Source organism: Bordetella holmesii, from assembly GCF_020735985.1.
GTDB lineage: Bacteria > Pseudomonadota > Gammaproteobacteria > Burkholderiales > Burkholderiaceae_B > Bordetella > Bordetella holmesii.
On sequence record NZ_CP085973.1, the window covers coordinates 795,427 to 908,639 of the forward strand.

Sequence of the window (113,213 nt, forward strand, 5' to 3'; positions counted from 1 at the left end):
CGTTGCCGATCAGGTTGTCCAGCAGCCGCCCCAAGGCGACGGCATCGCCCTGGATGGTCAGGCTATCGTCGTCGGCTGCGGTAAGGGAGATATCCGTGCCTGCGCCTTTCCAGCTCTGCACGCGTTCGCTGATCCACTCGTTGAGATTCAGGGGCGCGTAGCGGTAGGCAGCCGGATCCGTGCCGCGTACAAAGCCGATGAACTGATCCACCATGTGCTGCATATCCTGCAAGTCCTTGCGCAACCCATCCTTGAGAGTCGGGTCGTCCGTCATCTCGATGCGCAGCCACATGCGCGACAGAGGGCCTTTCAAATCGTGAGGCAGGCCCGACAGCAGGGTGCGGCGCACCGAATCGGATTCGGCCAGTGCATCGAGCATGGCATTGAAGCGTTCGCCGAGCACGCGCGTCTCGTGCGGCCCGGAGGGCTCGACGCGCTGTGGCTGGCCTGCGGCCAGCCGGTCGGCGGCGTCGGCCAGCCGCGTAAGCGGGCGGGTGATATGCCAGGAGAACCATGCCGCGAGCAACAGCACCAGGCCCAGCCCGCCCAGCCAGAACGCGACCATGGGCGTTGCCACGGGCGGATCCAGCCGGTCCAGCGGGATGACCAGCCATTCGCGCAGCGCGGGGACATCTTCGCTGGCCGTATTCGGGGCGAGCGAAATGAAGATTTCCGGGCGGGGCCCGCGTGACAGCGCCACGCGCGTGCCGTCGTTCAGGCGCAGGTTGAGCTCCTGCACCAATTGCCGCAAATCGCGCCTGACATCGTCGTGCGGCGGAGGAGGAGGGCGGTGGCGTCTATCACTGTCATCGTCGTCGAAGCGCCGGTGCATCATGCCAGGAGGGCCGTCGGGCGGCGGCATCATGCCGTCCGGCCCCATGCGGTCAGGCGGCGGGCGGTTCAAGCGTTGCAGGCGGGCCTCCGCCGGCAGGCCCCTGGCCCACCAACGCCATTGGTTCTGGGAGGCTGCGCGCACGAACTCGGCGCGGTCTTCGCTGGGAACCTGGGCCAGCGCAGCTCGCAGCGTGCGAATGGTGGTGGCGATATAGCCGATCGCCACATCCTCAATGAATTTGTGCCGGTAATACGAAATCGTACCCAAGGTCGCGGCCTGGGCCAGCAGCACCGAGCCGAGGACAAGCAGGATGAGCCGGGTGCGCAGCGAACGCGGCAGGGCGTGGGACAGCTTGAATGTCATCGCGAGCGCCGCTCAGGGCGAGAATCGATAGCCGATACCCCAGACGGTCTGAATCCAGCGTGGCTGTTTGGGATCATCTTCGATGGCACGGCGCAGGCGCAGGATGGCGATATCGATGGCGCGGTCATTGCGCTCGCCGCTGTCGTCATCGCGCGCCAGCGCCAGCAGCCGCTCGCGTGACAGCGGTTTGCCGGCATTTCTGACCAGCGCTTCGAGCAGATTGATCTCGCCACCTGTCAGTTTGACCATCGTGCCGTCGCGCAGCAACTGGCGGGTCGTGGGATCGAAAAGAAAGGGGCCGAAAGTGACCGGTTGGTCCTTGATCAGCGCCGAGGGCCCGCGTTTGCGACGCAGGACGGCCTCGATGCGAGCCAGCAGTTCACGCGGATCGAAGGGTTTTCCAAGATAGTCGTCGGCGCCGGCCTCCAGACCGATGATGCGGTCGACAGCCTCGTCGCGCGCCGTCAGCAGAATGACGGGGATGTCTTCGCCTTGTTCGCGCAGGCGGCGGCAGGCGTCCGCGCCGTCGCCACCGGGCAACATGCGATCCAGTACCAGCAGGTCGGGCGCGTAGCGGGTGATGCGTGCCGGCAGATCATTGGCATCGGGAGCCAGGAGGGTATCGTAGCCATGCCGGTTGAGGTAGTCGGCCAGCAGTTGGCGCAGCGCCGGATCGTCGTCTACGACCAGCAGTTTGGTGTGGGGGCTATCCATGATGAGATAGTGCCCGGGCTTGGGCAGGTCCGACAAGAGGAAAGAAACGATCTGAAATAAGCCCCGCCAGATTTAGTCCTAGAATAGCGAACCGCCACTGGGCGGTCGCGGGAAATCCCGTGCCGTTTTATTAACTTCGTTTACAGATGTCGCGCTCGGTGGTGGCTATTGCATTGGCGGGCAACATGGCGCTTGGCGCCTGCGCCATGTCGGGGGGGGGGGCGGATCCCTCCGTGTCCGACGAAGCGGCCACAACGCCCGTTGCCGCTGCACCCGTTGCGGCCCAGGCGCCAAGCGCCACGCGGCAAGCGGCGCGTTACGGCATCGGTGTGCTCGCGCCGGCCATGCCGCAAACGGTCCAGCTCCCCGGTCCTGTCGAGGGCTATGCGCTGAGCCCTGAACCCGATCCTTGCGCTGATTGGGCGGGTCCGCCCGCGCCGGCGGATCTGGCGCCAACCCCGGGGCAACAGGCGCCTTCTGACTGTCAGCGAGCCTTCCCGCAATACGAGGTGCCGCAGGTAAGCCCTTCCTATGCCCTGGATCTGGAACGCCGCGAGTTGGCTGGCTCGCGTCCGGTGTTGAGCCAGGGGGTGATCCTGCCTCAACCACGCTGGTTCTCGGCCATCAATGCGCGGCCTGCGCTGAGTTATGGTGATCGTAACTGGTTGTATCGATCCTCGGGCGGTCCGGCGGTAGGGGTTGGCAATCTGACCGCCAACTCGCCGGCCTGGGGCGCGACTGCGGCGCTGGGAGAGCTACAGATATCGGATCAGTTCGACAGCAGCAGCAATATCGGTGAGGCGAAATTCGGTTACTCCTCGTCGGTAGGGCGGCTCAACCTCATGGATCCATCGGCCACCGCTGGGGCGGTGGATTATGGCGCTTCGGCTGGCAGCGGCACCGTGCGCTATGGGGTGAGCAACTCCCTCACGCTGGAGGGCCAGTTACAGACCACCCACGGCCTGACTACCCGGGGCATGGGCACGCGCTACAACGCGGGGGATATCGGCACCTTCGAGGCTGGCGTCACGCAGAGCAGCTTCGACTCGGTCAATGCCTGGCGTTATCGCTTCGGCTACAACGTCACCATGGCGGACACGGTCAAGGTAGGCCTGACGGGCGAGGACATCGGGGCAGGCTTTAGCGACTTGAGTTCCTACACCAGCGGCGCGGCATCGACTCGGCTGATGCGCAGCAAATTGTCGGCTGGCGTGCCATTGCGCGGCATGGGGACGCTGAGCGGCACGTACACATCCGATGTGTTCGGGCGGGGCGATCCCAACGACCGGCGGGTGGGGCTGGAGCATAGTATGGAACTCGCGCGCAATGTCCAGTTCGCGCTGGGAGCGGACCGCGACCTGCTCTCGGGCGACTATGAGTGGAAGGCCAGGCTGTCGATGCCGGTCGAGACATTCATGCGCGGTCATTGGCTGGGTTTTTAGCGTTTTGCGGCCTTGTTGAGGCACGAGCGCGCAAGGGCGTCCTGCCGGCGCGCACGGTTTTCGCGATGGGCCGTAAAATGCCCATCCATGATGCACGCATTCTTTCCCGTCCCCTATGTCTGATCCCCGCGCGCTTGGCGTGTTGCAGCGCGTCTTCGGATACGAGTCCTTTCGTGGCGATCAGCAGGCCATCGTCGATCATGTGATCCAAGGTGGCGACGCCCTGGTTCTGATGCCTACCGGTGGCGGTAAATCGCTTTGTTATCAAGTGCCTGCGTTGGTGCGGGAAGGCACCGGCATTGTCGTGTCGCCGCTCATTGCGCTGATGCAGGATCAGGTCGACGCCCTGACCGAGTTGGGCGTGCGCGCGGCATTCCTGAATTCGACCCAGGAATGGCAACAGGTGCGCGAGGTCGAGCGCGCCTTTGTGGCCGGCGAACTGGATCTGCTGTATGTGGCTCCTGAAAGGCTCTTGACGGACCGCTGCCTGCAATTGCTCGAACGTGGCCGCATTGCCTTATTCGCCATCGACGAAGCCCATTGCGTGTCGCAATGGGGCCATGACTTCCGCCCGGAATACCTCGGGCTGTCGATGCTGCATGAGCGCTGGCCCGAGGTGCCGCGTATTGCCCTGACGGCCACGGCCACGGCCGCTACACGAACCGAGATCGCGCAGCGTCTGGCTCTGGATCAGGCACGCCATTATGTGGCCAGTTTCGACCGCCCCAACATTCGCTATCGCATCGTTGAAAAAAATGAAGTCCGCAAGCAGTTGCTCGACCTCATCCGCAGCGAGCACGAGGGCGACTCCGGCGTCGTGTACTGCCTGTCGCGTGCACGCGTGGAAGAGACTGCGGAGTTTCTCTGTAACCAGGGCGTGCATGCCTTGCCCTACCACGCCGGCCTGAGCGCGCAGGTGCGCGCCACCAATCAGTCGCGTTTTCTGCGCGAGGACGGCGTGGTCATGGTGGCCACCATTGCCTTTGGCATGGGCATCGACAAGCCCGATGTCCGTTTCGTCGCACATATCGATTTGCCCAAATCCGTCGAGGGCTATTACCAGGAAACCGGCCGCGCCGGCCGCGACGGCTTGCCGGCCACGGCATGGCTGGCCTATGGTTTGCAGGATGTGGTGCAGCAACGGCGCATGATCGATGAGTCGCCTGGCGACGAGAGCTACCGCCGCCGGCTGGGTCAACAGCTCGACGCCATGCTTGGCTTGTGCGAGACCGTGGAGTGCCGACGGGTGCGCTTGCTGGCTTATTTCGGCCAGAGCATCAGCGCCTGCGGCAACTGCGATGTCTGTCTGGAGCCGCCCGAAGCCTGGGACGGCACGGTCGCTGCCCAGAAGGCGCTGTCGGCCATCTACCGCCTGGGCAAGGAACGCGGGCAACGTTATGGCGCAGGACACATCGTCGATATCCTGCGTGGTAAAAGCAGTGATCGCACGCGCCAGCATGACCATGAGTCTCTCAGTGTCTTCGGGGTGGGAGCTGACCTGTCGGAAACCGCCTGGCGCGGTGTGTTGCGTCAATTACTGGCCAAGGGCTTGCTGATGGTCGATCACGAAGGCTATGGCACCTTGGCCCTTACCGAAGACAGCCGGGCCGTACTGCGCGGCGAGGTGCAACTGATGTTGCGCCGCGAGTCAGAGAAAAAACCTCGCACGCGCACCAGCACACGGGCCAAGGCGCCGGTCATTGACCTGCCGACCGACCGCATGCCGGTGTTTGAGGCGCTGCGCAGTTGGCGGGCCGAAGTGGCTCGCAACCACGGCGTGCCGGCGTATGTGATCTTCCATGATGCGACATTGCGCGAGATAGCGCTTGCCATGCCGGATACGCAGGAAGACCTCGGACATGTCAGCGGTGTTGGCGCGCGCAAGCTCGAAGCCTACGGCGAGGAAGTCCTGCGCTGCGTCGCTCGGCCGCGCTAGAACAGATCGCCGCTGGAGAATTGGCTGCCCGCAGGCGGCTGCAGGCCGAGGTGGCGCCAGGTCGTTTGGGTTGCCATGCGTCCGCGCGGTGTGCGTTGCAAGTACCCATGCTGAATGAGATAGGGCTCGATCACGTCTTCGATGGTGTCGCGCTCTTCGCCGATGGCCGCGGCCAGGCTGTCCACGCCAACCGGGCCGCCATCGAATTTGTGCACGATGGCTTCCAGCAGTTTGCGGTCCATGAGGTCCAGCCCCTGGGGGTCGACCTCAAGCATGGCCAGTGCCTGGCCGGCGGCCTCGGTGTCGATGCGGCCATTGGCTTTGACTTCGGCGTAGTCTCGTACGCGACGCAGCAGCCGGTTGGCGATGCGTGGAGTGCCGCGCGCGCGGCGGGCTACTTCGCGCGCGCCCTCGGGGGTGATGTCGGCGTTGAGCAGCCCGGCGCTGCGCGTGACGATATGCGCCAGATCGTCGGTGTTGTAGAACTCCAGTCGGGACACGATGCCGAAGCGGTCGCGCAGCGGATTGGTCAGCATGCCGGCGCGGGTCGTCGCGCCGACCAGCGTAAAGGGTTGCAGATCCAGCTTGACGCTGCGCGCTGCGGGGCCTTCGCCGATCAGGATGTCTATCTGGAAGTCTTCGAGCGCGGGGTAGAGAATTTCTTCGACGACCGGCGACAGCCGGTGGATTTCGTCGATGAAGAGCACGTCGTTGCGTTCGAGATTGGTGAGCAGAGCCGCCAGATCGCCAGGACGCTCCAGCACGGGGCCGGAGGTTTGCCGCATTTGCACGCCCATTTCATGGGCGATGATGTGCGCCAGCGTGGTTTTTCCGAGGCCGGGCGGGCCGAACAGCAACACATGATCCAGGGCTTCGCCGCGTTTGCGCGCTGCGGCGATGAAAATTTCCAGTTGTTCGCGGGCACGCCGCTGACCGACATACTCCTGCAGCGCTTTGGGCCGCAGCGCGCGCTCGATGGATTCTTCGTTGGGGGAGGCGGGCGCAGGGGCCACCAGGCGGGGTGCGTCAGGGCGCGAGGAGAGCGAGTCGGACTGGATAGCCATGGCGGAGTACGAAAACTGGTTGTTTGTCCAGCATTCTCGCATGCCCGCCGTGCAGACTCTAGCCTGGGTGCACGGGGGCTTGGCAAGCCGGTGTCAGGCGCCTGTGCCGGCGGGCCAGATCCCGGCGGACTCCCCGCATTTCTGTTCGTCTGTTGCGTCCAGATTCTGGATTTGGCAGTACTATTGCATCCCCTTACGTTTTGACCACTTCCGTATCACGGTGTGGTTCTGTCTTGATCTCAGGCAGTTCTTGTCCTGAGCGCCCCTTCTTTGATTTCCTTCCGAGGTGCTTGGTGTTTCCTAACAAGCTGACCCTGGCCGCGCTCGCGTCCGCTGTGGCGTTGACCGGCTGCATGGGTAATATGAAAGTCCAGCCGATGGTATCGGATCCGCAGGCGTATTCGGTCGCCACGTTTACGCGTGCGGCCTTGCCTATGGGTACGCAGGCCATGCTCAAACCGGCCGGATCGGAACCCTTCCCCTTCAAGCGCATCGAGTTCAAGGCGGTGGGCTGGAGCGAGGATAAGCCCGAGTTGAAGGCGGGGCAGGAGACCGCTTATATCAATGACGACAATGACGGCACATTGCGTCAGATCCGCCGCACCTCGCTCAACGGCCTGACTGCCAGCCAGACTTTTGAACTTCAGTATCACGGTCTGGCGTCGCTGGCCAGCCAGAACGCCGATCCGGCACGCAGCCTCGCCTATCCTCCGACCTTCGCGCGTGCACCCAAATCCTGGAGCAGCCTGGCGCAGGTCACCGAGAATGGCGAGTATCGTTTCGAGGCGCGTGAGGGTACGAAAGATCCCTTCGACATGGGCACACCCTGGCGTCGCGTCTGCGTGACCGGCAAGGCTTATGACGCCAGCCAGGTGTTGGCCGAGCTGCCGGGCAAGGCCATTGAGATGGTCTGCACCGACAGTAATCAGAATGGTGTGACGCTGCGGGAAGTGAAGTATGCCTGGGTGTCGGATCTGGGGCTGCCGCTGGTCCGCGCGGTGAGGACGACGCGGTCTTCTTTCAAGTACGAGTACCAGGGCGTGAAAATCGATAAATAAGCCCTAGCGCGCCAGGGCCTTGAGCGCCTGGCGTATGCCGTCCGACACGCTGAGGCCTTCCGGCAACGTCTTGAGGGTGGCCAGCGATTCTTTCTCGGAGTAACCCAGGGCCAGCAGCGCATTGAGAATGTCGCTCTGGCTGTCGGGCACGGCATGGGGCGCCGCGCCGATATCTGCGCCCAGTTTGCCGCGCATCTCCAGTAAGAGGCGCTCGGCCGTTTTCTTGCCGATGCCTGGCACACGGGTCAAACGGCCGCTTTCCTGCAACGTGATAGCCTGGGCAAGCTCCGCCACCGACATGCCGGAAAGCACCGCAAGCGCGGTGCGCGCGCCGATGCCGCTGACCTTGACCAGCTCCCGGAAGGCTGCGCGTTCGCCGGCCGTGCCAAAGCCATACAGCAGGTGCGCATCTTCGCGCACCACTAGATGTGTAAACAGCGTGACGCGCGCGCCGGTGTCGGGCAGCGCGTACAGCGTGCTCATGGGCACATCGATGTCATAGCCGATGCCGTTGACATCCACGCAGACCACGGGCGGGGTCTTTTCGATCAGGGTTCCGGTGATGCGGCCAATCATGAGGAAGTCTCGCCAAGAGTCTGTAGGAATGAAAAGACATTGCGTCGCGCCAGGCCGGCAGGCGATGGCGGGATTCTATACGTTCAGCCGAGCAGGCGTCCGTTGCGTATCCGGCTTTTACCTGAGCGCGATGCCTTTGCCATTGGCGACAGCCGTTCCTGCAGCGGTCCGGTATGGGCATGGCAGATGGCGCAGGCCAGCGCATCCGCCGAATCAGGGGCGGGCGTGCCATTGAGCGACAGCAGGTGCTGCACCATCATCTGTACCTGTTCTTTGGCTGCACGGCCGGTGCCGACCGTTGATTTCTTGATTTGCAGTGCGGTGTACTCGTGCACGTCGAGCCCGCTTTCGGCCAACGCACACAACGCCGCGCCGCGGGCCTGGCCCAGCAGCAGCGTGGATGAGGGGTTGGCATTCAGAAAGACGATTTCGAGCGCGGCCACATCGGGCCGCGTCTCGCGGGCCACCTCGCGCAGATTGTCGAGGATGACTTTCAGGCGTTGCGCCAGCGCCAGGTCGGGCGGCACGACAATGGTGCCGCTGGCGACATAACGCAGGCGCGAGCCTTCGGCATCGATCACACCGAAACCGGTGCGGCGCAGGCCGGGGTCGATGCCGAGGACACGCATCAGTGACGGAAGTGACGCGTACCGGTCAGGACCATGGCGATGCCATGTTCGTCGGCAGCTGCGATAACCTCGTCATCGCGCACGCTGCCGCCGAGCTGAATCACGCAGGTCGCGCCTGCTGCCACCACCACGTCGAGGCCATCGCGGAAAGGGAAGAAGGCATCCGAGGCCACCGCCGAACCCTGCAGGGTCAGGCCAGCATTCTCGGCCTTGATCGAGGCGATGCGGGCCGAGTCGATGCGGCTCATCTGGCCGGCGCCCACACCCAGTGTCATGCCGCCTCCGACAAACACGATGGCATTGGACTTGACGTACTTGGCGACTTTCCAGGCGAAGGCGAGATCGTTCAGCTCGGCCTCGGTGGGTTGGCGCTTGCTCACGACTTTCAGGGCATCGCGCGGTACCTGGAAGGCATCGGGCGTCTGTACCAGCCAGCCGCCGCCAACGCGTTTGACGTCGAAAGCATTCTGGCCTGTGCCGGCCGGGACTTCCAGCACGCGCACATTCTTCTTGGCTGCCAGGATGGCCAGCGCCGCGCCGTCATAGGCGGGCGCGAGCAGCACTTCCAGGAACTGACCGCTCACGGCTTCGGCCGTGGCGGCATCAACAGGTCGGTTGAAAGCGATGATGCCGCCGAATGCCGACGTGGGGTCGGTCTTGAAGGCCTTTTGATAGGCCTCGAGGTTGCTGCCGGCCACGGCCACGCCGCAGGGGTTGGCGTGTTTGACGATCACGCAGGCAGGAGTGTCGAAGCTGCGCACGCACTCCCAGGCCGCGTCGGCATCAGCGATATTGTTGTACGAGAGTTCCTTACCCTGGAGCTGGCGGTAGTTGCCCAGCAAGCCTGAGGGACGCTGCGGGTCGACGTAGAACGCCGCAGTCTGATGCGGGTTCTCGCCATACCGCAGGGCCTGTTGCTGCTGCACTTGCAGGGTCAGGGTGCGGGGCCACTCGTTGCGGGCCGGCACGGCGTCCTGGGCCGGGGCCGCATCGGCCAGGCTGGTCAGGTAGGCGGCGATGGCGCCATCGTACGACGCCGTATGGGCGTAGACCTTGGTGGCCAACTCGAGGCGCAGGGCGTACGAGGTGCTGCCGTTCTGGTCGATCTCCGTCAGCACTCGGCTGTAGTCGACCGGATCGATGACGACGGTCACGCCACCGGCTTCGGTGCCATGGTTCTTGGCCGCGGCGCGCAGCATGGCCGGGCCGCCGATGTCGATGTTTTCGACCGCGTCGGCGAAGGTGCAATCGGGTTTGGCGACGGTTTCACGGAAGGGATAGAGGTTGACCACCAGCATGTCGATACGGTCGATGCCAGAGGCGGCAATCGTCTCCATGTGCTCCTGGCTGTCGCGCCGCGCAAGCAAGCCGCCATGGATCTTCGGGTGCAGCGTCTTGACGCGACCATCGAGGATTTCCGGCGAGCCGGTGTGCTGGGCCACTTCGGTGACGGTCAGACCTGACTCGGCCAACAGGCGGGCGGTGCCGCCGGTCGAGAGCAGGCGTACGCCGCGAGCGGCCAGCGCGCGGGCAAATTCCACGATGCCGGTCTTATCGGACACCGAAAGCAGAGCAGTTTCGATTTTCATGATGGTGGTGGGTCAGGGGCATCCCCTCGGGGATGCGGATACAGGGAAATCCGTCGATCGGGCAATCAGGGCTGGATGTTGTGGGCCAACAGCTTTTTGCGCAGCGTATTACGTGTGATGCCCAGCATCTCGGAAGCGCGCGACTGATTGCCGCCAGCGCGTTCCAGGGCCACTTCGAGTACCGGGCGCTCGACGCAGCGCATCACCATATCCCACATATCGTGGGGTTCGGAATCACCCAGGTCTTCGAAATAGCGCTCCAGACTGGCGCGCACGCATTCTTCCAGGACATCTTTTTTGTTCATTTGGTTTTGAGTACAGATATTTTTATGGTGAGGCTGGCGCTTATACCGCCAGCAAGTTCGAGGTGACGGCATGGCTTGGATTGCCGCCACCCATAAGCGAGTGATCGAACCAGTCGGCTACCGCACGGAATTGCTCGGCGGTAGTGTCGATGAGGTTCATTTGGGTGCGGAAAGCTTCCGCCCCGGGCAGGGAGTCGATATACCAGCCAATGTGCTTGCGTGCCGTACGCACGCCGGTATGCTCGCCGTAGAAACGGTAATGGTCGTCCAGGTGCTCGAGCAGCAGGTCGCGCATTTCGGCGTAGCTGGGCGCAGCAAGCGTCTGGCCGGTGCGCAGAAAGTGATCGACTTCGCGGAAAATCCAGGGCCGGCCCTGGGCCGCTCGGCCTATCATCACCGCGTCGGCTCCCGTATACGCCAGGACGTGACGGGCTTTCTCGGGGCTGTCGATATCGCCATTGGCCACCACGGGAATACCGATCTCGGCCTTGACGGCGCGTATGGTGTCGTACTCGGCATGCCCGGTGTACAGGTCGCAACGCGTGCGGCCGTGCAGCGTGAGGGCGGCGATGCCGCTTTGCTCGGCCAACCGGGCCACGCGTAAAGCGTTTCGGCTTTCGCGATCCCACCCGGTACGGGTTTTGAGTGTGACGGGCACGCCTTTGGGGGCGCAGGCGGCGACGACGGCATCCAGAATACGGGCAATGAGATCCTCATGGCGCAACAGCGCCGAGCCCGAAGCCAGGTTGCAAACCTTTTTGGCCGGGCAACCCATGTTGATATCAATGATGCGCGCGCCCTTGTTGATGTTGAAAATGGCCGCTTCTGCCATCATTTCCGGGTCTGCGCCTGCGATTTGCACCGAAATCGGTGCTATTTCGCCTTCATGATTCAAGCGTCTGGACGTTTTGACGCTGTCCCACAGCCGCGGATTGCTGGCGGCCATTTCGGACACGGCATAACCCGCCCCCAGCCGTTTGCATAATTGACGGAAAGGGCGATCCGTCACCCCGGCCATAGGGGCGACGAAAACATTATTGGAAAGAGACCAGGGGCCGATGCGCATGCTCACATTTTAACCGTCTTGGGCCTGGCCCCATTTCCGCCGTCTCGCCGAATCCAGATTCGGTGCGCAATGGCGACGCCAGACCCCCCTTCAGAGGCCGATTGCGAAGGGCGTTGGAGACCGCCGCCCCTGAAAAGGGACCGCTAGGTGTGAACTGTCAATAGGTTGTATTCGTCCAGGTTGAGTCTGGAGATGGGTACAGCGCGCCCGATGCCGTGGTGGGGTCGATGCCAGTTGTAGTGGTGTAGCCAGGATTTCATGGCATCGGCTCGGTGTTGGGAGTTCTGGTAGGTGTGAGCGTAAGCCCACTCACGCAAGGCCGACTGGATGAAGCGTTCGGCCTTGCCATTGGTCTGTGGGCGGTAAGGTCGGGTAAAGCGGTGCTTGATGCCCAGCTCATGGCACAGCGCGGCGAAGGCGCGGCTGCGAAAGGCCGAGCCATTGTCGGTGAGCAAGCGCTGGATGGTCACGCCCAGGCGCTGGTAGTAGGCCACTGCGTCCTTGAGGAACTGGACGGCGCTGGGGAAGCGCTCGTCGGGGTGGATGTCGGTGAAGGCCACGCGGGCGTGGTCATCGATGGCCACGAAGACGAAGTCCCAGCCGGCCCCCTCAACGGTATCGCGTCGGTTGCCCGTGACCCGGTGGCCAGGGCGCTGGATACGTCCCAGCTTCTTGATGTCGATGTGCAGCAGATCGCCGGGGGCCTGATGCTCGTAGCGCACCACCGGCTCGGCCGGCTCCAGGTCGGCCAGGTGCGACAGACCGGCGCGGGCCAGGACGCGGCTGACGGTGCTGGCTGACACGCCCAGCGCCTGGGCGATGCGCGCTTGGGTCAGCCGCTTGCGGCGCAGCTCCACGATAGCCAGCGCCTTGGTCGGCGCAATCGCTCGGGGCGAGACCGTCGGGCGCGAGGACGCATCGGCCAAGCCCGCCTGGCCCTGAGCCAGGAAGCGGCCCAGCCATTTGCGCACAGTCGGCGCGGTGACCCCATAGGCGCGGGCCGCTTCAGGCACACAAACTTGATGGGCGATCAATTGCTGGACCATTTCGAGTCGACGTAGGAAGGTCAATCGGGCATGCTTATGGGTGTTCATCCGGCCGGGCTCCTTGAGTGAACTGGGGGGTTGGCGATTTCCAGTTTCTCAAATCCGGTTCGGATGAACCATGCATACAACCTATTGAATCTTCACAGCTAGGCGCGCAACCCCTGCAAAAGGTGGCGCGCCAGGGGCGCACGTGCAGGCGCGGCCAGATCGAGCGCGAGCAAGGCCAGCCCGCAGGCATGCTCGACGGGCGCCAGCCCGGTGGCGAACACGCGCGGCATGAGGTCAGTCAGACCGGCGGTGAGCCAACGGTCGGCGCTACGGATGCGGGCAAAGTCACCGAGCCGCTGGCGCGGATCGTCGGCAGCGTGCCAGCCCGACAGGGCCTGGGCCAGTTGGGCGGCATCCCGCAGCCCCAGATTCAGCCCTTGGCCTGCTACGGGATGCAGTGTTTGTGCCGCATTGCCTATCGTGGCGACGCGGCCGTGTACCTGAGCATGCCGGGCCTTGAGTTCGAGGGGAAAAATATGCCGCGCCGCCTGGCTGCTCAATCGGCCGAGCCGTTCGCCGAAGGCGGCGCTGAGCTGGGCGGAAAACTGCGCATCATCCAATGTGGCCAGCGCTTGCGCACGCTCCGGCGCCACGCACCAGACAACGGAATAGCTGCCGGCCTGCTGCGGATGTGGCAGCAGTGCCAGCGGCCCCTCGGCGGTGAAGCGCTCCCAGGCCCAGCCGGGGCGCGGCAGGCTGGCCCGGGCGCTGGTGATGACGGCATGCTGGCCATAATCACGCTTGAGGTCCGTCCCGCCCGTCCCATCGCACTGCACGGCGACCCGACAGGAGATTACCTGCCTGCCGTGAGCCAGGTGCACGCTGTCCAGGGACTGGGAGGTCATGGTGGCTGCTGATCCGCTGAGCACCGTCACGCCGCTTTGCGATACGCGTTCGGCCAGGCGGTCATGCAGGGCGGCATAGGGTACGACGCTGCCCAACTGCTCCACGCCGAAATCCTCATGCCCGATGATCGTGCGGCCCAGACGCCCGCGCTGCGAGATGTGAACGTGGCGGATGTCGGCAAACCGGGACGGCCAGGCCCCCAGGCTGTCGAGCAGGACGCGGCTGCCATGGTTCATGGCCAACACGCGCGGATCGGCTGCCGGCTGCGATCGGGCCGGCGCGGGCTGGCCGGCCAGCAGAACGATGCGCTCAGGGTGGGCGCTGGCACGCGCCAGCAGCAGGGCCAGTGCCTGGCCCACCGGGCCCGCTCCGAGGATCGCAATGTCGTAGACCGTTTGATTCATGATCGAGATTTTACCGGGGCTTCAGTTTGTCGCGTGGCCGACCTAGAATGTGGCTCGATTCGCGGGTGCCTTCCATCCGCTGCGGAGGCGCACCATGACACAGGGCCAGACACTGACAGCACGGCCGCACGCGCCGCGCAGCAAAGTCATCGCGGGGTTGTGGCCTGCCTGCTCGGGGTGATCGGCGCCCAGGGCTGGTATCTTGGCCGGCGGTATGCGTGGCTGGTGACTCTGTACGCCGCCGTGTGTCTGGCCGCGACGTCGGCCTTCCCTTCGTGGTGGGACAATCCCGCCTTCTTCCTGCTGTTCATCCCGATGATCGCGGGATTCATCGAGGCGGCCGTCTACGCCTTGATGGCCGATCACAAGTTTGACCAGCGTTACAACCCCGGTCTGGGTGCGGTGTCACGCACCGGGTGGCCGGCGGTGCTGGTTGCCCTGCTGGCTTGCCTGGCGGGCGGGATCGTCTCAATGCTGGCCGTGGCCATGGTGGTGGTGCATGTCTGGACGGCCATGGGCTGGTTGGATGGCTATGTGTTCTAGCCGGCGCGTCATTCCCGCATCAGGGCTTCGATTTCCCGGGCATCCACAGGTACGCCTCGGGTAAGGAGCTCACACCCGGTTTCCGTGACCAGGGCATCGTCTTCGATGCGGATGCCGATGTCCCAGAATTTGGCGGGTACATCATCGGCGCGGCGCACATAAATGCCGGGCTCGATGGTGAGCATCATGCCGGGTCGCAAGCGGCGCCAGGGGCCGGGCGTGCCGGCGCAGTTGCAGGGGTCGCGGTAGTCGCCCACATCATGGACATCCAGCCCTAGCCAATGACCTGTACGATGCATGTAAAACCGGTTGTACGCGCCGGATTCGAGCACGCCGTCCAAGCTGCCACGCAGCAGTCTCTCGTCTAGCATGCCCTGCGCCAGTATCCGCAAGGCGGCTTGGTGTCCGTCGTCCCAGTTATTGCCCGGCAAGGTCGCGGCCACCGCCGCCTGCTGCGCGGCTGCGGTCAGGTCGTAGAGGGCGCGTTGCGCACCGCTGTAACGCCCATTGACCGGAAAGGTGCGGGTGATGTCCGAGGCGTAGCTGTCGTATTCGCAGCCCGCATCGATAAGCACCAGATCTCCGTCGCGCAGCACGGCGTCGCCAGCCTGATAGTGCAGGATGCAGGCATTGGCGCCCGCGGCCACGATGCTGTTGTAGGCCACGCCTTGCGCGCCATGGCGGCGAAACTCGTAGAGCAGCTCCGCCTCGAGTTCGTACTCGTGCATGCCGGGTCTGACCGCCCGCATGGCGCGCGCATGCGCGCCTGCCGAAATACGGGCGGCACGCCGCATGGCAGCGATCTCGGTCGCATCTTTGATCAGACGCATCTCGGCCAGCTGGGGGTTGATGTCGCGCTGGGCCGATGGCGGCCGTGCCCCGAAACGGGCCTGGTCGCGCGCTGCCTGCATCCAGGACTGCACGCGATTACCGACGGCAGCGTTTGCTGTCTGCGACAGCCAGAGGTTGGGCTGATCCAGCAACCATTGCGGCATCAGTTCGTCCAGGCTGTCCACGGGGTGGGCGTCATCCATGCCGAACCGCGCGGCCGCGGCTTGCGGGCCTATGCGCACGCCTTCCCAGATTTCATGCGCCTCGTTGCGGGCGCGGCAAAACAGGATGGCGCGCGTATCGGCGCCCGCGATGAGGATAAGCCACACTTCGGGTTCGATGAAACCCGTCAGATAGTAGAAATCGCTGTCGTGCCGATAGGGATAGTCAGCATCGCGATTGCGCAATGCCTGCGGCGCGGTCGCGAGGATGGCCACACCGCCGCCCTGCGCTTGCATCCAATCGAGGACGCGGCGGCGGCGCGCCACGAAGGCAGAAATATCGTCGGCGGGCAGGCTCATGATCGCGGGCGGAGGTAACGGACGGCAATTTGTGTACTGTACCCCACAGGCGCGCGCGAGGCGCGCTGGTCATTTAATGCCGCGCTGCTACAATCGCGCCACTGTCATTGGGGAGTAGCCATCCTTTGTTTCCCCAAAGGAGTCAGCGTCAACAAACTTGGTGGATCATCCCCATGGCGCTGGCAGCCTTACGGCACCGTTGAGCGGTGTGCGTACAGGGCCCGGCGAGACCTTTGGCCACATCGCGTTCACCCCAGCCGGGCGAGCCGCGTTGTCGCGCCAAAGTTGTCTGCTCGCTCGGCTGCCCATCATGTTTCTCTCGATATTTCTGTTTCTGCTGGCCGCAGCGATCATTTATCTCGCCTGCGAGTTTTTCGTCAATGGCGTCGAATGGGTCGGTCATCATTTCCGTCTGGGGGCTACCGCCACCGGTACCGTGTTGGCCGCCTTTGGTACCGCGCTGCCTGAGAGCGCCGTGACCTTCATGGCCGTGGTGTTCGGGCAGACCCCCGAGCAAAAAGATATAGGCGTGGGCGCTGCCATGGGCGGGCCGCTGGTGCTGGCCACGCTGGCCTATGCGGTGGTGGGGCTGGCGCTATTGCGTGCCAGGCGCGCCGGTCAGTCACTGGTCATCAATGCCGACCAGCCTCGCCTGGCGCGCGATCAAGCCTGGTTCATGGGCATTTTTGTGTTCAAAGTCGGCCTGGGGCTGTTGGCCTTTGCCTGGAAGCCTTGGCTGGGCCTGTTCTTTCTTGCCGTCTATGGTCTTTTGACCTGCTCCCCGTGATTAGTACGAAATCGATGTAGAGTCCGTTCCCAAAGGAATGGCAATGAAGAAACGATTTACGGAAGAGCAAATCATCGGCGTGCTCAAGGAAGCCGATGCAGGTGCCAAGCCCGCAGAGTTGTGCCGCAAGCACGGAATCTCCGAGGCAACGTACTACAACTGGAAGGCGAAGTTCGGTGGCATGACGGTGTCGGACGCTCAGAGGCTCAAGGAGCTGGAGCAGGAGAACAACAAGCTCAAGAAGCTGTTGGCCGAGTCGATGCTGGACAAGGCGGCGCTTCAGGATCTGCTAAGCCGAAAGTAGTCAGCCCGCAGGCCAAACGCGAGGCGGTCAGGACATTAATGACCGAGCGCAGCATGGGTGTTACCCGGGCCTGTGGGCTGGTAGGAATTTCGCGGTCGCTGTTTGCCTACGAGAGCACACGCTCAGGCGATGCTGCGCTGACCGAGCGCATGAAAGAGATGGCAGTGGCGAAACGACGCTACGGCTATCGGAGGATCCATGTGCTCTTACGTCGCGAAGGCTGGCAAGCAAATCACAAGCGAATCTGGCGGCTGTACAGTCTGGCAGGGTTAAGCGTGCGAAAACGAAAGCGTAAGCGAATCGCGGCGACCGAGCGCGTGGTTCGCCCAGCGGCAATCGCGCCGAATCAGAGTTGGTCAATGGACTTTGTGGCCGACGGCCTAGCCTATGGCCGCCGATTCCGCTGTTTGACTATCGTCGATGACTACACTCACGAATGCCTGGCCATCGAGGTCGATACGTCGTTGCCGGGACTGCGTGTTGCCATGGTGCTGCAACGGCTGGCGGAGATGCGTGGCCTGCCGCGATCTATTACCGTGGACAACGGGCCAGAGTTCGCCGGAAGAGCCTTGGACGCCTGGGCCTACCAAGCAGGCGTAAAGCTGTCGTTTATTCGGCCGGGTAAGCCGGTGGAGAACGCTTATATCGAAAGTTTCAACGGCAAGTTCCGCGACGAATGCCTTAACGAGCACTGGTTCTTGTCCCTGCGACAGGCTAAAAGCTTGATCGAAAACTGGCGAGTCGAGTACAACACCGATCGGCCTCACAGCGCGCTCGGATATTTAACGCCGGCGCAATTCGTGCAGGCTCATCAGAAAGAAGGTCTTTTACCCCTGGGCTCTATGTCGGTGCCGTACTAAATCTGGGGGCAGGTCATATTTTCTGCAACATGCTCAAGTACTTGAAGATGACGGCCAGCTCCAATTTCGGCAATGTGTTTTCGGTACTTGTCGCCAGCGCGTTTCTGCCGTTTCTGCCCATGCTGCCCATCCAGTTGCTGCTGCAGAATCTGCTGCACGACTTCTCGCAGACCTCTATCCCCTTCGATCGCGTCGATCCGGAACAACTGCAAACGCCGCAGCGTTGGGACCCTGCAGGATTGGGCCGCTTTATGTTGTTCTTCGGGCCCATCAGCTCAATTTTCGACATACTGACCTTCGTGTTGATGTGGTACGTGTTTGGCGCCAACTCGCCCGAGCATCAGTCATTGTTTCAATCGGGCTGGTTTGTTGAAGGCCTGCTGTCACAAGCGTTGGTCGTGCACCTGATCCGTACGCGCAACATTCCTTTTGTGCAAAGCCGTGCAGCGCCTGCCTTACTCATCATGACGGCGCTGGTGATGTTGGCCGGTCTGCTATTACCTTTTTCGCCGCTCGCGGTCTATTTCGACATGCAGCCTCTATCCTGGTCTTACTTCCCCTTCCTCCTGGTCATATTGTTGGGTTATGCCTGGCTTACCCAACTGCTAAAAAATGCTTGGGTACGTCGCTATGGCTGGCAATAAGTTGATTCGTGGCCGGCGCCGGGTGTTGGCGCTTTTTCTGTCGACCGCAGCGTGGGGTGGCAGCACCCACGCCGAAGACACCGTCCTGCAACTCTACGGTTTGGTGGATGCCGGTATTGCCAGCATGCATGTCAGTGCAGGCACCACCTCCGGCACGCGCAGCGGCTTGCTTTCGGGCGGGCAGAGCGACAGCCTCTGGGGGCTGCGGGTGTCGGAGTCTCTGGGTGACGGCTGGCGCGCCAATGCCGGCCTGGAAAGCGGCTTTGACCTGGTCAATGGCTCGTCCAACACGAGTGGCCAGCTATTCGACTATGGCAGTTGGGTAGGCTTGGCTAACGACAGCCTGGGCGAGCTACGTCTGGGGCGCCAGGCAACCGTTGGCGCCAGCTTTGGCAGTGAGCTCGAGGTTGCTCCGTGGCGCGACATGGGGATGGGGGCCTTGTTCAAGGCTTCCGATAACTACCAGCGCGATAATCTGGTCAATGTCTATACACCACAGTGGGGCCCCTGGCAGGCTGGCTTGAGCTATGCCTTTGATGCGGCGGGTCCGGATGGTCCCTCGCCGCAAGGACGCGGGCATGCCTGGAGCGCCGGGCTGAAGTACGACAGCGAGCCCTGGTTGGCCGTTCTGACCTGGGATCGTTTGCATCCCGGGTTGGGCAGTGCGGCGTCCGGGCGTCAGCCCATGGCATGGCAGGCGGGTATGTCCTATCGGGCCGACGGTTGGAAGATGTCGATCGCGTGGTCCAGGCAACGCGATGGTTATGTTGGGCAGGACGCCGGCGGCATCGAGGGCCTGGGTCCCTTGGGCTTTGTTCAGGGCGGGCGGGCCGATGCCTGGCTAGTCGGTACCGAAATGCCGTTGGGCGCATCGTCGGCATTGCTATTGCAGGCCTCGTGGTCGCGCCCGAATTGGCATTGGGACAACGGGCAACGAGCTCGTGCCATACAGCTCTACACCGTCGGTTGGCGTCAGGACCTCTCGTCGCGCACCAGCATCTATGCCTTTGTCGGTCGGATGCGTCATGGCAGCCTGGACGAGGGTTTCACCCCAGAGGCCACTCATACGACGCGCGTCGCCGTGGGACTGACGCAGCAGTTCTAGCTACAATCGGATCGAAGCCGCTGCGTGGCGGCCCTGCGCAGCGTTCAGGTTTCCTGGAGGTTCGGTCGCGGCATGGATGTCCTCGCTTGGTTCATTCCCTGGGAATTCTCGCCCACGCTGGTGCTGGCCTTTGTCGCAAGCACCGTGCTCTTTGTGCGTGGACGCAAGGTCCATCACGTCACGCTCGCGCGGCAGCTGTTTTTCTGGAGCGGCCTCGTCCTGCTCTATCTGTCCTTGCATACACGCCTGGATTATTACGCCGAGCGGCTGTTTTTCATTCACCGCGCCCAGCATTTGGTCTTGCATCATTTAGGGCCTTTGCTGGTAATGGCCAGTTATCCCGGGTCGGTCATGCGCGCAGGCTTGCCATTGGCGTGGCGCCACAGCTTGCGCCAAGCCCTGGCCACCGGGCCCGGGCGAATGTGGGTGGCCGTGCTCACGCAGCCATTCTTCGTGCCATTTCTGTTTGTTTTTCTGGTGCTGGTCTGGCTGCTGCCGACGGTCCAGTTCTACTCCATGCTGGATTGGCGGCTGTACCGCTTGATGAATTGGTCAGTGGTGATCAGTGGCTTGATGTACTGGAACCTCATTCTCGATCGGCGGCCCTGTCCGCCAGCGGCCATGTCGCCGGGCGCAAGGGTGTTGTCTCCCATCCTGACCATGGTGCCGCAAATGGTAGCGGGCGCGGTCATCGCCTTCACCGAAACCGATATCTATCCGCTGTTCGAGCTGTGCGGACGCGCAATGGCCATATCGGCCCAGACGGACCAGACCATTGGTGGCCTTACGATGTGGATACCGGCAGCGCTGGTCGAGGTCATCGGGCTGCTGGTGGCCCTGGGCACACTGATGCGCCTGTCGGGCAAGGGTCGCTTGCGGCGGGTGGACCGCCTGGCCCGGCAGGTGCCGGGCCAGCTTCGCAGTCGATGATGCGCCGCTGAGCGCAGACGTTTATTCTGGAGTCAGGCCGTGGTATTTGCGGCCGATGGCCACCGTGGCCTGAAACATCCCCGTTTTGCTGCCGCAGTCATAGCGCCTGCCCTCGTAGCGGTAGGCGAATACCGCGCGTTCGCGCATCATGGCAGCAATGCCGTCGGTGAGCTGGATCTCATTGCTCTTGTCCATTTTGGTGGCGCGCAGATGGTCAAAGATCTGCGGCTCGAGGATGTAACGCCCCACCACGGCCAAGGTCGAGGGCGCGTCTTCAGGGGCAGGTTTTTCTACCATGTGCGAGACGCGCTCGGTACGCGGGGCCACTGCCGATGCGGCGACGATGCCGTATTTACGGGTATCTTCGCGGCGGACTTCCTGGACACCGAGGACGCTGCCTTGATGCTCTGCCGCGCAGGAAATGAGCTGCGAGAGCACCGGTGTATCGGCATCGATGAGGTCATCGGCCAACACCACGGCAAACGGTTCGTCACCCACGATGGGCGCGGCCGTCAGCACGGTATGGCCTAAGCCGAGCGGCGCAGACTGGCGGATATAGATGCAGTTGACGTTGGGGGGCAGTATGTCGCGCACCAAGGCCAGTAACTCGGTCTTGCCCTTTTTCTCGAGATCGGTCTCGAGTTCGGGCGCGGCGTCGAAATGGTCTTCGATAGCCCGTTTGTTGCGGCCCGTGACGAAAATCAGGTCGGTAATCCCTGCCGCAACGGCTTCCTCCACGGCATATTGGATCAAGGGCTTGTCGACCACCGGCAGCATTTCCTTCGGCATGGCCTTGGTGGCGGGCAAAAACCTCGTTCCCATGCCTGCTACGGGAAAGACGGCCTTTCGCACGGTTTTCATCGAGACTCCAACAAATTTGATCGGTAAGTAGATTGGGGCGAAAACTTTTTCTGGCTCTAGCTATCATAGTGCCATGATCCGCCACACCTGCTTATTTTCGCTCAAGGCTGGGAATCGTTCATTGGCCGCCTTCCTTTGCCTGGCACTTCTGGTGCCGGTAGCTCCTGCCATCGCTCAACCCGTTGGGCTGCCCTCAATGGGAGCGGCGTCCTCGGCGGACCTGTCTCCCGCCCTGGAGCGGCAGTTGGGCGAGGCCATCATGGCCCAGGGCCGGCGGGACCCGACTTACGTCAATGACCCGGAGTTGGCGCAGTACCTCACCACCATGGGGCGCAAATTGGCCTCGCATTCGCCCGGGGGCATTCCCGAGGTGGAAATGTTCGGGGTGCGTGATCCGGAAATCAACGCATTTGCCATGCCAGGCGGCTTCATTGGCGTGAACACAGGGTTGATCGTGTCGTCGTCGAGCGAGTCCGAGCTGGCCGCCGTGCTCGCTCATGAAATCGGTCACGTCACACAACGCCACATCGCGCGTGGGATGACGCAACAGAATCAGAGCAGCGTCGTCATGATGGCCAGCCTGGCCGCGGCGTTGCTGGCGGCGCTGGCAGGCGGCGGGGGGAACCTGGCCATGGGGGTGGCGGCATTCGGACAGGCCGCTGCGATCAATCGGCAATTGGGTTTTTCGCGGGACGCCGAACGTGAGGCGGATCGGACCGGCTTGCAGATGCTCACGCGCGCCGGCTATGACCCGGCCGGCATGTCGCGCATGTTCGAGCGGCTGATGAATGCCTCGCGCTTGAACGAAGGCCTGGGCGGTGGTGCCTGGGCAAGCACCCACCCACTTTCGATAGAACGGATGTCTGACGTACAGAACCGCATTCGGGAGCAGCCCTCGTCGCGGTACATCGATAGCGATGATTTCTGGTTCATCCGCGCCAAAATGCGGGTGGCGCAGGGGCGCGATGCGGCCAGCCTGCGCACGGCTCAGCAACAGTTGCTCGATGAAAGCCGTGCCCTGTCAGGCGTGCGGCGCGCGGCGGCCGAGTATGGGTTGGCGTACTACAACTTCCTGCGCAACGATCTGGTTCAGGCGCAGCATTACCTGGATCTGGCTGGCGCGGGTGGCAGAACCTCGCCGCAGATGGCTAAGCTTGCTATCGATTTGGCTGCCGCGCGTAAAGATACGGCGCGTGAGCTCGCGCTGGCGCAGGCCGCGATCAAGCAATGGCCCGACCGCCGAGCCCTCGGCATGGCCTATGCGCAAGCGCTGCAGGATAGCGGACGTAATGCCGAGGCGCAGGCCTATCTGCGCAAACGCATCGAGCAATGGGGCAGCGACGAGCCCGGGCTTTACCAGTTGCTGGCGCAAAGCCAGGAACGCACGGGCCACCCCGTCGAGGCGCGGCGCGATATGGCGAGGTTTTACGTGGCAACAGGCGCCTACGCCGCGGCCGAATCGCAGTTGCAGCAAGCCCGCAGTATGTCCACGGATTTTTACGAGCAGTCGCAGATAGACGTGCAGATTCGTGAGGTCAAGCAGAAGCTGGCCGACGAGCGAGCGCTGTTGGAGCGCTTCCGCTCGGGCTGACCCGGAGGCGGTCTACTTGCCCGTCTCGAAGAATCGGCCCAGGCGTTGGGGCAACCAGTTCAAATGAGCCGGGAAGGGGCCTGCCGGAAAACCGGCGTGTCCTCCTGCGGCCGGCTGGTGCAGCAGCACCTGATCGGCGCACTCCGCCGGCACGGGCAACGCGCTCTCGGGTAGAAAAGGGTCGTTGCGTGCATTGAGCACCAGCGTCGGGATGCCTATTTTGGCCAACCACGGCTTGCTCGATGCACGCGCCCAGTAATCCAGCGCGTTGCGAAAACCATGCATGGGTGCCGTGTAGGCATCGTCGAAGTCTCGCAGGTCGCGGGCGTTGGCGATGCGCATGACGTCAATGGCGCCGGGGAATCGCTTGGCTTTCTCGAGCACCTTATGTTTCATGGTGCGCAGGAAGTAGGGTGTATAGATGCGTCGGGCAAAGAAGCCCTGGCACAGGGCCTTGCCGCTGGCCATGAGATCCAGGGGGACCGAGACGCCGGCCGCGCCCGCCAGCCACTGGGTGCTGTCAGGGTGCTCGCCGAGATACTTGAGCAGCGCATTGCCACCCAGCGACACCCCAACGGCGTGCCAGCGAGCCTGAGGAATGCGCTGGCGCACCGTATCGAGCATGAAACCGACTTCTTCGGAGTCGCCCGAATAGTAGGCCCGTGCAAGGCGGTTGGGCACCCCGGAGCAGCCGCGGAAATGCGCGATGGCCACGATCCAGCCGCGCGCGCGGAAGTGGTGGGCAATGGACTGAGCGTAGCGGCTATTGCTGCCACCCTCGAGGCCGTGAAACAGCACCAGCGCGGGCGTATCGGCGCTGCGCGGAAGTGAGTTCCAATCCTCGGCAGACATCCAGCGCGCGGCGGCGGTCTTGCCATTGACGGGAGCATCCCCCGTGAAGGCGCGCCCATCGGCCATCTTGTGTGGGAACAGGCCGGGTCCGGTCCAGTCGAAGTCGACGAAATCGGTGTCCGGCGTGTCCACCCGCTCACGTACAAAGGCTATGCGGTGATACTGGGCCAGCGAAGCCGCGTACAGCGTCTGGCTATGCCCGTCGGGCAGCCATGACGGAACGGGGCAGGCGGTGAGGTCGATCCGGGTTGCAGCCAAGGAGAACGTACCTAGTGCAAGCGGTCGGGGACATCATGCAGGTCCAGCACGCCGGCTTCGGCCGGTGCCTGCGAAGCATGATGCATGACCATGCGCCAGCCGGTCGGACCCTTGTGATAGATATTCGTGGCGTAGCAGTTGGCGAACTGCGTGCCTTCGCGGGTCTGTACGGTGACCTGCTCGACCAAAACATGGACCGCGCACATCATGCTCTGCACCACAACCGGGCGCAGCGGACGGATGCGCAACGGCCCATTGGTCAGCACCTGCTGCCAGGACTCATGCACGGCGGAGTGGCCCACGATGCGCAAGCCGCCAGGGTGTATGCAGACGACTTCTTCATCGTCGGCCCATATCTGCATGAGCCGGTCTGCATCGGCCTGCTCTAGGGCTTCGTAGAAAGCGTGCTCGGCTTCGTCGGGAGTGGCGAACATGGCGGCAGGGGCAAGCGCTCGACGCGCGTTTAGTGACCGTGGACGACGGTGCCGGGTTTGAGCCGGTACTCGGTGCCACAGTAGGGGCAGCGGGCGCTACCGGTGTGGGCGACGTCGAGAAACACGCGCGGATGCATGCTCCACAAGGGGGCCTTGGGGCCAGGGCAGTACACCGGCAGATCTTCGGCACCGACTTCGATGGCAGTTTGCGCGGCTTGGGCAGCGGCGGTCATGGGACGTTCCTAAAAAAACGTAAGACGATCAGTGGTGGGAAAGGTTCAGTGCTGCCGGGGCGTGGCCGGCGGCGTGGCATCGCAGCGAAAGGGGCAGACAGGCCGGCGGCTCGCCCGGCGACTGCGGCCGTCGAGATGAAACCATTGCGATGCGCCATTGGCATGCCTTCTTCCTTTCCGTGCGCCGTATTGTATCAAGCAGGAAGGTTACAATAGGGGTCAATTCTTGCCTTCTGGCTCCGAGACGTTGCAGCGTTGTACAGTGTTACGCAGCCGATCGGGGCCGCGGGCCCTGCCTTTCCCTATTTCTGTGAGCCCCATGTCGTTGTTCCGCCAGAGGCCAGACAGTGGCCTCTGATTCTTCCGACAGTACGCTTGAAGATATCCAGCAGATCCGCCATGAGCGCCGAGTCGCTTTTCGGCAGGGCGTGCACGCGATTGCGCCGGCTCTGATCGCGACCGGGACCTGGGGGTTGGTGACCGGCGTGGCCATGGTCAAGTCCGGATTGACCGAGTCCATGGCCGTGACCATGACATTGCTGCTGTATGCCGGTTCGGCACAGTTGACCTCGTTGCCGCTGATCGTCGCAGGGGCACCCCTTTGGTTGATCTTCGCCGCGGGGTTTGTCGTCAATTTGAGATTTCTTATTTTCGGGGCCGCGCTGCATCCGTTTTTTCGGCACCTGAGCTGGCCCAAGCGGCTGGGGCTGGGATATTTCACGACGGACATGGGTTTCGTGCTGTTCATGCCGCGATTCGGCGAAGCCAGTGTGCGCGGCACGCGTGAGCAGCTCTGGTTTTTTCTGGGCACCATCAGCCCGGGTTGGGTGGTCTGGCAGGTCTCGTCGATCATTGGTGTGTACCTGGGCAGCATGGTGCCCGCAGCCTGGTCGCTGGATTTTGCGGCGGTGTTGGCGTTGATGGCGATCACCGTGCCCCTGGTCACGACCCGACCCATCGTGGTCTCGGTCCTGGCTGCGGGCCTGGTGGCCTGGGTCGGGCAGGTGCTGCCCCTGCGCCTGGGACTGGCCGCGGCTGTCATCGCCGGCATCGTGGCCGGCATCTGGGCCGAGCGCTATTTGAAACGGTCGGCGCGCTGATGGACGACCACGACGTTTATGTCTATAGCGCTATCTTGCTGCTGGCGTTGTGCAGCGTGATTACGCGCTCGGGTTTCATGCTGTTCGGTGACTATATACCGCTGCCGGCCTCCATGCGACGCGCCTTGCGCTATGCGCCGGTCGCTGCGCTGACCGCCATCGTCGTGCCCGATTTTTTACCCTGGCAGGCAGGCCTGGGACCGGTGTTTGATTACAAATTGGTCGCTGCACTGCTCGGTATTATCGTTTTCCTGCGTACCCGCAGTGCAGTACTGGTCATTGTCGTCGGGATGCTGGCCCTCTGGGGCCTTCGCTGGCTGGCTGAGCAAAGGGGGGCAGGCCCCGCCCGACCCTCGCCAGACGCCCTTTCAGACCCGGTCCGGGCGTCGTTGCGCGGCTGCGCTAAAATAAAGTTATCCACAGCAATCCGGGCTAGCCGCAATCCGTTTTGTTCTTTCCCTCGTGGCCCCGGTATCTGCCCATCTCGATGACTGAATCTACCTCCTCCGCCGCGCCCTCATCAGAGGGCCGCACCTTCGCCGAATTCGGACTTCATCCGTTATTGCTCAAGTCCATTGCCGAGACGGGCTATACCAGCCCCACGCCTATCCAGGCGCAGGCAATTCCGGTCGTCGTGGAAGGCCGCGACGTCATGGGGGCGGCGCAGACCGGCACCGGCAAAACAGCCGCATTTACGGTGCCCATTCTGCATCGGCTGATGCCTCTGGCCAACAGCAGTGCGTCGCCTGCCCGCCATCCGGTGCGCGCCTTGATACTGACGCCGACGCGTGAGCTCGCCGATCAGGTCTACGAAAGCGTCAAACGCTATAGCCTGCATACGCCCTTGCGTTCGGCCGTGGTGTTCGGGGGCGTGGACATCGGTCCGCAAAAAGAAGCCCTGCGCCGCGGTTGCGAGATTCTCGTGGCCACGCCCGGTCGTCTGCTTGATCACGTCGAGCAGAAGAACGTCAACCTCAGCCAGGTCGGCATTCTCGTTCTGGATGAAGCCGATCGTATGCTGGACATGGGCTTTCTGCCTGATCTCGAGCGCATCATCCGTTTGCTGCCGCCGCAGCGGCAGGGTCTGCTGTTTTCCGCGACGTTCAGCAACGAAATCCGCAAGCTGGGCCGCTCTTATCTCAATCAGCCGATCGAGCTTGAGGTTGCCGCGCGTAATGCCACGGCCGATACGGTGACGCAGATTGCCTATCCGATGACGGGCGATGCCAAGCGGGCTGCAGTTGTCCATCTGGTGAAGTCACGCGGCCTGAAGCAGGTCATCGTATTTTCCAACACCAAGATCGGCACGGCTCGTCTGGCGCGCGACCTCGAGCGCGACGGCGTCAAGGCCGAATCGATCCACGGCGACAAGTCCCAGGCCGACCGCATGAAGGCGCTCGAAGCTTTCAAGGCAGGTGAGCTCGAAGTGCTCGTTGCCACCGACGTGGCCGCGCGCGGCCTGGATGTGGCAGGGGTACCCTGCGTCATCAACTATGACCTGCCCTACAACGCTGAGGACTACGTGCACCGTATCGGCCGCACGGGCCGGGCAGGAGCAAGCGGCGAGGCCATCGCCCTTTTTACACCGGAAGAAGAGCGTTATCTGCTGGACATCGAGAAGCTGATCAAGCGTCAAGTGCCGCGCGGCAAGCTCGAGCTTCCCGCCGAACTGCTGGCGCATGGCCGCGGCCGCGAGCGCAGCGGCAGCCGTGAAAGCCGGGAAGGACGCGACGGCTCGCGCGAGAACCGCGAAGGCCGTGACTCCTGGCGCGACACGAATCGCCGTGCGCCGCGCCAGCCGGTCGACGATTTTTTCTACAAGCCTTATGTACCCGCCGCGTCGAGCACCGCCGCCGAACCGGACGCGCCGCGCACGCCTTCGACGGGAAAGCGCCAATTGGGGGTGCTGTTGGGTGGCGGCCGCAAGCCGGATTGATCACGCGGCTTGCGGCCCGGCCCGCATCGTGCCCGGGCGGGTTGAGCAGTGTCGATTTTTCGAACCATGGCATGTCTAGGCCGCCGCAAGGGCGGCCTTGATTCGTTCATGCCTGCGCCAGTAGTCCACCGACGTCAGGCAGTGCCGTCTTGACCGCAGGCGCATCGGCCGCCAGGCTGTCGAGCAACCGTTCCAGATGCCCGATATGCGGCAGCATCGTGCCGTAGAAAAGCGTGCGTCCACCGGCCTGCACCAGCAGAGTCGGAAAGTTTTCGACATCCTCATCGCCCAACAGGTCCGGATGGTCTTCGATATCTATCCAGACGAATACGTGTTCAGGGCGGGCCTGCGCCAGTGCTTCGAGTTTGGAACGGTATTGCAGGCAGGTGCTGCACCAGGCGGCGCAGAAGCAGGCGATCAGCCAGGCATCGGGTCGCGCCAATGCCTGGCGCAGGCGTTCGGAGTCGGTTCCGGGCAGAAGTAAAGGCATGTGGGCAAATCGCAGCGTGATTGACTATCATACCCGGCATGCATTTCTTTCGGCAGCGCCCATGAGCCTTCTCTCTCCTCCTCGGGCCCTCGCGGCCAGTACCGGGGCCGATGTGGCGCGCGCATTCAAGCGCGCCTTCGTTTCCCAGTTGCATCCGAACATGCTGTTCGCGGTGCTGCTGCCATTTTTGATCGCGCTGCTGGGTTCCATCCTGTTGCTCTGGCTGTTTTGGACGCCGCTGACGGATTGGTTGCGTCTGGAAGCGTCGCAATGGGACTTGGTCAATCGCTTGGACGAGTGGCTCGTGGCCATCGGTCTGTTCTCCCTCAAGCTGTATCTTGTGCCCTTGGTGGCGGCCGCCATTTTGCTGCCGGTCTCGGGCATTCTGGGCCTGGCGATTGCTGCGGTGTTCGTCATGCCGCTGGTGCTGCGCCATGTCACTGAGCGCGAGTATGCCGGGCTGGCCCGCCAGGGACGCAATGCCACGGTGGTCAGTGTCTGGAACGCCATCTGGGTCAGCGTGCTGTTTGCCCTTGGATGGTTGCTGACTCTGCCGTTGTGGCTGGTGCCGCCCATGGCGCTTTTGTTGTCCGTATTCTGGTGGGCGTTTGCATTTACACGGATGCTGCGCCTCGATGCCATTGTTGAGCACGCCACCGCCGAGGAGCGTCGCTGGCTCTTGGCGCGCAACAATACTGGTTTCTGGATCATCGGGCTGATCTGCGCGCTGCTGAATCTGCTGCCGCCGGCCTGGATCATTCTGCCGGTTTACTCCAGTCTGGTATATGCCCACTACGGGCTACATGCGCTGCAGCGTCGGCGGGCTGAGCAATCGCAGCAGCTAGTCAACTGAACCTTTTTACTCTGGAGTTGCCATGGCCGCAGATATTGCTTCCCGCCGCATCGGTCTGATCATCGTGGGTGATGAAATCCTGTCCGGAAGACGGCAGGACAAGCACTTCGCCAAAGTGATCGATATGCTGGGCACGCGCGGCATGCAATTGTCCTGGGCCGAATTTCTGCCCGATGACCGCGACAGGCTGGTGGCGGCTTACCGGCGCAGTTTTGCCTGTGGCGATATTGTTTTTTCATGTGGAGGTATCGGCGCGACGCCCGATGACCATACCCGGCAGGCCGCCGCCCAGGCGTTGGGTACCGATCTTGTCTTGCATCCCTCTGCCGAGGAGGCCATCGTGCAGCGCACGCAGGAGTTGGCCGCCAAGGGACAAGGCACGGTGGATATGCGCACGCCAGAGAATCAACAGCGCTTGCAGATGGGCATGTTTCCCCAGGGTTGCGAGATCATCCCCAACCCCTACAACCGCATTCCGGGTTTCTATATTCGCGAACACAGCTTCGTGCCCGGATTCCCGATCATGGCGTGGCCGATGCTGGAGTGGACGCTGGACACCCGTTATCGTGACCTGCAGCACACCGTGCGCCACAGCGAACATTCTTTCCTGGTGTTCAACATGCCGGAGTCGCGCATTACGCTGTCGTTGCAGACGCTGGAGCAACGCTGGCCGGGCGTGCGGGCATTCAGCCTGCCAAGCGTGGGCGAGGCGGGCGCGCCCGGGCATATCGAACTGGGCGTCAAAGGCGAGCCCGAGCCCGCGGCTCAGGCGCTCGAGTTCCTGCGCGCCGAGGTGCAGCGCCTGGGCGGGCAGTTCACCGCGCCAGTGAAAAGCTGATGCCCGCCTCGCGGGCCTACAAATAAGGGTTGCCAAATGGCGGCCCGAATTTCACAATACGATAAATAAAATTTTGCTGCGTTGCCGCAATTCGGGTGCGCACGTCAGAGCCTATGTCCCGTCAGCCTTCCGCCTCCGTCACCACGCCGGACTCCGATGCCGGTCAGCCGCAAATCGCCATTCAGGTGATCGAGCGCGCCATGAGCCTGCTCGATGCGCTGGCCGCCCAACCGGAGCCGGTCACGCTCAAGGAGTTGTCAGCCACGACGGGCTTGCATGCTTCAACCGCGCACCGCATTCTTAACGATCTGGTCATTGGCCGTTATGTAGAGCGTGTGGACAATGGCTTGTACCAGTTAGACATGCGGTTGCTTGAGCTCGGGTCCTTGGTAAAAGGGCGGCTGAATGTCCGCGAGGCCGCCATCAGCATCATGCGCAACTTGCATCGTTCTACCGGGCAGACCATCAATCTGTCGGTGCAGCAAGGCGATGAGATCGTCTACATCGACCGCGCCTGGAGCGAGCGCTCGGGCATGCAGGTCGTGCGAGCCATCGGCGGCCGCGCCCCGCTGCATCTGACATCCACGGGCAAGTTGTTCCTGTCGACTTGGGATCAGCGCCAGGTGCGTGCCTATGCTTTGCGTACGGGCCTGGCGGGCCATACACGCAATAGCCTGACCGAACCCGATCGTCTCGAGCGCGAGCTTGCCCTGGTTCGACGCCACGGCTATGCGCGCGATAACGAAGAGCTCGAATTGGGTGTGCGCTGTATTGCTGTGGGCATCCGCGACGACACCGGTCGTCTGGTTGCGGGGCTGTCCATCTCGGCACCCGCCGAGCGTCTGCAGGATGAATGGGTGCGTCTGCTGACCGACGCGGCCGCTACGATTTCCGAGGCTCTGGGCTTCGAACCCGACGGCCATCCCGGCGTGGCTGCCGCCTAGCATCCTGCACGCCAGCGCTGGACCGCACGGCGGGTGCAGTGCCTCGTCTGTAGCCGGGAATCCATGCGCTTTGCCTTGCCTCCCAGGAAAAACAGCCCCTGCGCAGAGCAGAGGCTGTTCATGGGTAAAGCGGCCTGGCGCGTCGTGTTTATTGTTTTTCTACACCGGCCTTGGAGAAGAGCTTTTCCCATTGAGGGACTTGCTGCTTGACCTTGGCGTCGAGCGCCTTGGGATTTGCCTCGGAGGACAGCACGGTGGCGCCCAGTTGCTTCATGCGCTCCTGGAACTTGGGGTCGGCCAGCCCGGCCTGAAGCGACTTGACCAGCTTTTCCTGGACATCCTTGGGCGTGTCCTTGGGAACCCACATGCCATGCCAGATGCCGACTTCAAAGTTCTTGAAGCCTGATTCGTCCATGGTGGGCAGATCCGGCAAGGTGGGCACGCGCTTGAGACTGGTGACAGCGTAGGCCTTGACCTTACCCGAAGCGATCTGCTGAGTGGTGTTGGTCGTTTGATCGCACAACAGGTCGACCTGCTTGCCCAGCAGATCGTTCATGGCCGGAGCCGTCCCCTTGTAGGGAATGGTCAGCAGATTTACGCCAAAGGCGTCGGCCAGCATGACGCCGCACAGATGGCTGGCAGCACCGATGCCTGCATTGGCCAGCGAGATCTTGTCGTGATTCTTCTTCACGTACTCGGCCAGTTCCTGGATATTGTTGGCCGGGAAATCCGAGCGCGCGATGATCGTCATGGGTACGTCCACGACCAGGCCGATGGGGGCAAAGCTGGTGTACGGATCGTAGCCGGGGCTCTTGTACAGTGAGGGGGCGGTCGAGAATCCGGCGTGCATGAGCAGGGTCTGGTAGCCGTCGGCAGGAGCTCTTGCGACTTGATTGGTGCCTATGGTGCCGCCAGCGCCGCCTTTGTTTTCGACGACGATGGTCTCGCCCAGGCTCGGACGCATCGCTTCCGCCAGAGAGCGCGCGACGTTGTCCGTCGGGCCTCCGGCGGCAAAGGGCACCACCATGTTGACGGGGTGATCCGGGTAGGCGGCCGTTGCACCGGCGGCAGCAAACATCGTGCCGGAGGCAAAAGCTACCGTAAGCGTGCGGGAAAGGCGATTCATGGGGTCTCCAATGCAGAGAAAAAACGCTGCGAATGACTTGTTATAAATTTATCTTGGCCCAAGTTGTAATGTTTTGTTATCCATTGGGTGAGGGTTGAGTGTAGAAAACTCTGTCTGCCACGTCACCCTGGGGAAATTCCTGACGGCGCAGAAAAAGGCTTTTCCACCAAGGATTTGCTGCTGTTGCTGCGATGCACAAATAGAGCTTGACAGCTTTTTTTTGGTTCATCGCGGAATAGCGTGGAGCCGTGCTTGATTGCCGTTACGCTTGATCCTTGATTTTTCAAGGATCAAGGCCGGGATCATGCTGGACCGCAAGACGATCGAGAGGTTGGGTGGGTGGGAAGGTTATCGGGTGGAGCGGGTCGTGTGGCCTGAAGGTGAGAGCCGGACGGTCACGATTTACCTGAAGCCTTCAGCGCGAACGATGCACTGCGAGCACTGCGGCAACCGATGTCGGCAGGTGCATGAGACGACCACGCGCCGGGTGCGGGATCTGCCGCTAATGGCGCTGCGAGTGACGCTGGTAGTGCCGCGTCGGCGGGTCTGGTGCGAGCAGTGCGGTGGACCGCATCTGGAGAGGCTGAGCTGGCTGGGCCGTTACCAGCGAGTGACCGACCGGCTGGCCGAGGCGGTCAGCCAGTTGCTTGAGTCCAGCAACATTCTGGCCGTGGCGCGCTTCTTCCAACTGGGTTGGCACACGGTCAAGGCGCTGGACAAGGCCCTGCTGCGACGGGCGATCCAAGAGCCGGACTGGAGCCAGATCCACTACCTAGCGATGGACGAGTTCGCTCTACACAAGGGCCATCGTTATGCCACGGTCGTTGTCGATCCGATCCGCCGTCAGGTGCTATGGATCGGTGATGGCCGCTCGCGCGAGACGGCCAGAGCCTTCTTCGAACAACTGCCAACTGGGGTTGCCCAGCAGATCCGGGCCGTAGCGATCGACATGACGACGGCCTATGAGCTGGAGATCCAGGCCAACTGCCCCAACGCCGAGATCGTCTACGACCTGTTCCACGTCGTGGCCAAGTACGGCCGTGAAGTGATAGACCGGGTGCGTGTAGACCAAGCGAACCAGTTGCGGCACGACAAGCCGGCCCGCCGGGTGATCAAGTCCAGTCGCTGGCTACTGCTGCGCAATCGCAAAAACCTCGATCCGTGCCAATCGGTAAAGTTGGACGAGTTGCTCCAGGCCAACCAGCCCTTGCTCACCGCTTATCTGATGCGCGATGAGCTCAAACAGCTGTGGTTCTACCAACACCCCGGCTACGCCCGCCAGGCATGGGATCACTGGCTGCAACAGGCTCGGGGCAGCGGCATCGCCGCCTTGGCTCACTTCGCGCTCAAGCTAAAAGCCTATCTGCACGGGATTCTGTCTCGCTGTCGCCACCGGCTCAACACCAGCATCGTCGAGGGCATCAACAACACCATCAAAGTCATCAAGCGCCGCGCCTACGGCTACCGCGATCAGGAGTACTTCTTCCTCAAGATCCGGTCTGCATTCCCCGGTATTCCTCGATGAACCTTTTTTTTCGACCTACAATGTAAATTGTGCATCGCAGCAAACGAGCCGGCGGTCAGTTTCACCAGGTCCGCGCCCGTTTGGTGGTCGGCCATGGCCAGTAAGGCCAGGCCCATCCTAATTAATGTGAAGGAGAACCCCTATGAGCGCCATCCCCCAACACGTTCTGGCCCGCCAGAAATCCGCCATCCAGACGCTGGTTGCAGCGCAGACCGCCGTTTTCGGCGGATTTGAAAAACTTATCGATCTGAACCTGAAGGTCGTCAAGGCAACGCTGGATGAAGTTGCCCAGAAGTCGCAGCAGGCTGTCGACCTGAAGGATGCACAAGACGCCGCCTCGTTTGGCACCGGTCTGGTGCAGCCCAGCGCCGAAAAGGCTCTGGCCTATGGCAAGCATGTCTATGACATTCTCAACGGTGTTCAGGTTGATCTGGCCAAGCTCGCCGAAGAGCAAATCGCCGAGGGCCAGCAGCAGATGCAGGAAGCCGTCGAGCAATTTTCCAAGAATGCGCCCAGCGGCTCGGAAAGCGCCGTGGCCTTGATGAAGTCCTCGCTGGCTACCGCCAACAGCGCCTATGATTCGCTGACCAAGGCTGCCAAGCAGGCTGCCGAAGTCGCCGAGTCCAATCTGAACGCGGCCGCCAATGCCACGTTCAAGGCTGCCTCGGACGCCGCTGATGTTGCCACGAAAGCCGCCGGTCGCACGCGCCGCTCGGCCTGATGTACGTGGCCTGTTGATAACGGTCGTCAGCCCGCCGATATTTTTGCCGCCGGTTTTGTGTCTGCCGGGCTTGTTGTCCTGGCCGTGTCGTAGTAATGTTGAGTGACAGAGCAGAGCTGGAATTAAGGCCACCCGATACGGGTGGCCTTTTTTTTGGTTCATCGAGGAATACCGGGGAATGCAGACCGGATCTTGAGGAAGAAGTACTCCTGATCGCGGTAGCCGTAGGCGCGGCGCTTGATGACTTTGATGGTGTTGTTGATGCCCTCGACGATGCTGGTGTTGAGCCGGTGGCGACAGCGAGACAGAATCCCGTGCAGATAGGCTTTTAGCTTGAGCGCGAAGTGAGCCAAGGCGGCGATGCCGCTGCCCTGAGCCTGTTGCAGCCAGTGATCCCATGCCTGGCGGGCGTAGCCGGGGTGTTGGTAGAACCACAGCTGTTTGAGCTCATCGCGCATCAGATAAGCGGTGAGCAAGGGCTGGTTGGCCTGGAGCAACTCGTCCAACTTTACCGATTGGCACGGATCGAGGTTTTTGCGATTGTGACCTGCCCCCAGATTTAGTACGGCACCGACATAGAGCCCAGGGGTAAAAGACCTTCTTTCTGATGAGCCTGCACGAATTGCGCCGGCGTTAAATATCCGAGCGCGCTGTGAGGCCGATCGGTGTTGTACTCGACTCGCCAGTTTTCGATCAAGCTTTTAGCCTGTCGCAGGGACAAGAACCAGTGCTCGTTAAGGCATTCGTCGCGGAACTTGCCGTTGAAACTTTCGATATAAGCGTTCTCCACCGGCTTACCCGGCCGAATAAACGACAGCTTTACGCCTGCTTGGTAGGCCCAGGCGTCCAAGGCTCTTCCGGCGAACTCTGGCCCGTTGTCCACGGTAATAGATCGCGGCAGGCCACGCATCTCCGCCAGCCGTTGCAGCACCATGGCAACACGCAGTCCCGGCAACGACGTATCGACCTCGATGGCCAGGCATTCGCGAGTGTAGTCATCGACGATAGTCAAACAGCGGAATCGGCGGCCATAGGCTAGGCCGTCGGCCACAAAGTCCATTGACCAACTCTGATTCGGCGCGATTGCCGCTGGGCGAACCACGCGCTCGGTCGCCGCGATTCGCTTACGCTTTCGTTTTCGCACGCTTAACCCTGCCAGACTGTACAGCCGCCAGATTCGCTTGTGATTTGCTTGCCAGCCTTCGCGACGTAAGAGCACATGGATCCTCCGATAGCCGTAGCGTCGTTTCGCCACTGCCATCTCTTTCATGCGCTCGGTCAGCGCAGCATCGCCTGAGCGTGTGCTCTCGTAGGCAAACAGCGACCGCGAAATTCCTACCAGCCCACAGGCCCGGGTAACACCCATGCTGCGCTCGGTCATTAATGTCCTGACCGCCTCGCGTTTGGCCTGCGGGCTGACTACTTTCGGCTTAGCAGATCCTGAAGCGCCGCCTTGTCCAGCATCGACTCGGCCAACAGCTTCTTGAGCTTGTTGTTCTCCTGCTCCAGCTCCTTGAGCCTCTGAGCGTCCGACACCGTCATGCCACCGAACTTCGCCTTCCAGTTGTAGTACGTTGCCTCGGAGATTCCGTGCTTGCGGCACAACTCTGCGGGCTTGGCACCTGCATCGGCTTCCTTGAGCACGCCGATGATTTGCTCTTCCGTAAATCGTTTCTTCATTGCCATTCCTTTGGGAACGGACTCTACATCGATTTCGTACTAATCACGGGGAGCAGGTCAATTGCGCAGCAGTAGCCAGCGACTGGACTTGATCACCCGGCGGGCCGGCTTGTCGTGCCGCAACTGGTTCGCTTGGTCTACACGCACCCGGTCTATCACTTCACGGCCGTACTTGGCCACGACGTGGAACAGGTCGTAGACGATCTCGGCGTTGGGGCAGTTGGCCTGGATCTCCAGCTCATAGGCCGTCGTCATGTCGATCGCTACGGCCCGGATCTGCTGGGCAACCCCAGTTGGCAGTTGTTCGAAGAAGGCTCTGGCCGTCTCGCGCGAGCGGCCATCACCGATCCATAGCACCTGACGGCGGATCGGATCGACAACGACCGTGGCATAACGATGGCCCTTGTGTAGAGCGAACTCGTCCATCGCTAGGTAGTGGATCTGGCTCCAGTCCGGCTCTTGGATCGCCCGTCGCAGCAGGGCCTTGTCCAGCGCCTTGACCGTGTGCCAACCCAGTTGGAAGAAGCGCGCCACGGCCAGAATGTTGCTGGACTCAAGCAACTGGCTGACCGCCTCGGCCAGCCGGTCGGTCACTCGCTGGTAACGGCCCAGCCAGCTCAGCCTCTCCAGATGCGGTCCACCGCACTGCTCGCACCAGACCCGCCGACGCGGCACTACCAGCGTCACTCGCAGCGCCATTAGCGGCAGATCCCGCACCCGGCGCGTGGTCGTCTCATGCACCTGCCGACATCGGTTGCCGCAGTGCTCGCAGTGCATCGTTCGCGCTGAAGGCTTCAGGTAAATCGTGACCGTCCGGCTCTCACCTTCAGGCCACACGACCCGCTCCACCCGATAACCTTCCCACCCACCCAACCTCTCGATCGTCTTGCGGTCCAGCATGATCCCGGCCTTGATCCTTGAAAAATCAAGGATCAAGCGTAACGGCAATCAAGCACGGCTCCACGCTATTCCGCGATGAACCTTTTTTTATCCGCTGCGAAGATCGGGATTAGCGCTTGGGGCCGGCGTTTTTAAGAGTGCCTACGCATTCGCCGACCAGTCCTGGGCCGCGATAAATCAGGCCGGTATACAGTTGTATGGCATCGGCGCCTGCGGCGATTTTTTCGCGAGCCTGCTGTCCGGAAACGATGCCTCCCACGCCAATGATGGCTAGCGCCGAGCCGACACGCTGGCGCAGTCGGGCAATGACGGCTAGCGACAGTTCATGGACGGGGGCGCCCGACAGGCCGCCGGCTTCGGAAGCATGGGCCATGCCCTGCACGGCATCGCGCGACAACGTCGTGTTGGTCGCGATGACCCCGTCGACCCCATGGGCCAACAGTGCATCGGCGATAACGTCGATCTGCTCATGTGTGAGGTCAGGCGCAATTTTTACCACCAGCGGAACCTGGCGCTGGTGCTGCTGCGCCAGCTCGATACGCTTGTCGCGCAGCGCGGCCAGCAATTCAGACAGCTCGTCGCCTCCTTGCAGTGTCCGCAGGTTTTTGGTGTTGGGCGAAGAAATGTTTACCGTGACGTAATCGGCATGCGGATAGATGCCAGCCAGACCGATCAGATAGTCGTCGGCCGCACGCTCGATCGGCGTATCGGCGTTTTTGCCGATGTTCAGCCCAAGAATGCCGCCTTCGCTGCGAAACTGGCTGCGCTGGACGTTGGCCAGGAAGGCATCGAGGCCCTGATTGTTGAAGCCCAGGCGGTTGATCAGGGCGTTGGCCTGCGGCAGGCGGAACATACGCGGCTTGGGATTGCCGGGCTGAGCTCGCGGCGTGACCGTGCCGACTTCGACGAATCCAAAGCCCAGGTTGCCCAGCGCGTCGATATGAGCGCCATTTTTATCCAACCCCGCCGCCAGCCCCACCGGATTACGCAGCGTCATCCCCATCAGTGTCGTAGGCAGCCGTGGCTGGTCATTGAGCCAGCGTCGTGTTGCACCGCAATCGTAGGCGCGTTGCAGCCCGGCGAGCGTGACTTCGTGGGCGGTTTCCGCATCCATGGCAAACAGCGCCGGGCGGGCCAGAGGGTAGGCATTGAAGAGGATAGACATGAGGCGCAATTGTATGCGAGACGACGCTCGAGCCAAGCAGAATCAGGGGGCGCGCCACTGGCCATCGATATGGAGCTCTTGCGGCTGAAAGCTGGCTTTGTAGGCCATTTTCTGGCTGTCCTTGATCCAATAGCCCAGGTAGAGCCAGGGCAATTCAAGTTTGCGGCACTGCTCTATCTGCCAAAGAATGCTGTATGTGCCCAGGCTGCCTGCGGCATCGGGATCGTAGAAGGTATACACCGACGACAGGCCATTTTCCAGGACGTCGATGATGGAAATCATGGCCAGTGCGCCGTCGGGGCGGCGGAACTCGACCAGGCGCGTATTGACCCGGGAGGTCAGCAGGAACTGGGCATACTGGCTGCGGCTGTCGTCGTCCATGCCGCCTCCGGGATGGCGGCCTTGCTGGTAGCGCGTATAGAGGTCGTAGTGCTCGGGCGACCAGGCCAGTTCGGCCACGAAGGCGCGCAGGTCCTGGTGGGCTTTCCAGGCTCGACGCTGACTACGATTGGGGGCATAGAGATCCGTATTGACGCGTACCGGGGTGCAGGCACGGCAGTTGTCGCAATGCGGACGGTAGGTAAACAGGCCGCTGCGCCGGAAGCCCTGTTGCACGAGTTGGGAGTAGGTTCCGGCGTTGATCAAGTGTCCCGGGGCGGCGACTTGCGAGCGTGCCTGATGGCCAGGCAGATAGCTGCACGGGTAAGGCGCGGTCGCGTAGAACTGTAGCGTCGAGAAAGGGAGTTCTTTGAGCTGGCTCATCCGGGGCGGCAGCCGGCGGGTTGGGGCGCGGCTGTGGCCATATTAACGCTGTTCAGGCAGATCCAGAATGTCGCCGGTTTGAAGCAGCCTGCCTCTTCGCCATGGCGGCGGCGGCAACTGGGTCGCCTGCGCGACATGATCGAGGAAGCGGGCACGGGGAATGGGCTGTGCACCGAGGCTGGCCAGATGGCGGGTCTGCTGCTGGCAGTCGATCCAGGTCACGCCATGGCGCCTGAGCAGTCCTACCAGATAGGCCAGCGCAATCTTGGAGGCATCCGTGGCATGTGCGAACATCGATTCGCCGAAGAACATGCCGCCCAGGCTCACGCCGTACAGCCCGCCGATCATGCGACCGTCCTGCCAGGTTTCGATACTGTGCGCCTGGCCGGCTGCATGCCAGGCACAATAGGCAGCCTGCACCTCGGCCGTGATCCAGGTGCCGGGCTGCCCCTGCCGTGCGCCGGCGCAGGCGGCCATGACCTCGGCAAAGGCCGTATCCACGCGAACGCTCAGCGTCGACTCTCCTGCTTGTTCGGCGCGCGCCAGGCCGCGCAGTTTCTTGCGCAAGGAGTGCGAGGGGGCGAAGTCATCACAAGCCAGCACCATGCGCGGATCGGGGCTCCACCACAAAACCGGTTCACCTTGCGAATACCAAGGGAAGATGCCTTGAGAATACGCCTGCCGCAAGCGGTCGACCGTCAACATGCCGCCGGCGGCCAGCAGGCCGTTGGGCTCATCCAGCGCGGTGTGCGGCGGCGGAAACGGGGTATCGGCCTGCAGCCAGGGCAGCTTCAAGATGAGCGATGCGATTCGAGCGTGTAGTGATGGGTCGGAAACGTGCCTGTCCGCCGGTCTTGCAGATAGCGCTCAAGCGTGGTGGCCACGGTACGGAAGGCCAGGTCATCCCAGGGGATGTCTGATTCCTCAAAGAAGCGGGCTTCGAGGCTTTCGGGACCGGGATCGAGCTCGGGGCCCAGCAGATCGGCCAGATAGAAGATATGCACCTGTTCGATCTGGGGGACATCGATGATGGTGTACAGCTGCCCCAACCGGATGCGTGCTCCGGATTCTTCCAAGGTTTCGCGCCCGGCGCCCTGGGCTGTGCTTTCGCCTAGCTCCATGAAGCCGGCGGGCAGTGTCCCGGTGTTGTAGCGGGGTTCGACGGCGCGGCGGCATAACAGAATGCGCCCCTCCCAGACCGGGACCGTGCCGACCACCATGCGCGGATTCTGATAGTGGATGGCGCCGCAGTGATCACAGACGTCTCTTTCTCGGTTGTCGCCGTCGGGCACACGATGCTGAACGGGCGAGCCGCATTGGCTGCAGAAATTGGCGCGGCGGGGAGCCGGAAAGTAGTGGGTAAGCGCGGTCATGGCTTGATTCTACCGGTTGCTTACGCTGCCGGCTGCGGAAGTTTGCGTACCGAAATGGGATTCAAGATGGTCGACAAACGAGCGCACCTTGGGAGAGAGCAGGCGGCGGTGAGGATAGAGCGCCATCATGGTGATGGGCGCGCGCGCGTAGCCCGGAAGAACGGGGACCAACGTGCCGGCGCGCAGATCTTCGCCGACGAGAAACTCGGGTTGCCGGATGATGCCGTGGCCGGCCAGCGCCGCGGTGCGCAGGACATCCCCATTGTTTGCGCGCATGGTTGGGTTGATCCGCAAGACGGTGGTGTGTCCGTCCTGTTCGAAGGTCCAGTCATTGCCTCCGCTGGCGTAGCTGTAATGCAGGCAGCGATGCTGGCGCAGGTCCTCCGGATGTTGCGGCGTGCCATAGCGAGCCAGATAGGCCGGCGAGGCGCAGACATGCAGCGGTTGCGGAGCCAGCGGCCGGGCGACCAGTGAGGAGTCTGTCAGCGGTCCGATGCGGACCGCCACATCGTAGCCGTCCTCAATAAGATCGACGACCCGATCATTCAGGTCTACGTCGATGGTCACCTGGGGGTAGTGTTGCAGGTAGTCGGCGATGGCGGGCCCGAGATGCCGGGCGCCGAAAGACACGGGGGCGGCCACGCGCAATCGGCCGGTGGGTTGGCTGCCTTGCGCCTGCAAAGCCAGATCCAATTCGGCCAATTCATTGAGCAGGGGGCGGACACGCTCGTAGAAGGCCCGGCCCGCGTCTGTCAGGCTGAGCTTGCGCGTACTGCGATTGAGCAGGCGCACGCCGTATTTCTCTTCCAGAAAGGCGATCTGCCTGGTCACGACGGAGCGGGCGATCGCGGCCCGGTCGGCTGCCGCCGCGAAGGAGCCCAGTTCGACGACCTTGGCGAAGGTCTGCATTGCACCGTAGGTGTCCATATTGTTCCTGGTTTGGCAATAACCATTTGCGATTTTGGCTGTTTATCTCCGGATTTGGAACCGCCAGAATGCGGCCATCGCATCTCGAATGCGACTCGATGTTCCTATGGAGAAAATAATGATTGATCCTCGCAGCGCCCCTTATGCCGCATTCCTGTTACGCCTGATGCTGGGCGTGATGTACCTGGCTCACGGCCTGACCAAATTGCTGGTGTTTACGCTGCCCGGCACGGCGCAGTTTTTTGCCAAGATCGGTTTTGCCGGGTGGCTGGCCTATCCGGTGACGTTTTTCGAGATCGTCGGTGGATTGTTCCTGATTCTCGGGATTGTGCCGCGGTGGGTGGCCGCAGTGGCCACGGTGCAGTTGCTGGTGGCCGCGTCAGTGCACGTCAATAATGGCTGGGGCTTCGGCAACCCGGGCGGCGGTTGGGAGTACCCGGTGTTTCTGGCGCTGTCGGCGGCGGTGCTGGCACTGCTCGGTGACGGCAAGTTTGTGTTGGTCAGCAGTGGCCGTCGAGTCTAGGGCGCGCCACGAAACCCAGTGCCGAGGCCAGCGCGGACTGCTCTGTCATGGTCAGCGCGGCCTGGCTGCCCAGGCCCTGGACCTGCTGGGCCTGCGGGATACTCTCGGCGTCCAGTAGTGTCCGGCCGTCTTCCAATTGGAGCCGTTGCAACACACCCTGTAAATCCCGATCGTCGACCAGGCCTGGCCCCTGGTCCGTGTCAGCCCACAACTGACCGATCTCGTCCAGCCACCATTGTTTTATGGCACCGATAACCAGGCCATTGTGGCTGCGCAAGCCCTGAGCACGGTCATCGAGCCGCAGGATGAGCGGCGCGCCCAGCAGGTCGACATACACCCGTTGGGGGCCGTTCTGGAAGAACCAGCATCCTGCGTCGTCCACGCTGTAGTTGCGGTCCATGAAAGCCAGGATCTGCTTATTGGTGATGGCCTGTGCTTCGCCCTGATCAGGATGCAGCCGCCAGCGGCCGCGCTTATCCAACGAAAGCCAACCATAGACGGCAGGGACATTGGGCCAGCGTTGCAGTGAGTCTAAGACGGCTTGATCCATGGGGCGATTGCGGCAAAAAGTCGGGTCAAGCCATTATAGGCAGGCCGTCAGGGGCGGATGACGATGGCCGGAGGTTGAATAACGATGGACGGCGTCCCGTAGGCGGGTTGCGGATACACCGCGTGCGGATAGACGTACGCAGGGCGGCATTTGCGCTTTTCCTTATATTGGCCGTTGCGTTTCCATTTGCGCTCGACTTTGCAGGCGCCATCCCAAGAGGACTGCGTATAGTCGCCGCGGTGGTGATGCGGTTTATGGGCTAGCGCGGGCGTGGCCCAGGCGGCAATCAATGCGGCCATCATCGCGCCAGGCAGCGCCCGGCGCCACATCAAGGTGGAGATATGCATGCCATTCAAGTGTTTGTCAGTCAGCGCACACCTTAGCAAGGCACAACGCGCGACAGCGCTGCCAGGCGTAGGTAAGCGTAAGCAAATGCGTGCGCAGCCAACCTGGGCCGTCCAAACAAAAACCCCCGTCCGGATCTACCGTAACGGGGGGTTGAATTTGGAGGCGCAAGCCGGAATCGAACCGACGTACACGGATTTGCAATCCGCTGCATAACCACTCTGCCATTGCGCCGGCAGTAAAACGTTGCTGCAAGAAAAAAGGAAGCAAGGGCTAGATGCCTTAAGCTTCCCTTTTGAATTTGGAGCGGGAAACGAGTCTCGAACTCGCGACCTCAACCTTGGCAAGGTTGCGCTCTACCAACTGAGCTATTCCCGCAGGGCTTCGTATTCAACGAAGAAAAGAATTATACACATTTTTTTAAGGCAAGTTCAAGTGCTCGATTGCAGTTGCGTCATGGCCTCGGCCAATTCTTCGGACGAGAGATCGCGCGCGATGACAACCAGCGCCCCGGCCTGAGGTGCGGAGGCTGCCAGGCCGGTCAACGGCTCGGGGGCGTTGAACAGGTGATGCACGCCATGCACTGAGCGCAGCGAACCGTCGGCCCATCGCAGCAAGCCTTTGACGCGCAGGACACGCTCCCCCAGGTGACGCTGCATGTGACGCACCCAGCGGGCATATGCCTCCCAACCTATGGGCGCTATCTGCCGCCAAATGTAGGAAGCGATGCCGTAGCGCAATACGTGCGCAATAGGCGTTGCTGGTCCGCTGAGGGGGGCGGGGAGAGCATCGAGATGGCCAGCCTGCAGATCCTCGAACAGCGCCGGTGCGCTCTGTTCGATGTTGTCTGGCGTGGTGGGCAACACCCGTGCGGTGGGGTTGCGCTCGTGCAACAGTTGATACGCCGCGTCGGTGGACGGTGGTGCTGCGATATCGGTCTTGGTCAGCGCGATCCGGTCCGCGATGGCGATTTGGGTGGCGGCCTCGCGATAGTCGTGCACCGATTGCACCCCATGCACGGCGTCCAGAGTCGCTACCGCGCCGGCGAAACGGTAATGACGCGCAATGAGTGTATCCGAGGCCAGCGTATTGATTACCGGGCCGGGGTCAGCAAGCCCGGATGTCTCTATCACCACGCGCGAAAAAGCAGGCAGCTCCTCACGTTGGCGCCGGTAATACAGCGACTCCAATGTCTCGGCCAGCGAACTGCTGGAGGCGCAGCACAGGCATCCCGAATCCAGCAGGACCACGTCGTTGTCGTCGGCCTGTCCCAGCAGCAAGTGGTCCAGGCCGACTTCGCCAAACTCGTTGATGATCACGGCGGTGTCCTGAAAGGTAGGGCTGTGCACCAGGCGTGAGAGCAGCGTGGTCTTGCCGCTGCCCAGAAATCCGGTCAACAGATAGACCGGCAGGGCGGTTGCCGTGGACATGAGGTCAGTCAGCCTTGGGGGCAGGCAGCTCACGCAGGTAATCCTGCACTTCGACGCTCGGAATAACGTCGGCGTACTTGCAGTTCAGGTCGAACAAACTCATGGCATGGCTGGACTGAAAGCGGTCGAAGGCGCATTCCTCGGGAATGATGACCTTGAAATTGTACGAATAGGCATCGACCGTGGTGGCACGCAAGCAGCCTGAAGACGTGCAGCCCACGAGGATGAGCGTATCGACGTCCAGAAAGTTGAGATGGCTCATGAATATCGTGCCGAAGAAGCACGACGGTTTCTGCTTGGTAATCCGGATGTCCTGCGGGCGCGGTGCCAGAGCCTCGACGGTTTGCGTCGCATGCGTGTCGGCCAGCACGGTCTTTTCTCCGCCGCGATGATTCTTGCCGACTTGCACGCCGCTGTCGAGCAGATCGGCACGCCGGCCGCTTTCGGTATAGAACACCGGAATATTCTTCTCGCGGGCGAGTTCGAGCAGCGGCACGATGTGCTCGACGGCTTGCCACGCTTCGCGGCCGCAGTGCGTGCGATATTGCTTCAGGCCTTCGAGAATGTCCTCGGGCGTGTCGCCGCAGAAGTTGTACTGCACATCGATGATGAACAGGGCGGGGCGCTTGCCGAAGCCGCCGCGTTTGCCATAGCCGGCCTGGGCCAGCACTTGTTTGTCGCGATCGGTCAGAAAGTCGTCCCAGATGCGTTTTTTGGTTTCGCTCATGTCGGTTCCTGCGAAGTAATCAGTAGCGGTTGAGATAGCGGCCGCCGGGTTCGGCGCGCGCCTGATCGGTAATGCGGCCGTCCAGGGCCACCGTGCGTCCGCGCACCAGCGTGCGCACCGGCCAGCCTTTGAGTGTCATGCCTTCGTACGGCGAGTAGTCGGAGTTCGATTCCAGGGTTGCGGGGTCAACCACCCGTTGCAGGTCGGGGTCGACGATGACCAGATCGGCATCCTTGCCAATATCGATACTGCCCTTGGACGGCATGCGGTAGATGCGCGCGCTGTTCTCGGCGGCGACCTTCATCAGCGTCTCCAGCGGGACGCCGCGACGGTGATAGCCCTCGTGCAGAAGAATGGGCAACATCAGTCCCGTGCCGGGAAAACCATTGGTGGCGGCCCAGATGTCCTTGTCTTTCGTGACGCGTTTGCGCGGGACATGGTCGGTGCCGATCGTGGTGATCGATCCATCCATGACGCCTTCCCACATGGCTTCCACGTCATCCTGTCCGCGCACAGGCGGGTTGACCTTGGCATACGTGCCAGCTGGCGACTCGTCATTGAGGAAGAGATAGTGCGGGCAGGTCTCGACATAGATGGGAGGCGCGCCTGGCGTGCGACGGTGGCGTCGTGCTTCATCCAGAGCCTCGCGGCTGCTCAGGTAGACAATATTGACGGCCGCGCCGACCTTGTTGGCGAAATAGCAGACGCGGTGCACGTTCTCGGCTTCGAGGAAGTCGGGGCTTTGTTCATTCCAGGCTTTGAGGTCGTCACGACCTGCGGCGCGAAGCGGATCGCGCAACACTGGGATGACCTCGACGTTCTCGCAGTGCACGCCCATGATGGCCCCGGGGATGGCGGCCGTGGTCTTCAACGCGGAGTACAGCAGGCCATCGTCAATGTCGGTAAAGCCCTTGGACAAGCCGGCGGCACCTTTGTACATCATGTACAGCTTGTAGGAAAACACCCCGAAACGCTGCGAGATGTCGTTCAGCGTATCGACGTGCAGATGGCTGGTAATGCCGAAATGAAATCCGAAATCTACGCAGCTCTGCGCCAGTGCGCGCTCTCGCACGGCATCGAACGATTCACGGATATCGGCAGAGCGGTGAAACGACAGCACGGAAGTCGTTCCGCCCAGAGCCGCGAAGCGCGACTCCGTTTCGAAGTCGGTTTCGGGCGATCCGAAGCCGAAGTGCACGTGAGGATCGATCAGGCCTGGCAAGACCCACAGACCTTGGCAGTCGATGGTTTCGCGCGCGGCAGGGGCATCACCCGGTGCGGCAATCATCACAATGCGCCCGTCGCGCACGCCAAGGATGCCCTCGGTCAGGCCCTGGCCCGGCAGCATCAGTCTTGCATTGATAAGTACGAGATCCAGCATGGTAGTTATTTCCTGCTCAAGCGGGGTTGGCGGCCGGTTCATTCAAAAAGCTGTGCAGCACACTGGCGGGAATCCCGCCGGCGGCCATGAGTTGACGCTCGGCTTCGGTCAGGACCTGAGCGCGTACGGTAAAACGGGTCACCTGGCCATCGGGGGCTTGGGCGATGACTTCTATCGGCTCGCCGTGCATGATGCCGGCTTCGATGTTGTGCAGCGCGAATTGCTCGCTGCCCTGAAGACCCAGTTCGCGCCAGCCCTCTGTGGGCTCGAAGTCCAGGGGCAGCACACCCATGCCCACCAGGTTGGCACGATGGATGCGCTCGAACGATTCCGCGATCACCGCGCGTACACCCAGCAGCGCCGAGCCCTTGGCCGCCCAGTCGCGGCTGCTGCCCATGCCGTAGTCTTTCGCGCCCAGTACGATGGCAGCCGTGCCTTGCCGGCGATAGTGCTGCGCGGCGTCGAAGATCGTGGCGGGCGTGCCCTCCGGGTAATGCCGCGTGAAGCCGCCCTCGGTGCCGGGGACGAGTTCATTCTTGATACGGATGTTGCCGAAGGTAGCGCGCGTCATGACGTGGTGGTTGCAGCGCCTGGCGACGTAAGTATTGAAGTCGCGCGGCGTCAGGCCTGCGTCGCTGAGATAGCGGCCGGCCGGCGTATCGGCGGGGATCTCTCCGCTTGGTGAAATATGGTCGGTGGTCAGCGAGTCGCCGAAGACCGCCAGCACGCGGGCGTTCTGCAGGCTGCGCGCCAGATCCTGCAACGGATGGTCGGGGCCATCTTTGAAGAAGGGCGGTTCCACCAGGTAAAGTGATGCCGGATCCCAGGGGAAGTGCAATCCGCCAGGCGCCTGCAACTCACGCCAGATTGCGCTGTCCAGACTTTCGGGCGCGTAGACCTGGGCAAAGATGTCCGGATTGGCCGCGCAGGGTAGCAGGGCCTGGATCTCTTGCGGGGTGGGCCACACGTCAGCCAGGTAGACGGGGCGGCCGTCTTGCGCCGCTCCAAGCGGCTCGCGCTCGAAGTCGATGTCGATGCGGCCGGCCAACGCAAACAGCACCACCATGGCCGGCGAGCCAATATAGTTGGCGCGCACGAGCTTGTGAATGCGGCCTTCAAAGTTGCGGTTGCCCGACAGCACCGCAGCCGTCACCAGTCCCTGCTGACTGATGGCTTCGGTCGCTTGTGCGGTCAGCGGCCCGGACTTGCCGCCACAGGTCGTGCAGCCATAGCCGATGACCTCGAAACCTTGCGCCTGCAGGGCCTCGAGCAGCCCTGCGTCTTGCAGGTAGCGGGTAACGGCCCGGGATCCAGGCGCCAGCGAACGCTTGAGCCAGGCCGGGGGCGTCAGTCCGAGGGCCAGGGCTTTCTTGGCCACGAGGCCGGCGGCCAGCATGACGGCCGGATTGGAGGTGTTGGTGCAGGAGGTAATGGCCGCCAGGACGATGGATCCGTGCGTCAACGCCTGGCCTGTGGTCGGCGCGGCGTCAACGCCGAAGCCGCCCTCATTCAGCGGCAGAGTCAGCCTGCGGTGGAAGTCCTCGGGAACTTCGGACCAGGGCATGCGATCCTGTGGCCGGCGCGGGCCCGCCATGCTAGGCACCGCTTCGGAAAGATCGATTTCCAGGATGCGGGTGTATTGCGGCACGGCAGTGCCGTCGTCGCGCCATAGATGGTTAGCCTTGGCGTAGTCCTCGATGAGCTGCACCTGGGCTTGAGGGCGGCCGGTCATGCGTGCGTAGTCCAGGCTCTGTGCGTCGATGGGGAAGAACCCACAGGTTGCACCGTACTCGGGGGCCATGTTGGCAATCGTTGCGCGCTCCGGGATGCTCAGGTGAGCGACGGCGGGGCCGAAAAACTCCACCATACGTCCGGTGACGCCGGCCGCGCGCAGCCGTTGGGTGATGAGCAAGGCGGCATCGGTCGTCAGGGCTGGCGGGCGGATGCTGCCCTTTAGCCGTACACCAATGACCTCTGGCACAGGGAACGTATAGGCTTGCCCCAGAAGCGCGGCTTCGGCATCAATGCCGCCGACTCCCCAACCCAGAACGCCCAGTGCATTGACCATGGGCGTATGCGAGTCGCCGCCAATCACGAAATCGGGATATACCCAGCAGCCGTCGTCGCGTTCTCGCGTAGCCACGATGGGGGCGAGGTATTCCAGATTGATCTGATGAATGATGCCCATGCCCGGAGGAATGACACGCAATCCTCGGAAAGCCTGCTGCGCCCATTTCAGAAAGCGGTAGCGCTCGTCGTTGCGTTCGAATTCGCGCCTCAGGTTGAGCGAGACTGCCTGGGAATCACCCCAGTGATCCACTTGCAACGAGTGGTCGACGATGAGGTCGACGGGAATACGGGTGTCGACGCGAGCAGCGTCTGAGCCGCCTTGTGCGACGGCGTCGCGCAAGGCGGCCAGATCTTGCAGGACCGGCAGGCCACTGGAGTCGGGCAGGATGACGCGGGCGACATGCAGGGCCAGGTCGGCGCCGACATGGTCACGCCAGTCCCACAGGCGCGCGATTTCCGCATCCGAAATGGCATCGCCCCATTTCTGATGGCGATAAAGATTCTCCAGCAGGATGCGAATGACATAAGGCTGCGCAAGCAGGTCACGGCCGAGCGCGTGGGCTGCGTCGGCCAAGTCAACATAGTGCAGCGGGCGCCCGCCGCTGGTTAGGACTTGAGTCATGGTGGCGAAAGAGAAATTCCAGGCTGGAATTATCTTAAGGCTGATCTGACTGTAGTGTCAACACTATTGGGGCATATTGGGCTGGCTTTGTCGACAGTAGAGACAGTTTCAACGATCGGCGGCGGAATGTTGGTGGTATGTTTTTGTTGAATACCTAGGGTTTTCCCGTATATATGTAGTAAATGACGTAGTTTTTCTGCATGCTGTAACTGGCGGAATAGTAGCCGTGGTATCGGTTGCGTTCCAAAAGAGTTGACACTTTTTGGTTTCGTTTGATAGCCTGTCAACACTATGAGCAATTCTGCCGCTGTCCTCGCGCTCCCGGAAGACCCGGTCGGCCCCCTGGCCGACGTGGTGTTCGACCAGGTGCTGGACGCTATTTACCAGGGGCGCTTGGCGCCGGGCAGTGTCATCAACGAGGTGGCGCTGGCGCAGGAGTTTGGCGTCAGCCGCGGGCCGGTGCGTGAGGCGGTACGCCGACTGCAGGGTATCCAGTTGGTATCCCGTGAGCCTTATATGAAGGCGCGGGTGGTGACGCTATCGGCCACGTCTGCGTTAGAACTTTTTCAGATGCGTATGGCGCTCGAGGGCGTGGCCTGCAACCTGGCTACGCGCAGGATGAGCGACGACGCCATCGGGCAACTGCATGTCGAACTCGACGACGACCGCCATCGTCGGCAGCAGGCCGCTCGCGGCCTGGGACCCCAACCCCGCGTCTTTGACTTCCATGAGCGCATCGTACGGGCCAGTGGCAACCACCGCATCATCAATTGCCTGTGTGGCGACCTCTATCACCTGCTGCGCGTCTATCGCAGGCATTCGGGCACGGTGCTCGAACGCAAGGACGACGCCTATGCAGAACATTGGCAGATTTTGCGCGCCATCCAGGCGCGCGACCCTGAGTTGGCCGAATCCCTGATGCGTTCTCACATCGAACGGGCGGCACAGCACCTTTTTGATCACCTGGCCGAGGTGCTACCCGAACTTTCCGGGCAAGCCTTGCGGCCGAATGAAAGTCCTGGAGCAGCAAGACATGAATCCGCGCAATAAATTCCGGCAACTGTTGAAGAACGAACCCTTCATCGTTTCGCCTGGCGTCTACGATGGCTACAGCATTCGCCTGGTCGAGGCAGCGGGGTTCAAAACGGCATGCACGAGCGGCGCGGCCGTCTCCAATGCCTTGCTCGGCATAGCCGACATCGGCGTGATGGGATTGGCCGAGAATGTCACCCACTGCCGCAATCTGGCGCGCTCGGTGTCTATCCCGTTGACGGCCGACGCGGACACCGGCTATGGCAACCCGGTCAACGTCTTTCATACCGTACAGATGTTCGAAGAGGCCGGCGTGGCGGGCGTAAACCTGGAGGACCAGGTCAGCCCCAAGCGATGTGGCCACATGCCCGGCAAAGACGTGATCAGTCAGGCCGAAATGGTCAAGAAAATCGAAGCCGCCTGCCAAGCACGCCGCGATGATGACTTTGTCGTCATCGCGCGTACCGATGCGATTGCCGTCGAAGGCATCGAAGGTGCGATCCGTCGTGCGCGCGCCTATGCCGCTGCCGGCGCGGACATGATTTTTCCGGATGCCGTACGAACGGAAGACGACATTAAACGGCTGGTCGACGCTGCCGGCGTGCCATTGACCATCAAGATGGGCTTTGGCATTCGCAATCGCCCCACCACGCCGCTGATTCCGCTCACGCGCCTGAAAGAAATCGGGGTCAAGCGCATCAGCCTGCCGCGCATGCTGCCGGCAGCGGCCATTTTTGGCATGCGTCAGGCTCTGGGCGTCATGCAGGAAGTGATCGCCACCGGTGAGCCCGTGGATCGTCCCGATCTGCTGGTGGGTATCGAGGACATCATGCAGCTCATGGGCTACGAACAGATGCGCGCGCTGGAAAAACGCCTGACCACGTTGGACGAATGAGGCAGGCGCATGTCTGTTGACCGCGTTGCTGTCGTTACCGGATCCGCCTCAGGCATAGGCCTGGCGCTTACCAGGCGTTTGCTTGGCGCAGGCTGGCGGGTGCATGGTCTGGACCGGCAGGCCTGGCCCGACGAAGAGTCTATTGCCTATCGCCATCATCGTATCGATTTGACGCAGACGGCTGGCATCGATCGCCTGGCCGAGGCACTGCCCGCACACGTGCAGGTGTTCGTGCATTGTGCGGGTGTCATGCGCAGCGGCGGGGCGTTTGACTCGCAGCGCGACGATACCGAGCTGCTCTGGCGTCTGCACGGGGCAGCCCCGCTGGCAATCATCGGGCTGCTGGCTGAGCGGTTGCGGCCGCTGGAGGGCCGTATCGTACTGGTGTCGAGCCGCGCCGTGCTGGGGCGCGCGCAGCGTGCCGCCTATGCCGCGACCAAGGCTGCTCAGATCGGCATGGCCCGCAGCCTGGCCGCCGAATGGATAGGCCAGGGGATTATCGTCAATGTGGTCGCGCCCGGTGCGGTCGACACCCCCATGTTGAGCGATCCCGAGCGTGGCGCACCGCCTCAGGTGAGCCTTCCGTTGGGACGCCTGATTCGGCCGGAAGAGGTCGTCAGTGCGATTGAGTTTTTTCTGTCGCCGCACAGCAGCGCCATCACTGGACAAACGCTTTATGTCTGCGGCGGCGCCTCCTTGGGAGGCATGGCGTTATGAGCCCTGATCTTGCAGAACAGGTCGTCGTCATTACCGGTGCGGCCGGAGACCTCGGTTGGGGTATTGCCCGCGAGTGCCTCACTGCCGGCGCGCGGGTGGCCTTGATCGACCTGGACGCTGACGCGCTGGTGCCATTGGGTCGAGCCGATGATGAGCGAATTCTGCGCTTGCAATGTGATGTTGCCGATCCCATGCAGACGCGCGCTGCGGTCGAGGCGTGTTGGCGCGCTGGTCGCGCATCGATGTGCTGGTCAATAACGCCGCGGTCGTCACGCCAGGCGACAAAGTGGGCGATCTGTCGGCCTCGCATTGGCACCAGGCGCTGTCCATCAATCTGATCGGTGCATGGTTGATGAGCAAATGGGCGCTGGCGCCGATGCGGCGTGCCGGCCGCGGCGTGGTGATCAACGTCGCTTCGCAGTTGGGAAGCGTGGCCGCCGTCGGGCGCGGGGCCTATGGCACGAGCAAGGCCGGGCTCATCGCCCTGGCACGGGCCATCGCCGTGGATCATGCCGACGAGGGTATACGGGCGATGAGCCTGTCGCCAGGTGCGGTGCTGACGGGTAGGGTTCTGCGCCGCTATGGCGATGCCGAGGCAGCGCGACAGGCGTTGGCACCACGTTACCCCTCGGGGAGATTGGGCGAGGTGGAAGAAATTGCGCGTACGGCCTTGTTCCTCATGAGCAAGGATGCCGCGTTCATCACGGGCACGGATGTGCGCGTGGATGGGGGGTACACCGCAGTATAGCGGTGGCCGATTTGTGGGTTGTATTTGATGTTTGCATTGATTCGAGCACAGAAGGATAGACACATGAAGACGGGGAATTTCACCACTGCCGGCGCCAGCCTGCGCCGCAGCCTGCTCAAGCACGCCGCCTTGCCATTGTTGGCAGGGGTACTGGGCATGTCCGCCACGGTCGCCGCCGTGGCGCAGAGCAACTATCCGACTCGGCCGGTCACGATCATCGTGCCATTTCCGGCGGGCGGAGCGACCGATATCACCGCGCGCCTGGTCGCCGAGGGGTTGGCCAAGAAGTGGGGGCAGGGCGTCGTTGTCGAAAACCGTCCGGGCGCGGGCGGCAATCTAGGTTCGGAGTACGTGGCGCGCGCCGCGCCCGACGGATACACATTGGTGTTGGGCGTGACGGGTTCGCACGGCATCAACACGTCGCTCTACAAGAATATGCGCTATGACCCGCGTAAGGATTTCGAACCCATTACACAGGCCACTCTTTATCCCAACGCCATCGTCGTCAACAACGATGTGCCGGCCAAGAATCTTCCCGAGCTGATCGCCCTTTTGAAAAAGGGCGTCGTGCAGTATTCCTATGGTTCAGACGGCAACGGCACGGCTTCTCACCTGGGCATGGAACTGCTCAAGAACCAGGGAAACTTTGCGCTGACTCATATTCCCTATCGTGGCAGTGCGCCCATGGTCACGGATCTGCTGGGTGGACAGATTCAGGTTGGCATCACCGGTTTGCCCGCAGTGCAAGCCTACGCAAAAAGCGGCAAGTTGCGCATCATCGGGCTGACCACGGGAGAGCGCTTTGCCAGCGCGCCGGATTATTCCACGGTGGCCGAGCAAGGCTTTCCGGGATTCTCGGCTCCGCCATGGTCAGGTTTCTTCGCTCCCAAGGGCACGCCCAAAGCGTTGGTCGAGAAGATCTCGGCGGACATGCGCGAAGTCATGACGGATCCCGCCGCCAAAGAGAAGATGATTGCCGCGGGCAGCGAATTCACGCCTTCGACTCCGGAGCAGTTCGCGGCCTTCGTCGATAAGGAAATCGCCAAGTGGGCCGAGGCCGTCAAGATCTCGGGCGCACGCGTGGATTGATGGTTCGTGCTTGAGGTGCGGTGTTAGGGTGCCTCGCCGGTCACCGCTGATGTCGCGCTGTTTTCCAGCCAGGCCATTCGGCCTGGCTCTTTTTCGTCCGGCCTTTTCTTCCAAACCGGCGCCTAGGTCGTGGGCAGTGCAATGCCCATGATGGCGAACAGGCCGCCACACGCTTTGTTGAAACGGCCGCCGCAACGCTCCAGCCAGGGGCGTACCCTATGTGCCAGCCGCGCCAGCAGATACTCGACGCCGAACTCGATCACGGCAAACGTGGCGGCCATGATGGCGAACTGCATCAGTAGGCTGCGCGCCGGGTCGATGAATTGTGGCAAGAAAGCGCTGTAGAAAAGCAGGGCCTTGGGGTTGGATATGGCCGACAGGAAACCCTGGCTGAACATCTGCGTGCCGCGCAGCCGGGGCATGTCTGGCCGAGCGTGCAGGTGTACCCCCGGCGCACGCCACAGCTGGATGCCTAGCCACACCAGATACAGGCCGCCTGCCCACTTCAACACGCCTAGCGCAGGCGCCCAGGCGTTGAGCAGCGCGCTGATACCCAGCATCGACAAGGCGATGAGCGCGATAAAACCGACAGCGCCTCCGCTGATGGTGCACAGCGCCCGGCGATGGCCATGTAGCGCGCCATGCGTCAACGCCAGCAATGTGTTGGGACCGGGCGTCAACGAGAGTCCGGTGACGGCGATCAAATAGATCAGCCAGCTGTGCAAGGCCATGAGGGTGGATTCAGAAGTTGAAAAGCAAAAGGGCGGCCGTCGCCGCCTTCTTGAGCGTGCTCAGAATCCTTCGCGCGGCAGGTGGACGTAGCCATCCATCAGGGTACGCGCGCTACGGCTCATGATGGCCTTGGTGACCGTCCACTCTCCGTCGATGGATTCGGCCTGGGCGCCCACGCGTAACGTCCCCGACGGGTGGCCGAAACATACCGTATCGCGTTGACCGCCACCGGCGGCGAGGTTGACCAGCGTGCCCGGGACGGCAGCGGCTGTGGCAATGGCCACCGAAGCCGTGCCCATCATGGCGTGATGCAGTTTGCCCATGGACAGCGCGCGTACGAGTACGTCGATATCGGATCGTGCTATCTGCTTCCCGCTGGATGCCGCATAGGCTTTTGGGGGCGCAACGAAAGCGACCTTGGGAGTGTGCTGGCGCGTGGCAGCGTCCTCTATCCGTGTGATCAATCCCATGCGCAGTGCACCATGCGCGCGTATGGTCTCGAAACGGGCCAATGCTGACGGATCACCATTGATGGCGTCCTGCAACTCCGTGCCGTCGTAGCCCAGCGCGTCGGCTTCCAGAAAGATCGTTGGTATGCCAGAGTTGATCATGGTGGCGCGCAAGCGTCCCACGCCGGGCACGTCGAGTTCGTCGACGACATTGCCCGTCGGAAACATCGAGCCGCCGTCGCCGTCATCGGCAGGATTCATGAATTCGAGTTGGATTTCCGCAGCCGGGAACGTCACGCCGTCGAGTTCGAAGTCGCCGGTTTCCTGGACGGCGCCATCGGTCATCGGCACGTGGGCCACAATGGTCTTACCGATATTGGCCTGCCAGATGCGCACGACGGCGACGCCATTGGCAGGTACTCGCTCAGCATCAACCAGACCATTGGTGATGGCAAAAGGTCCCACTGCCGCTGACAGGTTTCCGCAGTTTCCACTCCAGTCTACGAAGGGCTGGTCTATGGATACTTGGCCAAAGAGATAGTCGATGTCGTGGCCGGGCCGGTTGCTCTTGGACAGGATGACAGTCTTGCTGGTGCTGGACGTCGCTGCCCCCATGCCGTCGATCTGCTTGCCATACGGATCCGGGCTGCCGATGACACGCATCAGCAGCGCATCGCGGGCGGCGCCGGGTACGCGTGCCGATTCAGGGAGATCTTCACGGTTGAAGAAAACGCCTTTACTGGTGCCGCCGCGCATATACGTTGCGCGGATCCGAGTCTGGGGGGCGTGAGCCATGTCGCAGTCCTGGTAAAAGGAAGGGGAGGGATGGGCGGCAAGCGCCCATGCGCGTATCAAGAGGCTTGGCGACCTTCGGCTGCCGAAGATGCTTCAAGGAAATCCTGGGCAAAACGTTGCAGGACGCCACCGGCCTCATAGATGGAAACCTCTTCGGCGGTATCCAGGCGGCAGGTCACGGCCACTTCCAGGCGTTGGCCGCCGCGGCGATGGATAACCAGAGTGAGGTCGGCGCGGGGTTTTCTCTGGCCAACCACATCATAGGTTTCGGAACCGTCGAGCTCCAGTGTGTTGCGATTGACGCCCGGCTTGAATTCCAGTGGCAGCACTCCCATGCCGATCAGATTGGTGCGATGGATGCGCTCAAAGCCCTCGGCCACGATGGTCTCCACGCCGGCTAGCCGCACACCTTTGGCCGCCCAGTCGCGCGAGGAACCCTGGCCGTAGTCGGCTCCGGCCACGATGATCAGGGGCTGCTTGCGCTCCATGTACGTTTCAATGGCCTCCCACATGCGCATGATTTGGCCTTGCGGCTCGACGCGAGCCAGCGAGCCTTGCCGCACGCTGCCATCGTCGTTGCGCACCATTTCGTTAAAGAGCTTGGGGTTGGCGAAGGTTGCGCGCTGCGCGGTCAGATGATCGCCGCGATGTGTCGCATAAGAGTTGTAGTCCTCCTCCGGCAGGCCCATCTTGGCGAGATACTCGCCGGCTGCGCTATCGCCCATGATGGCGTTGGACGGAGAGAGGTGATCCGTGGTGATGTTGTCGCCCAGCACGGCGATCGCGCGCATGCCTTGCAGCGTGCGATCGCCGGCCAGGGCGCCTTCCCAATACGGGGGACGGCGGATGTAAGTACTGGCAGCACGCCAGGGGTAGAGCGGGTCGACGGCGGTCTTGCGGTCATCGAGGATGTCGAACATCGGCGCGTATACCTGCCGGAATTGCTCGGGCTTGACCGCGGCGTTGACCACGGCGTCAATCTCCGCGTCACTGGGCCAGATGTCTGCCAGGCGGATCTCGCGGCCTTGCGCGTCTAGCCCCAGAACATCGCGTTCGATATCAAAGCGGATCGTTCCGGCAATAGCGTACGCCACGACCAGGGGCGGCGAGGCCAGAAAGGCCTGCTTGGCATAGGGATGAATGCGCCCGTCGAAATTGCGGTTGCCCGAGAGCACGGCCGTGGAATAGAGGTCGCGGTCGATGATTTCCTGCTGAATGACAGGGTCGAGCGCGCCGGACATGCCGTTGCATGTGGTACAGGCAAAGGCCACCACGCCGAAGCCCAGTTGTTCCAGCTCGGACAGCAGTCCAGCTTCTTCGAGATAGAGCGCAACGGTCTTTGATCCGGGCGCCAACGAGCTCTTGACCCAGGGCTGGCGCGTTAAGCCCGCACGGTTGGCATTGCGCGCCAGCAGGCCGGCGGCTATCACGTTGCGCGGGTTGCTCGTATTGGTGCAGCTGGTGATCGCGGCGATGATCACCGCGCCGTCGGGCATCTGGCCGGGTGTCTGTTCGACCTTGCCCGCGATGCCTTGTTCTGCCAGCGCAGAGACTGGCAGGCGGCGATGCGGGTTGGACGGGCCGGCCAGGGTGCGGACCACCGTGGACAGATCAAACTGCAGAACGCGCTCATAGCGGGCGTTGACCAGGCTATCTGCCCAAAGGCCGGTTGTCTTGGCATAGGTCTCGACCAGGTCGATCTGGCTCTCCTCGCGGCCGGTCAGGCGCAGATAGGCAATCGTCTGTTGATCGATGGCGAACATGGCCGCCGTGGCGCCATACTCGGGAGCCATATTGGAGATCGTTGCGCGGTCACCCAGGGTGAGCGCGGCGGCTCCTTCGCCGTAGAACTCCAGGTAGGCGCCGACCACTTTCTCCTTGCGCAGAAACTCGGTCAGTGTCAGCACCACGTCGGTGGCCGTGATGCTCGGTTCAGGCCGCCCTGTCAGTTGCACGCCGACGATGTCGGGCAGCCGCATCCATGAAGCGCGGCCCAGCATGACGTTTTCGGCTTCGAGTCCGCCCACACCGATGGCGATCACGCCCAGTGCGTCGACATGGGACGTATGGCTGTCCGTGCCGACCAAGGTATCTGGGTAGGCCACGCCGTCCTGGGTATAGATTACTGGCGACATGCGCTCCAGATTGATCTGGTGCATGATGCCATTGCCCGGCGGCACGATATCGATGTTACGAAATGCCTGCTTGGTCCAGTCGATGAAGTGAAAACGGTCCTCATTGCGACGGTCTTCCACTGCGCGATTCTTGGCAAAGGCGTCAGGATCGTTGCCGTCATACTCAACTGCCAGAGAGTGATCGACGATCAACTGCACAGGGACTACCGGATTCACCTTGGCGGGGTCGCCACCCTTGTCGGCGATGGCGTCGCGCAGGCCGGCCAGATCCACCAACGCGGTCTGGCCGAGAATGTCATGGCACACCACGCGGGCCGGATACCACGGGAAGTCGAGATCGCGGCGGCGTTCGATGAGCTGTCTGAGCGCATCGGTCAGCAGCGCCGGGTCGCAGCGCCGCACGAGGTTCTCGGCCAGTACGCGCGAGGTGTAGGGCAACCCATCGTAGGCGCCGCAGGAGATGGCCTCCACGGCGGCGCGGGCATCGAAGTAATCCAGGCGGGTTCCGGGCAGGGGCTTGCGATAGGAGTGGTTCATGCTTGGCTCTTGGGCTGCTTGCCTTGGGTGATTTGCTGCTCGATATTGAGGCGGGAGGCACGGATGTGCCGCCGCATCAGGATTTCGGCCAGTTCGCCGTCGCCATCGGCGATAGCGTCCAGAATGCGGTGATGTTCGGCATACGATTGTTTGGGCCGGTTGGGCGTATTCGAGTACTGGATGCGATACATGCGGGCGAGCTGATAGAGCTCATCGCAAAGCATGCGAAACAGCATCTGGTTGCCACTTCCCTTGACGATGCGATAGTGAAAGTCGTAGTCGCCTTCCTGTTGGTAATAACCCAGACCCGCCTGGAAGGCTGCATCTTTTTCGTGTGCATGCAGCACATCGCGCAGTTGCTGGACCTCTTGCGCGGGCATGCGGTCGGCCGCCAACCGGCAGGCCATGCCTTCGAGCGACTCTCGGATTTCGTAGAGTTCGCTCAACTCCTTGGGACTCAGGGATACAACCCGGGCCCCCGCGTGAGGCACCCGAACCAACAGGCGCTGCCCCTCCAGCCGGTGCAGCGCCTCGCGCAATGGGCCGCGGCTGACGCCATGGACGCGAGCCAGCTCGGGCTCCGACATTTTGCTGCCCGGTGCAATGTCGCCCTTGATGATGGCGGATTGCAGCTTGCGAAACAGCTGATCGGACAGGGTTTGGTTGTCTGCCGCCAGATCGGAAGGCGGAATGGGTTGATGCATTGTGTCGACAATATTATGAAATATTGGAAGGGTGACCGATGTTTTCCCGCGAAAATCGATCATATTGTCAACAATGTAGTGCCAAACGGCCACGGCTGCAAGCCGTCGTCTTATACGCGACGGTCGGACAGGGGCATCGTGGCCGATGGTGGTACGGGGCGCAGGTGCGACGCCCTGGCGCCTAGCGGTGTCCCAGGATGCGCTCCCAGCCACCGGTGCGGGGCAGGCCATTGAGCCGCTGCAACCGCCCTTGATCATCCAGATAGACGATGCCAGGGGTACCTCGGAAACCCAACTTCGCCATCAGGTCATGGTTCTGCGTCAGACGCGTACGCACTACCTCAGGCACGCTGGCCGCGGGTTTGATACCCCCCTGCCGGAAGTTGCGCTCGTTCTCGATCAGGGCCGCCGTGGGGTCGCTGGCACCAAGAATGGCTGCGGCTTTGGTGCTGCTGCTGGCGTTGATGATGCCAATGAGGATGTGGCGTAACTGCACCTTTCCTGCCTGTACCCACGGGCGGGCGGTTTCCGAGAAACGGTTGCAATAGGGGCAGTTCGGGTCACTGAAGGTGTAGACCACCCGGGGGGCATCCTGTCTGCCGTCGGCCACCCATGTCGCCTCGGAAAGGGCATGCCAGACGGTTTCGCTTTGACTGTTCGGGCGGCGCGGTTGGGGCTGTGCTGCTTCTGGCGAGGCTGTCGGCGTGACGACGTTTTGGCGTTCGCCGGCCATTGCGTACGTGGTCAAGGTGTGCTGACTCGCCATGGAGCCGAAGCCCGCGATGCACGCCGCCGCGCCGAGCAAGAGGGAGGCTATGGTTCTGGTCGATGACATGGCAACACTCCTATGCCTGGTTTGTTAGAGGGTGAGTGAGAAACACCGCGTGAGGCGTTACTCATGCGGCAAAGCGAACGATGTTTCGATTGCCGTGGCCGCGATGGCGACGCGCCTGGCGCCGCCCCGAGGCGGCCCTGCGCGGTGTCCGAATCACCGTCGCCGACCTGCAGTTGGACCTGGCGCCTGGTTGGGCGGTTCATCAGCGAGCGGGTAAGTCCGTCTGTTTAGGCTCGCTATCTCAGGCCGCACGGTATTGCCACGTACTCGACGCGGGTCGAAAGGGGCGCCTGGTGTTGGCGCGATCGGTTTCGAGCTGGCGGCAGCGCTCTGGTTGGCGCGGCGTCAGCCGAACGAACTAGGGGTTTTTTTCGCCTGCTTGGCCTGGCCTGCTACATTCCCCATCGCATCGCGGGCTGACATAAGACATAACGATCAGGAGACAGGGCGCTATGAGGTTGGAGGATCTCGAGGTATTCCGGCACGTTCATGAGGCGGGCTGACCTGCCCCCAGATTTAGTACGGCACCGACATAGAGCCCAGGGGTAAAAGACCTTCTTTCTGATGAGCCTGCACGAATTGCGCCGGCGTTAAATATCCGAGCGCGCTGTGAGGCCGATCGGTGTTGTACTCGACTCGCCAGTTTTCGATCAAGCTTTTAGCCTGTCGCAGGGACAAGAACCAGTGCTCGTTAAGGCATTCGTCGCGGAACTTGCCGTTGAAACTTTCGATATAAGCGTTCTCCACCGGCTTACCCGGCCGAATAAACGACAGCTTTACGCCTGCTTGGTAGGCCCAGGCGTCCAAGGCTCTTCCGGCGAACTCTGGCCCGTTGTCCACGGTAATAGATCGCGGCAGGCCACGCATCTCCGCCAGCCGTTGCAGCACCATGGCAACACGCAGTCCCGGCAACGACGTATCGACCTCGATGGCCAGGCATTCGCGAGTGTAGTCATCGACGATAGTCAAACAGCGGAATCGGCGGCCATAGGCTAGGCCGTCGGCCACAAAGTCCATTGACCAACTCTGATTCGGCGCGATTGCCGCTGGGCGAACCACGCGCTCGGTCATTAATGTCCTGACCGCCTCGCGTTTGGCCTGCGGGCTGACTACTTTCGGCTTAGCAGATCCTGAAGCGCCGCCTTGTCCAGCATCGACTCGGCCAACAGCTTCTTGAGCTTGTTGTTCTCCTGCTCCAGCTCCTTGAGCCTCTGAGCGTCCGACACCGTCATGCCACCGAACTTCGCCTTCCAGTTGTAGTACGTTGCCTCGGAGATTCCGTGCTTGCGGCACAACTCTGCGGGCTTGGCACCTGCATCGGCTTCCTTGAGCACGCCGATGATTTGCTCTTCCGTAAATCGTTTCTTCATTGCCATTCCTTTGGGAACGGACTCTACATCGATTTCGTACTAATCACGGGGAGCAGGTCACTACAACGCCAGTTCCGGGTCGATGCCCCCAACCAGGTCTGGGTGACCGACATTACCTACATCCGAACACACGAAGGTTGGCTCTATCTTGCCGCGGTATTGGATCTGTTCTCGCGGCAGATCGTGGGCTGGTCCATGAGCGATCGGATGACCCGAGAACTTGCCATCAACGCATTGCTGGCTGCGGTCTGGCGTCGTAAACCAGAGGCCGAAGTACTCGTGCATTCAGACCAAGGGAGTCAGTTCAGCAGTCATGACTGGCAAGACTTCCTGAAAGCCCATCGGTTGCGCCCCAGCATGAGCAGACGAGGAAACTGCTATGACAACGCCGTTGCTGAGAGCTTCTTTCAGTTGCTCAAGCGTGAAAGAATCCGACGCAAGATCTATTCCACTCGCGACCAGGCACGCGCCGATGTGTTTGACTATATCGAGTTGTTCTACAACCCACGACGGCGCCACAGCTATATCGGCCAGGTTTCTCCGGTAGAGTTCGAACGGCGCTACTTTTTGATGAACGGGACTGTCTAAGAAACCCGGGGCGATTCAATAGAGCAAAATTTGGAGCGGGAAACGAGTCTCGAACTCGCGACCTCAACCTTGGCAAGGTTGCGCTCTACCAACTGAGCTATTCCCGCAGGGGTTTTCGTTTTTTGAAAGCAGTTCAATGCGACACTGTTTTCACGAAAGACACGCATCTTACATGAAATTTTGATTTGTGCAAAGCGAGAAATTTTTCTGCTTTTTCGCTTTTGGCGCGTCATTGACGGCAGCCGGCGGTGGCAAATCAATCGTTCAAGTAATATGAGCGAAGACAGAAACTATAGCATAGCTTTTCTTGCCCATGTCAATTTCCCTCGTGCCAACGAACCAGGATTTGCGCGATTTGAATACGTTCCGGCTGGCGTCGCGCGCAGCTGCCTTTGTGACCCTCGACGATGAGGCACAGTTGCCTGCCGTGTCTGCCTGGCTAGCTCGTTACCCGGGATGTCTGGTTCTGGGTGGGGGCAGCAATGTGGTGCTGGGGGAGGTCTTGAGCGACCTGGTCGTCAAGGTGGGGCTACGCGGAATTCGCCTGCTCCAGACGCGCGATGATGCGTGGCTGGTGGAGGCTGCAGCGGGCGAGCGTTGGCATGATTTCGTCGCGCATTGCACCGAGCAGGGGTGGGCCGGACTGGAGAATCTGGCGCTCATACCCGGCACGGTAGGGGCGGCGCCGGTGCAGAATATCGGTGCATACGGGGTAGAGTTGGCCGATCGTTTCGACAGCCTGGACGCCTGGGATTTGCAACAGGGCAGGGCAGTGCGATTCGAGGCACGCGACTGCCGCTTTGCGTACCGGGATAGTGTGTTCAAGCAGCAGCCCGGTCGGTGGTTGATTACCCGGGTACGGTTTGCGTTGCCGCGCCCTTGGCGCGCCGTGCTGAACTACCCCGATTTGCAGCGCTGGCCAGCCTTGCAGCAGGCTGAAGTGGACGCGCGGACGATTTTTCAGGCCGTATGCGCCATCCGGCAGGCCAAGCTGCCCGATCCGGCGGTGATCGGCAATGCCGGCAGTTTCTTCAAGAACCCGTTGGTCGACGCCACCGTACGTGAGTCATTGTTGGCGCGATACCCCGAGCTGGTGTCCTACGCACAACCGGATGGCCGCTACAAGCTGGCTGCCGGCTGGTTGATTGACCAATGCGGCTGGAAGGGGCGTGATCTGGGCCCGGCCGGCGTGCACGACCGTCAGGCGCTGGTGTTGGTCAATCGCGGGGCGGCCACGGCGCGGGATATTCTGGCGCTGGCCGATGCGATTCGCACCGATGTGCAGGGCCGTTTCGGGGTCTGGTTGGAGCCGGAGCCTGTCGTGGTGGCATGACCGTCCACAAAGCAAGAAGCCGGCGCGTGCCGGCTTCTTGCTTTGGCGTATCAGGGCTCAGAGGCCGAGCACGGCCTGCATGTCGTAGAGCCCATTGCGTTTGCCGTCGAGGAACTTGGCGGCACGCACGGCCCCTTGCGCGTAGGTGGCGCGACTGCTGGAGCGGTGGGTGATCTCGATACGCTCGCCCGTGCCGCAGAAGTACACCGTGTGGTCGCCGACGATGTCACCGCCACGCACCACGGAGAAGCCGATGGTGCCGGGTTTGCGCGCACCGGTTTCGCCGTGGCGACTCCAGGTGGCCACGTCGGGCAGCGCGACATTCCAGGCCGACGCGACGGCTTCGCCCATGGCCAGGGCGGTGCCCGACGGGGCATCCACTTTGTTGCGGTGGTGGGCTTCGAAGACTTCGACGTCATAGCCGCTGTTGAGGATGCGAGCGGCCATGTCCAGCAACTTGAGGGTGGCATTGACGCCCACGCTCATGTTGGGTGCAAACACGATGGCGATCTTCTGGGCGGCGACTTCGATGGCCGCGCGGCCGGCATCGTCAAAGCCCGTGGTGCCGATCACCGTGCGGGTGCCGTGTTTCAGGCAGGCCTGAAGATGCTCCAGGGTGCCTTCCGGTCGAGTAAAGTCGATCAGGCAGTCGGCGTGAGCCAAGCTGTCCACGTTGTCGCTGATGAGTACGCCGGTCTCCCGGCCCAGGAAAGCGCCTGCATCCTGGCCCACGAAGGCAGAGTCTTTGCGGTCCAGCGCCACGGTGAGGTCAACTCCATCCGTGTTCAAGATGGCTTCGATCAGCATGTGGCCCATGCGGCCGCTGGCGCCGGCAATCGCGATACGCATTGTGTTTCCTTCGGCTTACTTGAGCGGTTCGGGCGAGCTGCCAGGCATGCCGGGAGTGCTGGTGGCTGGCTGGGTCGCGGTGTTGATTTGGATGTTCGAGTGAACCGGTTCCGTTTTCTCGGCCTGTTCGGCTCGCTTCTCAGCGGCGATTTCGGCGTTGTCGGCTTTCTCCAGGGCTGCGGCGTTGGGCAGGTTGATCTGGAAAGGCTGCAGCTCAGGTTGTTGGTCACCGTCCCAGCGGACGAGCCGGTCGTTTTCGAAGAAGACCGTGAAGTGGCGTTCCTGTGCTTTGCCGTAGCCGGGCTTGAAATAGTACGGATAGTCCCAGCGGTCGGCATGCAGCACGCTGGTCAGCGTCGGACTGCCCAGCGCAAAGCGGACCTGCTCGCGAGACATGCCGGGCTGCAATAGCGCGACTTGTTCCCGGGTGATCCAGTTGCCTTGCTGCATGTCCGCGCGGTACGGGAAGCCCCATTTTCCAGAAGAGCAGCCGGCCAGGGCCGCGGCCAGCACCAGGGTTCCCAGCACCGCCTTGACGGGCCGGGAGGGATTACGAGCAATTATGGACACTACGCGCCCCTATTATTGGAAACGGACAAAACCGTTATCATAAAGGTTTAAATAACGGATAGTTCCGCAAGGCAACACGAATTGAGGCGCTGGCCCGCTCGGTCTGAAAGATCGCCCCGCGACGACGGAGCGGCAATGCGAAATAGGGCCGCATTGTAGACTGCGGATGGGCCGGATGCCGGAGACTTGCCTCAGTGGACGGAGAGCGACTACATGAGCGACCAGAGCGAATTGAAAAACATGGGTTTGAAGGCGACCTTTCCCCGCCTCAAGATTCTGGACATTTTCCGCAAGTCGGACCAGCGTCACCTCAGCGCTGAAGATGTCTATCGCGCCCTCATCGGAGAGAGCGTCGAGATCGGTCTGGCAACGGTTTATCGCGTCCTTACTCAGTTTGAGCAGGCCGGCATCCTGAGCCGCAGCCAGTTCGACACGGGCAAGGCCGTATTTGAGCTCAACGACGGCGACCACCACGACCATCTCATCTGCACGAACTGCGGCAAGGTGGTTGAATTTTCGGACGTCGATATCGAGAAGCGTCAACACAAGGTCGCCAAGGACAATGGCTTTGTCCTCGAAAGCCACGCGATGGTGCTCTACGGCATGTGCTCGGACTGCCAGCGCAATTAAAGTTTTGGTGCCGCACTGAACCCGGCCTCGTGCCGGGTTTTTTTGTGGTTCATCGAGGAATACCGGGGAATGCAGACCGGATCTTGAGGAAGAAGTACTCCTGATCGCGGTAGCCGTAGGCGCGGCGCTTGATGACTTTGATGGTGTTGTTGATGCCCTCGACGATGCTGGTGTTGAGCCGGTGGCGACAGCGAGACAGAATCCCGTGCAGATAGGCTTTTAGCTTGAGCGCGAAGTGAGCCAAGGCGGCGATGCCGCTGCCCTGAGCCTGTTGCAGCCAGTGATCCCATGCCTGGCGGGCGTAGCCGGGGTGTTGGTAGAACCACAGCTGTTTGAGCTCATCGCGCATCAGATAAGCGGTGAGCAAGGGCTGGTTGGCCTGGAGCAACTCGTCCAACTTTACCGATTGGCACGGATCGAGGTTTTTGCGATTGCGCAGCAGTAGCCAGCGACTGGACTTGATCACCCGGCGGGCCGGCTTGTCGTGCCGCAACTGGTTCGCTTGGTCTACACGCACCCGGTCTATCACTTCACGGCCGTACTTGGCCACGACGTGGAACAGGTCGTAGACGATCTCGGCGTTGGGGCAGTTGGCCTGGATCTCCAGCTCATAGGCCGTCGTCATGTCGATCGCTACGGCCCGGATCTGCTGGGTGACCTGCTCCCCGTGATTAGTACGAAATCGATGTAGAGTCCGTTCCCAAAGGAATGGCAATGAAGAAACGATTTACGGAAGAGCAAATCATCGGCGTGCTCAAGGAAGCCGATGCAGGTGCCAAGCCCGCAGAGTTGTGCCGCAAGCACGGAATCTCCGAGGCAACGTACTACAACTGGAAGGCGAAGTTCGGTGGCATGACGGTGTCGGACGCTCAGAGGCTCAAGGAGCTGGAGCAGGAGAACAACAAGCTCAAGAAGCTGTTGGCCGAGTCGATGCTGGACAAGGCGGCGCTTCAGGATCTGCTAAGCCGAAAGTAGTCAGCCCGCAGGCCAAACGCGAGGCGGTCAGGACATTAATGACCGAGCGCAGCATGGGTGTTACCCGGGCCTGTGGGCTGGTAGGAATTTCGCGGTCGCTGTTTGCCTACGAGAGCACACGCTCAGGCGATGCTGCGCTGACCGAGCGCATGAAAGAGATGGCAGTGGCGAAACGACGCTACGGCTATCGGAGGATCCATGTGCTCTTACGTCGCGAAGGCTGGCAAGCAAATCACAAGCGAATCTGGCGGCTGTACAGTCTGGCAGGGTTAAGCGTGCGAAAACGAAAGCGTAAGCGAATCGCGGCGACCGAGCGCGTGGTTCGCCCAGCGGCAATCGCGCCGAATCAGAGTTGGTCAATGGACTTTGTGGCCGACGGCCTAGCCTATGGCCGCCGATTCCGCTGTTTGACTATCGTCGATGACTACACTCGCGAATGCCTGGCCATCGAGGTCGATACGTCGTTGCCGGGACTGCGTGTTGCCATGGTGCTGCAACGGCTGGCGGAGATGCGTGGCCTGCCGCGATCTATTACCGTGGACAACGGGCCAGAGTTCGCCGGAAGAGCCTTGGACGCCTGGGGGCCTACCAAGCAGGCGTAAAGCTGTCGTTTATTCGGCCGGGTAAGCCGGTGGAGAACGCTTATATCGAAAGTTTCAACGGCAAGTTCCGCGACGAATGCCTTAACGAGCACTGGTTCTTGTCCCTGCGACAGGCTAAAAGCTTGATCGAAAACTGGCGAGTCGAGTACAACACCGATCGGCCTCACAGCGCGCTCGGATATTTAACGCCGGCGCAATTCGTGCAGGCTCATCAGAAAGAAGGTCTTTTACCCCTGGGCTCTATGTCGGTGCCGTACTAAATCTGGGGGCAGGTCATCGGCGTTGGGGCAGTTGGCCTGGATCTCCAGCTCATAGGCCGTCGTCATGTCGATCGCTACGGCCCGGATCTGCTGGGCAACCCCAGTTGGCAGTTGTTCGAAGAAGGCTCTGGCCGTCTCGCGCGAGCGGCCATCACCGATCCATAGCACCTGACGGCGGATCGGATCGACAACGACCGTGGCATAACGATGGCCCTTGTGTAGAGCGAACTCGTCCATCGCTAGGTAGTGGATCTGGCTCCAGTCCGGCTCTTGGATCGCCCGTCGCAGCAGGGCCTTGTCCAGCGCCTTGACCGTGTGCCAACCCAGTTGGAAGAAGCGCGCCACGGCCAGAATGTTGCTGGACTCAAGCAACTGGCTGACCGCCTCGGCCAGCCGGTCGGTCACTCGCTGGTAACGGCCCAGCCAGCTCAGCCTCTCCAGATGCGGTCCACCGCACTGCTCGCACCAGACCCGCCGACGCGGCACTACCAGCGTCACTCGCAGCGCCATTAGCGGCAGATCCCGCACCCGGCGCGTGGTCGTCTCATGCACCTGCCGACATCGGTTGCCGCAGTGCTCGCAGTGCATCGTTCGCGCTGAAGGCTTCAGGTAAATCGTGACCGTCCGGCTCTCACCTTCAGGCCACACGACCCGCTCCACCCGATAACCTTCCCACCCACCCAACCTCTCGATCGTCTTGCGGTCCAGCATGATCCCGGCCTTGATCCTTGAAAAATCAAGGATCAAGCGTAACGGCAATCAAGCACGGCTCCACGCTATTCCGCGATGAACCTTTTTTGTGCGGGCGCGGGACGTCACGCCGTGTGGGTGTTCTGCAGCATCTCGCGCGCATGCTCGAGTGTGGTGGGCGTGATGGTGATGCCGCCCAGCATGCGGGCGACCTCTTCGACCCGCTCATCGGCGTCCAGCTCGGCAATGCGCGATCGCGTGATGCCGGCTTTTTCGCTCTTGCTCACACGGAACTGGTGATTGCTGCAGGCAGCCACCTGGGGCAAGTGCGTCACGCACAGCACCTGATGCCGCGCGCCCAGTTCGCGCAGCAGTTTGCCGACGACTTCCGCGACGGCTCCTCCCACGCCACTGTCGACCTCATCGAAGATCAACGTCGGCACGCGAGCAGCGCGGCTTGCGATGACCGAGAGCGCCAACGAGATGCGTGACATTTCGCCGCCGGAGGCCACTTTGGCCAAGGGCCGGGCCGAGGTGCCGGCGTGGCCGGCCACGAGAAACTCGACCGTCTCATTGCCTTGTGCGCTGGCCGGCCCGGCCGTCAGCGCCGCCTCGAAGCGTCCGCCACTCATGGACAGAGTCTGCATGGCACGGCTGACGTGTTTGCCCAGGTCGCCGGCGATTCGCTGCCTCGCCTGGCTCAGCAGTGCCGCTGCGCTGTCATATTGGGCCTGCGCGGCGTGGACTTGAGCGCGCAAGGCTTCGACATCGGCTGCGGCCTGCAAATGAGCCAACTGCTCGCGCAGACCGGTCCGCATCGAAGCCAGGCTCTCGGGTTCGGCCTTGAATTTGCGCGCCGTATCGAAGACTGCGCTCAGCCGTGCCTCGGCAGCGCTCAGGCGGTCAGGGTCCAGATCGACGCGGCTTAGGTAGTTATTCAGGTCGGAGATCGCTTCGCTCATGGCGATGCGGGCTGACTCCAGTTCTTCTGCAATGGCGTGCAGGCCGCTGTCGTGGCGCAGCATCTGTTGCAGTCGGTTGCTGGCTGCATTCAGGCGCGAGAGCGCAGAGTCGTGTTCGCCATCCAGCGCTTCGATGATCTGGCCCGCGCCATCGAGCAGGGACTGGGCGTGCGAAAGACGGCTGTGCTCGGCCTGCAGGGTATCCCACTCACCCTCGGCAAGATTCAGGCGATCCAGGTCGTCGAGCTGCCATTGAAGGCGCTCGCGCTCGACAGTGAGGGCGTCGGCGTCCCGTTCGGCGGTCTCCAGTTGGCGGGCCAGGCCACGCCAATGCTTCCAGGCCTGGGCCACAAGCTGGCGCAGCTCAGCATGTCCGCCGTGCGCATCGAGCAGATCGCGCTGGGCGTCTGGCCGCATCAGACTTTGATGAGCGTGCTGACCGTGGATGTCGACCAGCGTTTCACCCAGCTCCCGCAACTGCGTCACGGTAGCGGGCATGCCATTGATATAGGCGCGGCTACGTCCCTGGGCGTCGATGACCCGGCGCAGAGAAAGCTCTTCGGCGGGCTCGAGCTCGCGTTCGGCCAGCCAGGCCGTCAAATGCGCAGGAGTGTCAAAAATAGCCGTGATGTCGGTTCGGGCTGCGCCTTCACGCAGTACGCTGGCATCGCCGCGCCCGCCCAGGGCCAGGGCCAGGGCATCGATCAAAATGGACTTGCCAGCACCGGTTTCGCCCGTAAAAACGGTGAAACCGGAACCAAAATGAATGTCCGTCTGTTCAACGATGACGAAGTCGCGGATATGCAGGGTTCGCAACATAGCGGGCGCTGCCGGGATGGATTACTCGATGTTGTCGGTGGCCTGCGGCATCAGATTCCAATGCAGCTTGCGGCGCAGGGTGGAGAAAAAGCTATAGCCCTGGGGGTGAACCAGGCGGGCGGTATGCGGGGCGCGCTGCACGGTAATGCGGTCACCCAGTTGAAGATCCGACCAGGTCTGCATGTCAAAGTGGACCGAAGCACCTGTCTCGACGCGGCCGATGGCGGTCAGTGTCATGTTGAGCACGCCACTGTCAGGGATGACGATAGGGCGGTTGGACAGGCTTTGCGGCGCCACGGGCACCAGCACCATGGCATTGAGCCCGGGGTGCAGCAGCGGGCCGGCGGCCGACAGCGCATAGGCGGTTGAGCCGGTGGGTGTGGCAATGATCAGCCCATCGGCCCGCTGGGTGTACATGTAAACGCCATCGAGCTCGACGCGCATTTCGATCATGCCGCCGCGTCCGGCCCGATTGAGCACCACGTCGTTGAGCGCCGAGGCCGAATACATGTGGGCATCACCGCGCCAGACGCTGCCCTGAAGCAGCATCCGCTCTTCGATCTGGAAGTTGCCATCGAGTACGCGCGCCAGCGCATTGCGGGCATCTTGCAGCGGAATGTCCGTGATGAAGCCCAGCCGGCCATGGTTGATGCCCACCAGGGGCACGCCATAGGGAGCCAGGTGGCGCGCCGCGCCCAGAACCGTGCCATCGCCACCCATGACCACGGCCAGTGAGGCCGCCTCGCCGATTTCCTGCAAGGTGGCTTCGGGGTATTCATGCACGCCGGTATTGCGCGCCGTGTCGGCATCGACCAGAACACGCCGGCCGGCTTGCGTGAGCATCTCGGCGAGCGTGCGCAGGGGCGCGTCCAGGCCAGTGTCCTGGTAGCGTCCGATCAGGGCGACGATAGGAAAGTGCATGAGCGGGTTTCAGTGGATTCGTGAGGCGTATCAGGCGATTATATGGGGCCGCATATCATGTCGGAGGACAAAAATCGCCTCCTGGCTAAACTTTCCATAAAATAGTCTCATGGACGACCGCGCACGAGCTTTGCTGAAAGCGTTGATTGAACGCTATATCGCCGACGGGCAACCGGTGGGTTCTCGTACGCTATCGAAGGTATTTGACCTCTCTCCGGCCACTATACGCAACGTCATGGCGGATCTGGAGGAGCTCGGGCTGATACACAGCCCGCACACTTCGGCAGGCCGTGTGCCCACGCCCCGGGGCTATCGGATGTTCGTGGATTCGCTACTGGCGGTGCACCCGTACCAGTTCGAGCCGGCCAATATGTCAGAGCTGCTGCCCATGGTTGAACCCAGCCGTGCGGTCAATGCCGCAGCCGCTTTGCTATCGAATCTGACGCAGTTCGCGGGTGTGGTGCTCACCCCCAAGCGGGCGCAGGTGTTTCGTCAGATCGAGTTCGTGCGTCTGACCGACAAGCGTGTCTTGTTGATCATCGTCACGCCCGATGGCGACGTGCAGAACCGCATCATGCAGGTGCAGCGCGATTATGCCGAAAGCGAATTGCTCGAGGCGGGCAATTTTTTCAATCAACATTTCTCCGGCAAGTCCTTTGATGCGGTGCGGCGGACGCTCTCTACCGAGCTCACGCAGTTGCGCGAGGACATCTCCCGTCTGATGCAGGCCGCCGCCGAAGTGGGTGCCGAGGCGGCGGACGAGGGTGACTCGGTGGTGATTTCCGGCGAGCGAAAGCTGCTGGATGTCACCGATATCGCCTCGGATATGGACCGCTTGCGCAAGATGTTCTCGTTGTTCGAAAAGAAGACCGATCTGCTGCAGTTGCTGGACGTTTCCAGCCGCGCCCAGGGCGTGCAGATCTATATCGGTGGGGACTCGCAGTTGGTTCCCATGGATGAAGTCACCGTAGTGACGGCTCCCTATGGGGTGGACGGCCAGATCGTCGGCACGCTGGGCGTGATCGGGCCTACCCGGATGTCCTATGAGCGGGTGATACCCATTGTCGATATCACGGCCCGCCTGCTGTCGAACGCGCTCAGCCATAATCAATAATTCCAACCACGGCCTCGCGCCCGGAGACGTCAGTGTTTCTTCGCTTGTTCAAGTACTTGTGGCCTGAGCGCTTCCTGGCCGAGCCGGTCCGCGGCGACGATCCGTTCGACGACAATCCGCCGGCGCGCGAGCCTGGGCGGTCGGGCGTGCTTCTGGTCAATCTCGGCACGCCGGACACGCCTTCCGCGGGCGACATCCGCAAGTATCTGGGCGAGTTTCTCTCCGACCCCCGTGTGATCGAGATTCCCTCTTATTTGTGGAAACCGATACTGTATGGCCTGGTGCTGACCATGCGGCCGAAGAAGCTCGCTCCACGCTATGCGGATATATGGATGGAGGAGGGCTCGCCGCTCTTGGTCTACAGCCGGCAGCAGGCCGAGGGTGTGGCCAAGGTGTTGGCCAGTCGTGGCCTGGACGTACCGGTCGTTTTGGGCATGCGCTATGGCAATCCGTCGGTGGCCGACGGCATTGCGCGGTTGCGCGACCAGGGCTGCGACCACATCCTTACCGTGCCGCTTTATCCGCAATATGCAGCCAGCACGACCGCCACCGCCGTGGATGCGGTGACGCGCCACGCCGCGCGCCTGAGGGACCAGCCGGCGATGCGCTTCGTCAAACGCTTCTACGATGATCCTGTCTACCTCGACGCGCAGGCCGAACGCATTCGCGCCTTCTGGCAAGCGCAGGGCAAGCCGCAGAAACTGCTTATGAGTTTTCATGGCTTGCCGCGTTACTCGATCGAACTGGGCGACCCTTATTACCGGGATTGCCTGGATACGGCCCGATTGTTGAGGGAGCGCCTTGGGCTGGCAGCCGATGAGGTGGAGGTGTGTTTTCAGAGTCGGTTCGGTTCGGCGCGCTGGATGGAGCCTTATACCGAGCCCACCCTCAAGGAGTTGGCGCGTCAGGGGGTAAGCGAGGTCGATGTGGTTTGTCCCGGTTTCGTGGCGGATTGCCTCGAAACCCTGGAGGAGATCAATCAGGAGTGCCGGCAGGCTTTTATGCAAGCCGGCGGCAAGCGTTTTCGTTGCATTCCTGCGCTCAATGACAGTCCGCTTTGGGCCGAGGGGCTGGCCAGCCTCGTGCAAAGCCAATTGCAAGGGTGGCCGGTCAGCCGATCGTGAATCGCGTAAACTGAATACGGCTCTTACACGCATGGCGTGTGTAAGTATTGTCTATTGCACAACACCCTTTTCCAGGAGACGGCAAGATGACACCTCCCACCCGCCCCAGAGTAGGCACGTCGGGTGCGCCCGGCCACGACAACCTCGAGGAAGACGCGGTCGAGCGCGATCTTGACGAGGCACTGATGGAAAGCTTTCCGGCCAGTGACCCCGTCGCCATCACACCAGAAGAAGATCGACCGGATCCGGTCGACGAGGCGCTTAAAGAGTCCTTTCCTGCCAGTGATCCGCCGGCGCCGACTCAGCCCCGCAAAAAATAAGGTACCAGGGCCCTGTGCCCTGGTCTTTTTTTGCCTTTTCCCCCCTTGAAGCCAGAGAACTGGCCCTCATTTATGGGCTGATACCGTATTCATCCCTATTCTGGAGGACTCTCATGACGGCACCTCAAGAGCCTGTCGATCAAGACGCCAGCGCCGGCTTGCCCGCAGAAGACGTGCACGCTGAATTGGCCGCCGTGCGTGCCGAACTGGCCGCCGCCCAGGCACAGGTTCAATCTCAGCAGGAGCAGGTGCTGCGCGCCATGGCCGAAGCCGAGAACGTGCGCCGCCGTGCGCAGGAAGACGTCTCGAAGGCGCGCAAGTTCGGCATTGAGTCGTTCGCCGAGAGCCTGGTGCCGGTCAAGGACAGCCTGGAAGCCGCTCTGGCTCAGCCTGACCAGACCGTCGAGGCCCTGCGCGAAGGCGTGGAAGTCACGCTCAAGCAATTGGTCGGCGCCTTCGAGCGCAACATGCTCAAGGAAATTGCCCCGGCCCAGGGAGACAAGTTCGACCCGCACATGCACCAGGCCATCTCGTCGGTGCCTGCCGGACAGCCCGCCAATACCGTGGTGCAAGTGCTGCAAAAAGGCTACGCCATTGCCGATCGCACGCTGCGCCCGGCGTTGGTCGTGGTCTCGGCAGGCTGAGTGGCCTGAGAGGATGCAGCCATGAGCGGCTTTGATCCCAGTGCAGTGTTCGAAACGTTCGGCATGAAGCCGGTATCGAGCGCTAACTTCGATCAAGTCGTCGTCAACGCCACTGGCGATGACCTGCGCTGCGTCTTCCTCTGGGGTGAAGACTGCTACAACTGTAATGTTTTCAAGCAGACGGCGCTGTTGCATCGCGATGCGCTGCTGGAACTGGGGTTGAGTTGGTTCCAGGCGGATGTCTACGCTGACCCCGCGCTTGGTCAACGTTTTGGCCTGCACGGCGTACCAACCTTTGTGCTGTTCCGTGGTGGCAAGCGCCTGGGCCGGGTTACCGGATGGCCAGGTCTGCCGCAATTTAGCGGGGCCATCCGGCGGCTGCAAACCGGATCTTGAAAAACCCTGCGGTCATCCCCAGTTAGGCTGGGACTGTGATTCTTTCGATTACTTCGATCAATAACTGATTCTTCAAGGTATTCCTACCATGAGCAAAATCATCGGCATCGACCTGGGTACGACCAACAGCTGCGTGGCAGTCATGGACGGTGGCCAGGTCAAGATCATTGAAAACGCCGAGGGCGCGCGCACCACGCCCTCCATCGTCGCCTATATGGAAGACGGCGAGATCCTCGTGGGCGCCCCGGCCAAGCGCCAGGCGGTCACCAATCCCACGAACACTCTGTACGCCGTCAAGCGCCTCATCGGTCGCAAATTCGACGAAAAGGCAGTGCAAAAGGACATCCACCTGATGCCCTACAGCATCGTCAAAGCCGACAACGGCGACGCCTGGGTGGAGGTGCGCGGCAAGAAGCAGGCGCCTCCCCAAGTGTCGGCCGAAGTGCTGCGCAAGATGAAGAAAACCGCCGAGGACTACCTGGGCGAGCCGGTCACCGAGGCCGTCATCACGGTGCCGGCCTACTTCAACGACAGCCAGCGCCAGGCGACCAAGGATGCCGGGCGCATCGCTGGTCTCGAGGTCAAGCGCATCATCAACGAGCCGACCGCAGCCGCATTGGCGTTCGGCCTGGACAAGGCCGAGAAGGGCGATCGCAAGATTGCGGTCTATGACCTGGGTGGCGGTACGTTCGATATCTCCATCATCGAGATCGCCGACGTCGATGGCGAGATGCAATTTGAAGTGCTGTCGACCAACGGCGACACCTTCCTGGGCGGTGAGGATTTCGACCAGCGCATCATCGATTACATCATCGGCGAGTTCAAGAAAGAGCAGGGCGTGGACCTGTCCAAGGACGTCCTGGCTTTGCAGCGCCTGAAAGAAGCTGCCGAAAAGGCCAAGATCGAGCTGTCCTCCAGCCAGCAGACCGAGATCAACCTGCCGTACATCACGGCCGATGCCTCCGGTCCCAAGCACCTGAACCTCAAGATCACGCGCGCCAAGCTGGAAGCGCTGGTCGAGGAGCTGATCGAGCGCACCATCGAGCCGTGCCGCGTGGCCATCAAGGATGCTGGCGTCAAGGTTTCGGATATCGATGATGTGATCCTGGTCGGCGGTATGACCCGCATGCCCAAGGTTCAGGAAAAGGTCAAGGAATTCTTCGGCCGTGACCCGCGCAAGGATGTCAACCCCGATGAGGCTGTCGCCGCCGGCGCTGCCATTCAGGGTTCCGTGCTGTCGGGTGACCGCAAGGATGTGCTGCTGCTGGACGTGACGCCGCTGTCCCTGGGGATTGAAACCCTGGGTGGCGTGATGACCAAGATGATCCAGAAGAACACGACCATCCCGACCCGTTTCTCGCAGACATTCTCGACGGCGGATGACAACCAGCCTGCCGTGACTATCAAGGTCTTCCAGGGCGAGCGTGAAATCGCTGCAGGCAACAAGGGCCTGGGTGAGTTCAACCTCGAGGGAATTCCTCCGGCGCCGCGCGGCATGCCGCAGATCGAAGTCACGTTTGACATCGACGCCAACGGCATTCTGCATGTCTCGGCCAAGGACAAGGGTACCGGCAAGGAAAACAAGATCACCATCAAGGCCAACTCGGGTCTGTCGGAAGACGAGATCCAGCGCATGGTCAAGGATGCCGAGGCCAACGCCGAGGAAGATCACCGGCTGGCCGAGCTGGCGCAGGCCCGCAACCAGGCCGACGCGCTGGTGCATGCCACCCGCAAGTCGCTCACGGAGTACGGCGAGAAGCTGGAAGCCGCCGAGAAGGAGTCGATCGAGGCTGCCATCAAGGACCTCGAGAACATCCTCAAGACGGGTGACAAGGCCGAGATCGACGCCAAGGTGGAAGCCTTGTCGACGGCCTCGCAGAAGCTGGGCGAAAAGATGTACGCCGACATGCAGGCGCAGCAGCAGGCCCAGCAGCAGCAGGCGGCCGACAACGCCAAGCCGGTGGACGACAATGTGGTCGACGCCGACTTCAAGGAAGTCAAGCGCGACCAGTAATGGCCGAACGATGACGTGCGATACGCCCGGTAGCTGATTCCAGCTACCGGGCGCGCGCGTTGATGATTCAGAACATGGCCCGGCGACGGGTCCTCCCACCATGGCAAAACGCGATTACTACGAAGTACTGGGTGTGGCGAAGAATGCCAGCGACGAAGACCTGAAGAAGGCCTATCGCAAGCTGGCCATGAAGTACCACCCGGACCGCAACCCGGACAGCAAAGAAGCCGAGGAAAAGTTCAAGGAAGCCAAGGAGGCCTACGAGGTCCTGGGTGACGAGCAGAAGCGCGCCGCCTACGACCGCTATGGCCATGCCGGGGTCGACCCGAACGCCGCCGGCATGGGCGGCGGCATGGGCGGCGGCATGGGCGGCGGCATGGGCGGCGGCTTCGCCGATGCTTTCGGCGATATCTTTGGCGAGATCTTCGGCGCGGGTCGGCGCGGGGGCGGCGGGCCGCAGGTATATCGCGGCGCCGACCTGAAGTACGCGCTGGAAATCACGCTGGAGCAGGCCGCCAGCGGTTTTGACACCGAGATCCGCGTTCCCAGCTGGGAAAACTGCGATACCTGCCACGGCAGCGGCGCCAAGGCCGGCACCTCGCCCAAGACTTGCCGGACTTGCGGCGGTTCGGGCGCGGTGCGCATGCAGCAGGGCTTTTTCAGCGTCCAGCAGACCTGCCCGACCTGCCACGGCACCGGCAAGGAAATCACCGACCCCTGCCCGTCGTGCGACGGCGTGGGCCGTACGCGTCGCAACAAGACGCTGCAGGTCAAGATCCCGGCCGGCATCGACGACGGCATGCGCATCCGCTCCAGCGGCAACGGCGAGCCCGGCATCAACGGCGGCCCGCCGGGCGACCTGTATGTCGAGATCCATATCAAGCAGCACAAGATCTTCCAGCGCGATGGCGACGATCTGCACTGCGAGCTGACCATCCCGTTCACCACGGCGGCGCTGGGCGGCGAGCTGCAGGTGCCGACCCTGGGCGGCAAGGCCGAGATCTCGATTCCGGAAGGCACGCAGTCGGGCAAGACCTTCCGCCTGCGCGCCAAGGGCATCCACGGGGTGCGCGGCAGTTATCCGGGCGACCTCTACTGCCACGTGGTGGTCGAGACGCCGGTGCGCCTGAGCGACGAGCAGAAGGCCATCCTGCGCCAGTTCGAGGCTTCGCTCAACGACGGCGGCGGCCGCCATTCGCCGCAGAGCAAGTCCTGGACCGACCGCGTCAAGGAGTTCTTCAGCTGACGCATGCGGCGCCTGTCCCGCTGGGGGCGGTACCGTCCTGGCAGTCAGCCGTTCATGGCGTAGAGCAGTGTGCCTGTCCCAGCGGGGACAGGCACACTCTGTCGCGGATGTCAGTTTCCATCGGGGGGCAGGCTGGAAGTCAGCCGGTGCCAGTCCCCATGCGGCCCCTCAAGGGGTGGATTTCTTGGTGAAATCCCCCGCCACGGCGGTGCTGAACACCTCGGGCTTGAGATACTTGCGCAGCGCGGCGTTGACCTGGTCGGGCGTGAGCGCCTCGAGTTTGCGGTCCATGTCGGCCGACCACTGGAAGCTGCGGCCGGTCTGCATGTAGTTCACCCAGGTATCGGCCAGCACGTCATCCTGGGCGCGCGCCAGGTTGCGGTAGTTCAGCAGCGCCACGACGCCGTCGCGGACCTCCTGGTCCGTGAAGCCGTCCTTGAGGGCGCGGGCCAGCTCTTCCGAGATGGCCTTTTCCAGGCGTGCCCGGTTCTGCGGCGCGTAGATGGCGTAGATCGTCCAGTTCGCGGACGGCTCGTACGACGACACCGACAGGTTGCTGCGCACGTTGTACGACAGGCCTTCGGTTTCGCGCACGCGGTGCCACAGGCGCGAGGTTTCCGAGGTGCCGAGCAGGAAGTTGGCCAGGTACAGGGCGGGGTAGTCGGCGTTGGTGTCCTGCAGCTGCAGCGGCATGCGCGAGATGTAGAAGGCGTTGGCCTTGTCGGGCGTGGCGATGTCGAATTGCTGCGCGGGCACGGCGCGGTAGGGATCCGGCAGGCGGGTATAGGCGGGTGCGCTGCGCCAGCCGTCCAGGCCCTTGCGCAGCACGGCCTCGACCGCGGCGGGATCGAATTCGCCCACGGCCGAGAACTTGATCCGGCCGGCGCCGTACAGCTTGCCGCTGACCGCGGCCAGGTCGTCGCGCGACAGGCTGCGCAGCTGCTCCAGGGCTTCGTCGAAGGTGGGCACGTACCGCACGTCGTCGGCCGGCCACGGATTGTTGTGGCGTGCCAGGGCACGCGAGGCCAGCGCGGTCGGGTCGGTCATCGCGTCCTGCACCATGGTGATGGCCTGGCGCTTGTATTCCTCGACCTGGTCCTGCGGGAAGCTGGCGTTGCGCACCACATCCAGCACCAGCGCCATCACGTCGGGCAGGTTCTTGCCGAGCGTGGAGATGTTGACCACCAGGTTGGTGCCGCTGCCATTGATGGTGGCTTCGGCCTGCAGCTGATCCAGGCGGTCCTGGATGGCCTGGCGCGACAGCTTGTCGGTGCCGCGGTCGAGCAGGGCGGCCGCGGCGGCCAGCGGCACGCGCTGGCCGCGCAGCGCTTCGGCGTCGCCGAACTGGATCAGCAGTTCGGCCTGCACGCGGTCGCCGCGCGTGGCCTTGGGCAGCAAGGCCAGTTCGACCTGGCCGTTGGGCAGGTCGAGCGTGCGCCGCAGGGTGCGCTTGTCGATATTGGCTGGCGACGGATCGAAGGCCTCGACGGCCTTGAAGTTCGGGTCGCCCTTGTAGTCCTTGAAGACGGCCGCCAGGTCGGCGCGCTGCGCCAGCGGCGCGCGCTGCGGCTTTTCGGTGGGAATGTAGCGGCCTTCGGTGCGATTGCTGCGCACCAGGTAGGCGACGGCGGCGCGCTGCACGTCGTCCAGCTTGGCCTCGCGCACGCGGTCGCGCTGCAGGAAGAACAGGCGCCAGTCGCCCGAGGCAATGGCTTCCGACAGGGCCACGCCAACCTTCTCCGGATCGGCATAGGTCTGCTGCCAGGCGGTCAGCCACTTGCTGCGGGCGCGCTCCAGTTCCTCCTGGCTGAACGGTTTGCTGGACAGGGATTCGAGCGTAGCGGTCAGGGTCTGCAGCGCCTTGTCCTGGTCCATGCCGGGTTGCAGCTGGGCGCCGAACATGGCCAGGCCGGGGTCGAGCTGGTCCATGGTGAAGCCGAATACGCCCGACGCCAGCTTGGTGGGGACCAGCGCGTGGTACAGGCGGCTCGACGGCGTGTCGGCCAGGATGGTGGCGGCCAGGTCCAGCCCGACGAAATCGGGGCTGCCGGCGGCGGGCAGGTGGTACATGGCGGCCACCAGCGGGGTGCCGCCGGCGCGGCGCAGCGTCACCGAGCGCTCGCCGTCCTGGACCGGCTCCACGGTGTATTCGGGCGGCAGGGTGCGCTTGGGCTTGGGCAGCTTGCCCAGCGAGGACTGGATATCGGCCAGGGCCGTCTGCGGATCGAACTTGCCCGCGACGATCAGCACGGCGTTGTCGGGCTGGTAATACTCGTGGTAGAAGGCGCGCAATTGCGCGATGTCCACGTTCTCGACGTCGCTGCGCGCGCCGATGGTGCTCTTGCCGTAGTTGTGCCACTGGTAGGCGGCGGCCTGCATCTTCTGCATGAGCACGCGGAACGGGTTGTTCTCGCCGCTTTCCATCTCGTTGCGGACCACGGTCATCTCGGAGTCGAGGTCTTCCTTGGCGATCAGCGAGTTGACCATGGCGTCGGCCTGCCAGCCCAGGTACCACTTGAGGGTTTCGGGATTGGCCGCGAAGCTGGCGAAGTAATTGGTGCGATCCGACGAGGTGGAGCCGTTGGCCTGCAGGCCACGGCGCGAGAACTCGCCCAGCGCGTTGCGGATGGCGGGCGTGCCCTTGAACAGCATGTGCTCGAGCAGGTGGGCCATGCCGGTCTGGCCGTAGTTCTCGTTGCGCGATCCCACCAGGTACGTCATGTTGACCGTGGTGGTGGGCTTGGACGCGTCGGGCGCCAGCAGCACGCGCAGGCCGTTGGCCAGGCGGTATTCGGTAATGCCCTCGATCGAGGACACTTCCGAGACGCCCGCGGGGAGCGACGCGGCGCCGGCCTGGAAAGCCAGGAACGACGACACTAACAATGCATTCAGGCGGCGCGACAGAAGCGGCAGGCGCATGGGGATGACCTCGAAACTAGCGGAATCCGTTGGAGTGTATACGTTTCGATTGGTTCACCCGGGCCGGGACGCGCGCGGAGCCGGCTGGCCGCGCCGCCATGCTGCGGCACGGCATGGATTATGGGGACGGGGGAGTGATTTGAAGACAGGGCTGGCACGGGTGTAAGCTAAATGTCCGATATGGTTTCCTCTAGTCTGATGGGATGCGCGACAGCCTTTCCTGGCTTCCCGTCCTTCGCCCCCACTCCGCCTTCCGTGCGCTGTGCCGGCGCTTGTTTGCTCGCGCCTTCGCAGCCGGCCCGACGCCGGCGCTCACTCCGGAGGATCGATTCATGCTGACCGATATCGTCACGCGCGCCCTGTCCCAGTTGCTTGGCAATTCCCTGTCGGGCGACGTCATCAAAGGGCGCTTTCGCTACGCTTATGCCAGCGATGACGGCCGTTTTGTGGCCATCCTGGGCCATGACCTGACTACTTATGTGGTGGATGTCGATGCACAGCGCTACTTCGCGGAGTGCGCTGGCGTGCCGTGCGGATTCGCCGGGCACGTGCTTGAGATGGAGGGCGCGCAGGAGCATGGCCACCCCTGGCCCGCCGTCAATGATCTGTTCGACCTGGACATGGACGGCGATGAAATCGCCTGGCGCCGCTGTCCGGGAGCCGTGGCCCTGGCGGCGACGCGGCAGGCGCAAAGCCGCGTGGCCTGAGCGGCGGGCGGGGCGAAACCTTGCTGCGGGCGCTGATCGAGCGGGCCCGCCTGCAGCAGGTCCACGTGCTGGTGGGCGGGATCGACGCCACCAACGCCGGCAGCGTCGCGCTGCACCGCAAGCTGGGGTTCTTGCACGCCGGCACGATCACGCAGGCCGGATTCAAGTTCGGGCGCTGGCTCGACCTGGCGTTCTATCAGCTGACGCTCGACACGCCCCTGCGGCCGGTCGACGGCTGAACGCTATTTGGACAGCTGGCGCATGGCCTGTTCCAGGCCCGCCACGGTGACCGGGTACATGCGGTCCTGCATGATGTCGCGCAGCAGGGCGATCGACTGCCTATAGCGCCAGGACGCGGTGGGCTCGGGGTTGAGCCAGGCGGCCTTGGGCCAGGCGTCGAGCAGCCGGCGCAGCCAGACCGCGCCGGCCTCCTTGTTGTAGTGCTCGACCGAGCCCCGGGCTGCAGGATTTTGTACGGGCTCATGGTGGCGTCGCCGACGATGATCAGGCGCCAGTCGGCGTTGTACTTGCGCAGGACGTCCCAGGTTTCGAAGCGCTCGTTCTGGCGCCGGCGGTTGTTCTGCCAGAGGTTTTCGTACGGGCAGTTGTGGAAGTAATAGACGTCGAGGTGGCGGAACTCGCTGCGTGCGGCCGAAAACAGTTCCTCCACGCGCGCGATGTGGTCGTCCATGCTGCCGCCCACGTTCAGCAGCATCAGCACCTTGACGGTATTGCGGCGCTCGGGCACCAGCCGCAGGTCGAGGTGGCCGGCGTTGCGCGCCGTGCTGGCGATGGTGTCGTCCAGGTCCAGTTCCAGGTCGGCGCCCTGGCGCGCGAAACGGCGCAGGCGCCGCAGCGCGACCTTGAAGTTGCGCGTGCCCAGTTCGAGCTGGTCGTCGTAGTCGCGGAACTGGCGCATGTCCCACACCTTGACCGCGGTGCGGTTGCCGGCCGAATCGCCGCCGACGCGGATGCCTTCCGGGTGATAGCCGCCGTTGCCGAACGGCGAGGTGCCGCCGGTGCCGATCCACTTGCTGCCGCCCGCGTGCCTTTCCTGCTGTTCCTCGAGGCGTTGCTTGAACAGTTCCATCAGCTTGTCCCAGCCGTGCGCTTCGATGGCGGCCTTTTCTTCGGGCGTGAGGGTTTTCTCGAATTCCTTGATCAGCCAGTCCAGCGGGATGTCGCGGTCGGCGGGCAGGGCGGCGGCGATGCCGCGATAGTAGGCGCCGAATGCGGCGTCATAGCGGTCGTAGAGGCTTTCGTCCTTGACCAGCGCGGTGCGCGCCAGGAAGTAGAAATCGTCGAGCGTGGGCGCCATCAGGCGCTGGCGCAGCGCCTCGAGCAGGGTCAGGTACTCCTGCACCGACACCGGCAGCTTGTGGGCGCGCAGATGATAGAAGAAATCGATTAGCATGGGGCAGGGCCTGGCGTGGCGTCAGCGGCGCTGGGCGCCGCGCGCCATGGCGCCCAGGCGCTCCAGCAGATGCACGTCCTGCTCGTTCTTGAGCAGCGCCCCGGCCAGCACCGGCACGGCGGTGGCCGCGTGGGCGTCGATCTCGGCGGCCGGGATCGCCTCGGCCAGCAGCAGGCGCAGCCAGTCCAGCAGCTCGGAGGTCGACGGCTTTTTCTTCAGGCCCGGCGCTTCGCGCAGCGCGAAGAAGGTATCGAGCGCGGCGCGCAGCACGTCCTGGCGGATGTCGGGGTAGTGCACGCCGACGATATCGCGCATGGTGTCGCGGTCCGGAAAGCGGATGTAGTGGAAAAAGCAGCGCCGCAGAAAGGCGTCGGGCAGGTCTTTCTCGTTGTTGGAGGTGATGATGACCAGCGGGCGGTGCCGCGCTTGCACGGTCTGGCGCGTCTCGTAGACATGGAATTCCATGCGGTCGAGTTCGCGCAGCAGGTCATTGGGGAATTCGATGTCGGCCTTGTCGATCTCGTCGATCAGCAGGACGACCGGTTCGGGTGCCTCGAAGGCCTGCCACAGCGTGCCCTGCACGATGTAGTTGCGGATGTCGCGGACCTTCTCGTCGCCCAGCTGCGAATCGCGCAGGCGCGAGACCGCGTCGTATTCGTACAGGCCCTGGTGCGCCTTGGTGGTGGACTTGATGTGCCATTGCAGCAGCGGGCGGTCCAGCGCGCGCGCCACTTCCTCGGCCAGCATCGTCTTGCCCGTGCCGGGCTCGCCCTTGATCAAGAGGGGGCGCTGCAGCGTCAGCGCGGCGTTGACGGCCAGCTTCAGGTCGTCGGTGGCGACGTAGCGGTCGGTACCTTCGAAACGGGCCGATTGGGCGGGGGCGGAAGAGGAGGACGCGGACGTGGGCATGGAGTGGCAGTCAATGAGGCGCGACAGCGCCGAGGCATGATAAGGAATGGTCTTGCGGCAATTATCGTACAATCGCAGGGTTTTGCGACCGGCTAGGGATTTTTACCCGGTGTCTTGAAGAAGAAGTTCTCCTTTCGTATTCAGCCATACAAGAGCCATTATGAAGTTGCGAATTTCGATGACGCGCACGGTTTCCGTGCTGGCAGTATTGGCGTCCTGTGCGATCGCCGGTCCGGCGGCCGCGCGGCCGACGCGGCGCCGGTCGGCAACGCGCAGAACGCCCGTGACAAGGTGTCGATGTGCATTGGCTGCCACGGCATCCCGGGCTACAAGGCCTCGTTCCCCGAGCTTTATCACGTTCCGATGATCGCTGGCCAGAATGCCAAGTACATCGAAGCGGCGCTCAATGAGTACAGGAAGGGCGCGCGCAGCCATCCGACGATGGACGCGGTGGCCGGCAGCCTGTCCGACCAGGACATCGCCGACCTGGCGGCCTACTACTCATCTCTCAAGTAATCGGGGCAGACCATGAAACGCTTTACGTTTGCCCTTGCGGGCATAGTTCTGGCGACCGCCGGCGTCTCGGCGCAGGCCCAGGATGTGGTGGCCGGCAAGGCCGTGTTCGACAAGTTCAATTGCGCGTCCTGCCACGGCGCCGATGCCAAGACCAGCGTCCAGCCGGAGTATCCGGTGCTGGCCGGCCAGCATGCCGATTACCTGGCGCATGCGCTCAAGGCCTACAAGCGTGGCGCCGCGGGCAGCGCGGCCACGGCCAACGTGCGCAAGAACCCGATCATGGGCGCGTTCGCGGCGCAGCTGTCGGACCAGGACATCCGCAACGTCGCGGCCTGGCTGGCGGCGCAGCCCAGCGACCTGGGCGTGCGCCAGTAAGCGGCGCCGGCGGCGCCGGGCAAGCCCCCGATCCGGGGGCTTTTCCTTTTCTAGCGCTCGGCGCGCTGGCGGATCAGCTCGATGTAGGCGTCGCTGTCGAGCGGCGTACCCAGGCGTTGAGCCTCCCATACCACCTGGCCCAGGCATTCCATGATTTCATGGGCGGCCTGGTGCGCGTCGCCGCGGCCGACCAGGCGCTGGTACGCCGCGCGGATGCCGCGCGGATGGTCGATCGACAACTGCTCGGCGATCGCCAGGTGCATGGACAGGTGCAGGAATGGGTTGGTGCGGCCGTGCTCGACCGGGTACTCGGCGGTCATGGCCTCGGGGCTTTCGAGGTCGCCGTGGTACTCGGGATGTTCGAGGATCCAGTCCAGCGCCATGGATTCGAGCGGGGTCAGGACCTCGGTGGCGCGGTGCTTGCGCCAGGTTTCGATAAAGAATTCGCGAACCTGGTCGCGGGAAGGATTGAACATCGGCGCTTCAAAGACAGGCGGGAAGGATAGGCCATTTTACCGCCTGCCGGACCCCCTGCCGGGCGCGCCGGGCCAATGCGATATAGAATTGAAGGTTGTCCGCCATCCGGCCCGGGTTGCTTTGCGTGGTTACAAACGTGCATCTCCGGCAGAAACACGGTCAGGCGAGCGGTAAAAACCACCCGGAGCAACTGGAGCATTCATGTCCTATCAACATATCAAGGTTCCCACTGGGGGCCAAAAAATCACGGTCAACGCCGATTACTCGCTGAATGTGCCCGATCAGGTCATCATTCCGGTCATCGAGGGGGACGGTACGGGCGCCGACATCACGCCGGTGATGATCAAGGTCGTCGACGCGGCCGTGCAGAAGGCCTATGCGGGCAAGCGCAAGATCCACTGGATGGAAGTCTACGCCGGCGAGAAGGCCACCAAGGTCTACGGCCCGGACGTCTGGCTGCCCGAGGAAACCCTCGACGCCGTCAAGGACTACGTGGTGTCGATCAAGGGTCCGCTGACCACGCCGGTCGGCGGCGGCATCCGTTCGCTGAACGTGGCGCTGCGCCAGCAGCTGGACCTGTATGTCTGCCTGCGCCCGGTGCGCTACTTCAAGGGCGTGCCCTCGCCGGTGCGCGAGCCCGAGAAGACCGACATGGTCATCTTCCGCGAGAACTCGGAAGACATCTACGCGGGCATCGAGTACATGGCCGAGTCCGAGCAGGCCAAGGACCTGATCCAGTACCTGCAGACCAAGCTGGGCGTGACCAAGATCCGCTTCCCGAACACCTCGTCGATCGGCATCAAGCCGGTTTCGCGCGAAGGCACCGAGCGCCTGGTGCACAAGGCGCTGCAGTACGCCATCGACAATGACCGCGCCTCGGTGACCCTGGTCCACAAGGGCAACATCATGAAGTTCACGGAAGGGGGCTTCCGCGACTGGGGCTACGCCCTGGCCCAGAACGAGTTCGGCGCGCAGCCGATCGACGGCGGCCCGTGGTGCAAGTTCAAGAATCCCAAGACGGGTCGCGAGATCATCGTCAAGGATTCGATCGCCGACGCCTTCCTGCAGCAGATCCTGCTGCGTCCGGCCGAATACGACGTGATCGCCACGCTGAACCTGAACGGCGACTACATCTCCGACGCGCTGGCCGCGCAAGTGGGCGGCATCGGCATTGCCCCGGGCGCCAACCTGTCGGATTCCGTGGCCATGTTCGAAGCCACCCACGGCACCGCGCCGAAGTACGCGGGCAAGGACTACGTGAACCCCGGTTCCGAAATCCTGTCGGCCGAAATGATGCTGCGCCACATGGGCTGGACCGAGGCCGCCGACCTGATCATCGCCAGCATGGAGAAATCCATCCTGTCCAAGAAGGTCACCTATGACTTCGCCCGTCTGCTCGAAGGCGCCACCCAGGTGTCGTGCTCGGGCTTCGGTCAGGTCATGATCGACAATATGTAATTGCTGTAAGGCTTCAACCGCATCAGCCGAGAAACCCGCGCCCCTATGGGGGTAGCGGGTTTTTTGCCGAATGGGCAACGGCCATCCGGGGCCGGCATGACCCTGCCAGGCCCATAGGTATGTAACTTTTCGTTGTGAAATTTCCAGTTTTGCGTTTCAAATTTTATCCGGGGGACGTTGGCTCGGACGATAGAGAACATGGCTAAACCTGCTTCCGATATGCCCCCCTACGACAAGGCGGCCGCGCTGCGCGGCCTGGCCGGCGCACGCCGTGTGGCGCTGCTGATGGCGCCACGGCTGGGCGACACGCTGCTGATGATGAACATGGCCCGCAACCTGGCCGCGCACGGCCGCGAAGTCAGCATCTTCGGCGACTATATCCACGGCTTGCGCGACTGGTTCCCGGGCCTGGATATCCGCCCATCGCTGTCCGAGGAGCAGGCCGGCCAGGTGCTGCCCGGCTACGATTGCGCGGCCCAGATGCATGTGGGCTGGCCCTACGCGCTGCATGCGCACCAGCCGAACTATTTCTATTACGACGCGCATGTGGCGATTACCGGGCGCGGCTTCGTGAAGCTGTTCCAGATCCGCGATTTCTGTCGCGAGCAACTGGGGCTGGCGCAGGCCGGCGCCGATAACGGCTTGCGGCCGCCGCCGCAGGTGCAGCCGCACCGCAGCCATCCGCGCCGGGTGGCGCTGCATCCCACGTCGACGGGGGCCCAGCGGTGCTGGGCGCCGCGCCATTTCAAGGAGCTGGGGCTGCGCCTGCTGCACGAGGGCTACGAGCCGAACTACATCGTCGCGCCGCACGAGCGGGCCGAGTGGAGCTGGGTGCTGGACCATGGCCTGCATCTGCCCCAGTTTCCCTCTCTGTCCGAGGTGGCGGGCTTCATCCATGCCTCGGGCTGGTTCATCGGCAACGAGTCCGGCATCGGCCACCTGGCTTCCAACGTGGGCGTGCCCACCCTGTCGCTGACCGGCAGGCCCACCCGCACGCGCGCCTGGCGGCCGGCCTGGTCGACCTCGCGCATCGTCTACCCGGCTCTGATTCCCGGAGGCCGCTGGCGCGATCGCCTGTGGCGCGAGTGGCTCTCGCCGCGCCGCGTCATGTCGGCATTCCACAAGCTGCAGGCGGACGACCGGCGGCAGCCCGTGGGGGTGCCTTGGGGAAAAATCTGAGGCGATGGTGCACTGGCGCCGCGCTCAACGGTCCTAGGTGGATGTGGGATTCCGTTTCGGGTTGAGGCCGGTCCGGTATTTGCTTCTACACTGCTGCGGCGCTCAGTGCCCGATATGAAAGCGTCCCCTGTTTTTCTGCTCTTGATGCCATGCCTGTTGTCCAATTGAAAATCTTCGCCGTTCTTGCCCTGTTGATACCTGCGCTGGCGCTGGTCAGCAAAGGCGGGGGCGTCGCCGTGTTCTACACGCTAGCCGTACTGACGTCGCTCGCAATCATGGTCTACGCCGGCCGTGGTCGCGCACAGCCGTCCTGGCGCGACCTGGCCTGGCCCGGCGCGGTGCTGGCGGTGCCCTTGCTGTCGATGCTGGTCACCAACGCCTACCTCGGTATCTGGAGCGGTTCCGAGTTCGAGAAACTGCTGCGGTTCGCGCTGGCGCTTCCCCTGTTCTGGGTACTGCTGTGCGTGCCGCGCCCATGGCTGCAACAGATCCAGTGGAGCCTGCTGTTCAGCGCCTATGCCGGCGCGATCATGCTTTATGTCATCGTCGGCTGGTACGGCGGGCGCATGCAGGTCAGCTTCTACGGCGCCGAGTACAACGCCGTGGCCTTCGCCAATCTGACGCTGTTCTTCGGTTTCGCCTCGCTGTTGACGCTGGGCTGGCGGCTGACGCCCTGGCCCGGCCTGGAAGCGCTGTTGAAGGTGGGGGCGGCATGCGCCGCGGTGTATGCGGCCCATGTATCGGAGACGCGCAGCAGCTGGATGCTGCTGCCGGTTTTCGGGCTGGTGTTCCTCATGTCCCGCCGTGTCTGGAGCCTGCGCAGGAAACTGGCCGTGGGCCTGGTGCTGGTCGCGGCGCTGGCGGTGCTGGCGGGGGTGATGCTGTCCTCGCAGGGAAACCGGATGCACAAGATCCTGACGGATCTACAGCGCTATACCGTGCAGAACGATCGCAATACGTCCGTGGGCATACGCCTGCAGCTGTGGCATGCCTCGTGGATGATCTTCCAGGAGGCGCCGGTGCTGGGGGTGGGGCCGCGCAATTTCCGTGCCGAGCTGGCCAAGCTGCGCGACCAGGGCGTGGTCACGCCGGAGGTCGCCAGCGGGTACGGCGAACCCCACAATGATTTCATGGCGGCCATGGCCGGCTACGGCCTGCTCGGCCTGCTGAGCATCCTGTTGCTGTATCTCGCGCCGGCCTGGGTGTTCCTGCGCCGCATGGCCAGCGACGACCGCGTCATACGGACGGGCGCGCAGATCGGCCTGTTGTTCTGCCTCGGTTATTGCGCTTTCAGCCTGACCGAGATGATGTTCCGCAACATGCGCAGCGTGCCCATCTACAGTGCCACGCTGGTGCTGCTGCTGGCGCTGACCGCGCCGCGCGCAGCCTAGCTGTGAACTGTCAATAGGTTGTATTCGTCCAGGTTGAGTCTGGAGATGGGTACAGCGCGCCCGATGCCTTGGTGGGGTCGATGCCAGTTGTAGTGGTGTAGCCAGGATTTCATGGCATCGGCTCGGTGTTGGGAGTTCTGGTAGGTGTGAGCGTAAGCCCACTCACGCAAGGCCGACTGGATGAAGCGTTCGGCCTTGCCATTGGTCTGTGGGCGGTAAGGTCGGGTAAAGCGGTGCTTGATGCCCAGCTCATGGCACAGCGCGGCGAAGGCGCGGCTGCGAAAGGCCGAGCCATTGTCGGTGAGCAAGCGCTGGATGGTCACGCCCAGGCGCTGGTAGTAGGCCACTGCGTCCTTGAGGAACTGGACGGCGCTGGGGAAGCGCTCGTCGGGGTGGATGTCGGTGAAGGCCACGCGGGCGTGGTCATCGATGGCCACGAAGACGAAGTCCCAGCCGGCCCCCTCAACGGTATCGCGTCGGTTGCCCGTGACCCGGTGGCCAGGGCGCTGGATACGTCCCAGCTTCTTGATGTCGATGTGCAGCAGATCGCCGGGGGCCTGATGCTCGTAGCGCACCACCGGCTCGGCCGGCTCCAGGTCGGCCAGGTGCGACAGACCGGCGCGGGCCAGGACGCGGCTGACGGTGCTGGCTGACACGCCCAGCGCCTGGGCGATGCGCGCTTGGGTCAGCCGCTTGCGGCGCAGCTCCACGATAGCCAGCGCCTTGGCCGGCGCAATCGCTCGGGGCGAGACCGTCGGGCGCGAGGACGCATCGGCCAAGCCCGCCTGGCCCTGAGCCAGGAAGCGGCCCAGCCATTTGCGCACAGTCGGCGCGGTGACCCCATAGGCGCGGGCCGCTTCAGGCACACAAACTTGATGGGCGATCAATTGCTGGACCATTTCGAGGCGACGTAGGAAGGTCAATCGGGCATGCTTATGGGTGTTCATCCGGCCGGGCTCCTTGAGTGAACTGGGGGGTTGGCGATTTCCAGTTTCTCAAATCCGGTTCGGATGAACCATGCATACAACCTATTGAATCTTCACAGCTAGCGCGGCCGCGCCTTCAGTGGCCGACGGACTTCGAGAACACGTTCATGACCACCACGCCCGCCAGGATCAGCGCGATGCCGATGATGGCGGGCAGGTCCAGGTGCTGCTTGAACAACAGCGCGCCAACCAGCGAGATCAGCACGATGCCCACGCCGGACCAGATGGCGTAGGCGACCCCCACCGGGATGACCCGCAGCGTGAGGGCCAGGAAGTAGAACGCGATCGCGTAGCCCGCCACGGTGACCAGCGAGGGGAGCAGGCGGGTGAAGCCCTCCGAGCTTTTCAGGGCGCTGGTGGCGATGATTTCGGCCACGATGGCCATCGACAGATGGATCCAGCTGTTCATGGCCTGCCTCCGGCTTCGGCCTGGCGCAGCAGCACCAGCAGCGCGCCGGCGCCGCCGCCGCGCTCCGGCGCTTCGGAAAACGCCAGGACGTCGGCCTTCTGCACCAGCCAGGTGCGGGCCTTGTCCTTGAGCACCGGTTCCAGCCCCTGCGAGCCGTAGCCTTTGCCGTGCACGATGCGCACGCAGCGGATGCCGTGTTCGAGGCATTCGTCCAGGAACGACAGCACCGCATGGCGGGCCTGTTCGACGCGCAGGCCATGCAGGTCGAGCTCGGCGCCCACCCGCCACTGGCCGCGCTTGAGGTTGCGCGCGGTGTCGGGCGCGACGCCGGCGCGCACGTAGGCCGTGCCGCCGTCGGTCAGCAAGGCGCCGATATCGCTGGCATCGGAGACGCCGGCATCGGCGCGCGGCGCCGCCTCGCCCAGCGCGGCGGCCCGGCGCGACGCCACGGCCGCGGCCGTGGCCGTGGCCGGCGTGGCATCGGGACGGCGGTTGGCGAGCCGGCCCGAGGGCTTGAGCGGCGTGGCGGCCTGGACCGCGCGCCGGAACGCGGCGACGTCGGCCTCGGGGGCGGCGGCCGACGCGCGGGCCGCCGCTTCGCGCTCGGCGGCCTCGGCCCGCGCCCGGGTCTCGCGCACTTGCTCGTGCAGCCGTTTCAGGTCGGCCAGCCCCGTCTTATTGCCCCGCATTCTCCAGCCACCGCTGAGCGTCCAGGGCCGCCATGCAGCCGGTGCCGGCGCTGGTGATGGCCTGGCGGTATACGTGGTCCTGCACGTCGCCGGCGGCGAACACGCCCGGCACCGAGGTCATGGTGGCCATGCCCGACAGGCCGCTCTTGGTGATGATGTAGCCGTCCTTCATCTCGAGCTGGCCTTCGAAGATGCCGGTATTGGGCTGATGGCCGATGGCGACGAAGCAGCCGTCCACGTCCAGGTCCTCGGTGGCGTCGGTCTCGGTGCTGCGGATGCGCACGCCGGTGACGCCGCTATCGTCGCCGAGCACCTCGTCCAGGGTGTGGAACAGCTTCAGTTCCATGTTGCCATTGGCGACCTTGTCCATCAGCTTGTCGACCAGGATGGGTTCGGCGCGGAACTTGTCGCGCCGGTGGATCAGGGTCACCTTGCGGCAGATGTTGGACAGGTACAGCGCCTCTTCGACCGCCGTATTGCCGCCGCCGATCACGACGACGTCCTTGTTGCGGTAGAAAAAGCCGTCGCAGGTGGCGCAGCCCGATACGCCGCGGCCCATGAAGGTCTGCTCGCTGGCCAGCCCCAAGTACTTGGCCGAGGCGCCGGTCGCGATGATGAGCGCGTCGCAGGTGTACAGGTTGCCGGTGTCGCCGGTCAGGGTGAACGGACGCCTGGAGAGGTCGACCTTGGCGATATGGTCGAACAGGATTTCGGTGTTGAAGCGCTCGGCGTGCTGCAGGAAGCGCTGCATCAGGTCGGGGCCCTGCACGCCCTGCACGTCGGCGGGCCAGTTGTCGACTTCCGTGGTGATCATCAGCTGGCCGCCCTGGGCCAGGCCGGTGATGAGCGCGGGGCTGAGATTGGCGCGCGCCGCATAGACGGCAGCGGTGTAACCGGCGGGGCCGGAACCCAGAATCAGGACTTTGGCGTGTTTAGGCGTAGACATGGCGGGTATCTTTAGGATAACGCCCAATTATAATGAGCCGCATGCCGCGTATTTCGAATGCTACTCCGCGCGCCTCGCGCAACACCCGCAACGGGCCGTCTCCCTTTCAAGCGCGCATCTCCGCGCTCCTCAGGGAGGCCCGCTGGATCCTGTTCGCCGCGCTGGCCGCCTGGCTGACCCTGGTGCTTGCCACCTGGAGCCCGGCCGACCCTGGTTGGTCACATTCTGTTTCCGGTGACGCCATCCACAACGGCGGCGGCACGCTGGGCGCCTATCTCGCCGATATCCTGTTGTACCTGTTCGGATTTTCCGCCTGGTGGTGGGTCGTGCTGCTGCTGCACCGCGTGCGCGCCGGCTACCGCCGCCTGGCCAGCAACCTGCGCGTCACCAGCGGCAAGCAGCCCGACGCCTTGCCGCGCGTGCACTGGGAAGAGGGCATCGGCTTCGTGCTCCTGCTGACCTGCTCGCTGGGCATCGAGGCGCTGCGCCTGTACAGCTGGGGCATGCACCTGCCCGGCGGCACCGACGGCGAAAGCGGCGCCGGCGGCGTGATCGGCCAGATGCTGGCCGGCTGGCTGTCGCGCGGCGTGGGCTTTACCGGCGGCACCCTGGCCCTGCTGGTGCTGCTGGCGGTCGGCCTGAGCCTGTTCTTCTCGTTTTCGTGGCTGCAGATCGCCGAACGGGTCGGCAGCTGGCTCGAAGGCCTGGTGCGGCGCGTGCGCGATTCGTACGCCGCGCGCGAGGACCGCAAGGTCGGCGAGGTCGCCAAGGCGGTCCGTACCGAGCAGGTGGTGGCCAAGCAGGAAAAGCTGGTGCACGAGCAGCCCGTGCGCATCGAGCCCGCCATTACCGTGGTGCCGCGCTCGGATCGCGCCGAGAAGGAAAAGCAGCAAAGCCTGTTCGCGCCGCCGGCCGGCGAGAGCGACCTGCCGGCCATCGGGCTGCTGGATCCTCCCCTGCAGAACCAGGAAACCGTTTCCGCCGAGACGATCGAATTCACCTCGCGCCTGATCGAGAAGAAACTGGCCGATTTCGGCGTTTCCGTGGTCGTGGTGGCGGCGCAGGCCGGCCCGGTGATCACGCGCTACGAGATCGAGCCCGCCACGGGCGTAAAAGGCAGCCAGATCGTCAACCTGGCCAAGGATCTGGCGCGCGCGCTCAGCCTGGTCAGCATCCGCGTGGTGGAAACCATCCCGGGCAAGAACCTGATGGGCCTGGAGCTGCCCAACCCGCGTCGCCAGATGGTCAAGCTGTCGGAAATCCTCGGCTCGCAGACCTACCATGCCAGCCATTCGGTGCTGACCATGGCGCTGGGCAAGGACATCGCCGGCAACCCGGTGGTGGCCGACCTGGCCAAGATGCCGCACTTGCTGGTGGCCGGCACCACCGGCTCGGGCAAGTCGGTCGGCATCAACGCCATGATCCTGTCGCTGCTCTACAAGACCGACGCCAGCCATACCCGGCTGATCCTGATCGACCCGAAGATGCTCGAGATGAGCGTCTACGAAGGCATTCCCCACCTGCTGGCGCCGGTGGTCACCGACATGCGCCATGCCGCCAACGCGCTGAACTGGTGCGTGGGCGAGATGGAAAAGCGCTATCGCCTGATGAGCAAGATGGGCGTGCGCAACCTGGCCGGCTACAACAGCAAGATTCGCGACGCCATCAAGCGCGAAGAGCCCATTCCCAATCCGTTCTCACTGACGCCGGACGCGCCCGAGCCGCTGCAGGCGTTGCCGCATATCGTGGTGGTGATCGACGAGCTGGCCGACCTGATGATGGTGGTGGGCAAGAAGATCGAGGAGCTGATCGCCCGGCTGGCGCAGAAGGCCCGCGCCGCGGGCATCCACCTGGTGCTGGCCACCCAGCGCCCCAGCGTGGACGTGATCACCGGCCTGATCAAGGCCAACATCCCGACCCGCATCGCCTTCCAGGTGTCTTCCAAGATCGACTCGCGCACCATCCTGGACCAGATGGGCGCCGAAACCCTGCTGGGCCAGGGCGACATGCTGTACATGCCGCCGGGCACCGGCCTGCCGGTGCGGGTGCACGGCGCGTTCGTGCACGACGACGAGGTGCACCGCGTCGTCGAGGCGCTCAAGGCGCAGGGCGAGCCCAACTATATCGATGGCCTGCTCGAAGGCAGCGAAGGCGAGACCGGCGATGGCCTGAGCTCGGTCACTGGCATGGGCGACGCGGAGTCCGATCCGATGTACGACCAGGCCTGCGAAGTGGTGCTCAAGCACCGCCGCGCCTCGATTTCGCTGGTGCAGCGCCATCTGCGTATTGGTTACAACCGTGCCGCACGGTTACTCGAACAGATGGAGCAGGCGGGTATGGTGTCGCCCATGCAATCCAACGGCAACCGGGAAATCCTGGTGCCGGCCCGAGAGGAAGCCTGATGCACATGATCCGCCGCGCCGCCGGCGCGCTTGCCGTTTTCGCCGTGGCGGCCCTGGCCGCCGCGCCGGCCTGGGCCGCCACGGCCCAGGAGCAGCTCGACACCTTCGTGGCCACCGTCAAGGGCGCCACCGGCTCGTTCAAGCAATCGACCGTCAGCCCGCAGGGCGCCACCCAGCCCGCGCAAAGCGGCACTTTCGCGTTCCAGCGCCCGGGCAAGTTCAAGTGGGCCGTCCAGCTGCCGTACGAGCAACTCATCGTGTCCGATGGCAAGCAGGTTTTCCAGTACGACCCGGACCTGGCGCAGGTCACCGTGCGCCAGGTCGATCAGGTCATCGGCACGTCGCCCGCCGCCATCCTGTTCGGCGGGGGCCAGCTGAGCCAGGCGTTTGCCGTCAGCGCGCTGCCCGACCGCGACGGCCTGCAATGGCTGCGCGCCAAGCCGCGCAACGCCGACGCGGGTTTCTCGCAGGTCGATATCGGCTTGCGCGACAACCAGCCCGCGCGCATCGAACTGGTCGACGCCTTCGGGCAGACCACGCGCGTCGAGCTGTCCAACCTGCTGCCCGGCGCCGTGCCGGCCTCCGAATTCCAGTTCACCCCGCCTCAGGGAGTGGACGTGGTGAAGATGTAGGGCCGCGACGCTCTGCGTCGCGCGCAGGGCAATCCTGCGGGCCAAGGCCGCCGCATGGTGTAATGCGCGTTGGATCCGCCCGTGTTTTTTTCCTGCTGTCCATGAGCAACGACCTGTTCGCCTCCGATCCGCCCCATCGGCCCTATGTGCCGCTGGCCGAACGCCTGCGGCCCCGTACGCTGTCCGATGTGGTCGGGCAGTCGCATCTGCTGGGGCCGGACAAACCGCTGCGCGTCGCGTTCGACTCCGGGCGGCCGCATTCGATGATCTTCTGGGGCCCGCCCGGCGTGGGCAAGACCACCCTCGCGCGCCTGATGGCAGACGGCTTCGATGCGCAGTTCATCGCCATTTCGGCCGTGCTGGGCGGCGTCAAGGACATTCGCGACGCAGTGGTGACCGCCCAGGTCGCGCAAGGGCAGGGGCGCCGCACGATCCTGTTCGTCGACGAGGTGCATCGCTTCAACAAATCGCAGCAGGACGCCTTCCTGCCGTATGTGGAAAGCGGCCTGTTCACCTTCATCGGCGCCACCACCGAGAACCCTTCCTTCGAGGTCAACTCGGCGCTGCTGTCGCGGGCGCGCGTCTACGTGCTGCAGTCGCTGTCGGCCGAGGAGTTGATGCAGCTGGTCGACCGCGCCGTCGCCGCGCTCAACGAGGGCCTGGAGGACGGGCAGCAGATCCGCTTCGAGACCGAGGCGCGCGAGCAATTGGCGGCCTGGGCCGACGGCGATGCGCGCCGCCTGATCAGCGCGGTCGAGGTGGTGGCCGAGTCCGCCCAGGCCGCCGGGCGCGACAGCGTCGACGCGGCCTGGCTGGAAACCTCGCTGTCGCAGAACCTGCGCCGTTTCGACAAGGGGGGCGACGCCTTCTACGACCAGATCAGCGCGCTGCACAAGTCGGTGCGTGGCTCCGACCCGGACGCAGCGCTGTACTGGCTGGCCCGCATGCTCGACGGCGGCGCCGATCCCAAGTACCTGGCGCGCCGCCTGGTGCGCATGGCGATCGAGGATATCGGCCTGGCCGATCCGCGCGCCACCGAGCTGGCCGTCAACGGCGCCGACATCTACGAACGCCTGGGTTCGCCCGAAGGCGAGCTGGCGCTGGCGCAGGCGGTGGTCTACATGGCCTGTGCGGCCAAGTCCAATGCGGTCTACAACGCGTACAACGCCGCGCGCAAGTTCGCGGCCGAGCATGGCAGCGCGCCGGTGCCCTTGCATCTGCGCAATGCGCCCACCAAGCTGATGAAGCAGCTCGGCCATGGCAAGGCATATCGCTATGCCCACGACCAGCCGCATGCCTATGCCGCGGACGAGCAATATTTCCCCGACGGCCTCAATCCCACCTTCTACCGGCCGACCGACCGGGGGCTGGAAGCTAAAATCCAGCAGAAGCTGGCATTCCTGGATGAGCTTGACGCCCAGGAACGCGCCAGGAAACGGTAGCGGCGCGACCGCCGCCGCCGTGAATGCCAACCCTTACTGACACACCATGCTAGATCCGATACTGCTGCGCAAAGACCTGCAAACCGTCGTCGACCGCCTCAAGAGCCGTGGCGTCGATTTCGACATCGCCCGGTTCAACGAGCTGGAGTCCCGCCGCAAGGCCGTCCAGACCGAAACCGAGTCGCAGCAGGCGCGCCGCAATGCCTTGGCCAAGCAGATCGGCCAGCTCAAGGGCAAAGGCGCACCCGAAGCGGAAGTGCAGGCCGTGATGGCCGAGTCGCAGGCCTTGCCGGCCCGGCTCAAGGCGCTCGAGGACGAACTGGCGCAGACGCAGGCGCAACTCAACGACCTGCTGATGTCCGTGCCCAACCTGCCGCACGCCAGCGTGCCGCAGGGCGTGTCCAGCGACGAGAACGTCGAGGTGCGGCGTTGGCTGCCGGGCGCGGCCGACGAGCGCGGCATCCCTGCGGCGCTGGGTTTCGAGGTGCGGGATCACGTGGCGGTGGGCGAGCCGCTGGGCCTGGATTTCGATCTGGCCGCACGGCTGTCGGGCGCGCGCTTTTCTTTCATGCGCGGCCAGATGGCGCGCCTGCACCGCGCGCTGGCGCAGTTCATGCTGGACTTGCAGACGGGCACGCATGGCTACACCGAGTGCTACACGCCCTACATCGTCAACAGCTCGACCTTGTTCGGCACCGGCCAACTGCCCAAGTTCAAGGACGACATGTTCTTCGTCACCAAGGGCGGCGGCGACGACGAGCCCAAGGTCGACGAGCAGGGCAACCCGCTGGCGCGCGAAGACCAATACCTGATCTCGACCTCGGAAATCACCCTGACCAGCGTGGTGCGCGAGACCATCGTGGCCGGCGCCGACCTGCCGCTGCGCCTGACCGCGCATACGCCGTGCTTCCGCTCCGAAGCCGGCAGCGGCGGGCGCGATACGCGCGGCATGATCCGCCAGCACCAGTTCGACAAGGTCGAGATGGTGCAGATCGCCCATCCCGAGCATTCGTACGAGGCGCTCGAGGAAATGGTCGGCCATGCCGAGCGCGTACTGCAGCTGCTGGAGCTGCCGTACCGCGTCATGCTGCTGTGCACCGGCGACATGGGTTTCGGCTCGGCCAAGACCTACGACCTGGAGGTCTGGCTGCCGGCGCAGGATACCTGGCGCGAGATCTCCTCGGTTTCCAACTGCGAAACATTCCAGGCGCGCCGCATGCAGGCCCGCTTCCGTAACGCGCAGAACAAGCCCGAATACGTGCATACGCTCAATGGGTCCGGGCTGGCCGTGGGCCGCGCCCTGGTGGCCGTGCTGGAAAACTGCCAGCAAGCCGACGGCAGCGTGCGGGTGCCGGCCGTGCTGCAGCCCTACATGGGCGGCCTGACCGTTCTCGAACCTTGAGACGGCCGCGCCGCACGTGAACCAGAAACGGAACCCGCGGGTTCCGTTTTTCATTTCGGCGGGCCGCCATGCGCGTATTGCAACGGCGCGCAACTGGTACAAACGCGGCCGGGGGTTTTCCCGGGTTAGCCACAAATTTGTCGCTTTTGGCAGGTAATCTCCGTAGAACAGCCTAAGTTGATGTGAATAAATGTGTACCGGCAATAAACAGGGCCATATCTACGGCAAAATATCGCCTGGCAACACGTCCCCTTCATTTCAATAAAGGAAGCTGTTTTATGACTTCGCGAATGATTGGCGATTTTCGCGTCAGGTGTACCGTCGTTCAGGAAGAGGGCAATCAGTACAGCGTGCAGATCTGCACGCGCCGCGTTGGCGGCAATGCGCCCGAGAAATGCTGGACGGTGCCGGGCCAGGTTTCTTACCAGGACCGCGAGGACGCCGAGCGAACGAGCCAGCAGATCTTTGAAAGAATCAATGGAGTACGTTTCAATGGTGAACCGGAATTCGCACACGCGTCCGCATAACGGCTGGTGGAAGGCCTCCAGCGCGCCGCGCCGCTGGCTTGACGCCATGCGCAGCGACAAGCCCGCCGAGGGGCAAACGGCCGCGCCAGCCGCCAAGGTCCCGGCCGAACAGGCCTGAACCCAGCCGTGCCGCAAAAAAAGGCCGCCCATCCGGGCGGTTTTTTCATTGATTTGCGGCGATCGCCGGTCAATCGCGCCAGTGGCCGCGGTGGCCGCGATGGCCGCGATGGCCGCGGTCATAGTGCCGATGGCCCTTGTAGTAGCGGGGGCCGCCATAGTAGACGGGCGCCGGATACACCACCTGCGGGCGCACATAGACCGGCGCCGGGTAGTGCACCACGGGCGGCGGGGCATACACCGGGGCGGGCGCCACATACACGGGCGCCGGGTACACCACGCCTGGAATGCCGATCGACACCCCGATATCCACACGGGCCAGGGCGGCGCTGGAGAGCATGAGTCCGGCAGCGCCGATGCCGGCAGCAACGAACCACTTTTTCATTTTTCACCTGCCTTGCTGCGCGTGCAGCCAAGTTGACTAATCGACGGGCCTATTCTCGGCTGTTTTGCGCGTAAATTTGTGAAAACAGCCCCCGCAATGGCGACATTCCGCAACCGCCCGCAGTCCGGGACGCCGGCGTTTGCTGTGTTGCGGCAAATTTGTCCCGCTGGGGCGGGCGCGGCTTTGAAATGGGTTGAAACGCGGGGGGAGCCAAGGCGGGCCCCAGGTGGGGTTACATTTCCACACCTTGCGTGGCCCGTCCGCCACGAGGATCAATGCCCGTTCTGGTTCAGCAGACGGAATTCCAGCACCCATACCCAGGGGTTGGCCGCCCAGGCGCGCGCGCCGTAGCGTTCGCCCCAGGCCAGCGCAAACGCGGCCTGGGGCGGGGTTTCCGGCAGGAATTCATCCAGCCGGGATGCGGCGGCGAAGCCTTCGGCCGCCGCGTCGGCCTCGTTGATGGCCTGCAGGCGCTGGATGCGCACCCCCATCAGGATGGCCCGCCCGAACGGCTGGCCCGATTCGTGGGCCAGGTCGATCAGGTCGCCTGGCTTGCCGTAGGGACATACCAGCCATTTCGATACGGTTTGTGCGGGGGTCGCGTCATCCGGGCGAGCCGTGGCGGCGATCCAGCGTTCGGCGTGCGCGGGGTCGCAGTACCAAAGCGTGGCGGCCGGCGGGGGCTGCGGCTTGACGATCCGGCGCGTCTGCCGCTGCTTGCCGGCCTTGATGGCTTGTATCGACGCGCTCGCGAACACAAGCGGTGACGTACGCGGGCCGGGTGTCATGTGTGGCAGTATGCGCGCAATCGCCCCCTGGGGGACACTGGCGTTTCGTCCAGGACGACCCACGACCTCAAGCCCGGGTACTACTGGTACACCATGGAAAACGATCCGTTGGCCATCATTCATATCCATGAAGATGGCGGCGCGACGTTGATGGGTACCGACTACCGCGTGGAGCCCGAAGGCGTCGCCAGCATGATCCGCCAGGGCGAACGTTTTTTCTGGATCGAACCGCCGGTCATCAGCCAGGAAGGCTGACCGGCCCGCGGGCCGTTATGCGCCAGCCGTGCGGCTGGCGATCAGGTGCAGGCGATTCTTGCCGGCCTGCTTGGCCCGGTAGAGCGCCCGGTCCGCATCGCTGTAGGCCTGCTCCCAGGTCAACGAGACGCCGGGAGCGATCCACGCCAGACCGAAGGTGGCCGTGACATGGCGCGGCCCGTGCGGCGTGTCCAGCGGCGCAATGGCGCGTATCGCGTCGAGCACGCGCTGGGCCTGCGCCAGCGCCGCCGACGCGCTGGGCGCCGACAGCGCCGCGGCGAACTCGTCGCCGCCCACCCGGCACAGGTCGTCGCTGGTGCGGCGCATGCAGCGGCGCGCCGCCAGCGCCACGCGGCGCAGCAGGTAGTCGCCCGCGAAGTGGCCGTGGCGGTCGTTGATGGTCTTGAAATTGTTGATATCGAACAGGCACAGCGCCAGCCCGCCGCCGCGCACGCGTTCGCGCAGCGCATCGCGCAGCATGGTGGCGAAGTAGCGCCGGTTGTACGCCCCGGTCAGGTCGTCGGTCAGCGCCAGGCGGCGCAGCCGCGCATTTTCCAGCTCGAGCGTGTCGACCTGCGCCTGCAGTTTCTGCAGCGTCGCGGCGCCGGATACCGGCGGCTGCGGATAGCGGCGCCGGGGCAGGGCCGCTTCGGCGCGCAGGTAATTGGCGCTGGCACGGCAGCTGGCACGCGAGTGATCTGCTCCCCGTGATTAGTACGAAATCGATGTAGAGTCCGTTCCCAAAGGAATGGCAATGAAGAAACGATTTACGGAAGAGCAAATCATCGGCGTGCTCAAGGAAGCCGATGCAGGTGCCAAGCCCGCAGAGTTGTGCCGCAAGCACGGAATCTCCGAGGCAACGTACTACAACTGGAAGGCGAAGTTCGGTGGCATGACGGTGTCGGACGCTCAGAGGCTCAAGGAGCTGGAGCAGGAGAACAACAAGCTCAAGAAGCTGTTGGCCGAGTCGATGCTGGACAAGGCGGCGCTTCAGGATCTGCTAAGCCGAAAGTAGTCAGCCCGCAGGCCAAACGCGAGGCGGTCAGGACATTAATGACCGAGCGCAGCATGGGTGTTACCCGGGCCTGTGGGCTGGTAGGAATTTCGCGGTCGCTGTTTGCCTACGAGAGCACACGCTCAGGCGATGCTGCGCTGACCGAGCGCATGAAAGAGATGGCAGTGGCGAAACGACGCTACGGCTATCGGAGGATCCATGTGCTCTTACGTCGCGAAGGCTGGCAAGCAAATCACAAGCGAATCTGGCGGCTGTACAGTCTGGCAGGGTTAAGCGTGCGAAAACGAAAGCGTAAGCGAATCGCGGCGACCGAGCGCGTGGTTCGCCCAGCGGCAATCGCGCCGAATCAGAGTTGGTCAATGGACTTTGTGGCCGACGGCCTAGCCTATGGCCGCCGATTCCGCTGTTTGACTATCGTCGATGACTACACTCGCGAATGCCTGGCCATCGAGGTCGATACGTCGTTGCCGGGACTGCGTGTTGCCATGGTGCTGCAACGGCTGGCGGAGATGCGTGGCCTGCCGCGATCTATTACCGTGGACAACGGGCCAGAGTTCGCCGGAAGAGCCTTGGACGCCTGGGGGCCTACCAAGCAGGCGTAAAGCTGTCGTTTATTCGGCCGGGTAAGCCGGTGGAGAACGCTTATATCGAAAGTTTCAACGGCAAGTTCCGCGACGAATGCCTTAACGAGCACTGGTTCTTGTCCCTGCGACAGGCTAAAAGCTTGATCGAAAACTGGCGAGTCGAGTACAACACCGATCGGCCTCACAGCGCGCTCGGATATTTAACGCCGGCGCAATTCGTGCAGGCTCATCAGAAAGAAGGTCTTTTACCCCTGGGCTCTATGTCGGTGCCGTACTAAATCTGGGGGCAGGTCAGCAGGCCGTGCGCTATCACCTCATCCATGCGGCGGGCAGCCAGGCAGACAGCTTTGCCTTGAACAATAGTCAGGTGGACATCGGCGCTTACCGTTATCAGCTCGCGCTGAATCAGGACGGCACCCAGGCCGATGACTGGTATTTGAGCACCAGCCGTCAGAGTATGTCGGAGACCACCCGCAATGCGGTGATGCTGGCCAACGTCACGCCCACCATCTGGAATAGCGAATTGTTTATTTTGCGCAGTCGTCTGGGCGAGTTGCGTGGGCAGGCGCCGTCAAACAGCGTGTGGGGCAAGTACATCACTGGCAAGAACCGGGTGACCAATAACGTGGCCTACGACCAGACCATGAATGGGTTCATGGTCGGCGCCGACCGCCAGTTTGATCTGCAAACGGCGCGCTTGTTTGTGGGTGGTCTATTCTCGTACAGCGACTCCGACCTGAAAGCCGATGACAGCCGCGGCAAAGTCGATAGCTATGCGCTGGGGATGTATACTACTTGGTTGCATGACAGCGGCTACTACGTGGACGGTGTTGTCAAGGTCAACCGTTTCAAGACGGATAATGACGCCCGCTTCAATGCTGGCACCAGCAAGGCCAACGACAAGACCACGGGTGTGGGCGTGTCGATTGAAGCCGGGAAACACATCGTCATCGACAGTTTCTTTGTCGAGCCCTATTTGCAACTGGCGGCTTTCCGTGGCGGCAAGACCAAGTACGGTTACAGCAATGGAGTGCAGGTCGAGGCTGATTCGGTGAAGTCGGTCAGCGCCGAAGCCGGTTTGACGCTCGGCAAGACCTTCACGCTGGACAGCGGTGCGCTGATCAAGCCCTATGCACGCATTGCGCTGAACCATTAGTTCAGCAAGAACAATGATGTGCGCATTAACAGCAGCGAAACCTTCTCCAACAATATGTCCGGCAGCATGGGCAGGTATGGGTTGGGGGTGGACGCGCGTTGGAACACCGCTTGGGCAGTCTATGGTGAGTTCAACTACGGCAAGGGCAGCAAGCAAGAAAGCCCATATAGCGGCCACGTGGGTGTGCGTTACAGTTTCTGAGTGGCAGGCGGCGCCATGGCGCGTTTGTGCCGCGGCAGCCGCCGATTTGCCGGCAGCTCCAAGATTGTCATCGAACGCCAGCAACAAAGCCCTGTGGCCAACGCGATAGGGCTTTCGTTTGGGGTGGAAGGCGCCGAATCCGCGAGCCGCGTTGACCGGGACGGGATTGAGGATGTTGCTCGCGCCCGGATATCGGGCTCACCCCCAGCCCGTCGGACCCGCATCTGCCCTGCGCCTATCCGGTGTCGACGCCGGGTGTCTGCCAGCAGGTAATGTGCTCACAGACTAGGCAATTCTCTCCGATATCCAGTCGGCAAGGCGGGGAGCGGAGCAGGCCCACGGTAAAAAGGCGCGCGGTCAGGTTCGGGCGGGGCGACAAAAGCCGGGCAGGCTTCGCGGGTCAAGTTTTGACCATCGAGCGCGGCAGGTTGATGAGAAAGTCGGCCAGGCCTTTGGCGCCCTGAGCCAGGCTGATGTGCCGCATCATCATGCGGTGCGCGCGGTCGGGGTCGTTGGCGAGGATGGCTTCGACGAGTTCACCATGCTGCTCATACGAGGCGCGTACGCGGCCCACGGCGGTGAACGCGTGACGCAGATAGGCGCCGGTGCGTGCGCGCAGGCCGACCAGTTGTTCGCGCAGATAGGGGTTGCGGCAACCCCGGTAGAGGATCTCATGGAAGTCGTGATTGGCGTCGCGCCAGGCCTGGCTGTCGTCGGCCTCGGCAATGGGGGCGGCGGCGCGGTGCACGCGCGCGAGTTCTTCGCGTTCTTCGGCGCTCATGCGCTGGCAGGCCATGCGGGTGCAGACCCCCTCCATTTCGGCCATCAGCTCCCAGATGGCCAGTAATTCCTGCACGTCCAGCCGAGCGACCACCATGCCGTTGCGCGGCTGGCTCTCGAGCATGCCTTGCACTTTGAGCTGCAACAGGGCTTCGCGCACGGGTGTGCGCGAGACCTGATAGCGGGTGGCCAGCTGCTGCTCGTCGATGGGGTCGCCCGGCAGCAGCGTCCCATGGCGGATGTCGTTCTCCACGGACTGGCGTATGCGTTCACTGACTTTCATGGTCTATACATATAAATACTGATTGCACGAAATTATCCACCGATCTATAAATATATTTATAGTCTAAAAAATAATACACAAAGGGTTTTTCGATATGCAAGTCATGGCTCCCACTGCCGCGGAAGTGGCACTCAAGTTGGCCGCGCTGGGTATTGCCGCGTCGTCGCGCGAGGTCGAATCGGTGGCCAAGGCTCTGGCGCGCCTGGCTGCGGGGCGCGCATGACGCCCGCTGGCCTGCCGGAATCCATCGCCGCATTGCGTGCGGCGTTGCGGTGCGGCGAGCTCAGCGTGGACGAGGCGCTTTGGGCGCAGCGGCTGGCGTTTGAGCGCCAGGGCTGGAACTGTGTGGCTGACTTGTTGCCGCCGTCCCCACGTGCTGATCTGGCGCTGCCGTTGGCCGGCGTTGACCTGGCACACAAGGATATTTTTGTGCTGCCTGAACGCGCGCCGCGTTGCGGCACCGCGCATCCCTGGCCGGGGGCTGGGCCGGCGGCGCCGGTGGTGCAACGTCTTACAGCCGCGGGCGCAGCTCCTCTGGCCACGCTGGTGATGGCCGAACACGCCTGCGGAGCCACCGGCGAGAACCCGCGCTATCCCTTGCCGCTCAATCCTCTTGATCCGCAAGCGGCAGTCGGAGGGTCGTCCAGCGGGTCGGGCGTCGCGGTGGCAGCCGGGCTTTGCTATGCCTCGCCGGGTACGGATACGGCGGGGTCGGTGCGCATCCCGGCGGCCACCTGCGGTCTTCTGGGCCTCAAGCCCACGGCAGGCCGACTGCCGAGTATCGGCGTGGCACCCCTGGCGCCGAGCCTGGACACGGTGGGCCTGCTGGCTCGTACCGCTGCGGATCTGCAGGCAGTATGGGAGCAGCTCGTGCCGGGCGTACCGGTCGAGCCGCCGCAGCGCATCCGTACCTGCTGGACACACCCCGAGGGCAGTGTGGACGACGACGTCGCTGCCGTGCTGGAAGCGTTTGCCGTGTGCTGCGCACCGCAGCGCCGGGACGCGGCCATGCCCGGGCTTGCCGAATGGATGCGACTGGCTCAGACGGTGCTCTATAGCGAGGCGTATGACAGCCACGCGCAGGCGCTGCGCGGTCAGGCGCCTGAGCTGGGCAGCCTGGCGCGCGCCTTGGCCTTGACGGGTGCGGCCGTGCCGCACGAATGGCTCGCCGCGGCCCACGAACGTCGCCGCGGCTGCACTCAGGATTTTCTGGCGCAGGTGTTGGCCGGCAGCGACGTGTTGCTCACGCCGGCGTTGCCGCGCGGCGTACCGGACTGGGCCCAAGTGCTGACGAGTTCACCGCAATTCGAGGCCCGCCGCTTGCTGGATATGTTCCGTTGGTTTGCGTTTGTGAATTATCTCGGATTGCCCGCCCTGGTGTTTCCCGTCGGCCGCGATGGCCGGGGCCGGCCCGTCTGTGTGCAGGCCATCGGCCGGCCGGGCGCCGAGGCGCAGTTGCTCGCATTGGCGCGAGCGTTTTCTCCCCTTACGTCTTCTCTGTCTCAAGGTTGAATCGCATCATGCCTTCGCTTTCCGCTTCGCCAGCCCTGCGCCGCTTCCGCGTCCTGGATCTGTCCCGGGTGCGTGCGGGCCCGACCTGCGTGCGCATGCTGGCAGATTTCGGCGCGGATGTGATCCGCATCGAACCGCCGCCGGGCGTCGACCCCAACGAAGCCATGTTCGCCGCCGACCGCTGGAGCGGGGACTTTCAGAATCTGAATCGCAACAAACGCTCCCTGACGCTGAATCTCAAAAAGCCCGAGGGGCTGGAAGTCTTTCGCCGCCTGGTGGCGGGAGCGGACGTGGTGGTCGAAAACTGGCGCCCCGATGTCAAGGCGCGGCTGGGCGTGGACTACGCTTCATTGCGCGCGCTGAACCCGCGCATCATTCTGGCCAGCATTTCGGGTTTCGGGCAGACGGGCCCTTACGCGGGCCGGCCGGGTTTTGACCAGATCGTGCAGGGCATGGGCGGCCTGATGTCGGTGACCGGTCTGCCGGGGCAGGGGCCCGTGCGCGCCGGCCTGGCCGTGGCGGACTCCAGTACGGGTCTTTACACGGCCATCGGTATTCTGACCGCCTTGCTCGAACGCGAGGTTTCCGGCGAGGGGCAGTGGGTGCATGCCTCGCTGCTGCATGCGCAGATCGCCATGATGGATTTCCAGGGCGCGCGCTACCTCAACGATGGCGACGTGCCGGTGCAGGAGGGCAATGATCACCCTACCAGCAGCCCCATGGGCTTGTTTCAAGCGCAGGACGGGGCGTTCAATCTGGGGGCCTCGGGCGAGGGCAACTGGAAGCGCTTCTGTCAGGCTCTGGGCCGCCAGGACTGGCTGGCCGACCCCGAGTTTCAGACCGAAAAGCTGCGGGTGCGCCATCGTCAGCGGCTCAACACGGAGATTCAGGCGGTCTTCGAGCGCGAGTCTGTCGCCTACTGGGTTGACGTGCTTAATGCCGCGGGCGTGCCCGCCGGGCCGGTCTACAACGTGCCGCAGATGTTCGAGGATGCCCAGGTGCGCCATCTTGACGTGGCGCGCCCCTGCCAGGCCTGGCAGGGGGGAGAGCGCACGTTCATCACTCAGCCGGTGACGCTGGAGCGCACGCCTGCGGACATCGAGCGCACCGCGCCGGGGTGGGGGGAGCACACGGATGAAGTCTTGCGCGAAGCCGGCTACGAAGAGCAGGATATTCGCCGACTGCATGACACGGGCGTTGTCTGAGATGGAGCGCACCATGAATGAATATCCTCCTGGCCGCATTGTGGCCGACAGGCAGGGCGGGGTGCTGCGCGTGCGCATCTGCAACCCGGCGAGGTTCAATGCCATGTCCTTGAGCATGTGGCAGGCGCTTCACACGGCAGTGCGCGAGGCGCAGGCCGATGAGACGCTGCGCGCGATCGTGCTGCACGGCGAGGGCGACCGGGCTTTTGTATCCGGGGCGGATATCTCCGAGTTTGGCCAGCAGCGCAATGATCCGGCCCAGGTGGCGCGCTATGACCAGGCTGTAAGTGCCGCGCAGAACGCGTTGGCCGACAGCCGTATCCCGACGATTGCGGTGATCCAGGGCATCTGCATGGGTGGCGGGATGGCGCTGGCGTTGGCCTGCGATCTGCGCTATTGCAATGCCTCAGCGCGGTTCCGGATGGCGGCCGCGCGCCTGGGGCTGGGTTACGCGCTCGACGGGGTCAAGCGCATGCGGGACATGCTGGGCGCGGCGCGGACCATGGATCTGTTTCTGACGGCGCGCACCTTCGATGGGGGGGAGGCCGCAAGGATAGGCCTGGTCCACGAGATGTTCGCAGACAGCGCATTTGCTGGCGAAACGCAGTCTCGGATCGAGGCCGTGGCGGGTAATGCGCCGCTCACCATGTACGCCGCGCGGCTGGCCTTGCGTCATCTGCTCAATGCCGAGCCAGCGGCCAGCGAGGTAGAACAGGCAGTACAGCAGTGTTTTGGCAGCGCCGATTATCGCGAGGGGCAGGCTGCCTTTCGCGAGAGGCGGCCGCCGGTTTTCAAAGGGCGGTAGAACAACGCCTTCATCAGCCAGGGCCGCGCAGTCTTCATCGGCCGCCGACTTTCAGCACAAGGGGAAATGCATGAAAACGTTTTGCCGGACCGCGATTGCGGTCTTCTTAAGCGGGTTTGCCAGCCTGGCCGCCGCGGTGGGTCCTCAGCCGGCCCCCGCACCGCAGAAACAGACGCTCAATGTGGGTTACGTGAAGGTCGGGCACCTGTCGCCCATGATCTTCATCGCCGAGCCGCTCAAGGCCTGCAACGTGGAGGTCAATCCGGTCGAGTTCGTGCGTTACGCTGACGCGCGCACGGCGCTGCTTTCCGGGTCGCTCGACGTCTCCGGCATCGGGCCGGCCGATCTGGCCATCGCGCTGGCTCAGGGCAGCGAGAAAATCGTCGGCCTGTCCGGCGTGGCGTCATCGCCCAAGCACCTGGTCACGCGCAAAGGCGTGAAGATGGACGACTGGAAGGACTTGGCCGGCAAGCGCGTCGGCATCGCGCCGGGGTCTGCCGTGTGGTTCCAGTGGGCTGCCACCCTGGCCGAGAAAGGTATTCCTTACAACAGCTTCACGGCCGTCAATATCCAGGGTGGCGGCACGGCTTTCGTTCAAGCGCTGCAACGTGGTGACGTCGACGCCGTAGCGTTGTGGGAGCCGTTCGAGTCGCAGTTGGTAGCCAATGGCACAGCCTTTTTTGCCAACAACTTGGAATACAGCCAGTCCAAGGCCGTGGGGGCGGAGCTCGGGCTGTTGGCCGCCACACGCGATGCCCTGACCAGCAAGCGTGAAGCGGTCAAGTGCTTCCTGTGGGCCTATAAGCAGGCCGAAGAGAAACTCGCCAAGGATCCGGAAGCCTTTGCCGAGGCCTATGCCAAATACACCAACCTGCCTTTGCCCGTCACCCGCGAGTCGGCCAAGCTTATCAAGCTGGGTGGCGTTCTCGATCTTGGTCAGTTGCAGCGTCAGGCCAAGACCTTCCATGACTTGGGCGTGATCCCCAAGGACGTCAGCGGTCAGATCAGCAAGGTCTGGGATCCGACGCTGATGCGCGAGGTCCAGTAGTCGCCACAGGAGCCAGTCATGAACTCTTCCATCCTCAAGCAGCCGGCCGGCGCGCCGCGCATGGGCGTGTGCGGCGCGGTTTGGCGGCGCACGGCTACCGCGCTTGTAGTGCCCCTGCTCATCCTGGCGATCTGGCAGTGGGCAGGCCAGTCCGCGAACATGGCTGGGGTCCTGCCCACGCCGGTCGACGTCGCCAAGGCCTGGTATGCCTGGGCTTTTGGCAACCCCGGCATGGGCCTGAACCCGTATCAGGGGACCTGGGTGAGCAACGTGCAGTACTCAACCTTGCGGGTTGCGCAAGGCTTTGTGCTGGCGATGCTGGCCGCCATTCCGCTTGGCCTGGCCATTGGTTGGAGCCGACTGGCTTCGCGGATGCTGGATCCGTTGATCCAGGGCCTGAGGCCCATTCCGATCACGGCGTGGTTGCCATTTTCGATCGCGTTGTTCGGCATCCGCGATATGGGGTCCATCTTCCTGATCTTTCTGGGCGGCTTCTACGCCATCGTGGTCAACACCACCCAGGGCGCGCGCGATGTGGACCGTAATCTGGTGCGCGCGGCCAGCATGATGGGGGCCTCGCCCGGGCAGATGCTGCGCCGGGTGGTGCTCCCGGCGGCCATGCCCTCGATTTTCACGGGACTGCGTATTGGCCTGGGTATTTCCTGGACGGCCGTTATCGTCTCCGAGATGGTGGCGGTCAAGTCAGGGTTGGGTTATGTGCTGTGGGATGCCTATTACGTCGGCCGCATGGATATCGTGCTGGCCGACATGGCTTCCATCGGGTTGATGGGCTTTCTGAGCGACCGCCTGCTGGTAGTCATCGAACATCGCGTCCTGGCCTGGCGCATGCTCCAGAATCATTGAGGGTGTCATGTCGGATATTTCAGTTACGCAGTTGAGCAAGACCTATCCCGGCGTCTCGCCCGTGCACGCCTTGGACCGCATCGATCTGCAGGTGGACGAGGGCGAATTCATCGCCTTGCTCGGCCCCTCGGGCTGCGGCAAGTCGACGCTGCTCAACTTGATTGCCGGTTTTGAGCAGGCCTCCGAAGGACAGTTGCGTGTGGGGGATCAGGCGGTGACGCGGCCAGGGCCCGAGCGCGGCGTGGTCTTTCAGGAGGCCGCGCTGTTCCCCTGGCTTAGCGTGTGGGAGAACGTGGTCTTCGGACCCAAGATTGCCGGCCTGCCCAAAAGCGACTACCTGCCTCGTGCCGAAGAAATGCTCGAGATCACCGGCTTGTCGGCGTTCAAGCAACATCTGCCGGTCCAGTTGTCAGGTGGCATGCGCCAGCGTGTGGGCATTGCCCGCGTACTGACGCTGGGCTCGAAGGTGTTGTTGATGGACGAACCCTTTGGCGCGCTGGATGCGCAGACCCGGCTGACCATGCAGGAGCTCTTGCTGTCGGTCTGGCAGCGCTTGCGCAAAACGGTGGTCTTCGTGACACATGACATCGATGAAGCCATTTTGCTGGCCGACACCATTTATGTCATGTCGGCGCGTCCCGGCCGTATCGCTACTCGCATCAAAGTGCCTATTGAGCGGCCGCGTTCGCTGGATTTGATCACCGGCGAGGTCTTCAACGGCCTCAAGCGCGACATCATGGGCCAGATGCGCCATTGACTCCGGAATCTCACATGTCCAATCCGCGTATTGCCCATGCCTTTCCACAAGACCGCCCGGCCTGCGAGCCGCCGCCGGGCGGCCGCATCATGGTGCACTTGGTCATCAACGTCGAGAACTGGCGTTTCGACCAGGCCATGCCGCGCACGATCATCACGCCGCCGCACGGCCGCGAGACGGTACCCGACGTGCCGAATTTCAGCTGGGCCGATTACGGCATGCGCGCCGGCCTGGTCCGGATGCTGGAGGCCATCGGGTCGCGCGGGCTGCCCGCGTCGACGAGCTGTAATGCCAGCGTCATCGACGCCTATCCGCGCGCCGCGCAGGCCATGCTGCGAGCCGGCTGGGAGTTCATCGGGCACGGCATGCATCAACAATCGCTCAACCACGGCGACGGCGAGCGCGAACTCATCGAAGCCTGCCTGGAGAAGCTGCGTGCTTTCACCGGCAGCCGACCGCGCGGCTGGTTGAGTCCTGGCCTGCGCGAGACGCTCGATACGCCAGATATCCTGGCCGAGGCCGGCGTGGACTATGTCTGCGACTGGGTCGTCGATGATCTGCCCAACTGGATGCGGGTGCAACAGGGCAGGTTGATCCAGATGCCCTATAACCTCGAGCTCAATGACTCGGTGATCTATGCCGTAGAGAAGCACTCCACGCCCGAGTTCCTCTTGCGCCTGACACGTACGCTGGAGGTGTTCGGCAAAGAGGTCCCGAGCAGCCCCAGAGTGCTGGCGCTGGGGCTGCATCCGCATCTGATGGGGGTGCCGCACCGGTTCGGCGACTTCGAGCGGATGCTGGATCTGCTGATCCAGCATCCGGACGTCGTCTTCATGACCGGCAGCCAGATCGCGGATTGGTTCACCAGCCAGTATCCGGCACCATGAGCCGCCAGGAGAACCCCTTGCCCCAGGCACTGACCGACGATGGGGTGCGGCTGAGCTACGCGAGCCTGGGTGAGGGCCCGGCCGTTCTCTTCGTGCACGAGTTCGCCGGCGACATGCGCAGTTGGGAGCCGCAACTGCGGGCGTTTGCCCGCCGCCATCGTTGCATTGTTTTCAACGCGCGCGGCTATCCGCCTTCCGACGTTCCCGAGGCAGCCGACGCCTATTCGCAGGCACGCGCGGTGCGCGACATGGCCGCGGTGCTGGATGATGCCGGCGTCGAGCAGGCCCATATCGTGGGGCTGTCGATGGGCGGATTTGCCACGCTGCACTTCGGCCTGGCTTTTCCCGAGCGGGCGAGGTCGTTGACCATCGCCGGCGCGGGGTATGGCGCCATGGGGGCGGACAGGCAGGCGTTTCAGGCGGCTTCGCAGGCAGCAGCCGCGCAATTCGAGACGCTTGGCAGTGCGGTCTATGGCCCCATGTACGCACGGGGGGCTGCCCGTATACCGTTTCTGGACAAGGATGCCCGCGGCTGGCAGGAGTTCGCCGATGCGCTGGCCGAACACGACGCCCGTGGCGCTGCCCTGACCCTGCGCGGGGTGCAGGCGCGCCGACCTGCGCTCGATACCATGGGTGAGTCGTTGGCGGACCTGCGGGTGCCGGCGCTCATCATTGCCGGCGACGAGGATGACCACAGTCTGCAGGCCTCGCTGTTTCTGAAGCGGATCCTGCCTGCAAGCGGGCTGCTGGTGCTGGCCAAAACCGGCCATACCATCAACCTCGAGGAACCCGCGGCATTTAATCGGGCGGTGCTGGACTTCATCGCGCAGGTCGAGGCATCGCGCTGGCTGCCGCGCGATCCGCGTTCCATCGGCCAGGTCATGCCGCCGGCCTCAGCCTGACCGGTGCCGGCGTCATTTCCCGCTGTCGATGCGTTGTTGAATATGCTTGGCCCGGGCGGGGGATGACGGATGGGAGCTCAACAGGCCGCTCTGGCCGCCATCGAGTTCGGCGAGTTTTTCAAATGCCGTCACCAACCCTTGGCGGTTCATCTTCTTCTTAGTCAGCAGGTCGAAAGAATAGTCGTCGGCGGCAGACTCTTGCGCCTGCGAAAACTGGGCGTTGATGAATTTTTCCGTGAGCTCCCCCATTTGCGAAGCGGAAAGCGCACTGATTGCGCTGTTGCCGGCTGCGCCGGCGGCGGTTCGCGCCGCGCTTACCGCGTACGCGGTCTGCATGGCTTTTCTCGTGTGGCCCAGAGCGACGTGGCCCATCTCATGGCCGATGACGCCGCGCAGTTCGTCGTCATTCATCTTGTCCATCAAGCCGGTGTAGACGCGTACGCAGCCATTCCCCATGGCCCAGGCATTGACTTCGTCGGTCTGATAGACCTTGTAGTTGATCTTCTGGCCGTTGAGGTCCATGCCGCCGAAGCCGGCCATGATCGTGTCGAGCCGCTTGGCGTAGTTGCTGCCTGCCGGGGCGATCTTCGATTGCGCATCGCTTTCCTTGCAGGCGGCGTCTGACAGTTGCACGATGTCGGCATCCGACAGACTGACGGCGCGTGCGACGTTGCCGCCTGCGCCCATGAGGCTATTGGTATCCATGTTCTGCAGGTTCGCGCAGCCAGCCAGTGTCAGCGTGCCGGTCGCGACGGTCCAGAGCAAAGCACGTTTGGTGGGCGTCATTGTCCTCTTTCCTCGTTGGTAGTGGTGGCTGCGGCCGGGCAGGCCGGCCTCAGCCTGCACTCTAATAGGAGAGGAAAGAAACCTGATGTGATGGCTTTTCCATTCGCGACAAAACATGAACGCCGCTCGCGCTGCTGCGCGTGATGTATCGGCGGTCAGCGCGCTCTGGCTGCGCGCAGCAGGCGCAGACCATTCGCCACGACCAGCAGGCTGGCGCCGACGTCCGCAAAGACTGCCATCCAGAGGGTGGCATTGCCGGTGACGGCCAGCGCCAGAAACACCACCTTGATGCCTAGCGCCAGGACGATGTTCTGCATCAGCACGCGATGGGTCGCACGCGACAGGCGCACGAAGCTGCCAATTTTGCGCAGGTCATCATCCATCAAGGCCACGTCGGCCGTTTCGATGGCCGTACCAGTGCCTGCCGCACCCATGGCAAAGCCGATGTCGGCGCGCGCCAGGGCCGGAGCGTCGTTGATGCCGTCGCCCACCATGCCCACCAACCCCGGGCCGCCGGCCTTGGCCTCCACACGCGCGAGTTTGTCCTCAGGCAGCATGTCGCCGTGGACCTCGTCAATACCGGCTTCGCGGGCCACGGCCTGCGCGGCACGGGTGTTGTCGCCCGTGAGCATCAGCGTGCGCACGCCCAGGCTGTGCAGATCCGCGATCGCCTCGGCGCTGGTGGGTTTGAGCGTATCGGCGACGGCAGCCAGCGCGAGCACGTGGCGGCCGTCGGTCAGGACGTTGGCGGTTTTGCCGGCCGCTTCCAGCGCATCGATGCGCGCCTCGACGCCGGCGTCGAGCACGTTGAGTTCGCGCATCAATCGGCGGTTGCCAAGATAGAAATCGGTGCCGTCTATGCGGCCGGCCACGCCACGGCCGGCCAGCGCCTTGAAATCGCTCACGGGCAGGAAATCGGCGGGCGTATAGGCGAGCGCCAACGCGCGCGAGACGGGATGATCCGAGCGCGCGGCCAGACTGGCGGCCACGCGTTGCGGCGACAGGCCGCCAGTCGTGGCTGGTTGCAGAATCTGCATATCGGTCTGCACCGGCTTGCCACGTGTGAGCGTACCGGTCTTGTCCAGTGCCAGCCAACGTAAACGCCGGCCGTTCTCCAGATAGACACCGCCTTTGATGAGAATGCCGCGCCGTGCCGCGGCAGTTAGGCCGCTGACCACGCTGACCGGCGTGGAAATCACCAGGGCGCAGGGGCAGGCGATGATAAGCAGCGCCAGCGCTCGGTAGAGCGAGTCGATCCATGTGTGGCCCAGGGCTAATGGCGGCACCACGGCCACCAGCACGGCCAGGCCCACGACGGTGGGGGTATAGACTCGCGAGAATGTGT

General features: G+C 63.2%; 97 protein-coding genes, 3 tRNA genes, 18 pseudogenes and 1 riboswitch (2 of these 119 only partly in view). Of the genes and pseudogenes, 58 read left to right on the top strand and 60 right to left on the bottom strand.

What is annotated here, in order from left to right:
• Together risK and LK440_RS03685 are read right to left on the bottom strand one after the other, a co-directional pair.
• A protein-coding gene (gene risK / locus LK440_RS03680) for a sensor histidine kinase RisK (protein ID WP_005015195.1) crosses the window boundary here: on the bottom strand, positions 1-1,198 show its 5' portion. 281 nt of this gene lie to the left of the window's left edge; the window shows 1,198 of its 1,479 coding nt (coding positions 1-1,198); it begins with the start codon at positions 1,196-1,198; its stop codon lies beyond the left edge, outside the window.
• A gap of 12 nt (positions 1,199-1,210) precedes the next feature.
• Positions 1,211-1,912, bottom strand: coding sequence for a response regulator (locus LK440_RS03685; protein WP_005015194.1), 702 nt, complete (start codon positions 1,910-1,912; stop codon positions 1,211-1,213).
• A 146-nt stretch (positions 1,913-2,058) separates the two neighbouring features.
• On the opposite strand from LK440_RS03685, the gene LK440_RS03690 reads away from it, so the two are divergent.
• The gene (locus LK440_RS03690; protein WP_227944776.1) at positions 2,059-3,354 is read left to right on the top strand and encodes a fimbria/pilus outer membrane usher protein; all 1,296 of its coding nucleotides are present in this window, start codon (positions 2,059-2,061) and stop codon (positions 3,352-3,354) included.
• A gap of 115 nt (positions 3,355-3,469) precedes the next feature.
• Entirely contained in the window at positions 3,470-5,290 is a 1,821-nt protein-coding gene (gene recQ, locus LK440_RS03695) for a DNA helicase RecQ (protein ID WP_005015192.1), read from the top strand.
• Here the strand turns inward: recQ and ruvB are convergent.
• A complete protein-coding gene (ruvB, locus tag LK440_RS03700) occupies positions 5,287-6,354 on the bottom strand; it encodes a Holliday junction branch migration DNA helicase RuvB (RefSeq protein WP_005015191.1) in 1,068 nt (355 codons plus the stop codon). The genes recQ and ruvB overlap by 4 nt on opposite strands.
• A gap of 293 nt (positions 6,355-6,647) precedes the next feature.
• On the opposite strand from ruvB, the gene LK440_RS03705 reads away from it, so the two are divergent.
• A complete protein-coding gene (locus tag LK440_RS03705; RefSeq protein WP_005015189.1) occupies positions 6,648-7,412 on the top strand; it encodes a hypothetical protein in 765 nt (254 codons plus the stop codon).
• A gap of 3 nt (positions 7,413-7,415) precedes the next feature.
• Here the strand turns inward: LK440_RS03705 and ruvA are convergent, their stop codons facing one another.
• From ruvA to LK440_RS03740, 7 genes are all read right to left on the bottom strand, one after another.
• On the bottom strand, positions 7,416-7,988 hold the full coding sequence (gene ruvA / locus LK440_RS03710; RefSeq protein WP_005015187.1) for a Holliday junction branch migration protein RuvA: 573 nt from the start codon (positions 7,986-7,988) through the stop codon (positions 7,416-7,418).
• 83 nt (positions 7,989-8,071) lie between these two features.
• The gene (ruvC, locus tag LK440_RS03715; RefSeq protein WP_005015184.1) at positions 8,072-8,617 is read right to left on the bottom strand and encodes a crossover junction endodeoxyribonuclease RuvC; all 546 of its coding nucleotides are present in this window, start codon (positions 8,615-8,617) and stop codon (positions 8,072-8,074) included.
• Positions 8,617-10,206: a bifunctional phosphoribosylaminoimidazolecarboxamide formyltransferase/IMP cyclohydrolase gene (purH, locus tag LK440_RS03720; protein WP_005019849.1), complete on the bottom strand. Its 1,590-nt coding sequence runs from the start codon at positions 10,204-10,206 to the stop codon at positions 8,617-8,619. Before purH ends, ruvC begins: the two co-directional genes overlap by 1 nt.
• A gap of 65 nt (positions 10,207-10,271) precedes the next feature.
• Complete coding sequence (locus LK440_RS03725) at positions 10,272-10,511, bottom strand: helix-turn-helix domain-containing protein (RefSeq protein ID WP_005015182.1); 240 nt, start codon at positions 10,509-10,511, stop codon at positions 10,272-10,274.
• A gap of 40 nt (positions 10,512-10,551) precedes the next feature.
• On the bottom strand, positions 10,552-11,577 hold the full coding sequence (gene dusB, locus LK440_RS03730) for a tRNA dihydrouridine synthase DusB (protein ID WP_005015181.1): 1,026 nt from the start codon (positions 11,575-11,577) through the stop codon (positions 10,552-10,554).
• 143 nt (positions 11,578-11,720) lie between these two features.
• Positions 11,721-12,671, bottom strand: a complete 951-nt coding sequence (locus tag LK440_RS03735) for an IS481-like element IS481 family transposase (RefSeq protein WP_005015180.1) — start codon at positions 12,669-12,671, stop codon at positions 11,721-11,723.
• Between the two features lie 98 nt (positions 12,672-12,769).
• Complete coding sequence (locus LK440_RS03740) at positions 12,770-13,921, bottom strand: UbiH/UbiF/VisC/COQ6 family ubiquinone biosynthesis hydroxylase (RefSeq protein WP_005015179.1); 1,152 nt, start codon at positions 13,919-13,921, stop codon at positions 12,770-12,772.
• Positions 13,922-14,015: 94 nt separating this feature from the next.
• On the opposite strand from LK440_RS03740, the pseudogene LK440_RS03745 reads away from it, so the two are divergent.
• Positions 14,016-14,464, top strand: a pseudogene (locus LK440_RS03745) (hypothetical protein).
• 8 nt (positions 14,465-14,472) lie between these two features.
• Here LK440_RS03745 and LK440_RS03750 read toward each other — a convergent pair.
• On the bottom strand, positions 14,473-15,816 hold the full coding sequence (locus LK440_RS03750) for an aminopeptidase P N-terminal domain-containing protein (RefSeq protein WP_005015177.1): 1,344 nt from the start codon (positions 15,814-15,816) through the stop codon (positions 14,473-14,475).
• Positions 15,817-15,913: 97 nt separating this feature from the next.
• Positions 15,914-16,039: riboswitch (yybP-ykoY riboswitch) on the top strand.
• A gap of 87 nt (positions 16,040-16,126) precedes the next feature.
• Here LK440_RS03750 and LK440_RS03755 point away from each other — a divergent pair.
• The 5 genes and pseudogenes from LK440_RS03755 to LK440_RS03775 form a co-directional block, all read left to right on the top strand.
• Positions 16,127-16,585 (top strand): annotated as a pseudogene (locus LK440_RS03755) (sodium:calcium antiporter); the annotation flags it as partial.
• Between the two features lie 61 nt (positions 16,586-16,646).
• A protein-coding gene (locus LK440_RS03760; RefSeq protein ID WP_370510760.1) for an IS3 family transposase occupies positions 16,647-17,767 on the top strand; the annotation gives its coding sequence in 2 pieces (ribosomal slippage) (positions 16,647-16,899 and positions 16,899-17,767; 1,122 coding nt in all).
• 20 nt (positions 17,768-17,787) lie between these two features.
• Positions 17,788-18,411: pseudogene (locus LK440_RS03765) on the top strand (cation transporting ATPase C-terminal domain-containing protein); the annotation flags it as partial.
• Positions 18,398-19,516, top strand: a complete 1,119-nt coding sequence (locus LK440_RS03770) for a porin (protein WP_005015173.1) — start codon at positions 18,398-18,400, stop codon at positions 19,514-19,516. The pseudogene LK440_RS03765 and the gene LK440_RS03770, both read left to right, overlap by 14 nt.
• Before the next feature lie 72 nt (positions 19,517-19,588).
• Positions 19,589-20,446, top strand: coding sequence for a cytochrome c oxidase assembly protein (locus LK440_RS03775; protein ID WP_005015172.1), 858 nt, complete (start codon positions 19,589-19,591; stop codon positions 20,444-20,446).
• Positions 20,447-20,467: 21 nt separating this feature from the next.
• Here LK440_RS03775 and galU read toward each other — a convergent pair whose 3' ends face one another.
• Entirely contained in the window at positions 20,468-21,307 is an 840-nt protein-coding gene (galU, locus tag LK440_RS03780; protein ID WP_005015171.1) for a UTP--glucose-1-phosphate uridylyltransferase GalU, read from the bottom strand.
• Between the two features lie 73 nt (positions 21,308-21,380).
• Between galU and LK440_RS03785 the strand changes: the two genes are divergently transcribed.
• On the top strand, positions 21,381-22,898 hold the full coding sequence (locus LK440_RS03785) for a M48 family metalloprotease (RefSeq protein ID WP_026087933.1): 1,518 nt from the start codon (positions 21,381-21,383) through the stop codon (positions 22,896-22,898).
• Between the two features lie 12 nt (positions 22,899-22,910).
• Here LK440_RS03785 and LK440_RS03790 read toward each other — a convergent pair whose 3' ends face one another.
• The 3 genes from LK440_RS03790 to LK440_RS03800 are packed head-to-tail and all read right to left on the bottom strand — an operon-like array spanning position 22,911 to position 24,675.
• Positions 22,911-24,008 carry a YheT family hydrolase gene (locus LK440_RS03790; RefSeq protein WP_005015169.1) on the bottom strand — a complete coding sequence of 366 codons (1,098 nt, stop codon included), beginning with the start codon at positions 24,006-24,008 and terminating at the stop codon, positions 22,911-22,913.
• Positions 24,009-24,019: 11 nt separating this feature from the next.
• Positions 24,020-24,442, bottom strand: a complete 423-nt coding sequence (locus tag LK440_RS03795) for a YybH family protein (RefSeq protein ID WP_005015168.1) — start codon at positions 24,440-24,442, stop codon at positions 24,020-24,022.
• 29 nt (positions 24,443-24,471) lie between these two features.
• A complete protein-coding gene (locus LK440_RS03800; protein ID WP_005015167.1) occupies positions 24,472-24,675 on the bottom strand; it encodes a zinc-finger domain-containing protein in 204 nt (67 codons plus the stop codon).
• 347 nt (positions 24,676-25,022) lie between these two features.
• Between LK440_RS03800 and LK440_RS03805 the strand changes: the two genes are divergently transcribed.
• The 3 genes and pseudogenes from LK440_RS03805 (at position 25,023) to LK440_RS03815 (ending at position 27,711) form a co-directional block, all read left to right on the top strand.
• Positions 25,023-25,775, top strand: a complete 753-nt coding sequence (locus LK440_RS03805; protein WP_005015166.1) for an AzlC family ABC transporter permease — start codon at positions 25,023-25,025, stop codon at positions 25,773-25,775.
• Positions 25,775-26,098 (top strand): annotated as a pseudogene (locus LK440_RS03810) (AzlD domain-containing protein); the annotation flags it as partial. The gene LK440_RS03805 and the pseudogene LK440_RS03810, both read left to right, overlap by 1 nt.
• A 164-nt stretch (positions 26,099-26,262) precedes the next feature.
• On the top strand, positions 26,263-27,711 hold the full coding sequence (locus tag LK440_RS03815) for a DEAD/DEAH box helicase (RefSeq protein ID WP_101557865.1): 1,449 nt from the start codon (positions 26,263-26,265) through the stop codon (positions 27,709-27,711).
• Positions 27,712-27,817: 106 nt separating this feature from the next.
• On the opposite strand, the gene LK440_RS03820 is transcribed toward LK440_RS03815, so the two are convergent.
• Positions 27,818-28,201, bottom strand: coding sequence for a thioredoxin family protein (locus LK440_RS03820; protein ID WP_005015163.1), 384 nt, complete (start codon positions 28,199-28,201; stop codon positions 27,818-27,820).
• 61 nt (positions 28,202-28,262) lie between these two features.
• Here LK440_RS03820 and LK440_RS03825 point away from each other — a divergent pair, with 61 nt between their 5' ends.
• From LK440_RS03825 to LK440_RS03835, 3 genes are all read left to right on the top strand, one after another.
• The gene (locus LK440_RS03825; RefSeq protein WP_026087891.1) at positions 28,263-29,054 is read left to right on the top strand and encodes an EI24 domain-containing protein; all 792 of its coding nucleotides are present in this window, start codon (positions 28,263-28,265) and stop codon (positions 29,052-29,054) included.
• A 22-nt stretch (positions 29,055-29,076) separates the two neighbouring features.
• Positions 29,077-29,892 carry a competence/damage-inducible protein A gene (locus LK440_RS03830; protein ID WP_005015157.1) on the top strand — a complete coding sequence of 272 codons (816 nt, stop codon included), beginning with the start codon at positions 29,077-29,079 and terminating at the stop codon, positions 29,890-29,892.
• A gap of 113 nt (positions 29,893-30,005) precedes the next feature.
• Complete coding sequence (locus LK440_RS03835; RefSeq protein WP_005015156.1) at positions 30,006-30,836, top strand: IclR family transcriptional regulator; 831 nt, start codon at positions 30,006-30,008, stop codon at positions 30,834-30,836.
• A gap of 148 nt (positions 30,837-30,984) precedes the next feature.
• Here the strand turns inward: LK440_RS03835 and LK440_RS03840 are convergent, their stop codons facing one another.
• Positions 30,985-31,962, bottom strand: coding sequence for a tripartite tricarboxylate transporter substrate binding protein BugD (locus LK440_RS03840; protein WP_005015155.1), 978 nt, complete (start codon positions 31,960-31,962; stop codon positions 30,985-30,987).
• 304 nt (positions 31,963-32,266) lie between these two features.
• Here LK440_RS03840 and LK440_RS03845 point away from each other — a divergent pair, with 304 nt between their 5' ends.
• Together LK440_RS03845 and phaP are read left to right on the top strand one after the other, a co-directional pair.
• Positions 32,267-33,487 (top strand): ISL3 family transposase, encoded by a 1,221-nt coding sequence (locus tag LK440_RS03845; RefSeq protein ID WP_005012861.1) that lies wholly within the window; start codon positions 32,267-32,269, stop codon positions 33,485-33,487.
• A 142-nt stretch (positions 33,488-33,629) separates the two neighbouring features.
• Entirely contained in the window at positions 33,630-34,208 is a 579-nt protein-coding gene (gene phaP / locus LK440_RS03850; protein WP_005015154.1) for a TIGR01841 family phasin, read from the top strand.
• 158 nt (positions 34,209-34,366) lie between these two features.
• Here phaP and LK440_RS03855 read toward each other — a convergent pair.
• The 8 genes and pseudogenes from LK440_RS03855 to LK440_RS03890 all read right to left on the bottom strand — a co-directional run.
• Positions 34,367-34,750, bottom strand: a pseudogene (locus tag LK440_RS03855) (transposase); the annotation flags it as partial.
• Between the two features lie 17 nt (positions 34,751-34,767).
• A protein-coding gene (locus LK440_RS03860) for an IS3 family transposase (protein ID WP_101557886.1) occupies positions 34,768-35,888 on the bottom strand; the annotation gives its coding sequence in 2 pieces (ribosomal slippage) (positions 34,768-35,636 and positions 35,636-35,888; 1,122 coding nt in all).
• 60 nt (positions 35,889-35,948) lie between these two features.
• A pseudogene (locus LK440_RS03865) lies at positions 35,949-36,788 on the bottom strand (ISL3 family transposase); the annotation flags it as partial.
• 109 nt (positions 36,789-36,897) lie between these two features.
• A complete protein-coding gene (locus tag LK440_RS03870; protein ID WP_005015150.1) occupies positions 36,898-37,953 on the bottom strand; it encodes a quinone-dependent dihydroorotate dehydrogenase in 1,056 nt (351 codons plus the stop codon).
• A 42-nt stretch (positions 37,954-37,995) separates the two neighbouring features.
• Positions 37,996-38,715 carry an arginyltransferase gene (locus LK440_RS03875; RefSeq protein WP_005015148.1) on the bottom strand — a complete coding sequence of 240 codons (720 nt, stop codon included), beginning with the start codon at positions 38,713-38,715 and terminating at the stop codon, positions 37,996-37,998.
• A 42-nt stretch (positions 38,716-38,757) separates the two neighbouring features.
• Positions 38,758-39,510 (bottom strand): leucyl/phenylalanyl-tRNA--protein transferase, encoded by a 753-nt coding sequence (gene aat / locus LK440_RS03880; protein WP_005015146.1) that lies wholly within the window; start codon positions 39,508-39,510, stop codon positions 38,758-38,760.
• Positions 39,507-40,088, bottom strand: a complete 582-nt coding sequence (locus LK440_RS03885) for an NUDIX hydrolase (protein ID WP_005015144.1) — start codon at positions 40,086-40,088, stop codon at positions 39,507-39,509. The genes aat and LK440_RS03885 overlap by 4 nt, the downstream gene beginning before the upstream one ends.
• Before the next feature lie 9 nt (positions 40,089-40,097).
• Positions 40,098-41,015, bottom strand: a complete 918-nt coding sequence (locus LK440_RS03890) for a LysR family transcriptional regulator (protein WP_005015142.1) — start codon at positions 41,013-41,015, stop codon at positions 40,098-40,100.
• A 118-nt stretch (positions 41,016-41,133) separates the two neighbouring features.
• Between LK440_RS03890 and LK440_RS03895 the strand changes: the two genes are divergently transcribed.
• A complete protein-coding gene (locus LK440_RS03895) occupies positions 41,134-41,538 on the top strand; it encodes a DoxX family protein (protein ID WP_005015140.1) in 405 nt (134 codons plus the stop codon).
• On the opposite strand, the gene LK440_RS03900 is transcribed toward LK440_RS03895, so the two are convergent.
• The 8 genes from LK440_RS03900 to acnA all read right to left on the bottom strand — a co-directional run bounded on the left by LK440_RS03900 (position 41,516) and on the right by acnA (position 48,663).
• Positions 41,516-42,088, bottom strand: coding sequence for a DUF2946 family protein (locus LK440_RS03900; protein WP_005015138.1), 573 nt, complete (start codon positions 42,086-42,088; stop codon positions 41,516-41,518). The two genes, LK440_RS03895 and LK440_RS03900, sit on opposite strands and share 23 nt — an antisense overlap.
• A 47-nt stretch (positions 42,089-42,135) precedes the next feature.
• Positions 42,136-42,435, bottom strand: coding sequence for a hypothetical protein (locus tag LK440_RS03905; protein WP_017685616.1), 300 nt, complete (start codon positions 42,433-42,435; stop codon positions 42,136-42,138).
• 158 nt (positions 42,436-42,593) lie between these two features.
• Positions 42,594-42,667, bottom strand: a tRNA-Cys gene (locus LK440_RS03910).
• A 68-nt stretch (positions 42,668-42,735) separates the two neighbouring features.
• Positions 42,736-42,811, bottom strand: a tRNA-Gly gene (locus tag LK440_RS03915).
• A 53-nt stretch (positions 42,812-42,864) separates the two neighbouring features.
• The gene (locus LK440_RS03920) at positions 42,865-43,863 is read right to left on the bottom strand and encodes a CobW family GTP-binding protein (protein WP_005015134.1); all 999 of its coding nucleotides are present in this window, start codon (positions 43,861-43,863) and stop codon (positions 42,865-42,867) included.
• Between the two features lie 4 nt (positions 43,864-43,867).
• A complete protein-coding gene (locus tag LK440_RS03925; protein ID WP_005015132.1) occupies positions 43,868-44,590 on the bottom strand; it encodes an isochorismatase family protein in 723 nt (240 codons plus the stop codon).
• 19 nt (positions 44,591-44,609) lie between these two features.
• Positions 44,610-45,971 (bottom strand): dihydroorotase, encoded by a 1,362-nt coding sequence (locus LK440_RS03930; RefSeq protein ID WP_005015129.1) that lies wholly within the window; start codon positions 45,969-45,971, stop codon positions 44,610-44,612.
• Positions 45,972-45,987: 16 nt separating this feature from the next.
• A complete protein-coding gene (acnA, locus tag LK440_RS03935) occupies positions 45,988-48,663 on the bottom strand; it encodes an aconitate hydratase AcnA (protein ID WP_005015127.1) in 2,676 nt (891 codons plus the stop codon).
• Positions 48,664-48,954: 291 nt separating this feature from the next.
• On the opposite strand from acnA, the gene LK440_RS03940 reads away from it, so the two are divergent.
• The 5 genes and pseudogenes from LK440_RS03940 to LK440_RS03960 all read left to right on the top strand — a co-directional run bounded on the left by LK440_RS03940 (position 48,955) and on the right by LK440_RS03960 (position 53,144).
• Positions 48,955-49,713 carry a GntR family transcriptional regulator gene (locus LK440_RS03940; protein WP_005015124.1) on the top strand — a complete coding sequence of 253 codons (759 nt, stop codon included), beginning with the start codon at positions 48,955-48,957 and terminating at the stop codon, positions 49,711-49,713.
• Positions 49,697-50,590 carry an isocitrate lyase/PEP mutase family protein gene (locus LK440_RS03945; RefSeq protein WP_005015122.1) on the top strand — a complete coding sequence of 298 codons (894 nt, stop codon included), beginning with the start codon at positions 49,697-49,699 and terminating at the stop codon, positions 50,588-50,590. Before LK440_RS03940 ends, LK440_RS03945 begins: the two co-directional genes overlap by 17 nt.
• A gap of 9 nt (positions 50,591-50,599) precedes the next feature.
• On the top strand, positions 50,600-51,307 hold the full coding sequence (locus tag LK440_RS03950; protein ID WP_005015120.1) for an SDR family NAD(P)-dependent oxidoreductase: 708 nt from the start codon (positions 50,600-50,602) through the stop codon (positions 51,305-51,307).
• A pseudogene (locus LK440_RS03955) lies at positions 51,304-52,055 on the top strand (SDR family NAD(P)-dependent oxidoreductase). Before LK440_RS03950 ends, LK440_RS03955 begins: the two are co-directional and overlap by 4 nt.
• A gap of 63 nt (positions 52,056-52,118) precedes the next feature.
• Entirely contained in the window at positions 52,119-53,144 is a 1,026-nt protein-coding gene (locus tag LK440_RS03960) for a Bug family tripartite tricarboxylate transporter substrate binding protein (RefSeq protein ID WP_005015116.1), read from the top strand.
• A gap of 122 nt (positions 53,145-53,266) precedes the next feature.
• Here LK440_RS03960 and LK440_RS03965 read toward each other — a convergent pair whose 3' ends face one another.
• The 6 genes and pseudogenes from LK440_RS03965 to LK440_RS03990 form a co-directional block, all read right to left on the bottom strand.
• Positions 53,267-53,875, bottom strand: a complete 609-nt coding sequence (locus tag LK440_RS03965) for a LysE family translocator (RefSeq protein WP_005015114.1) — start codon at positions 53,873-53,875, stop codon at positions 53,267-53,269.
• Between the two features lie 60 nt (positions 53,876-53,935).
• Positions 53,936-55,120, bottom strand: coding sequence for a 2-methylaconitate cis-trans isomerase PrpF (gene prpF / locus LK440_RS03970; RefSeq protein ID WP_005015113.1), 1,185 nt, complete (start codon positions 55,118-55,120; stop codon positions 53,936-53,938).
• Between the two features lie 56 nt (positions 55,121-55,176).
• Positions 55,177-57,792 (bottom strand): Fe/S-dependent 2-methylisocitrate dehydratase AcnD, encoded by a 2,616-nt coding sequence (gene acnD / locus LK440_RS03975; RefSeq protein ID WP_005015108.1) that lies wholly within the window; start codon positions 57,790-57,792, stop codon positions 55,177-55,179.
• Positions 57,789-58,496, bottom strand: a complete 708-nt coding sequence (locus tag LK440_RS03980) for a GntR family transcriptional regulator (RefSeq protein ID WP_025341186.1) — start codon at positions 58,494-58,496, stop codon at positions 57,789-57,791. The genes acnD and LK440_RS03980 overlap by 4 nt, the downstream gene beginning before the upstream one ends.
• Before the next feature lie 181 nt (positions 58,497-58,677).
• The gene (gene dsbG, locus LK440_RS03985) at positions 58,678-59,331 is read right to left on the bottom strand and encodes a thiol:disulfide interchange protein DsbG (protein ID WP_005015101.1); all 654 of its coding nucleotides are present in this window, start codon (positions 59,329-59,331) and stop codon (positions 58,678-58,680) included.
• Positions 59,332-59,847: 516 nt separating this feature from the next.
• Positions 59,848-60,701, bottom strand: a pseudogene (locus LK440_RS03990) (IS3 family transposase).
• A gap of 60 nt (positions 60,702-60,761) precedes the next feature.
• Here LK440_RS03990 and LK440_RS03995 point away from each other — a divergent pair.
• Positions 60,762-61,289 (top strand): annotated as a pseudogene (locus LK440_RS03995) (IS3 family transposase); the annotation flags it as partial.
• A gap of 31 nt (positions 61,290-61,320) precedes the next feature.
• On the opposite strand, the gene LK440_RS04000 reads toward LK440_RS03995, so the two are convergent.
• Positions 61,321-61,396, bottom strand: a tRNA-Gly gene (locus tag LK440_RS04000).
• 206 nt (positions 61,397-61,602) lie between these two features.
• Here LK440_RS04000 and murB point away from each other — a divergent pair.
• Complete coding sequence (gene murB / locus LK440_RS04005) at positions 61,603-62,622, top strand: UDP-N-acetylmuramate dehydrogenase (protein ID WP_169510525.1); 1,020 nt, start codon at positions 61,603-61,605, stop codon at positions 62,620-62,622.
• Between the two features lie 57 nt (positions 62,623-62,679).
• On the opposite strand, the gene dapB is transcribed toward murB, so the two are convergent.
• Both dapB and LK440_RS04015 read right to left on the bottom strand, forming a co-directional pair.
• Positions 62,680-63,471: a 4-hydroxy-tetrahydrodipicolinate reductase gene (dapB, locus tag LK440_RS04010; protein ID WP_005015090.1), complete on the bottom strand. Its 792-nt coding sequence runs from the start codon at positions 63,469-63,471 to the stop codon at positions 62,680-62,682.
• Between the two features lie 15 nt (positions 63,472-63,486).
• The gene (locus LK440_RS04015) at positions 63,487-64,035 is read right to left on the bottom strand and encodes an outer membrane protein assembly factor BamE (protein ID WP_025341184.1); all 549 of its coding nucleotides are present in this window, start codon (positions 64,033-64,035) and stop codon (positions 63,487-63,489) included.
• 219 nt (positions 64,036-64,254) lie between these two features.
• Here LK440_RS04015 and fur point away from each other — a divergent pair, with 219 nt between their 5' ends.
• The gene (fur, locus tag LK440_RS04020) at positions 64,255-64,671 is read left to right on the top strand and encodes a ferric iron uptake transcriptional regulator (protein WP_005015081.1); all 417 of its coding nucleotides are present in this window, start codon (positions 64,255-64,257) and stop codon (positions 64,669-64,671) included.
• Positions 64,672-64,720: 49 nt separating this feature from the next.
• Here the strand turns inward: fur and LK440_RS04025 are convergent.
• A pseudogene (locus LK440_RS04025) lies at positions 64,721-65,329 on the bottom strand (ISL3 family transposase); the annotation flags it as partial.
• A gap of 56 nt (positions 65,330-65,385) precedes the next feature.
• Here LK440_RS04025 and LK440_RS04030 point away from each other — a divergent pair.
• Positions 65,386-66,508 (top strand): annotated as a pseudogene (locus LK440_RS04030) (IS3 family transposase).
• A 15-nt stretch (positions 66,509-66,523) separates the two neighbouring features.
• On the opposite strand, the pseudogene LK440_RS04035 reads toward LK440_RS04030, so the two are convergent.
• From LK440_RS04035 to LK440_RS04045, 3 genes and pseudogenes are all read right to left on the bottom strand, one after another.
• Positions 66,524-67,219, bottom strand: a pseudogene (locus LK440_RS04035) (ISL3 family transposase); the annotation flags it as partial.
• A gap of 104 nt (positions 67,220-67,323) precedes the next feature.
• On the bottom strand, positions 67,324-68,979 hold the full coding sequence (recN, locus tag LK440_RS04040; RefSeq protein ID WP_005015076.1) for a DNA repair protein RecN: 1,656 nt from the start codon (positions 68,977-68,979) through the stop codon (positions 67,324-67,326).
• A gap of 21 nt (positions 68,980-69,000) precedes the next feature.
• Positions 69,001-69,900, bottom strand: a complete 900-nt coding sequence (locus LK440_RS04045) for an NAD kinase (protein WP_005015074.1) — start codon at positions 69,898-69,900, stop codon at positions 69,001-69,003.
• A gap of 109 nt (positions 69,901-70,009) precedes the next feature.
• Here LK440_RS04045 and hrcA point away from each other — a divergent pair, with 109 nt between their 5' ends.
• The 7 genes from hrcA to dnaJ all read left to right on the top strand — a co-directional run bounded on the left by hrcA (position 70,010) and on the right by dnaJ (position 76,758).
• Positions 70,010-71,014, top strand: a complete 1,005-nt coding sequence (hrcA, locus tag LK440_RS04050) for a heat-inducible transcriptional repressor HrcA (protein ID WP_005015063.1) — start codon at positions 70,010-70,012, stop codon at positions 71,012-71,014.
• 32 nt (positions 71,015-71,046) lie between these two features.
• Positions 71,047-72,138 carry a ferrochelatase gene (gene hemH, locus LK440_RS04055; RefSeq protein WP_005015061.1) on the top strand — a complete coding sequence of 364 codons (1,092 nt, stop codon included), beginning with the start codon at positions 71,047-71,049 and terminating at the stop codon, positions 72,136-72,138.
• 86 nt (positions 72,139-72,224) lie between these two features.
• Positions 72,225-72,458: a hypothetical protein gene (locus LK440_RS04060; protein WP_005015059.1), complete on the top strand. Its 234-nt coding sequence runs from the start codon at positions 72,225-72,227 to the stop codon at positions 72,456-72,458.
• 113 nt (positions 72,459-72,571) lie between these two features.
• Entirely contained in the window at positions 72,572-73,102 is a 531-nt protein-coding gene (grpE, locus tag LK440_RS04065) for a nucleotide exchange factor GrpE (protein ID WP_005015058.1), read from the top strand.
• Between the two features lie 21 nt (positions 73,103-73,123).
• Entirely contained in the window at positions 73,124-73,498 is a 375-nt protein-coding gene (locus tag LK440_RS04070; RefSeq protein ID WP_005015056.1) for a thioredoxin family protein, read from the top strand.
• Positions 73,499-73,586: 88 nt separating this feature from the next.
• Positions 73,587-75,512, top strand: coding sequence for a molecular chaperone DnaK (gene dnaK / locus LK440_RS04075; RefSeq protein ID WP_005015048.1), 1,926 nt, complete (start codon positions 73,587-73,589; stop codon positions 75,510-75,512).
• A gap of 100 nt (positions 75,513-75,612) precedes the next feature.
• Positions 75,613-76,758 carry a molecular chaperone DnaJ gene (gene dnaJ / locus LK440_RS04080; RefSeq protein ID WP_005015042.1) on the top strand — a complete coding sequence of 382 codons (1,146 nt, stop codon included), beginning with the start codon at positions 75,613-75,615 and terminating at the stop codon, positions 76,756-76,758.
• Between the two features lie 168 nt (positions 76,759-76,926).
• On the opposite strand, the gene LK440_RS04085 is transcribed toward dnaJ, so the two are convergent.
• Entirely contained in the window at positions 76,927-79,677 is a 2,751-nt protein-coding gene (locus LK440_RS04085; RefSeq protein ID WP_005015039.1) for a M16 family metallopeptidase, read from the bottom strand.
• 332 nt (positions 79,678-80,009) lie between these two features.
• Here LK440_RS04085 and LK440_RS04090 point away from each other — a divergent pair, with 332 nt between their 5' ends.
• Both LK440_RS04090 and LK440_RS04095 read left to right on the top strand, forming a co-directional pair.
• Positions 80,010-80,384, top strand: coding sequence for a hypothetical protein (locus LK440_RS04090; protein ID WP_003814072.1), 375 nt, complete (start codon positions 80,010-80,012; stop codon positions 80,382-80,384).
• 5 nt (positions 80,385-80,389) lie between these two features.
• A pseudogene (locus tag LK440_RS04095) lies at positions 80,390-80,623 on the top strand (N-acetyltransferase family protein); the annotation flags it as partial.
• Between the two features lie 3 nt (positions 80,624-80,626).
• Here the strand turns inward: LK440_RS04095 and LK440_RS04100 are convergent.
• Both LK440_RS04100 and LK440_RS04105 read right to left on the bottom strand, forming a co-directional pair.
• Positions 80,627-81,798 (bottom strand): annotated as a pseudogene (locus LK440_RS04100) (vWA domain-containing protein).
• A gap of 21 nt (positions 81,799-81,819) precedes the next feature.
• Entirely contained in the window at positions 81,820-82,707 is an 888-nt protein-coding gene (locus tag LK440_RS04105) for an AAA family ATPase (RefSeq protein WP_003814066.1), read from the bottom strand.
• 160 nt (positions 82,708-82,867) lie between these two features.
• On the opposite strand from LK440_RS04105, the pseudogene LK440_RS04110 reads away from it, so the two are divergent.
• Positions 82,868-83,223, top strand: a pseudogene (locus tag LK440_RS04110) (c-type cytochrome).
• Between the two features lie 12 nt (positions 83,224-83,235).
• A complete protein-coding gene (locus LK440_RS04115) occupies positions 83,236-83,598 on the top strand; it encodes a c-type cytochrome (protein WP_003814063.1) in 363 nt (120 codons plus the stop codon).
• A 50-nt stretch (positions 83,599-83,648) separates the two neighbouring features.
• Here LK440_RS04115 and LK440_RS04120 read toward each other — a convergent pair whose 3' ends face one another.
• Positions 83,649-84,074 (bottom strand): DUF1841 family protein, encoded by a 426-nt coding sequence (locus tag LK440_RS04120; RefSeq protein ID WP_003814061.1) that lies wholly within the window; start codon positions 84,072-84,074, stop codon positions 83,649-83,651.
• A gap of 202 nt (positions 84,075-84,276) precedes the next feature.
• Here LK440_RS04120 and icd point away from each other — a divergent pair, with 202 nt between their 5' ends.
• The 3 genes from icd (at position 84,277) to LK440_RS04135 (ending at position 88,103) form a co-directional block, all read left to right on the top strand.
• The gene (gene icd, locus LK440_RS04125) at positions 84,277-85,533 is read left to right on the top strand and encodes an NADP-dependent isocitrate dehydrogenase (RefSeq protein WP_005015031.1); all 1,257 of its coding nucleotides are present in this window, start codon (positions 84,277-84,279) and stop codon (positions 85,531-85,533) included.
• Between the two features lie 198 nt (positions 85,534-85,731).
• Positions 85,732-86,712 carry a glycosyltransferase family 9 protein gene (locus tag LK440_RS04130; RefSeq protein ID WP_003814057.1) on the top strand — a complete coding sequence of 327 codons (981 nt, stop codon included), beginning with the start codon at positions 85,732-85,734 and terminating at the stop codon, positions 86,710-86,712.
• 149 nt (positions 86,713-86,861) lie between these two features.
• A complete protein-coding gene (locus LK440_RS04135; protein WP_005015028.1) occupies positions 86,862-88,103 on the top strand; it encodes an O-antigen ligase family protein in 1,242 nt (413 codons plus the stop codon).
• On the opposite strand, the gene LK440_RS04140 is transcribed toward LK440_RS04135, so the two are convergent.
• From LK440_RS04140 to trxB, 4 genes are all read right to left on the bottom strand, one after another.
• On the bottom strand, positions 88,100-89,050 hold the full coding sequence (locus LK440_RS04140; protein ID WP_005012067.1) for an IS481-like element IS481 family transposase: 951 nt from the start codon (positions 89,048-89,050) through the stop codon (positions 88,100-88,102). The two genes, LK440_RS04135 and LK440_RS04140, sit on opposite strands and share 4 nt — an antisense overlap.
• 115 nt (positions 89,051-89,165) lie before the next feature.
• The gene (locus LK440_RS04145) at positions 89,166-89,498 is read right to left on the bottom strand and encodes an SMR family transporter (RefSeq protein WP_005015014.1); all 333 of its coding nucleotides are present in this window, start codon (positions 89,496-89,498) and stop codon (positions 89,166-89,168) included.
• The gene (locus tag LK440_RS04150; protein WP_005015012.1) at positions 89,495-90,187 is read right to left on the bottom strand and encodes a Smr/MutS family protein; all 693 of its coding nucleotides are present in this window, start codon (positions 90,185-90,187) and stop codon (positions 89,495-89,497) included. The genes LK440_RS04145 and LK440_RS04150 overlap by 4 nt, the downstream gene beginning before the upstream one ends.
• Complete coding sequence (gene trxB / locus LK440_RS04155) at positions 90,174-91,133, bottom strand: thioredoxin-disulfide reductase (RefSeq protein ID WP_005015006.1); 960 nt, start codon at positions 91,131-91,133, stop codon at positions 90,174-90,176. The genes LK440_RS04150 and trxB overlap by 14 nt, the downstream gene beginning before the upstream one ends.
• A gap of 41 nt (positions 91,134-91,174) precedes the next feature.
• On the opposite strand from trxB, the gene LK440_RS04160 reads away from it, so the two are divergent.
• From LK440_RS04160 to LK440_RS17930, 5 genes are all read left to right on the top strand, one after another.
• Positions 91,175-93,535, top strand: coding sequence for a DNA translocase FtsK (locus tag LK440_RS04160; protein ID WP_025341183.1), 2,361 nt, complete (start codon positions 91,175-91,177; stop codon positions 93,533-93,535).
• A complete protein-coding gene (gene lolA / locus LK440_RS04165; protein WP_005014999.1) occupies positions 93,535-94,167 on the top strand; it encodes an outer membrane lipoprotein chaperone LolA in 633 nt (210 codons plus the stop codon). Before LK440_RS04160 ends, lolA begins: the two co-directional genes overlap by 1 nt.
• A gap of 101 nt (positions 94,168-94,268) precedes the next feature.
• On the top strand, positions 94,269-95,609 hold the full coding sequence (locus tag LK440_RS04170; RefSeq protein WP_032965942.1) for a replication-associated recombination protein A: 1,341 nt from the start codon (positions 94,269-94,271) through the stop codon (positions 95,607-95,609).
• Positions 95,610-95,655: 46 nt separating this feature from the next.
• The gene (serS, locus tag LK440_RS04175; RefSeq protein ID WP_005014991.1) at positions 95,656-97,011 is read left to right on the top strand and encodes a serine--tRNA ligase; all 1,356 of its coding nucleotides are present in this window, start codon (positions 95,656-95,658) and stop codon (positions 97,009-97,011) included.
• 278 nt (positions 97,012-97,289) lie between these two features.
• Complete coding sequence (locus LK440_RS17930) at positions 97,290-97,538, top strand: hypothetical protein (protein ID WP_003814025.1); 249 nt, start codon at positions 97,290-97,292, stop codon at positions 97,536-97,538.
• A 187-nt stretch (positions 97,539-97,725) separates the two neighbouring features.
• Here the strand turns inward: LK440_RS17930 and LK440_RS04185 are convergent, their stop codons facing one another.
• Both LK440_RS04185 and LK440_RS04190 read right to left on the bottom strand, forming a co-directional pair.
• Positions 97,726-98,040 carry a hypothetical protein gene (locus tag LK440_RS04185; protein ID WP_005014987.1) on the bottom strand — a complete coding sequence of 105 codons (315 nt, stop codon included), beginning with the start codon at positions 98,038-98,040 and terminating at the stop codon, positions 97,726-97,728.
• Positions 98,041-98,312: 272 nt separating this feature from the next.
• On the bottom strand, positions 98,313-98,828 hold the full coding sequence (locus tag LK440_RS04190) for a hypothetical protein (protein WP_005014985.1): 516 nt from the start codon (positions 98,826-98,828) through the stop codon (positions 98,313-98,315).
• 93 nt (positions 98,829-98,921) lie between these two features.
• Here LK440_RS04190 and LK440_RS04195 point away from each other — a divergent pair, with 93 nt between their 5' ends.
• The gene (locus tag LK440_RS04195) at positions 98,922-99,083 is read left to right on the top strand and encodes a hypothetical protein (RefSeq protein ID WP_003814022.1); all 162 of its coding nucleotides are present in this window, start codon (positions 98,922-98,924) and stop codon (positions 99,081-99,083) included.
• Between the two features lie 15 nt (positions 99,084-99,098).
• Here LK440_RS04195 and LK440_RS04200 read toward each other — a convergent pair.
• A pseudogene (locus LK440_RS04200) lies at positions 99,099-99,776 on the bottom strand (GGDEF domain-containing protein); the annotation flags it as partial.
• A 61-nt stretch (positions 99,777-99,837) separates the two neighbouring features.
• Between LK440_RS04200 and LK440_RS04205 the strand changes: the two are divergent.
• Together LK440_RS04205 and LK440_RS04210 are read left to right on the top strand one after the other, a co-directional pair.
• Positions 99,838-100,960, top strand: a pseudogene (locus LK440_RS04205) (IS3 family transposase).
• A gap of 23 nt (positions 100,961-100,983) precedes the next feature.
• Positions 100,984-102,039, top strand: a pseudogene (locus LK440_RS04210) (autotransporter outer membrane beta-barrel domain-containing protein).
• A gap of 400 nt (positions 102,040-102,439) precedes the next feature.
• On the opposite strand, the gene LK440_RS04215 reads toward LK440_RS04210, so the two are convergent.
• Positions 102,440-103,102 carry a GntR family transcriptional regulator gene (locus LK440_RS04215; RefSeq protein WP_005019782.1) on the bottom strand — a complete coding sequence of 221 codons (663 nt, stop codon included), beginning with the start codon at positions 103,100-103,102 and terminating at the stop codon, positions 102,440-102,442.
• A gap of 219 nt (positions 103,103-103,321) precedes the next feature.
• Here LK440_RS04215 and LK440_RS04220 point away from each other — a divergent pair, with 219 nt between their 5' ends.
• The 8 genes from LK440_RS04220 (at position 103,322) to LK440_RS04255 (ending at position 111,082) form a co-directional block, all read left to right on the top strand.
• Positions 103,322-104,614: an amidase gene (locus LK440_RS04220; RefSeq protein ID WP_005014976.1), complete on the top strand. Its 1,293-nt coding sequence runs from the start codon at positions 103,322-103,324 to the stop codon at positions 104,612-104,614.
• An 8-nt stretch (positions 104,615-104,622) separates the two neighbouring features.
• Positions 104,623-105,819 carry a CaiB/BaiF CoA transferase family protein gene (locus LK440_RS04225; protein WP_005014974.1) on the top strand — a complete coding sequence of 399 codons (1,197 nt, stop codon included), beginning with the start codon at positions 104,623-104,625 and terminating at the stop codon, positions 105,817-105,819.
• Positions 105,820-105,832: 13 nt separating this feature from the next.
• A complete protein-coding gene (locus LK440_RS04230; RefSeq protein ID WP_005014973.1) occupies positions 105,833-106,624 on the top strand; it encodes an enoyl-CoA hydratase in 792 nt (263 codons plus the stop codon).
• A 70-nt stretch (positions 106,625-106,694) separates the two neighbouring features.
• A complete protein-coding gene (locus LK440_RS04235; RefSeq protein ID WP_005014967.1) occupies positions 106,695-107,672 on the top strand; it encodes an ABC transporter substrate-binding protein in 978 nt (325 codons plus the stop codon).
• Positions 107,673-107,732: 60 nt separating this feature from the next.
• Entirely contained in the window at positions 107,733-108,536 is an 804-nt protein-coding gene (locus LK440_RS04240; RefSeq protein WP_370510771.1) for an ABC transporter permease, read from the top strand.
• Between the two features lie 7 nt (positions 108,537-108,543).
• Complete coding sequence (locus tag LK440_RS04245) at positions 108,544-109,293, top strand: ABC transporter ATP-binding protein (protein ID WP_005014963.1); 750 nt, start codon at positions 108,544-108,546, stop codon at positions 109,291-109,293.
• Positions 109,294-109,307: 14 nt separating this feature from the next.
• Positions 109,308-110,180: a polysaccharide deacetylase family protein gene (locus LK440_RS04250; RefSeq protein WP_005014962.1), complete on the top strand. Its 873-nt coding sequence runs from the start codon at positions 109,308-109,310 to the stop codon at positions 110,178-110,180.
• Positions 110,177-111,082: an alpha/beta fold hydrolase gene (locus LK440_RS04255; protein ID WP_005014960.1), complete on the top strand. Its 906-nt coding sequence runs from the start codon at positions 110,177-110,179 to the stop codon at positions 111,080-111,082. The genes LK440_RS04250 and LK440_RS04255 overlap by 4 nt, the downstream gene beginning before the upstream one ends.
• A 12-nt stretch (positions 111,083-111,094) precedes the next feature.
• Here LK440_RS04255 and loiP read toward each other — a convergent pair whose 3' ends face one another.
• Complete coding sequence (gene loiP, locus LK440_RS04260; protein WP_005014957.1) at positions 111,095-111,868, bottom strand: metalloprotease LoiP; 774 nt, start codon at positions 111,866-111,868, stop codon at positions 111,095-111,097.
• Positions 111,869-112,023: 155 nt separating this feature from the next.
• Positions 112,024-113,213 carry the 3' portion of a heavy metal translocating P-type ATPase gene (locus tag LK440_RS04265; protein WP_005014954.1) on the bottom strand. 1,084 nt of this gene lie beyond the right edge of the window, so 1,190 of the gene's 2,274 nt are visible here — the last part of the coding sequence; its start codon lies beyond the right edge, outside the window; its stop codon occupies positions 112,024-112,026.

Coding starts and splice junctions, on each gene's coding strand:
- LK440_RS03685 (WP_005015194.1), bottom strand. CDS start 1,912: ATGGATAGCCCCCACACCAAACTGCTGGTCGTAGACGACGATCCGGCG.
- LK440_RS03690 (WP_227944776.1), top strand. CDS start 2,059: ATGTCGCGCTCGGTGGTGGCTATTGCATTGGCGGGCAACATGGCGCTT.
- recQ (WP_005015192.1), top strand. CDS start 3,470: ATGTCTGATCCCCGCGCGCTTGGCGTGTTGCAGCGCGTCTTCGGATAC.
- ruvB (WP_005015191.1), bottom strand. CDS start 6,354: ATGGCTATCCAGTCCGACTCGCTCTCCTCGCGCCCTGACGCACCCCGC.
- ruvA (WP_005015187.1), bottom strand. CDS start 7,988: ATGATTGGCCGCATCACCGGAACCCTGATCGAAAAGACCCCGCCCGTG.
- ruvC (WP_005015184.1), bottom strand. CDS start 8,617: ATGCGTGTCCTCGGCATCGACCCCGGCCTGCGCCGCACCGGTTTCGGT.
- purH (WP_005019849.1), bottom strand. CDS start 10,206: ATGAAAATCGAAACTGCTCTGCTTTCGGTGTCCGATAAGACCGGCATC.
- LK440_RS03725 (WP_005015182.1), bottom strand. CDS start 10,511: ATGAACAAAAAAGATGTCCTGGAAGAATGCGTGCGCGCCAGTCTGGAG.
- dusB (WP_005015181.1), bottom strand. CDS start 11,577: ATGCGCATCGGCCCCTGGTCTCTTTCCAATAATGTTTTCGTCGCCCCT.
- LK440_RS03735 (WP_005015180.1), bottom strand. CDS start 12,671: ATGAACACCCATAAGCATGCCCGATTGACCTTCCTACGTCGACTCGAA.
- LK440_RS03740 (WP_005015179.1), bottom strand. CDS start 13,921: ATGAATCAAACGGTCTACGACATTGCGATCCTCGGAGCGGGCCCGGTG.
- LK440_RS03750 (WP_005015177.1), bottom strand. CDS start 15,816: ATGAGCCTGCCCGCCGACGATATTTCTGCCTTCGTGGCGCGCCGCCGC.
- LK440_RS03770 (WP_005015173.1), top strand. CDS start 18,398: ATGGCTGGCAATAAGTTGATTCGTGGCCGGCGCCGGGTGTTGGCGCTT.
- LK440_RS03775 (WP_005015172.1), top strand. CDS start 19,589: ATGGATGTCCTCGCTTGGTTCATTCCCTGGGAATTCTCGCCCACGCTG.
- galU (WP_005015171.1), bottom strand. CDS start 21,307: ATGAAAACCGTGCGAAAGGCCGTCTTTCCCGTAGCAGGCATGGGAACG.
- LK440_RS03785 (WP_026087933.1), top strand. CDS start 21,381: ATGATCCGCCACACCTGCTTATTTTCGCTCAAGGCTGGGAATCGTTCA.
- LK440_RS03795 (WP_005015168.1), bottom strand. CDS start 24,442: ATGTTCGCCACTCCCGACGAAGCCGAGCACGCTTTCTACGAAGCCCTA.
- LK440_RS03800 (WP_005015167.1), bottom strand. CDS start 24,675: ATGACCGCCGCTGCCCAAGCCGCGCAAACTGCCATCGAAGTCGGTGCC.
- LK440_RS03815 (WP_101557865.1), top strand. CDS start 26,263: ATGACTGAATCTACCTCCTCCGCCGCGCCCTCATCAGAGGGCCGCACC.
- LK440_RS03820 (WP_005015163.1), bottom strand. CDS start 28,201: ATGCCTTTACTTCTGCCCGGAACCGACTCCGAACGCCTGCGCCAGGCA.
- LK440_RS03825 (WP_026087891.1), top strand. CDS start 28,263: ATGAGCCTTCTCTCTCCTCCTCGGGCCCTCGCGGCCAGTACCGGGGCC.
- LK440_RS03830 (WP_005015157.1), top strand. CDS start 29,077: ATGGCCGCAGATATTGCTTCCCGCCGCATCGGTCTGATCATCGTGGGT.
- LK440_RS03835 (WP_005015156.1), top strand. CDS start 30,006: ATGTCCCGTCAGCCTTCCGCCTCCGTCACCACGCCGGACTCCGATGCC.
- LK440_RS03840 (WP_005015155.1), bottom strand. CDS start 31,962: ATGAATCGCCTTTCCCGCACGCTTACGGTAGCTTTTGCCTCCGGCACG.
- LK440_RS03845 (WP_005012861.1), top strand. CDS start 32,267: ATGCTGGACCGCAAGACGATCGAGAGGTTGGGTGGGTGGGAAGGTTAT.
- phaP (WP_005015154.1), top strand. CDS start 33,630: ATGAGCGCCATCCCCCAACACGTTCTGGCCCGCCAGAAATCCGCCATC.
- LK440_RS03870 (WP_005015150.1), bottom strand. CDS start 37,953: ATGTCTATCCTCTTCAATGCCTACCCTCTGGCCCGCCCGGCGCTGTTT.
- LK440_RS03875 (WP_005015148.1), bottom strand. CDS start 38,715: ATGAGCCAGCTCAAAGAACTCCCTTTCTCGACGCTACAGTTCTACGCG.
- LK440_RS03885 (WP_005015144.1), bottom strand. CDS start 40,088: ATGACCGCGCTTACCCACTACTTTCCGGCTCCCCGCCGCGCCAATTTC.
- LK440_RS03890 (WP_005015142.1), bottom strand. CDS start 41,015: ATGGACACCTACGGTGCAATGCAGACCTTCGCCAAGGTCGTCGAACTG.
- LK440_RS03895 (WP_005015140.1), top strand. CDS start 41,134: ATGATTGATCCTCGCAGCGCCCCTTATGCCGCATTCCTGTTACGCCTG.
- LK440_RS03900 (WP_005015138.1), bottom strand. CDS start 42,088: ATGGATCAAGCCGTCTTAGACTCACTGCAACGCTGGCCCAATGTCCCT.
- LK440_RS03905 (WP_017685616.1), bottom strand. CDS start 42,435: ATGCATATCTCCACCTTGATGTGGCGCCGGGCGCTGCCTGGCGCGATG.
- LK440_RS03920 (WP_005015134.1), bottom strand. CDS start 43,863: ATGTCCACGGCAACCGCCCTGCCGGTCTATCTGTTGACCGGATTTCTG.
- LK440_RS03925 (WP_005015132.1), bottom strand. CDS start 44,590: ATGAGCGAAACCAAAAAACGCATCTGGGACGACTTTCTGACCGATCGC.
- LK440_RS03930 (WP_005015129.1), bottom strand. CDS start 45,971: ATGCTGGATCTCGTACTTATCAATGCAAGACTGATGCTGCCGGGCCAG.
- acnA (WP_005015127.1), bottom strand. CDS start 48,663: ATGACTCAAGTCCTAACCAGCGGCGGGCGCCCGCTGCACTATGTTGAC.
- LK440_RS03940 (WP_005015124.1), top strand. CDS start 48,955: ATGAGCAATTCTGCCGCTGTCCTCGCGCTCCCGGAAGACCCGGTCGGC.
- LK440_RS03945 (WP_005015122.1), top strand. CDS start 49,697: ATGAATCCGCGCAATAAATTCCGGCAACTGTTGAAGAACGAACCCTTC.
- LK440_RS03950 (WP_005015120.1), top strand. CDS start 50,600: ATGTCTGTTGACCGCGTTGCTGTCGTTACCGGATCCGCCTCAGGCATA.
- LK440_RS03960 (WP_005015116.1), top strand. CDS start 52,119: ATGAAGACGGGGAATTTCACCACTGCCGGCGCCAGCCTGCGCCGCAGC.
- LK440_RS03965 (WP_005015114.1), bottom strand. CDS start 53,875: ATGGCCTTGCACAGCTGGCTGATCTATTTGATCGCCGTCACCGGACTC.
- prpF (WP_005015113.1), bottom strand. CDS start 55,120: ATGGCTCACGCCCCCCAGACTCGGATCCGCGCAACGTATATGCGCGGC.
- acnD (WP_005015108.1), bottom strand. CDS start 57,792: ATGAACCACTCCTATCGCAAGCCCCTGCCCGGAACCCGCCTGGATTAC.
- LK440_RS03980 (WP_025341186.1), bottom strand. CDS start 58,496: ATGCATCAACCCATTCCGCCTTCCGATCTGGCGGCAGACAACCAAACC.
- dsbG (WP_005015101.1), bottom strand. CDS start 59,331: ATGTCATCGACCAGAACCATAGCCTCCCTCTTGCTCGGCGCGGCGGCG.
- murB (WP_169510525.1), top strand. CDS start 61,603: ATGTCAATTTCCCTCGTGCCAACGAACCAGGATTTGCGCGATTTGAAT.
- dapB (WP_005015090.1), bottom strand. CDS start 63,471: ATGCGTATCGCGATTGCCGGCGCCAGCGGCCGCATGGGCCACATGCTG.
- fur (WP_005015081.1), top strand. CDS start 64,255: ATGAGCGACCAGAGCGAATTGAAAAACATGGGTTTGAAGGCGACCTTT.
- recN (WP_005015076.1), bottom strand. CDS start 68,979: ATGTTGCGAACCCTGCATATCCGCGACTTCGTCATCGTTGAACAGACG.
- LK440_RS04045 (WP_005015074.1), bottom strand. CDS start 69,900: ATGCACTTTCCTATCGTCGCCCTGATCGGACGCTACCAGGACACTGGC.
- hrcA (WP_005015063.1), top strand. CDS start 70,010: ATGGACGACCGCGCACGAGCTTTGCTGAAAGCGTTGATTGAACGCTAT.
- LK440_RS04060 (WP_005015059.1), top strand. CDS start 72,225: ATGACACCTCCCACCCGCCCCAGAGTAGGCACGTCGGGTGCGCCCGGC.
- grpE (WP_005015058.1), top strand. CDS start 72,572: ATGACGGCACCTCAAGAGCCTGTCGATCAAGACGCCAGCGCCGGCTTG.
- LK440_RS04070 (WP_005015056.1), top strand. CDS start 73,124: ATGAGCGGCTTTGATCCCAGTGCAGTGTTCGAAACGTTCGGCATGAAG.
- dnaK (WP_005015048.1), top strand. CDS start 73,587: ATGAGCAAAATCATCGGCATCGACCTGGGTACGACCAACAGCTGCGTG.
- dnaJ (WP_005015042.1), top strand. CDS start 75,613: ATGGCAAAACGCGATTACTACGAAGTACTGGGTGTGGCGAAGAATGCC.
- LK440_RS04085 (WP_005015039.1), bottom strand. CDS start 79,677: ATGCGCCTGCCGCTTCTGTCGCGCCGCCTGAATGCATTGTTAGTGTCG.
- LK440_RS04090 (WP_003814072.1), top strand. CDS start 80,010: ATGCTGACCGATATCGTCACGCGCGCCCTGTCCCAGTTGCTTGGCAAT.
- LK440_RS04105 (WP_003814066.1), bottom strand. CDS start 82,707: ATGCCCACGTCCGCGTCCTCCTCTTCCGCCCCCGCCCAATCGGCCCGT.
- LK440_RS04115 (WP_003814063.1), top strand. CDS start 83,236: ATGAAACGCTTTACGTTTGCCCTTGCGGGCATAGTTCTGGCGACCGCC.
- LK440_RS04120 (WP_003814061.1), bottom strand. CDS start 84,074: ATGTTCAATCCTTCCCGCGACCAGGTTCGCGAATTCTTTATCGAAACC.
- icd (WP_005015031.1), top strand. CDS start 84,277: ATGTCCTATCAACATATCAAGGTTCCCACTGGGGGCCAAAAAATCACG.
- LK440_RS04130 (WP_003814057.1), top strand. CDS start 85,732: ATGGCTAAACCTGCTTCCGATATGCCCCCCTACGACAAGGCGGCCGCG.
- LK440_RS04135 (WP_005015028.1), top strand. CDS start 86,862: ATGCCTGTTGTCCAATTGAAAATCTTCGCCGTTCTTGCCCTGTTGATA.
- LK440_RS04140 (WP_005012067.1), bottom strand. CDS start 89,050: ATGAACACCCATAAGCATGCCCGATTGACCTTCCTACGTCGCCTCGAA.
- LK440_RS04145 (WP_005015014.1), bottom strand. CDS start 89,498: ATGAACAGCTGGATCCATCTGTCGATGGCCATCGTGGCCGAAATCATC.
- LK440_RS04150 (WP_005015012.1), bottom strand. CDS start 90,187: ATGCGGGGCAATAAGACGGGGCTGGCCGACCTGAAACGGCTGCACGAG.
- trxB (WP_005015006.1), bottom strand. CDS start 91,133: ATGTCTACGCCTAAACACGCCAAAGTCCTGATTCTGGGTTCCGGCCCC.
- LK440_RS04160 (WP_025341183.1), top strand. CDS start 91,175: ATGCCGCGTATTTCGAATGCTACTCCGCGCGCCTCGCGCAACACCCGC.
- lolA (WP_005014999.1), top strand. CDS start 93,535: ATGCACATGATCCGCCGCGCCGCCGGCGCGCTTGCCGTTTTCGCCGTG.
- LK440_RS04170 (WP_032965942.1), top strand. CDS start 94,269: ATGAGCAACGACCTGTTCGCCTCCGATCCGCCCCATCGGCCCTATGTG.
- serS (WP_005014991.1), top strand. CDS start 95,656: ATGCTAGATCCGATACTGCTGCGCAAAGACCTGCAAACCGTCGTCGAC.
- LK440_RS17930 (WP_003814025.1), top strand. CDS start 97,290: ATGACTTCGCGAATGATTGGCGATTTTCGCGTCAGGTGTACCGTCGTT.
- LK440_RS04185 (WP_005014987.1), bottom strand. CDS start 98,040: ATGAAAAAGTGGTTCGTTGCTGCCGGCATCGGCGCTGCCGGACTCATG.
- LK440_RS04190 (WP_005014985.1), bottom strand. CDS start 98,828: ATGACACCCGGCCCGCGTACGTCACCGCTTGTGTTCGCGAGCGCGTCG.
- LK440_RS04195 (WP_003814022.1), top strand. CDS start 98,922: ATGGAAAACGATCCGTTGGCCATCATTCATATCCATGAAGATGGCGGC.
- LK440_RS04215 (WP_005019782.1), bottom strand. CDS start 103,102: ATGAAAGTCAGTGAACGCATACGCCAGTCCGTGGAGAACGACATCCGC.
- LK440_RS04220 (WP_005014976.1), top strand. CDS start 103,322: ATGACGCCCGCTGGCCTGCCGGAATCCATCGCCGCATTGCGTGCGGCG.
- LK440_RS04225 (WP_005014974.1), top strand. CDS start 104,623: ATGCCTTCGCTTTCCGCTTCGCCAGCCCTGCGCCGCTTCCGCGTCCTG.
- LK440_RS04230 (WP_005014973.1), top strand. CDS start 105,833: ATGAATGAATATCCTCCTGGCCGCATTGTGGCCGACAGGCAGGGCGGG.
- LK440_RS04235 (WP_005014967.1), top strand. CDS start 106,695: ATGAAAACGTTTTGCCGGACCGCGATTGCGGTCTTCTTAAGCGGGTTT.
- LK440_RS04240 (WP_370510771.1), top strand. CDS start 107,733: ATGGGCGTGTGCGGCGCGGTTTGGCGGCGCACGGCTACCGCGCTTGTA.
- LK440_RS04245 (WP_005014963.1), top strand. CDS start 108,544: ATGTCGGATATTTCAGTTACGCAGTTGAGCAAGACCTATCCCGGCGTC.
- LK440_RS04250 (WP_005014962.1), top strand. CDS start 109,308: ATGTCCAATCCGCGTATTGCCCATGCCTTTCCACAAGACCGCCCGGCC.
- LK440_RS04255 (WP_005014960.1), top strand. CDS start 110,177: ATGAGCCGCCAGGAGAACCCCTTGCCCCAGGCACTGACCGACGATGGG.
- loiP (WP_005014957.1), bottom strand. CDS start 111,868: ATGACGCCCACCAAACGTGCTTTGCTCTGGACCGTCGCGACCGGCACG.